Source organism: Corallococcus sp. BB11-1, assembly GCF_026626625.1.
In the GTDB taxonomy this organism is placed as follows: domain Bacteria; phylum Myxococcota; class Myxococcia; order Myxococcales; family Myxococcaceae; genus Corallococcus; species Corallococcus soli.
The window spans coordinates 1-112,705 of record NZ_JAPNJY010000042.1 but is presented as its reverse complement, the minus strand read 5'-3'; the positions used below and the strand labels follow the sequence as shown (position 1 = coordinate 112,705).

Below are 112,705 nucleotides of genomic sequence, written 5' to 3'. Positions count from 1 at the left end.
TGGAGGAGGGTGCGCAGGAAGAGCTGTTCACGCAGCCCAGGCCCGCGCGTTCCACCTCGAAGAAGCTCCCGTCCCGCAAGCAGTCCCCCGCGCTTCCCGTGAGCGGGGGGCCGTCCTCCGCGGCGAAGAAGGGGCGCGGCGCTCCTGCGACCTCCGCTGGGAAGTCACCCACGGCGTCCCGGGCACGCGCGGGTGGATCCGCGACGAAGCCCGCGGCCGAAGCTCCCGTGAAGGGCACCGCGCGCAAGGCCGCCGTGAAGAAGGGGGCCGCGAAGAAGGCCGCTCCGGCTCGCGGCAGCGCGAAGAAGGCCACGGGCAAGGCCGCCGTGAAGAAGGGGGCCGCGAAGAAGGCCACGGGCAAGGCGGCCGGAAAGAAGTCCGCTGCGAAGAAGGCCCCGGGCAAGGCCGCCGTGAAGAAGGCCGCTCCGGCTCGCGGCAGCGCGAAGAAGGCCACGGGCAAGGCCGCCGCGAAGAAGGGGACCGCCCAGAAGCGGGGTGGCTCCACCGCGAAGAAGGCCACGGCGAAGAAGTCCGCCGGCAGGTCCGCGGGAGCCCGCGGAACCACCGCGAAGAAGTCCGCGCGCCGTCGGTCCTGAGCATCACCCCGGTGGACGGAAGGGGCCCCCCTCGGGCTCCTCTCCCTCCCCGGTGTACGGGCCTTGAAACGAGGGGCGCGTCCCCCACCTGGGACGCGCCCTGTTGGACCCACGGGCCGGCGAAGACCTCCCGGCTACCCTTCGGGCAGCAGATCCGCCCTCTGCGCGCGCGGGCCCGGGTCATCGGGCTGCGCGGTCAGCTCGCGCTCGTCCTCGTCCTCCTCGTCCCCCCGGCGGAACTCCTGGATCTGATCCGGAAGGATGTCCCGGGCATCCGCCTCCTCCTCCATGGGAGGGGACAGCGCCAGGTCCTGGTCCGAGATGTTGATTTCGTCCTCCCCGGTCATCGGGTTGCGATGGCGCAGCGAGGTGGACTCGCCCACATCCTCGTCTCCGAGCTTGTTGAACCGCATGGGGTCTCCTCGACAGGGAGGGTTGAGAAAGCTTCCGTGTCCCCACGAAAATGAGCCCCGCGGTCGGAGGCGGCAATCCGAGCCGGCCGCCTGCCTGCCGGGCCCGGCCGACGTCAGCGGGGGGCGGTCGGTGGCCGGCTGTTGAGGCTGCCGGGCTCCACTTCCAGCATCACCATGGCCAGCGCGAGCACCCGGGAGAGCGTCTCTCGCAGCGTGTAGCGCCAGGGGGTCGCGCGGCCCTCGTCCGCCGCCACGCCCCACGCGTCGATGCCCACCGAGTTGGCGATGAACAGCGCCCGCGACAGGTGGAAGCGCTGGGTGACGAGCACCGCCCGGTCCGCGCCGAACACCGTGTGCGCCCGGAGGCAGCTGTCATAGGTGGACAGCCCCGCCTCGTCGCCCAGCACCGCCGCGTCCGGCACCCCGTGCGCCACCAGGTAGCGCCGCATGGCCCGCGTCTCGTCGTGGAAGGGCGCGGAGTTGTCCCCGCTCACCAGCAGCGCCCGCACCTTGCCCTGCCGCCACAGGGCGATGGCGGCGTCCAGCCGCTGCGCCAGCACCGGGGAGGGCACCGCGCCCGGCGCCAGCCCCGCCCCGAACACCAGCGCCAGGGGCGCCTCCGGGGCCACGGCCAGCGGCACGATGCGGCCCTGGTAGCGCAGGCGCACGAACTGCGACAGGCCCAGCACGACGACGAGGCCCAGGCCCAGCAGCCCCAGGCCCCTGCGAACCCACACCCTGGTCGTGCCGCCAGCCTTCATGGACCTCGCAAAACGGTCGGAAGGGTCCATTCTCTTCCGGCGCGCCGCTCGCGGAAAGCGAACCTTGCGTCCGGCCCCCCGGAACTGTTCTGCCCGCCCGGTCTCCCGACGGGCGACGGTCGCTCCTCCCCACCTTGCAGGAGGGGGGCCCGGGCCCGTCCCGGGCACCCCGCCGTTGACCGGCCCCCGCCCCGCCTATATAGGGGGCCCGCCACCCCCATTCCGGCCAGCCCGGGCCGTCCACGAGGGTGCGCGCCGCACGTCGTCCCAGAGGAGTTTCCGGTCCATGGCGTCCCTTCGAGACATCCGCAAGCGCATCCGCTCGGTGAAGAACACGCGGCAGATCACCAAGGCGATGAAGATGGTCTCCGCCGCCAAGCTGCGAAAGGCGCAGGAAGCCATCCTCGCCGCGCGTCCCTACGCGCAGACGCTGGACCAGGTCATCTCCGAGCTGGCCATGCGCTCCGCCGACCAGGAGCTGGCCCACCCGCTGCTGGCCGCCCGCCCCGTGCGCCGCGTGGAGCTGCTGCTGCTCACGTCCGACCGTGGCCTCGCCGGTGGCTTCAACTCCAACGTCATCCGCCGCGCCAACCGCTTCCTGTACGAGAACAGCAATCTCCAGGTGCGCGTCTCGACGGTGGGCCGCAAGGGCAACGACTTCTTCCGCAACCGCGGCCAGTCCATCCGCAAGGACTTCGCCGGCCTGTACGCGGGGCTGAACTATCGCTCCGCCGCCAACGTCGCCGAGGAGCTGACGGCCGCGTTCCTCAATGACGAAGTGGACGCCGTCTACGTCGTCTACAACGAGTTCGTCTCCGCCATCACCCAGAACGTCACCGTGGCGCAGCTGCTGCCGCTGCAGCCCGCCGCGACGACGGCCGCCCCCGCCGCCACGCCGGAGACGGTGGCCGCCGCCCCGGCCCTGGTGGACTTCAAGTACGAGCCCTCCCGCCAGGCCGTGCTGGACCGGCTGGTGCCCCAGGCCGTGAACATCAAGGTCTACCGGGCGCTCCTGGAGAGCATGGCCAGCGAGCAGGGCGCGCGCATGAGCGCCATGGAGAACGCGACCAACAACGCCACGGACATGATCTCCAGCTACACCCTGCTCTACAACCGCACGCGTCAGGCGGTCATCACCAAGGAGCTGATGGAGATCGTCTCCGGCGCCGAGGCCCTCAAGTAGTCCTGGCCCGCTCCGTTGGACCCCCAGGGGCCCGCTCGCGCTTGCATGGCGCGGGTCGGGCCCTTCGTCGTTTCCCCCGCCCGGCGGGCGAGCAGGAAGGACGGCCGGAGAGGAACGTGCGAGGGGGGACTGGCGCCGGAGACACCGCTCCGCTAAGCCGGACTTACACGCGCGGACCCGGGAGGCTTGACCCTGCCGGGGGGCCCCCGGTAAAGGGGGCGCGCCCACCCCTTTTGTTGGGGTCGATTTCCTGATGGGCGGCGGCGTCCCGGCCGCTCGCCATACGAGACAAGGCAGAGGATTCCATGAGCGCTCAAGTTCCGACGACTGGCAAGGTCACGCAGGTTCTCGGCCCCGTGGTCGACGTGGAGTTCCCGCCCGGCGGGCTCCCGGAAATCTACGCAGCCCTGAAGATCACCAACCCCAACGTGAGTGCCGAGCAGGACAACCTGACGGTGGAAGTCGCGCAGCACCTGGGTGAGAACACCGTGCGCTGCATCGCGATGGACTCCACGGAGGGTCTGGGCCGCGGCATGCAGGTGCGCAACACGGGCGCCCCCATCCAGGTGCCGGTGGGCAAGGCCACCCTGGGCCGCATCATGAACGTCACCGGTGATCCGGTGGACGAGATGGGCCCCGTGAAGGCCACCGAGTACTGGCCCATCCACCGCGCGCCCCCGGTGTTCACGGACATGGACGTGCGCGTGCAGATGTTCGAGACCGGCATCAAGGTCATCGACCTGCTCGCCCCCTACACCCGAGGCGGGAAGATCGGCCTGTTCGGCGGCGCCGGCGTGGGCAAGACGGTGCTCCTGCAGGAGCTCATCCGCAACGTGGCCGTGGAGCGCGGTGGCTTCTCCGTGTTCGCCGGCGTCGGTGAGCGCACCCGCGAGGGCAACGACCTGTACCACGAGATGCAGGAGACGAACGTCATCCAGACCTCGAACCTGGAGGCCAGCCAGGCCGTCCTCGTCTACGGTCAGATGAACGAGCCGCCCGGCGCCCGCGCCCGCGTCGCCCTCTCCGCGCTCACCATGGCCGAGTACTTCCGCGACGTGGAGGGCCGTGACGTGCTCCTCTTCGTGGACAACATCTTCCGCTTCACCCAGGCCGGCTCGGAAGTGTCCGCCCTCCTGGGCCGCATCCCCAGCGCCGTGGGTTACCAGCCCACGCTCGCCACGGAGATGGGCGGCCTGCAGGAGCGCATCACCTCCACCAACAAGGGCTCCATCACGTCCGTGCAGGCCATCTACGTGCCCGCCGACGACCTGACGGACCCCGCGCCCGCCACCGCGTTCGCCCACCTGGACGCGACCACGGTGCTCAACCGCTCCATCGCGGAGCTGGCCATCTTCCCGGCCGTGGATCCGCTGGACTCCACCAGCCGCATCCTGTCCGCGGACGTGCTCGGCGCGGAGCACTACGCCGTGGCCCGCCGCGTCCAGGGCATCCTGCAGCGCTACAAGGAGCTCCAGGACATCATCGCCATCCTCGGCATGGACGAACTGTCCGAAGAGGACAAGCTGTCCGTGGCGCGCGCCCGGAAGATCCAGCGCTTCCTGTCGCAGCCGTTCTTCGTCGCCAAGGTCTTCACCGGCAAGGAAGGCCGCTACGTGAAGCTGGCGGACACCATCCGCGGCTTCAAGGAGATCGCGGACGGCAAGCACGACGACATCCCGGAGAGCGCCTTCTACATGGCGGGCGACATCAACGAAGTGATGGAGAACGCCCGCAAGCTGGCGGCGGCTTAAGCGCCGTCCCGGACCCGCCCCATGCGCCTGACCGCCGCGCTTTGCCTGCTGCTCTGCTGTGTCGCGCCCTCCGCCCTGGCGGCGGAGCGCGCCAGCCGGGCGCGGGTGAGCGCGAACGGGCTCTACAGCGTGCGCACGGTGGACACGGGCGTGGGCACCTGCCGGCTGGAGATGCTCAAGGAGAACGGGCCCCTCTGGTCGGCGGACGTGTGCGTGGGGACGGTGGATGACCTGTACTTCGCGTCCAACGACGGGGAGAAGGTCTGGGTGCTCTACCCGCTGGTGGAGAAGGGCAAGGCGCCCGCTGGCAAGAAGAAGCGGGGCAGCGGCCAGTCCTGGGCGCGGGTGATGGTGGCGGCGCAGTTCGACCGCGCCGGGCAGAAGCTCCAGGAGAAGCGGCTGACGGAGCTGATGACGACGAAGCAGCTCCCCGAGGTGCGGCAGATGGCGCACCACCTGAAGTGGCTGGAAGGCACGCTGGGCATCCCGGGCAAGGGCCCCCGCCTGACGGACGCCGGGGTGTTGGAGTTCGAGCCGGTGGGCGTGAAGACCCAGCGGCTGACTTTCTGATGCGGTAGCACGAGGACGTTCATGGCCAAGCTGACTGTCGAGATCGTCACCCCCGAGAAGCGCATCCTGTCCGTGCAGGCCGACGAGGCCATCGTGCCGGGCGGAGAGGGCCTGTTCGGCGTGCGGCCGGGCCACACGCCGTTCCTGTCGCTGGTGGAGCCGGGCACGCTGACCCTCATCGAGGGCGGCCGTCAGGACAAGTACTTCATCGCCGGCGGCTTCGTGGAGGTGAGCAACGACAAGGTGCTGGTGCTGGCGGACGCCGCCGAGCCCATCACCGGCATCGACGTCGCGGGCGCCCGTCGCCGCATGGCGGAGGCGGAGACGCGCCTGAAGGACCTGAACAGCGCGGACGCGCGCTACGCGCTGGAGCAGGCCGCGGTGCGCCGCGAGGCCGCGCGCATCGGGGCCGCCGAGTCCCGCTGACGCCCCCTGCGCGCCCTGCCTGGGGCGCGTGAAGCACCTGGCTTGAACGCGAAGAGGGTGGAGCTGCCCGAAGCCCCGTGACACCGGGGACGGCGCTTCACCCTTTCTGCGTTCCTGGCGCCGGGCGCATGATGCGGGCCCGCCATGAGCCCTCCCGTCGCCCCCATGCTGGAGCTGTTCCACCGCATCGCGGATCCACCGTCCGCCACCGCGCGCCGCTTCGTCACCGACCACGCGCTGGAAGACCGCGTGCGCTTCCGCAACCTCACCTACGCGGAGGTGGAGGCGGACTGGCGCGAGCGCGGAGGCCACACGTCCCCGGCGCTCTGGGACGGCACGCGGCTGCACCAGGGCGCCGAAGCGGTGGTGGCGCGGCTGCTCGCGGTGGTGAATCTGGGACGCGACGACGCGTGAGCGTGCGCGCGCACGACGCTCGCGGAGCAACGACGTGAAGTCGCGCGCGTCAAGGTGAACACCTGAGCCCGTGGGCGGCGCACGCGCACGGCGCCTTGCACACCCACGCGCGGCCACCCGTGCGTCCCTTTCGGTCCATGCGCAGCATCCGGAGTTGGACACGGAGTGGGGCTCGCGCACGTCATCGGGGTCGCCTGCTTGCTGAAACGCGGCGGGATGCGATAGCTACCGCGCCCCCGGTTGCGCCGCGTTGACGGCGGAGGAGGCAGAAAGTGTCGACGCGCGCGGTGCAATTCGGCGGGAGGCTTCCTGTCCATCGCTTCACCGAACCCGCTCCGTGCACGTCAAGGCCCCATGATGAAAACGCTGTCGCTTCGCGCGCCCACGCAGCGTTCATCTCGGTGCTCGTCCTTGCCTGAGGCTCGGGTAATCTCCGCCCCTCCGATGCCGCTGACTCCCGCAGATCGCCAGGACCGGTTTCATGCGGCGTTTCTGGGGCTCGCCATTGGCGACGCGCTCGGCTTTCCGCTCCGGGGCGTTCCCCCGGCCAGCCTGTCGCGCCTGCCCGGGCTCGCGGAGGACTTCGCGCCCCGCCCGCGCGGCAAGTTCGCCAAGGGCCAGTTCAGCGACGACACGCAGCTGCTCCTGGCCGCCGCGGAGAGCGTCATCCGCGAGGGCAAGGTGGACGGCCGCAGCGCCGCGGCCCACCTGGCGTGGCTGTGGCAGGAGGGCATCATCCTCCAGCCGCCGCGCAGCCTCTCCGAAGCGCTCCAGCGGCTCGCCGGGGGCACGCCGTGGATGAGCGCGGGCGCTTCCCTGGGCACGCGCTGCCCGTCCGTCCTGAGCCGCGCGCTGGTGGTGGGCCTGTTCGAGAGCGGCCAGCGCGCGCGCCTGCCGCACGACGCGGGCGTGCTCACGGTCATCACGCACAAGGACCCGGTCTGCGCGGCCGCCGCGGCCGCGTTCGCGCAGGCGGTGGCGCTGGGCATGGAGGAGGAGGCCCTCACGCCCGCGGCCTTCTGTGACGCCCTGGCGCTGGCCGCCGCGGTGCACGACAAGGCGCTGGCGGAGGAGATCCGCCACCTGCCGCGCCTGCTCACCTGGGACACCACGCGCGCGCTCAACCAGCTCCGCAAGGTGGGCGTGCCCCCCAGCGAGCTGAAGGGCGTGGACGGCCTGCCGGCCCACGTGGTGCCGGTGCTGCTCACGTCGCTGTACGCGACGCTCAAGGTGCCGCACGACTTCCGCGAGGCCGTCGTCCTCACGCTGCGCTGCGGGGGCGAGGCGGACGTGGCCGCGGCCCTCACCGGCGCGCTGCTGGGCGCGCACCTGGGCACGCGCGCCCTGCCGGCCCGCCTGCGCAAGCAGGTGCTGTACGCGGAGAACCTGGTGGACACCGCGGACCGGCTGTTCCGCGCCCGCCAGGTGCGCGAGACGCTGGCCACGGCGATCGCCCACCAGAAGACCCGCCGCTAGCGTCCGCCGCCGTCCGGAAGCCCGCCCCTCCTCTCCGGGCGGGGGTACCAGGCAGGCAGACGAACGACGGAGGGGTGTGCGTCGGGACTTCTCCCGCCCACCCTTCCTGACCACCTTGTGGGGCAGAACAGGGGCGGAGGGGACGCCGCTGAGACGTCGGGTGACGTCTTCCCCTGGGCCCACCAAGTCGGAGGCACGGTCGTGGACCTCGAATCGGAACGCCTGGAGCGCACCCAACTGGAGACGCTCTCCACCTCGGAGCTCATCCGGCACGCCTTGTCGGAAACCCGCCTGCTCGTGAAGGCGGAGGTGCTGCACGCGAAGAAGGAGCTCAAGCAGGAGCTCCAGGCCGCCAAGACCGCGGGCATCCTCCTGGGAGCGGGGGCCGTGCTGGCCCTCACCTCGCTGGCGGTGCTCTTCGTCGCCCTGGGGCTCGCCATCCCCGTCGTCGCCGCGCTGGGCGTGGCCATCGTGGGCGTGGTGCTGCTCGCGGTGGCGGGCCTGCTGCTGTTCCTGGGCTCCAAGCGGGTGCCCAAGCAGCCCATGCCCCGCACCCAGGACCGTTTGAAGGCGGACTTCAAGATGACCCGGGAGACGCTGCAATGAGCCAGGCATCCGAATTGGAAGTCCACGCCGACCACGCCATCACCCGCCGCATGGGTGACCGGGAGCAGGTGGAGCAGACCGCGGACCGCATCCGCGACGAGCTGCTCCTGACCCTGGAGGAGCTGGACCGCCGCCGCCACCGCGCCACCGACGTGCGCTACCACCTGAACCAGAACCGCGACCTGCTCGTCACCGTGGGCGCCGCCGCGCTGGTGGTGGTGGGCGCGGGCCTGGGCCTGGTCATCTACCGCGCCCGGCACCATGACGAGCGCGTGCGCCGCCAGCGCCGGCAGGCCCTGTCGCGGGCGTGGGACCACCCGGAGCGCGTGGCCACCAGCGTGGAGGACAAGCCCCTGGGCGCGGAGCTGGGCCGCAAGCTGGTGATGATCTTCGCCACCACGCTCGCCACCGCCGTGGCCCGCAACTCCATGCAGTCCCTGGTGCCCTCGCGCACCGCTGGCAAGCGCCCTGGGGACGACGATAAGAAATAGTGAATGCGTAAAAAGCACGCATAAAGCAGACTGATGCACATGACGGACCTGCTCTATGCGCGCGCGCAGATGGGCCTGTCGCTCGCGTTCCACATCGTGTTCGCGGCGGCGGGCGTGGCGTTGCCGGTGCTGATGGTGCTGAGCGACTGGAAGCACCGGCGGACGGGGGACAACGACTACCGCAAGCTCAGCGAGAAGCTGGCCAAGGGCACCGCCATCCTGTTCGCGGTGGGCGCGGTGAGCGGGACGGTGTTGTCGTTCGAATTGGGGCTGCTGTGGCCGGAGTTCATGGGCCGCTACGGGGAAGTGATTGGCCTGCCCTTCAGCCTGGAGGGCGTGGCCTTCTTCACCGAGGCCATCTTCCTGGGCATCTACCTGTACGGCCGCGAGCGGGTGTCGCCGGGCCTGCACCTGTTCAGCGGTGTGATGGTGGCGGTGAGCGGCGCGGCCAGCGCGTTCTTCGTCACGCTGGTGAACACGTTCATGAACAACCCGTCCGGCTTCACGGCCACGCCCGCGGGGCCCACGGACGTGCAGCCGCTGGTGGCCATGTTCAGCCCCGGCTGGCAGTACCAGACGGCGCACGTGCTGCTGTCCTGCTACCAGGCCAGCGCGTTCGCCATGGCGGGCATCCACGCCTTCATCCTGCTCAAGCACCCGGGGGCGGCCTTCCACAAGAAGGCGCTGTCCGTCGCGCTGCCGCTCGCGTGCCTCACCGCGCTCCTGCAGCCGCTGGTGGGGGACCTGTCCGCCAAGCACGTCGCGAAGGCGCAGCCGGTGAAGCTGGCCGCGATGGAGGGACACTTCGACACGGAGGTGGGCGCGCCGCTGCTGCTGGGGGGCCTGCCGGACGTGGAGACGCGCACCGTCCCGGGCGCCATCGGCGTGCCGAAGGGGCTCTCCATCCTGGCGTTTGGTGATCCAAACGCGGAGGTGAAGGGGCTGAACGACTTCCCCCGCGACACCTGGCCCCCGGTGGCGAAGGTGCACGTGGCCTTCCAGGTGATGGTGGGCACGGGCAGCCTGATGGCGCTGCTCGCGCTGGTGACGCTGTGGAGGCGCTGGCGGGGCCGCGAGTGGCCCCACGGCAAGGGGCTGATGCGGGCGTGGCTCTTCACCGGGCCGCTGGGGCTGGTGGCGCTGGAGGCGGGGTGGCTCGTCACCGAGTGGGGCCGCCAGCCGTGGATCGTCCGGGGCGTGATGCGCACCAGCGAGGCGGTGACGCCGGTGCCGCACCTGGCCGCGCCGTTCTTCACCTTCACGGCGGTGTACCTGTTCCTGGGGGTGACGGTGCTCTTCGTGCTCTGGCGGCAGGTGGCGGCCACGCTGCCCGGCGCGGTGGACGGGAAGGTGACCCATGCCCACTGAAGAGGTGCTGGGGCTCGCGGTGGCGGGCACGTTCGTGCTGTACGCGCTCCTGGGCGGGGCGGACTTCGGCGGCGGGGTGTGGGACCTGCTGGCCCGGGGGCCTCGCAAGGCGGAGCAGCGCGCGCTCATCGCCCGCGCCATCGGGCCGGTGTGGGAGGTGAACCACGTCTGGCTCATCGTCGGGCTGGTGCTGCTCTTCAGCGGCTTTCCCCGCGCGTTCGCGGCGCTGAGCGTGGCCTTGCACGTGCCCCTGACGCTGCTGGTGCTGGGCATCGTGTTCCGGGGCACGGCCTTCACCTTCCGCGCCTACGACACGCGGGGGGACGCGGTGGAGCGCAGGTGGGGCGTCGTGTTCAGCGTGGCGAGCGTGGTGGCGCCGCTGCTGCTGGGCATGTGCGTGGGCGCGGTGGCCAGCGACGCCATCCGCATGCAGGGGCACGCGGTGGTGAGCGGCTTCTTCGCGTCGTGGCTGTCCCCCTTCGCGGTGTCCGTGGGCGTGCTGACGCTGGGGCTCTTCGCGTTCCTGGCGGCGGTGTACCTCACGCACGAAGCGCACACGCCCCCGCTGGCGGAGGACTTCCGCTGGCGCGCGCTGGTGACGGGCGCGCTGCTGTTCCCGCTGGCGCTGGTGGCGCTGCTGCTGTCGCGGGAGGGCGCGCCCCGGGTGTGGGCGGGGCTGTCACAGACGCCCTTCGCGCTGGCGCTGCACGTGGGCACGGCGGTGGCGGCGGTGGCGGCCTTCGCGCTCCTGTGGACGCGGCGCTTCCGGGCCGCGCGGGTGGCGGCGGCCACGCAGGCGGGGCTCATCGTGCTGGGGTGGGCGGTGTCGCAGGCGCCGTACCTGGTGTACCCGGGCCTGACGCTGCGGAGCGCGGCGTCGTCGCCGACGGTGCAGCGGCTGCTGCTGGTCGCGCTCGCGATAGGAGCGGTGGCGGTGGTGCCGTCGCTGGTGCTCCTGTTCCGCGTGTTCCGGCCCCAGGCCCCGGGGGCCGCGACCCCCGTGCCTCCTACTTGAGGACGGGGAAGAGGGGCGGGTGGACGACGCGGGGCTTCTCGTCGCCCCGCGCCACGAGCACCCGGGCGCCTTCGAGCAGGTCCTCGGAGTCCAGCGCCTCCACCACCGTGCGCGCGGCGGACTCCGGGTCCATCACGCGGCAGTGCACGCGCATGTGGCCCTCCTCCGTCTCACCGCCCTCCACCTCGCCGTTGCCCGTCCAGCCGAGCGCGTCCGTGAGCAGCTCCTCCACGGCGTTGCGCTGCTCGAAGTCGTGGCCGTTGCCCTTGCCCTTCACGGCGTACTCCACCAGGAGCACGGCCATGGCGTCCGGTTCGGGCTCGTCGTAGCCGGCGTCCACCAGGGCTTCGGCCTCCTGGGCGATGACCATGTCCGGGTCCTCGTCCGGGGGGACGGGGACGGCCTTCTGCTCGCCGCCGTCGCCCACGGCGCCCCAGTGCACGGTGACGACGCCCTCGTGCTCCCACGCCTCCCAGTAGCGCAGGGTGTCGCCGTCCTTCTTGTAGAGCTTCAGCACGCCAGTGGCCTCATGCGCGCGGACTCTACCGTCAGGCGGGCGGCGCGCGCGTCAGAAGGCGCGGCCCTGTCCGCCATCCACGGGCAGGGTGGCGCCCGTCACCCACTTCGCCCGTTCGGAGCACAGGAAGGCGACCACGTCCGCCACCTCCTCCGGCGTGCCGAAGCGGCCCCAGGGGATCTGCTCGCGCACCATGCGGGCCACGGCCTCCGGGTCCAGCTGCTGGCGTTTGTCCCAGCTCCCCCCGGGGAAGAAGATGGAGCCCGGGGCCACGGCGTTGACGCGGATGCGGTGCGGGGCCAGGTCCACCGCCATCTCCTTGGTCAACGCGATGAGGCCCGCCTTGGCGGCGCTGTAGGGCGCGCTGGTGGCGTACTCGCGGCCGAAGATGGAGCTGATGTGGACGATGCTGCCGCCCCCGCGCGCGCGCATCACGTTGAGGGCGCGCTGGCTGCACCACACCGCGGACATCAGGTTGCGCTGGAGCACGTCCGCCCATTGCTCGGAGCTGGCCGCGTCGAACGCGCCCGCGCCGCCGCTGCCGCCCACGTTGTTCACCAGGATGTCCAGCGAGCCGAACGCGCGCACCGCCGAGTCCACCGCCGCCTGGGCCCCCTCGGGAGTGGCCACGTCCGCGACCACCGTGGCCACCTGCGCCCCCTCGGAGCGCAGCGCCTTCGCGACGGCCTCCAGGGGCTCCAGGTTCCGGGCGCACACGCACACCCGGGCGCCCTCGCGCGACAGCACCGTGGCGATGGCCCGTCCGATGCCCCGGCTGCTGCCGGTGACGAGCGCGGTTTTTTCCGCGATTCCGAGTTCCATGCCTCCCCTTGTACCGCTGGCGGGAGCGGATGGGGCGCGGGTTCTTGGGGGGGCGGTCGAGATCCGGACGGAAGGCGCCTAGAGGCGCTCGAACACGTCCAGGCGCCAGGTGCCGTCCATCTCCCCGCGCAGGTGGCGCAGGCCCTTGGGGGAGAGGCGGCGGAAGGAGTCGTGGACGTCGTTGCCGCTGAGGCGCATGTCGCGCGTCTGGCCGGTCCAGTGGACGAGCAGCAGGTGTCCGCCGGTCTCCAGGTGCCCGAGGATGTGCTGCTGCGCGCGCTCCAGCTCCGGGAGGCTCCAGTGGCAGGCGCGCTCGGACACGACGGTGAGGTCGAAGGTCGGTTCGGGGAAGGCGTCCGGCACGGCCATCACCTGGAAGCGCACGTGGGGCAGGTGGCGGCAGCGGTGGAGGGCGCGGGACTGGTCGCGCAGGGCCACCCCCACGGAGAGCAGGGCGTCACAGCGCTCCTGGAGCTTCACGGTGAGGCCGCCGAGGGCGCTGCCAAGCTCCAGGGCGGAGCGGTAGCGCGGGCGGGGCAGGGCCTCCAGCGTGATGGCGTCGCGGCTGCGCACGGAGCCCAGGGCGTCGAAGCGCCACGGGTCATCCGCCTCGTGGGCCTGGAGCGGAGGGATGGCGGGCGGGACGAGGAAGGGGGCGGACCGCGACGTCTTCATCAGGGGGCTCCGGTGGCTCGCGAGTCCCGAGGATGGGGACGTCACGCTCCCGCCACATCCCGTCCGGGCGGGCCCGGGCATGTGTCGGCCATGCACACCGGCGCAGGGCTTCATCCGCTGGAGGACGGCCCGGGACTCCGGGGCCGGCGGGCGTCGGGAGGTCAGCGAACCGGCCAGGAGTCTGGCTGACAGGACCAGGGCAGGTCCTTGCCACGGCGGTCGCAGTGGTAGCCCTCGGCGCACGGGTTGGGGCCATTCGGGTCACAGGCTTGAAGGCAGTGATAGCGGTCGCAGACCTGACCCTCCGCGCAGGTCGGGTTCGCGTCGGAGCAGCGCACGACGCACTCCATCCAGACCTTGCCGGGGAACCGCGTGGACGGGTCCACCTGGCACTTGTGACCGCCGGGGCAGGGCGTCTTGAGGCAGTTCGTGCCGTAGACCACCGATGCGCAGAGGGACGCCCCGTCGATGAAGGGGATGCACTGCTGGCCCTGGGGGCATCCACCGGCTTCACACGTGGGGAGGCAGGAGGGCCCGGGTTGCACGTCCGCGCAGAAGAAGCCGTCCGGGCAGGTGCCAGGTTCGCCGGGAGCGCAGGAGCGGGCGCAGTAACCCAGGCCGTTGATGCCCGCGCACTGAAGCTCTCCCGCGCAGGAAGAGGTCCTGTCTCTTGGGAGATCCAGGCAGAGCTCTCCTTCCTGGCGTGGGCCGGTGGGAGCGCAGAGTCTGAACCGCGGTCCTCCATGGAACGTGCTCATCGTGCGGCAGCGCTGATCCTCCGGGCATTGAAGGTCGTTCGTGCAGTTGCTGTCCGTGCAGTACTTCCCGTGGCGTGAATCGGAGAAGCAGCCGAGAGGCTGCTCGCAGTCCGCCTGCTTTGAACACCCGCGGTGATAGGTCAGCAGCCGGGCCCGTGATTCGGCGTCAAGGATTGGGACGATGCCCTGCTGCCCTGGCGCGGGCGCGGCCTGGGCTTCTCGCGCATTGCGGAGGATGAAGAGTGTGGGCCCCACGAGCACGAGGCATGTGAGCAGTGCCAGGGGGACGTGCCAGCGGCTCATCATCCGCAACGCTCGAGACACTCCGCGCTCGGAGCGTCTTCACCTGCACAATGGAGTTTCCAGACAGCAGGGTCACACGGGGCCTCGGGAGCCTGCTCCATCGCATCCCGATGCGCGGCCCGGTCCGCGATGCCGCCCTTGCGGTGCACCTCCGGACACCCGGTCACGCAGCCCAGGACGCACAGCCACATCCCCGCCGTATGCGCATGCGCCCAGCTCCATCCGTGCCCAGCCCTGGCGAGGCCCTGTTCCATGACGGCCCAGGCTATCCGCCGCCCGGGTCCGCCATGCATTGCCCCGCCGGGCCATCACAGTGTCCGCTACCCCGCCTGGAAGCGCGCCTCGGCGGGGCGCTGGCCGCCGCTGCGCTTCACGCCGTGGTCGCCGTTGGCGGACAGGTGCTCCAGCAGCTTGAACACCGTCTCCGCCTCGTCCGGCGCGCCGATGTCCTGGGCCAGCTGATCCGCCGAGCGCGCCTCCGCCTTCGCCGCCTTCAGCTTCGAGAGCAGCTTGCCCTGCAACTCCAGCACGCGGCCCGCGGCCTTCTTGCCCGCCTCCACGCCCGGCTGGTGATAGGCATTGATGTTCACGAGGCTGGCGTAGAGCCCCACCGCCCGCTCGTACAACGCAATCAACGCCCCCACCGTGCGCGCGCTCACGTCCTGCACGGTGAGCGTCATCGACTCGCGGCCCTTCTCGAACAGCGCCCGGCGCGTGCCCAGCAAGAAGCCCAGCAGGTAGTCGCCGCTGGTGTTGTCGCCCTCCACCGCCATGGACTTGCCGTCCCGGTCCTTCAGCACCTCCACGAAGGTGACGAAGAAGTTGTTCACGCCCTCGCGCAGCTGCTGCACGTACGCGTGCTGATCCGTGGAGCCCTTGTTGCCATAGACGGCGATGCCCTGGTTCACCACCTGGCCGTCCAGGCTCAGCTCCTTGCCCAGCGACTCCATCACCAGCTGCTGGAGGTACTTGGACATCAGCATCAGCCGGTCCTTGTACGGCAGGATGACCATGTCCTTCTGGCCCCTGCCGCCGCCCGCGTGGAACCACATCAGCGCGAGCAGCGCCGCCGGGTTCTTCGCCACGTCGCGCTCGCGCGTCGCCGCGTCCATGTCCTTCGCGCCCGCGAGGAAGCCGTCCACGTCCAGCCCCTGCAACCGCGCCGGCACCAGCCCCACCGCCGACATGATGGACGTGCGCCCGCCAACCCAGTCCCACATGGGGAAGGTGCGCAGCCAGTGGTGCTGCTTCGCGTACTGGTCCAGCTCGCTGCCGTCCCCCGTCACCGCCACCGCGTGCGCGCCGAAGTCCAGGCCGCGCTGCTGGTATGCGCGCTCCGTCTCCAGCATGCCGTTGCGCGTCTCCTTGGTGCCGCCCGACTTGCTGATGACCACCGTGAGCGTCTCCGCCAGCCGCTCACCCAGGGCCCCCAGCGTGCGGTCCATCCCGTCTGGATCCGTGTTGTCCAGGAAGTGCACCTGCATCGCGTCCCGGTGCGAGCCCAGCGCGTCCGCCACCAGCTGCGGCCCCAGCGCCGAACCGCCAATGCCCACCAGCAGCACCTGCGTGAACCTGGCCGCCTTCGCGGGCTTCACCTTGCCCGCGTGCACGTCCCGCGCGAAGGCCTCCACCGAAGCCTGCATGTCGGTGATGGCGGTCTTCAGCTCCGGCTCCGGCGACAGCGCCGGCGCGCGCAGCCAGTAGTGGCCCACGCGGCGCTTCTCGTCCGGGTTCGCGATGGCGCCCTTCTCCAGCGCGTCCATGGCCTGGAACGCCGCGTCCGTGCGCGCGCGCATCCCGTCCAGGAAGTCCGCGCCGAAGTTCATGCGGGAGATGTCCAGCGAGAGCCCCACCGAGGGGACGACGCACAGGTGCCGCTGGTACCGCTCCCACAACTCGCGCTCCGTCATGATCCGACTCCTTGCTTGGGAGAGGCGCCCGCCTTCGTGCGCGGGGCCTGGAAATCGCCGCGCCCCACCGTAGCAAGGCCCGCATGGCACCGACTCAATGATGTCGCGGCCCGCGTTGCCTGGACGTCGCTTCGCTTCCGCCCCCTGTCGTCCGGGAGGCGCTTGTGTGCTCACGGCGACGGGTGCGCCACTTCCACGGGCGGAGGGGCCTCCGGAGGCGATGCCCCCTGGGGCTTCCACGCAGGGTTGCGGAAGACATACGACAGCCGCTGGCCCAGGGACCCCGGCCGGGCGGCGTCCCGGAGGATGTTGCCGTACTCGTGGAACGCGATGCGCACCGGGTTGTACGTGGTGAGGTTCTTCACCAGCCCGTAGATGGGACGCTCGACCTCTGGCGTGAAGGTGCCGAAGAGCCGGTCCCAGATGATGAGGATGCCCGCGTAGTTCGTGTCCAGGTAGACGGGGTTGGAGGCGTGGTGCGCGCGGTGGTGCGACGGCGTGTTGAACAACCACTCGAACGGACGCGGCATCCGGTGGATGGCCTCCGTGTGGATCCAATACTGGTACAGCAGGCTCACCGCCTGCTGGGTGACGATCATCGCCGGGGAGAAGCCCAGCAGCGCGAGCGGCGCCCAGAACACCCAGCCCGTCATGGGCGTCCACGTCTGCCGCAGCGCCGTGGACAGGTTGTAGTGCTGGCTGGAGTGGTGCACCACGTGCGAGGCCCAGAAGAAGCGGCTCTCATGGTGGACGCGGTGGAAGGCGTAGTAGCAGAGGTCCTCCAGGAAGAAGAGCAGCACCCAGGCCACCAGCCCCGAGCCCATGCGCAGGGGCGTCAGGTGGTAGAGCGCCGCGTAGCCCGCGAACGCCACGCCCTTCCAGCCCACGCCCACCGCCACGCTGCCCAGGCCCATGGCGAGGCTGGCCAGCGTGTCCTTCCAGGTGTGGCCCTTGATGGTGGCGCCCGCCTCCGCGCGCAGCTTCTTCACCCACAGCGCCTCCGCGATGACGGTGATGACGAACACCGGGATGGCCGGGGTGATGAGGTCGGGGATGTGCGCCGTGTCCATGGAAGACCTCCTGCTGTTTCAACCGCTCAGGCACTGGGGGCGAAGGCGACGCGCATGAAGCGCGCCAGGGTGTCGAGCATCCGGCGGTGCGCCGGGTCCGACGGGCGGGCCGCCCCACCCACCGCCGCGCCCTGCACCGCGTCCAGCGCCAGCTCCACCACGTCGTCGAAGTCCGGGTGCGTGGCGGCCACGTCCGGGAACAGCTCGCGCGCCACGCGGTGCAGGTTCCGGCGGTGCGGGCCGTCCACCGCCGCCAGGGCCCGCTGCAGCTCCGGGTCGGTGCGCGCCGCGACGTACAATTCGATGGCGGCCTGCAACTCCGGCCGCTGGTAGACGGCCCACAGCATGTCCACCGCCGCCCCCACCCGGTCCTTGCCCGACGGCCGCGCCCCCACGCCCGCGAGGAAGTCCTGGATGATGCGCGGGAAGAGGTGCTCCACCGCCACCGCGAGCAGCTCCTCCTTCGTGTCGAAGTGCGTGAAGAGCGCCCCCTGGGACACCCCCGCCCGCTTCGCCACCGCCACCGTCGTCAGCCGCGCGTAGCCCTGCTCCACCAGCGTCTCCAGGGTCGCGTCCAGCAGCTTGCGCCGCGTCGTCTCCCGGCGCTCCGCCTGCGTGCGACGCACGCCCGGCGCGGCGGTGGCGGCCTTCTTCGGCGCGGGCCTGGAGGCGGACCTCGGGGACATGTCCTGGACGATAACCCGCAACTTAAAAAGTGACCAGTCACTTTGTGGAAGGGGGCGGCCGGGGGGCGGGTCCCGGGCGCGGGGGCCTCCCGCTGATCCACGCGGGCAGGGGTCGTCCGTGCCTGCTGGCAGGGCAGGGGAGCGGGCGAGCGTCTGCCTTTACACACGCCCCACTGGCAGGGATTGAGGCGGGTCTTCATCAGAGACATCAAGCCTGCCAACCGGGCAGGCGACGCAGCAGGCGCTCAAGTGCTTTGGGCCGGCTTCCTCTCTGGAATGTGGTCAAGGGTCGGCCCCTTGAGACAGGGCGGGGCGTAGCTCGCCTGCTAGTGATCCGTTCGGGATTGAGCGAAAATCAGCAGGAAATACCGCAAGGCCTTGCACCGGTTGTCCGCCCGCCCCGATATGACCATTACCGCTCTTCTCGTCGGCTCCTTCCTCGCTTCGGCTCCCTCCGTCCCCTCCAAGGCCCAGGCCGCCTCGAATGTCGTCGCCGAGGTGGGTGTGCCCTTCGCCTGTGGTCGCATCTACACGGTGAGCCAGGGCCACGAAACGGGCAGTCACCAGCACAACGACACCTACGCGTGGGACTTCCGCATGCCGGAAGGCACCCCCATCGTGGCGGCGCATGACGGGACCGTCCGCATGGCGCGGGGCGACAGCAAGCAGGGCGGCTGTGGCGAGCAGTTCGCGCCGCTGGCCAACTACGTCGTCATCTCCCACGGCGACGGGCTGGAGACGCAGTACCTGCACTTCAGCGCCGTGGTGGTGAAGCCCGGTGAGCGCGTGAAGGAAGGCCAGCTCATCGGCTTCTCCGGCGCGACGGGCTGGGCGTGCGGCGCGCACCTGCACTTCAAGGTCGCCAAGGAGCAGGGCTCCGGGTGGAACAACCCCTCCGTGCCCGCGCGCATCGTGGGCTATGGGGACCCGGTGCGCGACACGCTGGTGTCGGCGCCGCTGTGCAAGGACTCCGCGCAGCCGATGATGGCGTCCAACGGGGGCGTCCACACGCCGGGCCAGGCGGTGGTGTCCATGTCACCGCCCGTCGCGGGTTCGATCCAGGATGCGTCGCGCGGCCTGCCGCCCGGTGCCAAGGCCATTCTCGACGGCCTCTCCCAGCCTCCCGCCCAGGGCGGCGAGGGACTCGACAAAGCGAGCCCGGCCCGCTCTCCCCGCATGGCGAGCGGCTCCGACGAGACTCGCTGACGCGAGCAGCGCTCCGGCGCCCGCGAGCAGTCCGAAGAGGGCCCCCGCGTTGATGAAGTACTCCAACGGCAGCAGGGGGCCTTCCACGTAGCCACGCACCACGCGGTAGCCCACGTGCCCCAGGAGCGCCAGCAGGGGCAGGTTGATGAGCGGCAACACCAGCCACCGGGCCGTGCGCCACCAGCGGGCCACGGCCTCCGCGACGGCGGTGGAGGCCGTGTAGCGCCAGGCCCCCGCGCGGGCCACGCGCAGCTCCGCCAGCATCGCCTCCACGTCCGGCACGCCCAGGCTCTCCGCCTCCAGCCCCTGGGCGCGCGCCACGCTGCGCGCCTCGGCCAGGGCGGTGCGCGCGGCGGACTCGGCGAGGAAGTCGTCCTCGAAGGGCTCCACCACCGCCACCTCCGCGGCCCGCGCGCGCGTGCGGTCCCTCACGGCGTCCACCACCGTGGAGGCCGCCGCCACCGCGAGTCCCGCGGGCAGGCTGCGGCGGGCCACCAGCGCGCCAGCGCCCATGCCGGAAGCGCCCCACAGCGACAGGCGCAGTCCCCACGCGGCGGGGCCCCAGAAGCGACCCGCGGCCTGCCGACGCACCTCCGACGCCAGGTGTCCGTGGGCCAGGCCCAGCCGCGCGTCGAAGTCGCCCTGGAGCGCTTCGGCCGCGCGCGCGAGGCCCGCGTCCAGTGCGGTGCGTGTCTTCGCCAGGAGCGCGTCCGTCTCCGTGAGCGCGCCCTGCACGGTGGAGGCGAGCTCCTCCAGGGCGCCCAGGGCGTTGGTGTGGCGCACGCGCGCGGCGACGGCCTGGGTGGCGAGGCCCCGCAGGTGGAAGAGCAGGGGGCCGAACTCGCCGGACACGTCCTGCCCGTCCTTCGCGGCGCGGGCGGAGATGGCGAAGACGGGGACGTCCTCGGCGGCGAGCCCGTGGTGCTGGGTGGCGACGCGGCGGATCTGGGCCTTCAGCGTGTCGCGCGAGTCGGCGGAGAGCTCGTCGGCGAAGTTGAGGATGAAGACGAGCGCGCGGCGGCGGGCGAACTCGTTGAGGAACTCCACCTGGGAGGCCTCCGCGACGCTGCCCCGGTGCATGACGACGAGGGCGACGTCGGCCTTGTCCAGCGCGGCGCGGGCCACGTCGCGGTGGGTGGTGGCCACGCTGTTGAGGTCCGGCGTGTCGATGAAGACCTGCCCGCTCCACAGCCCCTGGGGGCCGGGCGTGTAGCGCACGACGCGCGCGCCGGTGCGGGACAGCTCCTCCACGGGCGTGCCTTCCGGCGCGAAGAGGGTGGAGGCGGTGCTGGTGGGGCGGTCCACGCCCTCGCGGGACAGGGCCTGCCCCGCGAGCGCGTTGAGCAGGGTGGACTTGCCCGCGCCGGTGGCGCCGACGAGCGCGACGACGAGCGGCGCGTCCCGGCGGGCGACGCCGCGAGCGTAGTCCTCCAGCAGGCGCTCCAGGCGCGGGCCGTGCGGCTGGAGCGCGGGCAGCGACAGGGCGTCGGTGAGCAGCGGGCGGAGGGCTTCAGGGTCGGGAAGGCTTGTGTCGTCCACGGAGGGCGCAGCGTGGCGCGGCGGAGGCGCGCTGGCTACGACGATGAAGGGGGGACGGTGCGCCAGCGTGCATTCTCCCGGGGGCCGCTGGAGCTCCGACCGGACCTGCCTGGGGGCATCACGTGGTTCCAGCGCGAAGCGTGTGCTCCGCGAAGCGCGGGTTGCTCCGCCGAAGGTCGGTAACGGCGCAGGTTGTCTGTGAATCGTTAGGTGTTGAGATGTGAAAAGAGGATGTACCTCGTGGGAGGGATGGACAGGCGACGAAGCTGAATGACAGCCTCGAACCTGCTTCCGGTTGGCAATGAACGCGTCGTGAGTGGAGCGTCAGGTGCGGGTGTTTCGACTCAAGGCCCCCCGGCGGACCCTCATGGTGCGAGGAGCCGGGATGCTCCTGCTGGCGAGCGCCTGCGCACGCCTCCAGAAGCCGCCCCCGCCTGCTCAGCCACCCCTCCTGGCCTTCGAGCACGTCCGCTATGACGGGCACACCGTCTCCGGCCGAGCGCTCATCGGCGCGCAGGGCCCCACCACCGTGGACAGACGCCTCATCGAGAACGTCTCCCTGGGCATCGACCGCGTCACGGACTGCGCGACGGGCGCGGCGTTCCCGACGCTGGTCGCGGACTTCCTTCCCGAGCCCGCGACCCGGGACGACCTGGTGACCCTGACCGAAGGAGAGTGGTTCGGCAGGGACGTCTCCTTCGTCGTCTTCGCGGAGCCGTTCACCCCACCTGAAGGGCCCGCGTGCATCGAACTCACCCTGTCACTCCAACTGGCGGGAGCGCAGCCCGTCACCCTGAGCCTCAAGGCCGAGCGTGCCGCCAATGCGCAGGGGAATGACCTGCCCCGCCTCGATGGAGGAGCGCCTGCCGGGGAAGGCGGCCCATCGCCGCGCCAGGACCCCTGAATCCACCAGGATGCGAGGCGAAGCGCAGCGGGTTCCCCTGGCGATTGCCTGCTAGCTTGCGCCGGGACATGAATGCCTGCGCATCCCGAGTCCTCCGTCTGTCGTTGTGGCTGATGCTCCCATGGCTGGGGAGCGGCTGCGCCTCCGTCTCCGGGAGCACGCGGGGGGCAGAAGGTGAAATCACCGAGAAGGCACGGCGGCTGTGTGAGCACGGCCTGCTGTCCTGGCCTGACCTGTCCCGCTTCCCCGCGGACATGCGTCCCGAGGACTCCATCCGGGCCGAGGACCTGGCGTACCTCCAGGCCCACCCGGAGTCTCTGCCGCCCTCTCCGCGCCCGCCCCCATCCCAGCCCATGCGCTGCGAGGTCAAGGGCCCTCCCAACATCAGTGAGGGGTTCGCCACCGTGCAGGTGAAGCTCTGGCCCGGAGCGGAAGCCGACGGTCCCCCCGTGGAGTTCCCCGTGGACTTCGTGCAACCGTCGGTGGAGTGGCCGCGGGCGGGGTGGCGTCTGGCCTACTGGTTCGCGGAGGAGGGGGCGGTCTCTCCCCAGATGGCCGCCGCGCAGGTGCCCTTCTTCTCCTCCGATTCCATGACCCGGCCGAAGAAGCTGTCGGGTGAGGAAGCCGCCTATACGCGGGAGGCCATCGAGAAGCGCATCCAGGGGCAGATGGCCATCCGCTGTGTCATCACCCGCGAGGGCAACGTCATCAACTGCCACTCCCTGAAGAGCCTGCCCCTCATGACCCCGGTCGCACTCAAGGCACTCCGGGGCAGCCGCTTCGAGCCCGCGACCGTCGACGGCAAGCCCCTCTCCGTGCGGTACATGTTCCTCTTCAATCTGCACCTTCCCCGGTGACGCGCCCGGGTCCCTGAAAACAGGACGCCGGGCGGAGGCACGGTGGCCTCCGCCCGGCGTCTGGCTTCTCAGCAGGAAGCGATTACAGCGAGTTGACGAACTTCAGCAGCGCGTTGCGGTCCGCGGTGCTGAGGTTGATGAAGGCCTGCTTGGAGGCCTCGCCCTCGCCGCCGTGCCAGAGGATGGCCTCGGTCACGTTGCGCGCGCGGCCGTCGTGCAGGAAGTTCTGGCCGCCGCTGACGCCGGACGTGAGGCCGATGCCCCAGAGGGGCGCGGTGCGCCACTCGGAGCCGGACGCCTGACCCTCGGGCAGGTTGTCCGCGAGGCCCGCGCCCATGTCGTGCAGCAGCAGGTCCGTGTACGGGCGGATGGTCTGGCCGCGGAACTCCGTCATCGCGCTGTACTGGCTGGTGGTCAGCGTGGGCGCGTGGCACTTCGCGCAGCCCGCGTTGGTGAACACCGTCTCACCCTGCATCGCCTGCGCGTCGCTGTGGTCGCGGCGCGCCGGCACGCCCAGCAGGGCGACGTAGCGGGTGTGCTTGTCCAGGTCCGCGTCGCTCAGCTCCGTGCTGGTGCCCGTGCAGCCCTGCTGCGAGGAGCCGCAGTCCTGCGTCCTGAACACCGACGACGTCACGCCCATGTCGCTGTTGAACGCCTCGGCCACCTGGTGCTTCACGCGCGCCGTGCCCGCCTTCCAACCGAAGCGGCCCAGCCGCGTGACGCCCGTCTCCGGGTCCCGCACCGTCTGCATGCGGCCGGAGATGCCGTCGCCATTGGCGTCGTTCGGATCCGCCAGCCCCGCCACCTGCGACTCCGGCACCGCCTCCAGCAGGCCCATGCCGATGAGCTGCGGCGTGATGCGCGCGGAGAAGTTCGTCGGCGTCACGTTGACGAAGCTGTAGTTGGGCTTGCGCAGCTGGTACGCGGTGCCGTCCCTCAGCGTGCCGCTGGTGTTCGTCCAGCCGCTGATGCGCACGTCCGCCTCCGGCGTGCCGCTGACCGCGCGCGGCTGCAGGCGGAAGCCCAACAAGGGGTCCGCCGTCACCGTGCTGCCGTTCACCTTGCCCACCTTCACCACGTAGTTGGTGAGCGTGGTGTTGGTCGTGGAGGGCGCCAGGCCCCGGCCGTTCTGCTTGTGGCACTCGACACAGGAGGACGCGACGTAGTTGTTGCCCAGCTTGTTGATGTGCGCCGTGAAGACCGGGTTGTCCGGCTCCGAGTGCGTGCCGTCCTTGAAGTTCGTGTGGTGCAGGCGGCGGCCCTCGACGAACGGCTGCGCGTTCACCGGCGCCAGGTTCGTGGGCATCTGCAGGAAGCGGTTGTCCGGCTCGTTGGAGAACGGCGTGTGCAGCGTGCCGCGGCCGCCCGCCCAGGCCTTGTCCGGCAGCGGGAAGGAGTCGCGGGTCGCGCCCTGGCCCTCGAAGGGCACGACGCCGCCCTGGCCCACGATGTAGAGCATGGTCGTGGAGTAGTAGTTGAAGCGGCCTTCCACCGGCGCCTGGAGGAACACGCCAATCTCAATCTCCATCCGGTCACCGACGCGGATGGCGCGGCCTTCCTTGGCGTTGAAGCCCACCGACGACGTGTACTTGTAGTCGTTCACCTTCACGAAGTCCGAGTTGTGGAAGTACTCCGCCACCGTGTTCAGGCCGCGGAAGAACGCCCGGAAGTCAGGGCTGTCATACGGGTAGATGGTGTAGAGGTTGACGACGACCTGATTGCCGCCCTTGGCCACCTCATCCACGATCTCAATCCAGTGGGTGCGCTTCTCGAAGTACAGCTTCAGGTAGTGGTCGTACGCCTGGTACATGTCCTCGCGCATGTGGCGGTCGCGAACGCGGTCGCCCACGCGGGTGATGATGGCCGTGGAGGTCGTCTCCGTGGTGGCCGGCTCCAGCGCGGTGGCGCTGGTGAACAGCGGCACCACGGGGCCGGCGTCGCCATTGGGAGGAATGCCGGCGTCCACCGTGCCGCCCGCGTCCGGCGTGCCCGTGCCCGCGTCCACCGGCGGGTTGGTGCCGCCCGTGTGCGTGTAGCGCGTCCAGGTCGTGTCACGCGCACAGCCGCACGACACGTCCCAATACGTGAAGTTGTAGTCGATGACGTTTCCGGCGGTGAGGCCCGTCACCGCGTACTGGTTGCGGCCGCCCGTCACCGCCATGCGGATGTTGAGCTGCTGGCCGTTGTTCAGCTTGTAGTGGATGTCTGCCCAATCCGTCGTGTCGACGTAGAAGATGGCGGACGAACCAGAAGGGGTGACGCCAGACGTGGCGGCTTCGGAATCAACCGCCAGACAACTGGCGGCAAGGAACGCGAGCACGATGCCCGTGAGTCTGCTGCGGCTCATGGATGGGGACTCCAGTGGGGTGGAATGGAGCGTGGGACGGCGAGCGCTGCGAAGGGGACTTCGTAGCTTGTCCGAAGAAAGTCGGGATTCATTCCCGCCGCAAGGTGGGAGGCCGGAGAATTCAACTAAGGCCTGATAACTGATAAATAAGCGAAATTGATGTATTCCATGACGCGCCGTGTTGCCCTGGATTGACGCGATGGGTTGAGAGGGATTGCCGCGTTGCGGCGGAGGCGGTGTGCACGGGCGCGGACAGGGTGGGTAGACTCCGGGGCCATGCGCTTCCAGCCACCGTGGGGTGGGGCCTTCCGGCTCGACACCTTCTTCCACCGCACTCCCCAGGCGCTGCCCGAGGAGGCGATGGCGTCCATCCGCTCCGCCATCCTGGGCTCGTCGCTGCTGGGGGAGTCGAACCTGTCGGGGCAGTTCTCCGGCACGTACGGCTTTTCGCTGACGTTCCGCCGGGAGGCCCTGCCGGACGTGACGCGGCGCTTTCCAGCGTTCGCGCCGTACCTGGCGAAGACGCTGCTGGCGGAGTGCAACGCCTTCCTGCTCAACCCGCTGCTGGTGGGGCAGGGGCGTGGGGTGGCGGCGCACATCGACCGGAGCCTGGAGTTCTACGGCCCCAGCATCGGGTGCCCGGTGGCGGTGAGCGTGCTGTATGTCCAGGTTCCGAAGGAACTCCAGGGCGGGGCCCTGCGGCTGTACCACCGGGGAGGGCGGGTGGCGGAGCTGACGCCGCAGGAGCGCGCGCTGGTGATGTTCCGGGGGGACCTGATGCATGAGGTGGAGGCCATCTCCTCCGGGGCGCAGGGGCTGGCGGAGTCGCGCATCAGCCTGGTGGTGGAGCAGTACCGGGCGCCGGAGGCGGAGCTGGCGCGCGTGCCCCGGTTTGAATTGCGCACGCGTTCGGGGGTCCAGTCGTGAGCCACCTGATGCTGGAGTGGAAGCTGCCGGTGCCGCCGGAGGCGGTGTTCCCCGCGTTCGAGCAGCCCTCGCTCATCCGCCGCTGGTTCGGCGCGCCGCCGGGCTGCCACCGCACGCACGCGCCGGACCCCGGCGCCCTGGGCCAGCCCTACCGGGTGGTGCTGCGGGACGCGGCGGGGCGTGTGTTCGCGCAGGTGGGCTGCATCCTGGAGGCCGAACCGCCAAGGTCGTTGGCGCTTGAAATGGATTGGGAGGGCGGGCCGGTGCCGTCAGGCCGCACCCGGGCGGAGCTGACCTTCCAGCCCACCGACGATGGGGGCACGCGGCTCCAGGTGCGTCAGGGGCCCTTCGCGGACGACGTGGCCCGTGACGCGCACCGGGCCTACTGGGAGGCGTGCCTGGGGCGGCTCGCGCGCGTGGTGTCGGGTGAGGCGGTGCCGTGCTTCGAGGAGTTCTGGGAGGAGTCGCGCGGCTTCGCGGGGCCGCTGGGCGCGGCGGCGTACGCGGTGCTGGCGGGGCTGCGCGAGGCGGGCGCGCCCCCGGAGGCGGTGTCCCAGGTGGAGGACGTGCTCTACACGCACCTCACCCGGCTTTCGGAGGACACCGCGGAGGTGCTGGGTGCGGTGCTCCAGTCGCGGGTGGAGGGCGGCGCGAGCTGACGGTGGCTACGGAGGGCAGGGCGCCTGGCTGTCGTTGCCCAGGATGCTGAGCTCGAAGGGCGAACCGGAGTAGACGCGCTCCGCCAACTGCTGCACGCCGCAGGTGGGCAGCAGGGCGTTGTTCTCCACGGAGAAGCCCTGCTCCACCGCCACCAGCCCGTCCAGGCCCAGCATCGTCAGGCTGGGGTTGTCCGTGAGCTCGAGGAACTGGAGGAAGCGCAGCCCGTTGAGCCGGGCCAGCGTCTGGAGGTCGCGGTTGTCGCGGACCGACAGGCGCTCCATCCGCATCAGCGCCTCCAGCGCGGCGTTCTGGGACAGCGAGACGCCCTCGGCGGTGGCGAGGGCGGGGAGGTCGAACGTGCGCAGCCTCGGGTTGCGATGCACGGCGAGCCCCACGGGGAGGCTGGTGACGTGGGGGAACGTGAACGACTCCAGCAGGGCGTTCTCCGCAACGCCCAGCTCGTTCCGGGGCGCCAGCCCGCGCAGTCCTTCGAGTGAGGCGAGCTGGGGGTTGCCCCTCACCGACAGGTTCCCATCCACGGAGACCCGCGACCCGGCCGCGTCACCGAGCGCCGCCGTGGCGAGCACCGCGTTGTCGTTCAGCGCGACGTCCCCGGCGAAGCGCAGCCCGGGCAGGGCGACGTGGGTGAGCGCCGGGTTGGACGCGATGGTGAGGGCGCCCTGGACCACGGACAGCTCCGGCAGGACGAGCGCCGTCAGCGTCCCGCTGGTGACGCGCAGGTCCCCCGTCACCCGGGTGACGCCCTGGAGGGCCGCGAGGTCCGCCGCATCCGCCACCACGTAGGCGCCCTCGTGGACGCGCGCGGCCTGGCACACCGTGAGGACGACGGCGGGCTCCGTGTCGGCGTCGTGCTGGCCGTCGCCGTCGAGGTCGCCGTAGGCGTCCACCCGGGTGCCGGGCCGCCCGCAGCGTCCATCCGCCGGCTCGGGCTGGAGTTGGATGCGCAGCAAGGAGGGGGCCACCTCGCAGAAGGGGTGGGACGCCTGGACCTCCGCGCCGTCGAGCACGCCGTTGCCGTCCAGGTCCTCGCCGGCCTCCAGCACCGTCGCGGTGGAGGGGCAGAGGCTGTGGCTCGTCACGGGGCGGACGCGGGTGCGCACGGGCATGGCGTCCTGACAGGCGTGGACCTCGCGGGTGACTTCGGCGTCGTCCAGCGCGCCATTGCCGTTCACGTCGAGGCCCGCCTGCGTCACCTGTCCGCCGCCCGGACACGGGGTGCCAGGGTCGAGCTTCCGGGTCCGCACCACCACCTGCGCGGGCGTAGGTTCTTCAGAGGTGGGGGCGTTGGCGCAGGCGTACTGGGTGAGCGTGACTTCGTCGGGCCCCAGCTCGCCGTCCTCGTTGAGGTCCAGCCCCGACTGGAGGGCCTGCCCCCCGAAGGGGCACACGGCGCCCGGCGGCTCGGGGAGGACTCGCGAGCGGGCCAGGTGCTCCGGGGAGAGCACGCCGAGGTCCAGCGGCGTGCAGCCTCCCGCGACGAAGGCGAGTGCCACCCAGGTGCTCCATGTCCGCCGCATGCGTCGCATCTCCCGCGGGTCCGGCGTCGTTCGCGACGCCGCGACGATACCGGGCCCGGTCTCCTCCATACGGAGGGTGGGTGTTTTCCGGGTCGTCGGTCACGGCCCCACCCTCCGGCGATTTGACAGGTGCCGCGGTCGGCTCAGGAGGCCATCGCCTGGGGACCGGCGTGGGCGTCTTCCAGGGGGACGTGGGCCTCCGCGTCCTTGGTCTTCGCGATGCGCTCATCCAGCTCCGCGCACAGGTGTTCGAAGACCTCCTTGTTGAGCGTGCCCTTCTGGTAGGCGTCGAAGAGGGCGTCCTTCTCCACGATGAGGACGCGGCGGGCGGCCTCCTGGTGCTCCTCCTCGTGGAAGCGCGTGGACTGCTGCTTGAGCGCGGCGAGCTCCTGCTCCACCGCCGCCGCCTTCGCCTGGTAGTCGCGCTCCATGGGCTCCAGTACGTCCACGGGGATCTCGCGCGAGCGGCGCATGGCCTCCAGCGACGCGATGGCGGCGTGGATGGCGCCCAGCCGGCCCCGGGCCAGCTCGTACTTCTCCTGGTAGATGTCCTTGATGCCGGTGATGCCCAGGCGCTTGAGGATGGGCGCGACGGTGAGGCCCTGGAAGATGATGGAGAGCACCACCACGCCGAACGTCATGTTCACCAGCATCTCGCGGTGGGCGAAGTCCGCCGGAAGGCCGAGCACCAGCACCATGGACACCGCGCCCCGGAGGCCACTCCAGGTGAGCACCGCGCTCCAGCTCCACGGCAGCTTCTCCGACGTGAAGCGCAGCAGGCCGGATACGCCATAGACGACCACCGCGCGGCCCAGGAGCACCACCACGTACGCGAGCAGGATGGGCTGCCACGCCGCCAGCAGCGACGCGAGCTGCACCTCCAGGCCGATGAGCAGGAACACCACCGAGTTGAGCGCGAACGCCAGGTACTCCCAGAAGCTCTCCACCGCGACACGCGTGGTGGGGCTCATGCTCAGCCGCGCCGCCCAGTTGCCGCACAGCATGCCGGCCACCACCGTGGCGATGACGCCCGAGTAGTGGAACTGTTCGGCCACCACGAACGAGCCGTACGCGGCGATCATCGTGAGGGTGATCTCCACCATCGCGTCGTCCACGCGCTGCATCACCTGCGAGACCACGAAGCCCACCGCCGCGCCAATGACGACGCCCATGCCGGCGATCCGGATGAAGTCCCAGGTCGCTCCGCCCACGGAGAACTTCGCCCCGTTGGCCACGCCCACGACGAGCATGAACAGCACCACGGCGGTGCCGTCGTTGAGCAGGCTCTCACCCTCCACCAGGATGGCCAGCCGCTTGGGCGCGCCCAGCGCCTTGAACAGGCCCACCACCGCGATGGGGTCCGTGGACACGATGAGCGACGCGAACACCATCGCGTGGATGAGGCCGAAGCCCTCCAGGAGGTTCATCCCCTTCATCGCCGGCGACAGGATGAGCGCCGTGAGCCCCATGGACGCCACGACGCCGGGGATCGCCAGCGAGGTGATGGTCAGCTTGTTCTTCCAGAACTTGCGGAAGTCGACGTGGAAGGCCGCCTCGAACAGCAGGCCCGGCAAGATGACGGCGAACAGCAGCTCCTTCGTCAGGTGCGGCGGTTCAAAGACATGCACCACGCCCAGGCCCAGGCCCGCCAGCACCAGCGCCACCGTGTACGGAAACTTGAAATAGCGCGCCGCGATCGCCACCGCGGTCGCGATGGAGAACAGCAGCACGAAGGCTGATTCAATGTGCATGAAGCCCCAACCCGTTTGTGCTCAAAAATGGCGGAGACTACCGCGCGCCCCGGGCCGCTGAGGAGCCCCCGGGGGTGAAAAGCGAGGGGCGGCCGGGCGGGCCCAGGGGTCGTCCGCACCCTGGGAGTGAAGCGCGGCGGTGATGGCTCCCGGTGCGGCGTCCGGTGGATGGATCCGCCCGTCCCGTCCGGAGGGCTTCACGGGCTCACGCGGGCGGTGCCGGACGGTGGCCGTGCAGTGTGGGGCGCTGGACGGCCGGGCGTGGGCGGGGGGAGGGCCGGTGGGGGATGCGTTGTGACGTCCCCGTCCGAGGGCTAGAAGCCAGGGGATGATGGACCTCTTCCTGATGTCGCCCCCGGGGCGAGGCTGGGCCCTGCGTGGCCGCGCGAACTTCCGCAGCCGCGAGGCGGCTCCCGCGGACGCGCGTGGCGCGAGGCGGGAGTGGCTGACGCTGGCGCGCCACATCGAAGCGCGCGGAGGCACGGTGGTGGCGCTGCCGTCGCCCTCGGACGTGCTGACGGGCATGCCCTACGCGGCCGAGTGCGGTCAGGTGGTGGCGCGCGAAGGACGGGCGCCGCTGTTCCTGCTGCCCCGGATGATGAGCGCGCACCGCTTCGCGGAGCGCGACCACTGGGCGCCGCTGGCCCGGCGCATGGGCCTGGAGGTGGTGGAGCCGGGTGACGGCGTCTGGGAAGCGCACGGCGACGTGGCGACGTTCGACGGGGTGACGCTGCTGTTCTGGGGCGGGCGCACCACGCTGGAGGGACTGGAGGCCGCGCAGAAGCACTTCCCCGGCGAGGTGCTGCGCGTGCGGGTGCGCGAGCCCGCGTTCCACGGGAACATGGCGGTGCTGCCCCTGCCCGCGGTGGACCGGCTGCTGGTGTGTCCGGAGGTGATGGCGCCGGAGTCGGTGTCGCTGCTGGAGGCGCGCTTCGGCGCGAACCGGCTGGTGCGGGTGACGGAGGCGGACATCCGCCGCTATGCGACGAATGGGCTGCCGCTGGGCAGGGACCTGCTCGCGCCCACGGTGATGCCGGCGCACGTGGTGGACCTGTTGCAGGGGCTGGGCATGCGCGTGGTGCCCATGCCGATGCCGGAGCTGACGGAGAAGGGCGGCGGCTCCTCGCGGTGCCTGGTGTCGCGCGCGTCGGTGGACGCCGGGAGCCTCCAGCTCCCCGCCGAGTACCGGCTGGACGCGGTGGCGAAGGACATCGAAGCCGATGGCGGGTGAGCTCGCGCCGCTGGCCCGGGCGTTCTTCGCGGAGAACCCGGAGCTGTCGTTGCAGGCCCTGGGCTCCGGCGTGCACGTCCCGTCCCTGGACCTGGCCCCCGCGGGCGTGCCGGTGACGCACCTGCTGGCGGAGCACAACACGGAGCTGGCGCGGCAATACCTGACGCTTAACCAGCTGGCCTTCGGTGGCATCGGCGTGCCGCGTTGGGTGCTGTCGGATTTGTACCTGCTGCCCGGCGCCATCGGCCTGCTGCGCTGTCCCGCGCGGCTGTTGAAGGCGCCCGCGCGCGCGCGGCTGCTGCTGGCGGACGAGGAGCTGGCCATTGGCGCGGCCTGCTATGTGGCGCCGTCGCTGACGCCAGGGCTGTTCGTGGGCGTGTCGCTATTCAGCTTCCTGCCGGGCCGGGGCGCGGCGTCCTGGGTGAAGACGCTCACGCTGGGCATGGTGCGGGCGAAGCGGCTGCGCGGCGTCGCCCAGTGGGACAACCCCGCGGTGCGCGTGCACACGCGGCTGGGGCCCATGCGGCTCGTGGGGCGCGTCCCCGGCGGGCACGACTACGACGAGCGCACGTTCGTCTATGAGACGGACCTGCGCGACGAGGCCCGCGTCGCGCGGGCGATGGCGCGCGGCGAGGAGCAGGCCCCCGCCACGCGCATCCCCGTCACCGACCTGGCCGCGCTGGGCTCACTGCTGGACCGCGCGGAGGCCGGGGCGCGGCTGGAGCTGGTGCCTCCCGGCCAGGACGCGGGCCACGTGCTGGTGCGCGAGCTGCACGGTTAGGCCGGGGCCGGCGCGCCTGGGAATTCGTGGTCCTGCTCCAGGGCCTTGCGCAGGGCGGAGGCGCCGTCCTTGAGGATGGGCGCGCCGTGCGCGAAGCAGACGGTCTGGATGGGCAGGTGGTCCAGGATGCGCTGGATGCTGGAGCGGGTGCGCAGGGGCTCGTCCTGGTACTCGCCGGGGACGAACTTCGGCGTGCCCCGGCCTTCACGCGACAGCAGGTCGGAGATGAAGACGACCGCGTGCGGGTTCTTCTGCATCCAGAGCGTGTACATGGCCTCGGTGGGGCCGGGCGTCTGGAAGGTGCTGAGGCCGCCGGGCAGCGTGTTGCCGGCCACGTATTCGAAGTCGGGCTTCTCCTCCAGGCCCTGCGCGCCCTCCGGGGCCCAGACGGGAATGCCAAACGCCTTGCGCATGCGCCACGCGGAGCGCTGGTGGTTGCCCGCGGTGAGCACGATGGCTTCAAGGTTGCCCAGCTTGCGCAGGGCCTTCTCGTCGATGGGCAGCGGGTCGATGAGGGTGACGGTGCCGTCGTCGTCCACCACCGCGTACGCGTCGCTGCGAATGCCCCCGAGCCGGTCATCCTCGACCGTCCAGTGATGCACTCCCGGGACGACCTCGTCCGTCTTCTTCGCCTGGGCCTTGGGCTCGCTCATGCGGACAAGGATAGGCACCCGCGCCGGGGTGACACGGGCGTCCGCCCCGCTGCCCGCCCGCCCCTCCAGCGGGCCCCCTTCGCATCGTCCCGGCCGCACGCACCTTTGTGCTGGGCCCGGGGAGGACGTGATGCGACCGCTCGTGCTGTTCGATGGGGATTGTGGCTTCTGCAAGCGTTGGGTGGCGCGCTGGAGCGGTAACACCGACGGGCGCGTGCGCTTCGTCCGCGCCAGCGGGTGGCTGCTCAGGCTGCTGGGCATCCCCCGGCGGGAGATGGGGCGGGCCATGCAGCTCGTGGAGCCCTCGGGGCGCCGCTCGTCCGGAGCGGAGGCGGTCTTCCGGATGCTCGCCTGGTCGCCCCACCGGAGCACGCGCCTGGCCGCGCGGCTGGGGTTGCTGCCCGGCATCCGGCAGGCGGCGGGCGCGGTGTATTCGCTCATCGCGCGCAACCGGCGTCGCGCGTCGCGCCTGGACACGTGGTTGTTCAGCCGCGTGACGGAGCCCGCGGAGCACCGGTGGGTGCGCTGGGTCTTCCTGCGCCTGTTGGGCGGCACCTTCCTCATCGCCTTCACGTCGCTGGGAAGACAGGTGCTTGGGCTCTATGGGGAGAAGGGCATCCGCCCCCTCCGCGAGGTGACGCATTCGGAGCGCTGGGCCGCGCAGGGCAAGTGGCGGCGGCCGTCGGTCTTCTGGTGGGACGCCTCCGACGCGGCGCTGACGCGGGGCTGCCGCGTGGGGCAGGCGCTGTCGCTGTCGCTGCTGCTCAACGTGGCCCCGGGCCCGAGCGCGAAGGCGCTGTGGGCGCTGTACCTGTCCTATGTGTCCCTGGGGCGCGAGTTCCTGTCGTTCCAGTGGGACGTGCTGCTGCTGGAGATGGGCGCGCTGGGGGCGCTCACCGCGCCCGGGGGCCTGCGTCCCGGGCTGGGCAAGCGGGACGTGTCCGCGCTGGACGTGTTCCTCTTCCGGATGCTCGTGTTCCGGCTCTACTTCGGCTCCGGGGTGAGCAAGTTCCATTCGGGGGACCGGACGTGGCGCGAGCTGAGCGCGTGCGACGTGTACTTCGAGACCGCGCCCCTGCCCACGAAGGGCGGCTGGGCCGCGCACCAGCTCCCGCGCCCGGTGCGCCACGCGGGCACCGCGGCGGTGCTGGCGGCGGAGACGGGGGTGCCCTTCCTCGCCTTCGGGCCCCGGCGCGTGCGGCAGGTCGCCTTCGGCGCCTTCGCGGCGTTGCAGGCGGCCATCGTCGCCACGGGCAACTACGGCTTCTTCAACCTCCAATCGCTGGCGCTGGGCGTGTGGCTGCTGGACGACGCGGCCCTGCGGCGCGTGCTCCCTGAACGGCTCGGGCGGGACGCCGTGCCCGCGTCGCGGCCGTCGCTGCCGGCCACGGCGCTGTCCACCGTCGCGGCCGTGCCGTTCCTGGTGCTGGGCACCACGGAGCTGTTGCGCCGGATGGGGTGGTGGCCGCGCGGGCCGGCGCGGGTGGTGGAGGCGGTGGACTGGCTGGAGGACCGGGCGCATCCGCTGCACTCGGTGAACTCCTATGGCCTGTTCGCGGTGATGACGGTGGACCGGCCGGAGATCTCCGTGGAGGGCTCGGACGACGGCGAGCACTGGGTGGAGTACCCCTTCCGCTACAAGACCTCGGCGGTGGACCGGCCGCCGCGTCAGGTGGCGCCCCACCAGCCCCGGCTGGACTGGCAGATGTGGTTCGCGGCGCTGGGGTCGCCGCCCTCGTGGTTCCTGGCCTTGCTGGAGCGGCTGCTGGAGGGCTCGCCGGAGGTACTGGGCCTCTTCGCCTCCAATCCCTTTCCGGACCACCCACCCCGGCTGGTGCGGGCGGTGCTCCATGACTACCGGATGACGTCCCGGGAAGAGCGACAGCGCACGGGGGCCTGGTGGAAGCGGGAGCGGCGGGGGCTGTACGTGTCACCGCTGACCCTCACGCCCGCCCCGACGCGTAAGGTAGGAGGTCCGCGGCTGTCCTGGCATGTCTAGGAATGGGCGGACGGTGCGCCTGGAGCCCACACGTGGAGAGGGCCTGATGCGGTGGGCAATCCCAATCGTGACGCCGGGGCGGGGTGGGGCTGGCGGGGGATGGGGGCGGGTAGGTACGGTGTGTGAGCAACCATGGCCGCGGCTCCCCCGTCTTCGCTCATCTTTGGCAGGTACGCGGTCCTCCGCCGCCTGGCCGTTGGGGGCATGGGGGAAATCTTCCTCGCGCGACAGGTGGGCGTGAGCGGCTTCGAGCGCCCCGTCATCCTCAAGAGCCTGCTGCCGGACCTGCTGGAGCAGGAGGGCTCGGTGGAGATGTTCCTCGACGAGGCCCGGGTCGCGGCGCACCTGAACCACCCCAACGTCGTCTCGCTGTACGAGGTCGGCGCGTGGCAGGGCACGTTCTACATCGCGATGGAGTACATCGAGGGTGAGAACCTGGGCCGGCTGGCGCGAGCCGCGCAGCGGGTGGGCACGTCGCTGCCCCACCGGGTGTGCGCGCAGTTGATCCGCGACGCGGCGCTGGGCCTGGACCACGCGCACCACGCGCGGGACAGCCAGGGCGCGTCGCTGGAGCTGGTGCACCGGGACATCAGCCCGCAGAACATCATGGTGCGGCTGGACGGCGTGACGAAGGTGGTGGACTTCGGCGTGGCCAAGGCGACCATCCGCGCCAGCCGCACGCGCACCGGCGTGCTCAAGGGCAAGCTGCGCTACATGTCGCCCGAACAGGTGCGCAACGAGCCCGTCGCTGGCAGCAGCGACCAGTTCGCGCTGGGCGTGGTGCTGTGGGAGCTGTGCACGCGCCGGCCGTTCATCGACACGGACAACCCCGCGGAGGCGATGCGCAGGATTGCCCTGGCGGCGGTGCCCCGACCCTCGCAGTTCGTGGGCGGGCTGTCGCCCCTGCTGGAGCACATCATCCTGCGCATGCTCCACCGCGTGCCCTCGCAGCGCTTCGCGCGGTGTGGCGACGTGGCGAAGGCGCTCCAGGCCTACCTGGACGAGGTGCCGGAGGCGGAAGGGGAGGGCGTCTCCTCGGTGGTGACGCGGCTGGTGGGGGAGTCGGTGCTCGCGAGGCTGCGCGACGCGGCCAGCGGCGACCTGGTGCTGCCGCAGGGCCGCGAGCCCTCCAGCGTGTCGTGTCCGCGCTGCGGCCAGTCCACCAGCGCGAGCAACCGGTTCTGCCCCGCGTGCGGCAACGCGCTCACGCCGCCGGCGGGAGCGCCCGCGCCGAACCTGGCGTCGATGCCCGTGCTGCGCGAGCCGCCCATGCACCTGGGGGATGACGCCCCCGAGGCGCCCACCGCCAAGGCCCCCGCGGCCCGGCGGGAGGGCGACGGCGCTGGGCACGAGCCGCCCACCGACCCGACGATGGAGGTGCCCGCGCCGCTGGCGGCCGCGCTGTCCGCGACGCCGCCTGCCCTGGAGGAGGACGACGACTCCCCTCCGGCCCTGGGCGACGACGCGCCGGGCCCCACGGTGAAGATGCGCGCGCTGGATGCGCAGGCCTTGATGCGCAGGCTCACGTTGCTGACGGTGGCGGCGGATGGGCCGGACGCGCTGCGCCTGCGCGAGATGGTGCTGGCGCTGTCGGCGCGCCATCAGGTGGAGGCGGTGGCGCTGGCGGAGGCGCGCTGGTGTCTGCCCTTCGGCCTGCCGCAGCCGCGCGAGGATGACGCGACCCGGGCGCTGCGCTGCGCGGAGGACCTGGGGCTCGCCGGGGGGACGGTGCGGCGGGGGCTGGAGTCCGGCGTGGTGCGCGTGAGCTCCAGCGTGGACGCGGCGGGCGCCCGGCTGTCGGGGATGGGGCTGGAGCGGGCGCTCGCGCTGATGGACGCGGCGGCGGCGGGAGAGCTGCTCGTGGGCGCCTCGGTGCGGGCGCTGCTGGTGGAGGCGGGCGGGGTGCGCTTCGGCGCGGCGCGCGAGCTGCCGGGCGGCACGGCGTGGCGGGTGGAGGTGGGGCCTCCGGCGGTGCGCGGCGAGCCGCTGGTGGGGCGCGACGAGGCGCTGGCGGAAGCGCGCGCGGTGGTGGACTCGGCGCGAAGGGGCGAGGGCGGGGCGCGGCTCTTCGTGGGGCCCACGGGCGTGGGCCGCAGCCGCTTCCTGGAGGCGGTGGCGGAGCTGGCCGCGAGCGCCTCTCCGCTCCGGGTGGTGCATGCGTGGGGAGGCGACCCCCGGTCCTCCGGCGCGCTGGGGTTGTTGCGCACGGTGTTCGTCGCGCTGTCCCAGGCCGCGCCGGACGCGGACGTGCCGGGCCCGCCGCTGTCGGGGCTGGGGCTCTCCGAGCCGGAGGCGCAGGCGCTCTGGCGGCGGCTCGCGCGGGGCGCTCCGGTGGGCGGCCACCTGGCGGCGGGGGACGGGGCGGTGGTGGAGGCGCTGCGGCGCGCGGCGCACCCGTCCGGCCTGCTGCTGCTGGTGGACGACGTGCATCGCGTGGACGGTGCGTCGCTGGAGCTGCTGGCCAGCGTGTTGGCGGCGAAGGACGCGCGCGTGGCGCTGGTGGGCACGGGCGACGTGGCCTCGGTGCCCACGGCGCTGGCGTCGCTGCCGGTGACGGTGCTGGAGGGGCTGTCCTCCGCGGAGCTGAACGCGCTGCTGACCGCGAGCCTGGGGACGTCCCTGTCGCCGTCCCTGGAGCGCGCGGTGGGGGACCGGGTGCGAGGCAACCCCGCGCATGCGCTGGCCCTGGTGCGGCTGCTCGTCGCGGTGGGCGTGTTGCAGCGCACGGAGGAGGGGTTCCAGGCCAATGGGCCGCTGTCCGCCGCGTCCCTGCCGCAGGACCTGGGCCAGGCGCTGGGCGCGCGGTTGGAGCTGCTGCCCTCCGCGTCGCTGCGCTTCCTGCAGCGCGCGGCGGTGGAGGGCTCCCTCTTCTGCGCGGAGCTGGTGCGGGCCTCGCTGCCGGGCACGGAGGGCGCGGAGGTGCTCGAGGATGCCGAGTGGGTGGTGCCCGTGCCCCGGCAGCCCGGCATCTTCCGCTTCACGCGCGAGGAGGCGCGGCAGGTGCTGCGTGAGCGCCTCTCGCCCCCGCAGCTGCGCAACGCGCACGCGGAGCTGGCGGAGACGCTGGAGCGCGACGCGTTCGCCCAGGAGCCCGCCCGCGAGGTGCGGGTGGCGGACCACCTGCTGGGGGCGGACGCGCCCGGTGCGCAGGCCGCGTGCGAGCGGGCGGGGGACTGGTTCGCGGCGCGGGGCGAGTGGCGCGCGGCGGTGGAGTTCTACCGCTGGGCGCTGGGGCGCGCGCCCGGGGCGACGGCGACGGTGGTGCGCTGGCAGTTGGGCGTGCTCGCGAGCGCGGCGCGGTGCCTCACGCAGGTGGAGCCCGCGGCCGTGGACGGGCTGGTGACGCCGTGGTTGGACCGCATCTCGGTGATGCAGACGCCCGTCGCGTGGGCGGAGGCCGCGCGGCGGCTGGCCGTCGCGGAGCTGAAGCTGGGGCGCGTGGCGGACGCAGAGGTGCGCCTGAGCATGCTGCATGGGCCGGCGAGCGCGGACCTGGAGGTCGATGCCCTGGTGCTGGGCGACCTGGCGCGGGTGCACGAGGCCAAGGGCGAGACGACCGCCGCGGTGGCCCTGCTGGCGCGGGCCTTCCAGCGCATGGGGAGCCGGGCCGCGCGCTCCCCGGACTTCTACTGGGAGCACTACCTGCTGCTGGGCAGGTTGCAGCAGCGGCTGGGGCAGTTGGACCGGGCCCGGGTGGCCTTCACGCGCGCGGCGGACCAGGCGCGGTCGGTGGCCAGCGCTGTGGGGCAGGCGCGGGCCCTGTCGCAGCTCGCGGGCCTGCGGGTGCTCGCGGGGGAGCCGGCGCAGGCGCTGGCGGAGCTGGAGCGCGCGCTGGCCCTGGCCGACCAGGGAGGCGACGCCCAGGAGGTGGCGCGCATCCACTTCAACGCGGGGCGGCTCCTGGTGGCGGGAGGCCGGGTGTCCGAAGCGCGCGAGCGGCTGGAGCAGGCCCGGGAGCGTGCCCGGGTGGCGGGCTGGCGGGAGGGGGAGACCCTGGCCGCGCAGGTGCTGGGGACGATGGAAGGCCGGGCCCCGCGCCGCTGAAGTGCGAAAAAGATGTCAGCAGGCATGCAGGCGTGTGGACTTCGACGGGGAGGGGCGTGGTTTTCGCGCCCGTCGCGCGGTGGGCCGGTAGACTCCGGGGCCTCCCCTCTCCTCCGCATGCCTTCGTGAATACGTTGCGCTTCTCCTCCCGTCCCCTGTTGGGTCTCTTCGCGCTGGGCTTGCTCGGTGCATGTGGGCCGTCGCCGACGACCATCACCGTGGATCCACCCACGCTGCGCTACCTGCGCACGCAGGGGCAGAACCTGCCGTTGAGCTACACGGTGCTGGATGCGGACGGGCGCAAGATGATGGATGCGCGGCTGCGCTGGACCAGCTCCGCGCCGGAGGTGGCCTCCGTGCGCGAGGACGGCACGGTGGTGGCGCGCAAGTCCGGCAAGACCATCATCGGCGTGCAGGGAGGACGGGCGAAGGCGGCGCTGCCGCTGGACCTGACCATCCTCGCCTCACTGGAGGTGCGCGCGCCGGGCGCGGACTTCGTGGAGGTGGGGCGCACCATCAAGGTGCGCGTGGTGGCGCGCAACGAGCTGGGCCACGTCATCCCCGACGCCGAGCCCGCCTTCCGCTCCAACAATGAGGCGGTGGCGCGCGTGGAGAACGGGGAGCTCATCGCCGCGACGGCGGGCGTGGCCACCGTCACGGCGACGTTGGGGCACCTGAGCCGGGCCATCGCCGTGCAGGTGGTGCCGCCGGACTTCGTGCGGCTGGGGCTGAACCTCACGTCGCACACGTTCAAGAAGAAGGGCCAGTCGGTGCAGGTCCAGGCGCGCGCGTACAACCGCAGCGGCGCGGTGCTGGAGCGCGTGCCGCTGGAGTGGTTCAGCTCCAATTCGGCCGTGGTGACGGTGTCGTCCGAGGGCCGGGTGACGGCCGTGGGCACGGGCCGCGCGGTGGTGTCGGTGGTGGCCGGCCGTCGCCGCACCGCCGCGGACTTCATCGTCGAGTAGGCCTGTTCCGCTGCGTGGGTGTCCCGCCCTCCTGAAGCGGCGGGAGCAGGCCGCTACTTCTTCTTCGCGGGCGGCGCGGGCTTCGGCGCGGAGGGCTTGGGCGCCGTGTTCTTGCGGCCCTTCTTCGGAGGCTCGTCCTCGGGGCAGGGCGGGCGGGGCCCGTCGACGGGCGGCTGGATGGTGAACTCGACGCGGCGGTTGAGGGCCATGCCCTCCTCCGAGGCGTTGTCGGCCACGGGCTTGCTGCGCCCGAAGCCCTGCGAGCACACGCGCTCCACGGCGACACCGCTCTCGATGAGGAAGCGCTTCACGCTGGCGGCGCGGCGCTTGGACAGCTCCAGGTTGTAGCTGTCGCTGGCGCGCGAGTCGGTGTGGCCCTCGATGAGGATGCGGTCGAGCTTCGGGTTCACCTCCATCACCCGCGCCACCTCCTCCAGCACGGGGAAGGACTCGGAGAGGATGACGTCCTGGTCGGTGGCGAAGTTCACCTGCTCCAGGATGACGATCTTGTTGCCCACGGTGCGCGCGAGCGGACAGCCGTCCCTGCCGCGCTTGCCGGCCGGAACGTCCGGGCACTTGTCGAGTCGGTCCACCACGCCGTCGCTGTCGCCGTCGGAGTCCGGGCAGCCGCCGTTCTCCACCGGGCCCGCCACGGTGGGGCAGCGGTCCTTCTCGCCAATGACGAAGTCACCGTCCGGGTCGACGGGCGGCGGGGGCGGCTCGGGCGGCTCCTTGAAGCGCTCGATGGCCTCCCACTCGCGCGTCTTGGCGGGCACCCAGATGATGGACGTGAAGAAGCTCAGGTTGGGGGACGCCAGCGAACAGCCGCAGCCCAGGCCGCCGCCGAAGGTGAAGGTGATGCCGGTGGAGCTGTACCAGCGCAGGCCGATGAGCAGCTCCGCCGGAATCTGTCGGGGCTGGTCGGGTTCCTTCTCCAGGCCCACCGCGCCGTTCACCATGCCGAGCAGGGTGACGCCGCTGCCGCGCAGCAGGGGCACCTCCGTGCCCACGCCGAAGGGCGCCATGTCGCCCATGTTCACGCCGCTGAAGATGCGGTCCGGCCGCTTCCAGAAGCCGCCGTTGAGGGCCAGGAGGATGCCGGACTCGAAGCGGTAGTCGAGCACGAGCCCCGGCGCCCAGGTGAGCTCCCCGTCACCGGCGAAGGCTTCCTGCACGCCGGTGGGGAAGCTGACGTTGAGGGTGAGCGCGCTGCCCCAGCCGTGGCCTTCCGCGGAGCGGCGCAGGCCGGGGAGGGCCACCTTGCCGGTGAGGCGCAGGTCGCCGAGCGCGAAGCTCTCCACCGGGCCCTCGCTGCCGATGACCTCCAGGTTCTGGCCGCCCTGGAGCATGACGAGCGGCATGTCCACGCCCACTTCGGCCCAGTCGAAGAGGCCGACGGTGGCCATGACGTCCAACTGGAGCCGGTTGCCCACGAGGCTGATGGAGCCCAGGTCTCCGTCCTTGGGGACGAGGGAGAGCGGGTTGAGCGAGTAGCTGAAGTAGGGGCCGGCGGAGACGGACAGGTGGGACAGGGGCCGGGACTGGGTGACCATCACCAGGTCCTGCGGCGCGCCGGACGGACGGAAGAGCTGGAGGTTGAAGCGCGCATCCGGCGCGGCGCTGGCGGCGGTGGACAGCGACAGGGCCAGCAGCAGCGGGACGAGCGGCGTGCGGGAAGGCTTCATCGGACGCGGCGGGCGGAGCGCAGGAAGAGGAAGCCCAGGGCGAGGGTGACGAGGATGGCGGTGCTGCCGGTGGGCGTGTCCTCGGCGGTGGTGCCGCAGCAGAAGGCGCCGCCCTGCGGTTCGGTGCCGGGCTTGCGGCGGCCGCGTTCGCACTGGAGGGTCTCGGCCGAGCAGAACTCGACGCCCAGGCAGTCGCCGCTGTCGGCGCAGGACTCGCTGCAGGTGCTGGAGGCGAGGTCGCAGGTGCCGCCGCAGGGGCAGTGGGCGTCGGCGAAGCACTCGACGCACGCGGCGCCGTCGCACACGAGGCCCTCTCCGCACGTCACGGCGCAGGCGCCGGTGTTGGAGCAGGTGCGTGTGGTGGGGTCGCAGGTGCCGCTGCCGCAGTCGGAGTCGTTGACGCAGCCCACGCAGACGCTGTTCTGCACGGAGCCGTCGGTGAGGCAGAACGGGGTGGCGTCACCGCAGGAATCGCAGCGGTTGCCGCAGCGCTCGTCGGTGGTGCACGCGCTGCATTCGCCGCTCAGGCAGAACTGGCCGTCGCCGCATTCGAGGTCGGTGCGGCACTGCACGCAGACCTCGCCGTCGAGGCAGAAGGGGCGCTCGCCGGGGCACTTCGAGCAGCCGGGGCCGCAGCGGTCGGCGGTGTTGCATTCCGGGACGGCGTCGACGCAGGCGCCGTTGACGGTGTCGCAGCGCTGGCCGTTGGAGCACTGGCTGTCGGTGGTGCATTCGATGCAGGAGGGCGGGGCGCCCGGGGTGGGCGCGGCGCACTGGGTGCCATTGGGGCAGCAGTTGCAGGAGTTGCCGGCGCAGGCGTCGTTGGTGTTGCAGGGCACGCAGGCGTTGTCGGAGCAGGTCTCGCCCCGGTCGCAGTCGCTGTCCTGGTTGCACTCGACGCACGAATTCGAGGTGGGGTCGCAGACCTGCCCGTTGGCGCAGTTCTCGTCGCCGGTGCACTGGACGCAGGTGAAGTTGGGCTCGTCGCAGACCTGGCCGGAGCCGCACTGGGCATCGTTGACGCAGCCCTTGCAGGAGTTGTCGGTCAGGTCGCAGCGGCCAGTGGGGCAGTCCGCGTTGTCGTTGCATCCGCGGCAGAAGTTGTCGGTCGGGTCACAGCGTCCGTTGGGGCACTGGGAGTCCTCCGTGCACTGGACGCAGGTCGTCTGGCCGTTGAGGTTCGCGCAGTAGGGCGTGGACTGGCCGCACGGCGAGCAGCTCGCGCCGCAGAAGAGGGCGGAGTCACAGGGTGCGCAGAGCGCGGCGGAGTTGCAGTAGTAGTACGGACCGCAGGTGCTGTTGTTCTGTGCGTTCGCGTCGTTGCGGTTGCACTGCTGGCACTGGTCCAGGTCCGCCGGGTAGGACGGGCGCCCGTTCTCCGACTGGTAGAACTGGGTGGGCTGGACCAGGGAGAAGCCAGAACTGGAGAGTGTGACGACAGGTGGCTGGTTCGCGGGTCGATCAAAATCCGTGAACGTCCCGTCCAAGACGGCGAACTCCAGGGCCGCGTGCTCCACGATCTGCACGTAGAGCAGTTCGACCGGATAGAGCCCTGACTGGGTGAAGGTCACGGCGTTGGTCGTGCGCCGTGTCGCGGCCCCCAGTTGCGGCGGGCGGATGATGACGTTGTAGCGCGCATTGGTCCGGTCGAAGATGACCAGGCTGATGGCGTCGTCGGCGTAGAAGCCGAAATGCAGGACGCGCCCGACCATGTCCGGCGTGACGTTCAGGTAGCCACGAAACCGCGAGACGAAGGACGTGTCGGGGTTGTTGTAGTGGAAGCCGCAGCCTCCAATAGGGCAGCCCGTGACCACGTTCACATAGTCGCCGTAGCTGAGCGTGCGACCGTCATTCAGGTTGTTCGACAGGTCGAACGCTGAGCGCAGCACGGAGGTCTGCCGCGTCGCGCGGTTCTCCTCCATGTATGTGTTCAGATCGCCCGTGTAGTTCGTCTGGCTCTGCGGAAACTCACTCGCGGCCCGCGTCCACACGTTGGACGCCATGCAGAGCCCCGTGCCGACCTCGCTGTTCGGGGACGGGGCGACCGGTGCTCCGGTCACCACCACATCCGGCAGCTTCTGGGCCACGGCAGGCGCGCTCGCGAGACACACAGCGAGCAGGGACAGCGCGGCGTACGCGCGGATGGGGAGGGGGGAGGTTCGCACGTCGGCGGGCAGCCTTTCAGATTTGGTTGACGTTCTCAACTTCCTTTCCCACGTCACACATCCCCGCGCTCGGATGCGACCTCCAGGGTCCTCCGCTCCTCGGACGACGTTCGTCCGGGGCCAAATCACATTCAGCCCGTACAGCAGGCAAAACTGGAAATCGTCAGGGCAACGAACGGGTCACGCGCGCCGGCACGCGACATCGCCGTCCTGCGAGCGGATGAAGGCCGCGGCCAGCTCCCCGCCCAGGGCCGCGCACAGCACCTCGAAGGTCCGTCGCCGCGCGCCACCAAAGAAGGCCGGCTGCCGGGTGAGCGTCTCCGGGTGACGCACGAAGACGTTGTACCCGAGGATGCACCCGTCCGCGCGCAGCACGGTGATGCCGTCGGTGGCCATCATGCCCCGCAGCAGCTGCGCGCTCGCGCGCACCGCGGACGCGGCGCTGCCGTCCGGCGTCGCGTGGTGCCGGTCCAGCAGCGCCACCACGTCCATGGGCCGGGGCAACAGGATGCCATCCACGAAGAGCGCCGAACCCGCGCGCTCCCGGGGCAGCACCGCCACCAACGTGCCGTGTGAGGACTGCATCACCTCGAACAGGACGCGCCGGAAGAAGCCCCTGGCGTGCTCGCGGCTGGAGGGCAGGACCTGCTCGGTCACCGCGCTCGCCAGCGCGTCCAGCACCACCGAGGGTGGCTCCAGGTCGATGCGCGCGCCGGACAGGTACACGTGCCGGACCAGCCCACCGCCCGCGCGCAGCTCGATGATGTTGTCCGCCAACTGCAACACGCCCACCACGCGCACGCCCCGGTCCGGCGCGTGCCGCAGGCGCTCCAGGGGCGTCTCCGCCAGGGGAAACGGATCCGTCCGGAAGATGCCGTAGGTCAGACCCTCCGGCACGCGCAGCAGGTACAGCGCCCACCAGCGCCCCTGACCCAGCGGCGCGCACTGCTTGAGGGCCCGCTGGATGGTGGCGCGGTTGCGCGGCCCCGAACCGATGGGGATGGGGTCGTGCCCGCCGAGCAGCTCCAGCATCGCGCCCAGGTCGTCGCCCAGGAACGCGGTGGGGAACAGCAGCGCGCCCTCTTCCCGGTAGCGCGACAGCGTCACCAGCAGCTCGCTGAGCGCATCCGCCGTCATCGGACAGGTCATGTCCGCCTCGTCGAGGAACGCCCCGACGGACTCGGTCAGCAGGTGGCGGAACGACAGGATGAGGGGAGAACCCGCCTCCGGGCCCGGACCGGTCATGGCGGCGCCAGCATGACGCATCGGCGGCGGTGTGGCACGCGTTCTTCCCTCGGCCCGGAAGGCCAGGGGGTGTCCGGAAGCGGCCGCCTACCGGGTCGCCGTCCTCGCCGCCTCCAGCGTGGCCGCGGTGCGCAGCCACCCGTCGGCCTGGGCGTCCAGGTGGGGCAGCAGGTCCGCGAAGAAGCGCGTCTCCAGCGCCTGCGCCAGCGTGGCCCCGTGGGCATCCGCCCACTTGCGCGTCACCGTCGCGCGCACCTGCGCCCCCAGCAGGTCCACGAAGCGCTCCAGCAGCGGCGTGGACAACAGCGTCCCCGCCCACACCACCGCGTCGTGTCCCAGGCCGCCGGTGGCCACCGTCACCGCCGCCGCCGCCCCTGATGGCACCGAGTAGACCAGCGTGGTGAGCGTCTGGAGCATCTCCTCGCGCATGCCACCCTGCAGCTCGCGGCCCACCAGCTCGCGGCAGAAGTCATACAGCGTCGCCCGGTCCGCGGCGTGCGCGTGCAGCGCGCCCAGCTCCAGCGGCGCGTCCAGCCGGCCGAGCATCGCGGGCCCGAAGGCCTCCGCCAGCTTCTGCTTCGTGCCTGCGTCCCCGCGCCACGCGGCCACCTCCGGCGCGAAGGCGTCCACCAGGCGCCGCAGCCCGTCCTTCAGCGAGTCGTCCACCGCCTGCGTGGGCAGCGCTTCGTGCGGCCGGGGGCCGGTGAAGGACTCGCGCACCTTGCGGGTCACGAACGTGAGCGCCGTGGCCAGCCCCCGGAAGGGCAGCCGCACCATCCGGTGGAAGGTGCTGCGCGCATCCAGCTCATCGCGGAACGCGTCCACGAGCACGTCCGCGGGCACGGCCTTCAACGCGGCCTGGGCGCCAAGGCCCCGCAGGTCGTGCCGCAGCCGTTGCCGCAGCCGCTCCGGCTCGCGCGCCGCGCGCGTGGCCGCGCTGGCCACCGCCTCCAGCTCCGCCCGCGCATCCGACAGCGAGGCCTCCAGCGCCTGTGCCTTCAGCTCGCGCGAGTGCTCCGCCTGTCCCAGCAGCGCGGCGAGCGCGGGCCGTCCGTCCAGCGGCTCGGTGGCGAGCGGCTTCAGCCCCGCCTCCACGTCCGGCTGGTGCGGCGCCAGGTAGCGCGCGAGCGGCGGGTGGCCCACGTCCTGGGCCAGCTTGTCCAGGTGTCCCCGCGCCACGTCCTCGCGCGTGGCCTCGTTGTAGACGAGCAGGTATGGCCGCCCGTGGCCCACCGCCGCGCGCAGGAAGTCCACCAGCGCCGCGTTCTGATACGTCTGCCGACTCACCACGAACACCAGCACGTCCACGGTGACGAGCAGCGCCTCGGCCCGCTCGCGGTTGTCGCGGTACACGCTGTCGAAGTCCGGCGTGTCCATCACCAGCAGCCCGCGCGGCACCGCGTCCGCCAGCACCAGGTACAGCCTGCCCGCGGGCCCCGGCGCGTCCACCGGCGCCACCGTGCCCTCCTCCACCGGGACGATGTCGTAGCGCTGCGTGAGCACGTCCTTCAGCTCGCCCGTCCACGTCTCCGGGTGCGCGGCGGCCAGACACTGCTTGGTCAGCCCGCCCTCCGGACGCGCGGGGGACAGGGCGGACTTCGCCAGCGCGTTGAAGAGCGTGGACTTGCCGACGTTGTTGGGCCCCGCGATGGCCACGAGCAGCAGCGGCACGTCCCCGGTGCCGGAGCCCAGGCGGGGCAGCAGGTCGCGGCGCAGGCGTTCGGCCAGCCTGCGGGCCAGGTCGGCGTCGGTGCCTTCCGAGAACAGCTCGGAGGCGGGCAGGGCATCCAGGGCGGATGCGAGGGCGGTGCGCAGGGCGCGAGGGTCCTTCATGGACATAGGGCCCTCACAAGACAGCACGCGCGCGCGGCGGTGCCCAGGAATGTGTGCATGCACTGTCCGCCGGGGACGCCCGTCCCACCCGGGGTGCCGCGCTGGTAGGGTGCGCCGCATGCGCTCCCTCCTCGCCTGCCTGCTCCTGTCGGGGTCCATCGCCTGCACGGCCACGCACGCCAACGCGCCCGTGACCGACGCGCACGCACAGGCCCCGCTGCCCTTCATCCCGGACGACTACGCCCGCGCGCTCGCCGACGCGAAGGCGAAGGGCGTGCCCCTGTTCGTCGACGTGTGGGCGCCGTGGTGCCACACCTGTCGCTCCATGCGCGCCTACGTCTTCACGGACAAGGCCCTGGCGAAGCACGCGGACCGCTACGTGTGGCTGGAGCTCAACACCGACCTGACCCAGAACGCGACGTTCCAGGAGAAGTACCCGGTGGAGTTCTGGCCCACCTTCTTCATCATCGACCCGCGCGAGGAGAAGGCCCTCTTGCGCTTCGCCGGCAGCGCCACGGTGCCCCAGATGGAGCGCCTCTTCGAGGATGGCGAACGCGCCTACAAGGGAGGCGCCACCGGCGCGGAGGCCCTGCTCGCCCGGGGCGATGCGCTCTACGGTGAGCGCAAGCCCGCGGAGGCCGCCGAGGCCCTGTCGCTCGCGCTCGCGGAGGCCCCCGCCGACTGGTCCCGCCGGGGCCGCGCGCTGGAGTCGCTGCTGATGGCGTCGTACGGCGCGAAGCAGTACGTGCCGTGCGCCCAGAAGGCCGTGGCGGAGCTGCCGAAGGTGCCGCGCTCGCTCAACCTGGCCAACGGCGTCCTCAACGGCCTCACCTGCGCGCTGGCCATTCCGACGGGCACCCCCGAGGCCGCGGACCTGCGCCACGCGCTGGAGGCCAGGGCGCGCGAGGTGCTCGCGCCGCCCGCCATCGCGATGGAGGCGGATGACCGCTCCGGCCTGTACGAGGTGCTGGTGGAGGCGCGCAAGGCGGACCAGGACACCGCGGGCGCGAAGCAGGTGGCGCAGGAGTGGCTCGCGTTCCTGGAGGCCGAGGCCGCGAAGGCCCCCAACCCCGAGGCGCGCACCGTGTTCGATTCGCACCGCATGCTCGCGGCGATGACGCTGGAGCAGCCCCAGCGGGCCATCCCCGCGCTGGAGCAGAGCGAGCGCGACCTGCCCCAGGACTACAACCCGCCCGCGCGGCTCGCGACGCTGTACCGGCTGACGGGGCGGCTGGAGGACGCGCTCGCCGCGAACGACCGGGCCCTGGCGCGCGTGCAGGGCGCCCGGCGGCTGTCCGTCCTCTCCGGCCGCGCGGACATCCACGTGGCCCGCAGGGACATGGCCTCGGCGGTGAAGACGCTGGAGGAGGCGCTCACCTTCGCCCGGACGCTGCCCGCGGCGCAGGTGTCGGCGCGTCAGGTGGAGGGGCTGGAGAAGAAGCTCGCCGGCCTCAAGGGCCCCGCCGCGGCCCCGGGCGCCGCGCCGTAGCTCCCAGGGCGACTACGGCACCGCGCGCCGCGCCTCCAGGTCGAACAACTGGAAGTCCTCCGCCTTGCCCTCGCGCATGGCGCCGTCGGTGAAGACCATCACCGCCTCCCCTGCCCCCGTCGTGGGCGGCGGGCCGTGCGCGTAGCCCACGCGCGTCCCGTCCGTCACCAGGTGGCGCAACACGCCGTCCCGCACGGGGCCGGGGGACACCAGCTCCCGGACCCGCTTGTCGCGCGTGTGGCCCACCACCTGCGTCAGCCCCAGGGGCAGCCTCCGGGGATCGAACCGCCGCCGGGGCGTCCCTCGTACGCGCTCCGCGTCCTCCGCCTGGAGGCTGGGCCGCTGGTAGAAGATGCCCGTCCCTTCCCCCGACGTCGCGTTGCCCGGATGGTGCAGGCCCGGCAGCACCAGCGGCCCGCCCGTCCACGCCGCCACCGCCCGGTCCATCACCCCGTTGAGCGCGTCCGCCACCGCGTGCGCATCCGCCCGGCGCCCGTGCGCGAGCCCCACCACGTCCAGGTCCTCGTGCGTGACGCCCGCGTGCAGCACCAGCAACGACTCCGCCGCCGCGTGCGCCACGCGGAACCGCCGGGCCCGCAGCAGGTGCTCCACCCACGCGCGCTGCTCCTCGGTCCAGGCGCTGAAGTCCCGCGCCGCCAGCTCCACGCTCGGCAGTCCCGGCCAGCGCGCGAGGAAGGCCCGCTCGGCCGCCGGGTCCGTGTCGTCGCCCCGGTAGAGCCCGTCCGCCTCCACCTGCGCGGCATGGAAGGTCGCATCGGTGAAGTCCGCCAGCTCCCCCACGCGCCCCAGGTCGTGGTTGCCCAGCAGCAGCACCGCCTGGTCGGCCGGGTGCGACGCGAGCCACGCCACCAGGGCCAGGCCGCTCCGGGCCACGCGCTCGCGCTCGGACGCGGGACCCCAGTCGAAGTGGTCGCCCACGGACACCAGGCACACGTCCGGGCGCAGGCCGCCGTCCCCGCCCAGCAACCCGTGCAGCGACAGGATGGACATCACCCGCTCGAAGTCCGCCTGCGGATCCCCCATCACCACGCGCCGCGTGCGGTGGCGCCCGTCCGCGGGGATTGCGTGCGGGCCCTTCGCCACGGCCGCGTCGGCGCGGGCCCACGCCTTCTTCAGGAGCGCTTCATCCATCCCCCCATCCTAGCCATGCCCCGCGCGACGCCCCACCGGAGGGGGCGGGCTTCGCGTCAGGACTGGAAGAAGCGAGAGATGAGCGCGGAGCGGCTCTCCACCTGGGCCTTGTTCAGGAGGTGCGTGACGTGCACCTCCACCGTGCGCTCGGCGCAGCCCAGGTGCAGGGCGATGGCCTTGTTCGTCTCCCCCTGCACCACGTGCTCCAGCACCTGCGCCTCGCGCGCGGTGAGCCCCCAGCGCTGGGCCAGCACCGGCAACTTGGAGGCCGGCTCCGTGGGCGGCCCCGGATCCAGCACCAGGTAGTGGTCCGGCAGCCCCGTCGTGCGCAGCGGGCCGGAGGAGAACAGGGGGCCCGTCCCCGGAGGGCTCCGGATGCAGTCGCGCACCTGCGCCGTCACCCCCTGGACGTCCTGCTCCAGCCGGGCCCGCCCTGCCTTGTTGGTGTGCATCACCCGGCCGCTGAACGTCACCACCCAGGCGGGCCGCCCCAGCACCTCCAGCGCCGCCCCCAGGGCCGAACCCAGGAGCCCCGCCTCCCGCAGCTTGCGGTCCATGGCCATCCGCCGCTGGATGGCCGGGGTCAGCGCGTGCAGCAGCCGCTGCTCCCGCTCGGTGAAGGGCTCGGGACGGAAGGCCCCCACCCAGCCGAGCATCGTCTCGCCCTCGCACACCAGCACCCGCATCTGGGCCATGTGCTCCAATCCCAGACGTCGGTACAGGTTCATGGAGTGCGCGGCGAGCTGGGTCCGGGCCTGCTCCCACTCCTGCTCGCTCAGCCCCAGCCGCTCCCACAGCGTGCCCTCCCCGGCCAGGGGCAGGGCCCGCAGCGTCTCCGTCAGCCCCAGCGGGGAGAAGCGCACCGGCTGGTTGCGCTGGGCCGGCGGTGGCCGCGCCGGGTCGAAGTAGCCGAACCGGCTCCCCGCCGGCGGCAGCGACGCGTCGAACAGCTCCGCCAACACCGGTGGCGGTTCGACGAAGCCCACGCCGTGGAGGAAGGTGGTGTGGTAGCGGTCGGGGCCGACGTCCACCCCATAGGCCGCCGTCCGCTCCGCGCGCAGGGCGTCCCGGAGGGCCGCGAGGACCGCGGGCAGGGCCTCGGAGCCGGGCTCCACGGCCCCCAGCAGGCCCTCCAACTCCTTCAGGAGGTGTTGGTCCTCGGAAATCAAATCAATCACGATTTCCTTAGTATATCCGTTGGAGGCAATTGGAAGACTTGTGAGGTCGGAAGTGGAATCCACAGTCCTTCCTCCTGTCCAGGTGAGACTTGCTTCCGGGCCTACCGAGTCGTTTGGGACTCGCGTGATTTCCTCAATAGAAATGCCTTTCGGTGGGGGGCACGATGCCGCTCCGTGCCCTTCCGGGGGGGTGGGCCGACCTGGAGTCGAAGAAACCGTGTGTGCGCGCGCCGGCGTCCCCCCAGGGATGTCGGCGCGCTGCCCCTTTTTCCGCCGACCCCTCCCTGGCCCCGGTGCCTGTCCGACATCCCACGCATCCGTGTCAGGTTGTCCCAGGGGTGAGCTGGGGCGGCGATGATGACCGCCTGCCCGCGCCCAGAAGGGGGAGGCCCTACGTGATGCGTGACCATGCCTATTACGCCCGGGCCCTGGAGGGGCGGCGGTTGCCGCTGGCCTTCGCGGACGTGGACCTGCTGGAGGAGAACGCGGCCGCGCTGGTGCGGCGCGCGGGAGGGCGGCCGGTGCGGCTGGCCACGAAGTCGGTGCGGTGCGTGGCGCTGCTGCGGCGGGTGCTCGACGGGCATCCCGGCTTCCAGGGCCTCATGTGCTTCAGCGCCGACGAGGCCGTGCGGCTGCGCGAGCGGGGCTTTACGGACCTGCTCATGGGCTACCCCATCGTGGATCCGGAGGCCCTGGCGGAGCTGTGCCGGCCTCCAGCGCCCGTGACGCTGATGGTGGACTGCCAGGAGCACGTCGCGCTCGCGGCCCGGGCGGCGCGGCGCCAGGGCACGCGCGTGCCCCTGTGCCTGGACGTGGACCTGTCGGTGGACCTGCCGGGGCTGCGCTTCGGCGTGCACCGTTCCCCGGTGCGCACGCCCGGGGACGCGCTGGCGGTGGCGCGGAGCATCGCCCAGGAGGGGGACGTGTTCCTCGCGGGCGTCATGGGCTACGAGGCGCAGCTCGCGGGCGTGCCGGACGCGGCGCCGCATGCTGGGGCGAAGAACCTGGCCATCCGCGCGCTCAAGCGGGCCTCCGTGGGGCCGGTGCGCACGCGGAGGCAGTCGGTGGTGGCGGCGCTGAAGGACGCGGGCTTCCCGGTGCGCTTCGTGAACGGCGGCGGCACCGGCAGCCTGGAGACCACGCGCGAGGACGCGAGCGTCACCGAACTCACCGCGGGCAGCGGCCTGTATTCGCCCGCGCTCTTCGACGGCTACCGGGGCTTCCACCACCAGCCCGCGGTGGCCTTCGCCATCCCCGTCACGCGCCGTCCCGGGCCGGGCCTGTTCACGTTGCAGGGCGGCGGCTACGTGGCCTCCGGCGCGGCGGGCGTGGACAAGCTGCCCACGCCGTACCTGCCCGAGGGCGCGAAGCTGCTGCCCCTGGAGGGCGCGGGCGAGGTGCAGACGCCCATCGCGTACTCGGGGCCGGTGCCCCTGCCGCTGGGCGCGCCCGTGTTCTTCCGGCACGCGAAGGCGGGCGAGGTCTGCGAACACTTCCGCACGCTCCTGCTCATCTCCGGGGGCCGCGTGGTGGATGAAGTCCCGACCTACCGGGGCGAGTGGGGTTGACGGCATGGCGTCCGTGAAGACGAAGACGTGGCGCAACTGGTCCGGCGCGGTGGTGGCCCACCCGTCGGAGTTCCTCCAGCCCGCCTCGGTGGACGCGCTGAAGGCCGCGCTCCGCGATGCGCAGGCACGAAGCCGCACCGTGCGGGTGGTGGGCAGCGGCCACTCGTTCCCGCCGCTGTGCGCGACGGATGAGACGATGCTGTCGCTGGCCGCCCTCTCCGGCGTCGAGGCGGTGGAGGCCTCCGCGCGCGAGGCCACCGTGTGGGCCGGCACGAACCTGCGCGAGCTGGGCGCCCTGCTCGCGTCGCACGGGCTGGCGATGGAGAACCTGGGCGACATCAACAAACAGTCGCTCGGGGGCGCGCTGGGCACGGGCACGCACGGCACGGGTGTGGGGCTGGGCATCCTCTCCACGCAGGCGAAGGCCATCACGCTCGTCACCGCGAGCGGCGAGGAGCTGACGGGTTCAGAGGACTCTGCGCCGGAGCTGCTCCAGGCGGCTCGCGTGTCGCTGGGGGCCCTGGGCGTGGTGACGCGGGTGCGCCTGCGGCTGCTGCCCGCGTACCGGCTGCGGCTGACGCGGCGGAACCTGGGGCTGGAGGAGTGCCTCGCCGGCCTGGATGAAGCGCGCTCGCGCCACCGGCACTACGAGTTCTTCTGGTTCCCCCACTCGGACCGGGTGATGACCAAGGCGATGGACCTCACGGACGAGGCCCCGCACGGGGTGGGCGTGGGGCGCTGGCTCAACGAGATGGTGATGGAGAACGCGGTCTTCGGCGCGGTGAGCCGGGCGTGCCGGATGCACCCCGCGTGGTGCGCGCCGGTGAGCCGGCTGTCGGCGAAGCTGGCGTCGGAGGGGGTGCTGGCGGGACAGAGCCATGCGCTGTTCGCCACGCCGCGCCTCGTGCGCTTCCAGGAGATGGAATACGGCGTGCCGGTGGAGCGGGGGCCGGACTGCCTGCGCGAGCTGTCCGAATACATCACGCGTGAGAAGCTGCCCGTGCACTTCCCGGTGGAGTACCGCTTCGTGCGGGGGGACGACGTGTTCCTGAGCCCGGCGCACGGCGGGGACCGCGCCTTCATCGCGGTGCACCAGTATCAGGGCATGCCCCTGGAGCCGTACTTCTCCGGCGCGGAGGCCATCTTCCGCAACCACGGAGGCCGGCCGCACTGGGGCAAGCTGCACACCCAGACGGCGGCGACGCTGAAACACCTGTATCCACGCTGGGACGACTTCCAGCGCGTGCGCGAGCAACTGGACCCGGAGGGACGGTTCCTCAATCCCTATCTGCGACGTCTCTTCGTGGAGGAGCGGCCTGCGTGGACCGGGAGTGAATCCGGAACCGCCCGGCTCGCGTAGCGCTGGCGTGCCGGTCGCGCAGGCGCGAAGCCCGCGACGCACCCGATACATCCGTTTCGCGCCCTGACGCGCGCGGTCATCCTCCAAGCCGCTGATAATGCACCCGTCCTGTCCCGGCATGCGGTTGGCTAGGGAGCAGGCCGTGCAGGACGCGGTGACGACCTTCGAGGGGGATGGATGCGGATGAAGCGCTCGTGGAAACGCATGGTGCTGGTGTCGATGTTGATGCTCGCGGTGGGTTGTCGCACGCCCGGCGCGGGGCTGCGGGCCGCGGGGGCGTCGGACTCTGGCAACTCCTCGGACTCTGGCAACTCCAGCGGCGGGGATTCGAGCAAGTCGGACTCCGGCAACTCCAGCGACGCGAACTCGTCCAAGTCGGATTCGGGCAACTCCAGCGGCGGGGATTCGAGTCGGAGCAACTCCAGCGGCGAGTCGAGCGAGTCGGGCTCGGGCGACTCCAGCGGTGGTGATTCGAGCCGCTCCGAGTCCAGTGGCACCAGTGAGGAGGGGTCGAGCCGCTCGGGTTCCAGTGACTCCAGTGATTCCACCGGCTCGGACTCGGGCAACTCCAGCGAGTCGGAGTCGGGCAGCTCCCGCGAGGGGCACTCCAGCCACTCGGGTTCGAGCGAGAACAGCGACTCGGACACCAGTGATTCGAGCAAGGTGGATCAGGGCGAGGACTCCAGCTCGCGCAGCGGAAGCAGCAACGAGCGGGGCAGCCAACTGCTGAGCACGGCGGCGGTGGCGCTGACGGTGCTGGGGCTGGGGGTCGTCATCTGGCAGGTGTACGAGCACTCCGAGAGGCGCAAGGGGTTCCAGCCCTCCGCGAAGGAGGTGGGCCGCGCGGCCCAGGTGTACCTGCGTGCGCGCACGCACCAACTGCGCGAGGACCTGGCGCTGGGCGCGGGCCCGACGGTGGAGGACCTGGCCCAGGCCGCGCGCATCCGGCGTGAGAACCTGGATGTCTTTGGCCGGCTGCTGCGTTCGCACCGCCAGGAGCTGCTGGGGCTGGCGGAGGCGAAGTCCCTGACCCCTGACCGGGCCCGGGCCTGGCTGGAGCGGGTGGGGGAGCTGGCGCGCACCGAGCCAAGGCTCGAAGAGGATCGCCAGGCGTTCCTCCTGCGACAGGAAGGGGCGACCCAGGCGTTCGAGGCCATGCATTGAGGTGCCGCGAAGCGGGGCTCCTGGCGCGAGGACTCCGGATGGGCCTGCTCGCGCTGCTGGTGTTGCCCGCTAGCGCGCGGGCGACTGCCCAGGAGCAGCCCGCATCGGAGCCGCGTGCATCGTCGCAGCCCGCATCGGAGCCGCGTGCATCGGAGCAGCCTGCATCAGCGCTGCCCGCACCGACTCCGCTCCATCTGCCCGGGTTGGTCGAAACCCTCCTTTCCGTGCCCCACGCCGCACCGTCCCCGAACGCGGAGGCCGGCACGAACTCCGCGCAGGCTCCCTCGCTCGCCTCCCGCGTGGCCGTGCTGGAGGCCACCACCGGCATCATCCTGCGCGACGGGGCGGCGCGGGATGCCTCGCTCGTCTCGGACGTGGAGGCGGGCCTCGCCGCGCTGCCTCCCGCGATGCGCCGTCCCCCCGGTGGCCGCCTGGAGTTCGTGCTCCACCCGGAGTCCGCGCCGCTGGGCCTGGGCGATGGCTCGAAGGCCCTTCCCGACTGGTCCGAGCACCGCGAGCAGTTCCACCTCTACCGCTACGCCCCCACGACGGAGCGCCGCGCCACCCTGCGCCTGTCCCGCCTCTCCGACGCGGAGACCGAACACCTGTGGCGCCGTCGGGCCGTGGTGCACGCCGTGATGCAGCGCTGGGACGACGCGAAGGGCTGGAGCCAGCGTCGGCAGTGGCGCCGGCTGGACGGGTGGATCCTCCCCTTCGAGCGGCCCCTGACGTGGAAGGAGTCCGCGAGCATCACCTACGCGGGGGCCTTCAGCCGCGCGCGGGGCCAGGTGAGCGCCTCGCTGGACCTGATCACCTTCGCCGAGGAACTCTTCATCCCCGCGGAGTCCCTGCGCCCGGACGCGCTGCCCGTGGATGAACAGGTGCGCTGCCAGGAGCTGTCCAAGGCGCGCGCCCTGACGGAGTTCCTCGCGGAGGCGCAGCTTGGCGCCCTGCCGGTGCGCGGTGACTGCCCCGCCTTCGACGCCTGGGCGGAAGCGGACGCGCTCTCCCACCTGGAGGTCCTGCTCGTCGCGGCCACGGGCCGGCAGCCCCAGTCCCTCTTCGGCCACCTGCTCTTGCGGCCGGTGTGGCGCGAGGGCGCCGTGGTGCAGGGCCCCAGCTTCGAGCGCGTGGTGCAACTGGTGGCCCTCACCGGCCTGGAGTCCAAGGGCCTGGGCTATCTGGTGAAGGGGATGACGGGCGGCTACAGCACCGTCTTCCTCACCGGAACCCTGGGCGACATCTCCCATGAGTCGCTGGAGCTGGAGCAGCGCACCATCCGCCGCTTCCGGCTGAACCTCACGCCCGGCGAATCCCAGCGCATGTTGGAGCGCATCTGGGAACTCGAGCGTCGCGGCTACCTGGGCTACTACTTCTTCACCGACAACTGCGCCGCCGCGCTCCTTTTCCTCCTCAACGGCGCCCTGGAGGACGGCCGTCACGTCCGGGCCCCCGGCACGTTGTGGGTGCTGCCCACCGCCACGCTGGACACCCTGGCGAAGACCGACGTGGTGGACGCCAACGGACGCGCGGTGTCGCTCCTGGAGCACCTCCCGGACGCCTTCGAGTCCACCGGGGACCGCGCCCGACGCGCCCTCACGGAGCAGGAGCGGCTCCTCACCCGGCTGGCCACGCTGCTCCCGCCCCAAGCCCTGGCACCCCTGCGCGACGTGCACCGCCACCTCCAGTCCTCCGAACCCGACGTGCGCCGCGCGGGCTACGGACGCATGACGCACGCCGTGACGACGGCGCTGGCGTCCGCCCCTTCCCCCGCGCGCGCGGAGGCGCGGGACGCACTGCACGCCTGGGTGGCGCAAGCGGTGCGGGTGGAGCGCGCGGCGGTGGACCAGGCCGAAGCGGAGGTGCTGGCCATCGACCGCGAGCGCCTCCTTGACCTCGACCTGAAGGGGGAGGGCCGGGCGTCGGATGGCGCGCTCGACCGGCAGCGCCTCTTCGAGCGCGAGGACTCCGTGCAGCGCAAGCTCGCGGTGTTGGACCGCACGGCGGTGCTCCAGCAGGCGCTGGCGTCGGCCACCAAGCGTCCGCCCACCCCCGATGAGCTGAAGGCCCTGGTTCGCGCCGGCCGCACCGAGGCCGCCTTCGCCGCCGCCACCGACGCGCAGGGAACGCTCAACGATGGGCCGCTGGCGGACGCGGATCCGCGCGCGTTCCTCGCGAGCGATCACCAGCGCAAGACGGAAGCGGAGGCCACCTGGGCCCGGGGCGCCCTGCGCGAATCCGGCGCGGCCCGCACGGTGGTGAGCGCGGGCATGGACTTCCCGAACACGGGCGCCGCGAGGCCGGTGGTGAGCCTGCGCACCTCCGCGATGAACGAAGCCCTGGGCGACGCGCGCCTGCACGGCTTCCAGTCCAGCAGTGAGCTGCGTGTGCTGGACGGGGAGCTCTCCGTGGAGCCTCGCTGGGGCGTGCCGCGCATCCTGGGCTCTCGCCTGACGCTGGTGGGCTACCGCACGCTGCTCCCGGAGTTGCCCCAGCAGCGCCGCTCGGTGTCGGACTCGCTGGGCTGGGGCGCCGAGGCGGGGATGGTCTCGGACTCCGAACGCGCCTTGCCCTTCCGGGCCCTGGTGCAAGCGGAGGCGCTGGGCGTGGTGGCGGCGTCGGAGCGCTTCGACACGTTCCTCGCGGTAGGGGTCGGAGCGCGGGCCACGATGGACTGGGGCCAGCTCCAGAGCGTGCCCGCCGTGGGCCCGCGCCTGTCCTTGTCCCACCGCACGGGCCTGCCCGGACCGGGCGGCAGCGCGCTGCGGTTGGAGGCCGCGTACGCGCCCGCGTGGCACGCGGGCGCGGTGTCGGGCTTCACGCACGAAGCGAACGCGACGCTCCAGGTGGAGTGGTACCTGGGGCGCGTCGCCCACTGGAGCGTGCTGCTCACTCCCCGCGCACAGGTCCAGTGGGAGGGACGACTCGCGTCGTGGCCAGGTCACGGGAATGGTCGTGCGAGCCTTCCGGAAGGGTGGGCGCGACGTCGCCTTGCGCTAGGAGTGGAGCTCCGCTGACGCGCGGGGCGACGCTGAAGGGAACCTCGCCGCTGAACATGGGCCGGCTGGCGGCGCCGGTGATGGCGCCCACGAACACCCCGAAGGCGTGCAGGAGGCTCCACGTCGTGAAGCCCAGCCCGGAGAAGATGCGCACGCTGCCCAGGCCGAAGACGTAGAAGAGCGTGTAGAGCGCGCCGGGCACCACGATGGCGGTGGCGAGCGCGGCCCCCAGCGCACGGCGTGGCCTGCCCGCGTGGAAGCCGCCGAACACGCCCGCCAGCAGCCCGTTGAACAGCGGAATGAAGAAGGTGGCCAGGCTGATGAGCACCATCGTCATCACGCTCACCTTGAGCCGGTTGTGGTTCCACAGGATGCGGCTCTCTTCCACCCGGGTGTTGAGCGGGTGCGATTCGTACTTCAGCTCCTCGTTCGGCAGCGGTGGCAGGCGGTGCGAGGGCCTGGAGCGTTCGGGGACGTCCGTATAGGTCTCATCCATGGGGCGGTGGCCTCCGTGCGGGCGGGGGAAGGACGGTGCCCGGACACGGATTTGAGATGGTGCTGGAAGCGGGCAGGTGGAAGGGCTGACGCCCCCTCCGGACCCCGAGGGGAAGGGCGCATGCCGTGCCTGCCCGCCGGGAATTTCCCCCGACGGGGCGTGGGGGCGGGTGCCGCACGCGGGGGCCGTGACGCATCGGAGACTTGGCGTCCGGTGGCTGGCGGCTATGCTGCCGCGCCCTGCCGTACCGCTTCCCAGCCCGGATGGACCCCATGAGCCTTCGCCGCAACCTGCTGACCGTCGCCGTCCTCTCCACCGCGCTGCTGTCGGCGTGCTCGCTGCGCCCGCGCTACAAGGACCTGGTCCAGACGAGCGGCACCGCGCAGCTCACCGAGGAGCAGCTCGTGGTCCTGCGCGTGACGGACGCCTCGACGGGTGAGCCGGTGAAGGGCGCCAAGGTGTCCGGCGGCGAGTACCGCAACCGCCTCAACGTCGTCAGCGACGAGAACGGCGAGGTGTCCCTCAAGGTCAGCAAGGCCCTGCTGACCGAGAACCCGCTGGTGGAGGTCGTGCTGCCCAAGGGCGTGCGGGCCTACAAGCTCCAACTGGTGCCCTCCGGTGAGGCCCCCGCCTCCGAAGGTGCCCCCGTGATGGCCCCCTCCACCGCTCCCAGCGAGGCGACGCCCGCGGAGCCGGCGGCCCCCGTGGCGCCCGGCGCTCCCACGGAGACGGCCATCCAGCCGGCCCCCGACGCGGGCACCTGAGCCACCCTCAGGTGAACCAGCGGACCAGGCGCTTGCCCTGCAGGCGCCGGTACGCCACCAGCAGTCGCTGGAAGTCTCCGTTGATGGTCACGAAGCGCACGCCGTAACGCCCCCGCGTGCGCTCCCCGGCGGAGCGGCGCGTCCACATGACCTCGCCCTGGAAGGGAACCTCCTCGTCCCCCAGCAGCAGCGCGCCCTCCAGCACGTCGCCCGCCTTCATCGGCTGGAGCATGTCCGCGCAGAAGCCGCTCTCCGACACGTCCCGCGTGTACACCGGCAGCATGCCGCGCAGACGGACGGCCAGGCGATGCTCGAAGCGAGGCACGGCTCGGGGGAGGTGCATGTCCTCAGTCTGACAGAATCCGTTTCAGCAATAAAATTGCGTCGAAACGAAAGCAGGCAGGGGGCCGTGCCCGGCGTGCAAATCCCGGGAAACGTTGAGAAATCTCCTGGAAGGAAGGAGCGGCCCATGTCGAAGGCGTTCACGAAGGAAGACGGGGGCGGCGACGAGGGACTCACCCCGGCGCGTCCCCGGTCGACGTCGGCGGAGCAGCGCTACATCACGCCGGAGGGCTACCGCGCGCTCCAGGAGGAGCTGCTGGCCACGCAGGGCCCGGCCTCCGAGGACTGGCCGGAGCTGGAGGCGGGCGTGCGCAGGCGGGAGCGTGAGCGCCGCGCGCATGAGCTCGCCGCCATCCTGGAGGAGGTGCGGGTGGTGGAGCCGGATCCCTCGCAGGTGGGGCGCGTCTTCTTCGGCGCGTGGGTGTTGCTGGAGGACGAGGAAGGCACGCAGATGCGCTACCGCATCGTCGGGCCGGATGAGGCGGACGTGAAGGCGGGGCGGCTGAGCGTGGAGTCGCCGCTGGCGCGCGCGCTGCTGGGCAAGGAGGCCGGTGAGGTCGTCCTGGTGGAGCGTCCCCGCGGCCCGGTGGAGTACGAGCTGCTCGCGGTGGAGTACGCGCTGTCCGAGGAGTCCGCGTCGGCGCCGTGAGGGGGCGCGCTCAGCGCTTCGTGGCGTGCACGGTGACGAGCCCGGTGAAGGGCCTGGGCATGCCGCCCTCGCGCACCTCCACGGAGAACCCCTCCGCCTCCAGCAGCGCGCGGGCGCGGGGCACCAGGAACGTCAGGTAGTACATGACGAAGGGTGGCTTCCAGAGCGCGTTGCGCATGCGCATGGCCGCGTTGAAGCCCTTCGCCACCCAGTAGCCGGGGTTGAGCGCGGACGGCGGGTGCCCGGTGACGAAGACGAACCGTCCCCCCGGCTTCAGCGCGCGCGCGATGCCCTTCACGAGCCGGGGCTCGTCCTCTTCCAGGATGTGCCCGAAGGCGCCGAAGCTGGTGATGAGGTCGAACTCCGCCGTGAACGGCAGCTCCCGCGCGTCGCCCCGCACGAAGTCGAGCGCCGCGTCCCCGGGCGCATCCGCCAGCAGGCGCCGCGCTTCGTCCAGCATGCCCTGGCTCAGGTCGAACCCGACGACGCGGTCGCGACACAGCGGGCGCAGCACGCGCATGGCGGCGCCGGTGCCGCAGCACACGTCCAGCGCGCTGCCCACGCTGGCCTCCGGGCCCACCTGCGCGAGCGCGGCCTTGAGCACCGCATCCGGCGTGCGGAACGGGGTGTGCTCGAACTTGGGCGCGAGCAGGTCGTAGCCCTGCTCGACGGAGGTGAGGGCCTGCCGGGTCAGCTCCCGGAAGGTGGGGCCATCGCGGTGGAACATGGAACGAGGTGTACCCACATCCGCCGCCTCCCGTCACCCGGGGTTTCGCACGACCCGACCGGCTTTGAATGTTTCGGCGGCACCCCCGTCAGTCAGGACAAGCAACACGGACGGAGGATGGAAGACATGGCTTTCAAGACCGCGCTCTCGACCCTGGCCTTCGCTGCACTGCTGCTCGGTTCCTCCACGGCGTTCGCGGAAGACTGGCGCGGCCAGACCCGGGCGGACGCGAAGTGGGGCCACGACAACCGCGGCGGCTGGCAGGTGCCGCAGGGCCAGGCGTTCCGCTACGACGATGACGACGCGCGCACGCGCCGCTTCGTGGGGTGCCGCGGCCCGAACTGCGATGCCCGCCCGATGCCGCGCCCGGTGGACTCGCGCGGCCGCTACGAACTGCAGACGGTGGAGCGCTGGGTGCCGGCGCGCTACGAGCAGGTCTGGGTCCCGGAGCAGTGCGTGTCGCGGGGCCGTCATGGCCGCCATGTGCGCTGCACGCCGGGCTACTACGACCAGCGCTACATCGCGGGCAACTACCAGGCGGTGACGGAGTGGGTCTGGGTGCCGTACGCCGGGCGCCGCTGGGTGACCGTGCAGTACCACCGTTAGTCGAAGCTTCTGGGGCGGCGGCAGGCAGGGGACACGCGGGGCGGTGCCTGGAGAGGGGGTTCTCCAGGTGTCGCCCCGAGGTGTTTTGTAGCCGAAGGCGCCGGGTGCCTTTCGGGTGCGGGCCTGTTAGGCAGGGCCCGCATATGGGGACCGCATTCATCACGGGCGCGGGCGTGCGCGTCGGCAGCGCGGTGGCTCGCGCGCTGGGCCGCGCCGGCTATGACCTGGCGCTCCACGCGAACCGCTCCGTGGGCTCGCTGGAAGCGCTGGCGGACGAACTCCGGGCACTGGGCCGCGCCGTCACGCTGTACTCCGCCGACCTCTCTGACGCGGAGGCCGTGGACGCGCTGGGCGCGAAGGTGCGGCGGGCGCATCCCGCGCTGGACGTGGTCGTCCACAACGCGGCCCTCTACGAGCGCGTGGACTTCGAGTCCATCACCCGGTCGCAGTACCGCCGGATGCTCGGCGTGAACGTGGACGCGCCCTTCTTCCTCACCCAGGCGCTGCTGCCTTCGCTGCGCGCGGGGAAGGACCCCGTGGTGGTGCACCTCACCGACATTGGAGGCGAGCGGGCGGTGAACCACTACGCGCACTATTCGGTGAGCAAGGCGGGGCTGGTGATGCTGACGCGCGCGCTGGCGGTGGAGCTGGCGCCGCTCGTGCGCGTCAACGCCATCTCCCCGGGCGTGGTGGCCTTCCCCGAACACTTCGACGCGGCGGCGCGCGAGGCCGAACTCCAGCGCATCCCCATGGGCCGCGAGGGCAGCGTGGAGGACGTCGCGCGCACGGTCCTCTTCCTGGCGCGCGAGGCGCCGTACCTCACCGGGCAGGTCATCGCCCTGGACGGTGGAAGGAGCGCCCAGCTGTGAGTGACGAGCCCGCGTTGATCCACCCCCTCGTCACCGACGCGGAGGGCCGCCCGCTGGATGTGATGCAGCTGCGCGGGCTCACCGTGGACTGCATCGTGGGCCTCTACAACCGCGAGCGCGTGACGCCGCAGCCGCTGCGCCTGGACGTGGCGCTCTTCCTGGACGCGCGGCAGGCGGCGGTGGGCGGGAAGCTCGCGAACACGGTGCACTACGGACGGCTGGCGGGGGAGCTGCGCTTCCTCCTGGATGCGTGCCGCTTCGAACTGCTGGAGTCCGCGGCGGAGGCCGTGTGCCGCTACCTCCTCGCGCCGCCCACGGACGCCGCGCCGCATGCGCCGGTGCGGGCGGCCACGGTGCGCGTGACGAAGCCGGAGGCGCTGGGCGGCTGGGCCATCCCCTCGCTCCAGGTGCACCGCGCGGCGGAGGAGATGGTCTACCGGACGGAGGAGGAGCCCTTCGGCCGGGTGGACGTCATCCACGAGGGCGCGACCTACGGCATCTACCGCCTGCGGGTGGAGCCAGGGGGGCGCCTCCCTCCACGCGTGAATGAGCACACGGAGGGGTGCGAGCTGGTGCTGGGCGCGGGGCTGCTGCTCCAGGGACAGCCGGTGGCCCGGGGCATGGCCTTCCACCTGCCGCGCGACCGCATGCACCGCTACGACAACCCGACGACCACCGAGCAGACGCTGCTGGGCGTGTACCGGCCGCGCATGGCGCTGGCGGAGGAGGGGAGCGCGGAGGGGCTGGAGGAACCGCCGTCGGAGGGGACGCTGTACTACCTGCCGGAGTAGGGACGGCGCCCGCCCCCGGGGTGGGCGGCCAAGCGACGTCACACGGAGGGTGTGCTAGCTCTAGGGGGCCCCACGGACCTCCCGGACCCTGGGGCGCGCGAGTGGGTCGGGCGGAGTGGAGCCCTGCTCACGAAGGACCCTTCGGATGAACCTGGACAGGCGGATTCAGCTCTTCATGGTGCTCGCGGGGGTGTTCATCACCTCGCTGGTGGTGGGCGACATCATCGGGGTGAAGCTGTTTGAAGTGCACCTGGGCTCGATGCCGGTGGTGCTGTCGGCGGGGATGCTGACGTTCCCGGTGACGTTCCTGCTCACGGACATCCTCAACGAGTTCTACGGCAAGCGGGCCGCGCGCTTCATCACCTGGGTGGGCTTCTTCATGGCCATCTTCACCTTCACGGTCATCGCCGTGGCGGTGCGGGTGGAGTGGGCGCCCATGACGCTGGAGAAGGGCTACGGCGGGACGGTGGCCGGGTCGTTCAACAACGTCTTCGCCGGCTCGCAGCGCATCCTGATGGCGTCGATGGTGGCGTACCTGGTGGGCCAGTTCGCGGACATCGGGATGTTCAACCTGCTCAAGCGCACGACGAACAACCGGATGCTGTGGCTGCGCGCCACGGGCTCCACGGTGGTGTCGCAGCTCATCGACACGACGGTGGTGCAGTACATCGCGTGGACGGGCGTGCTGCCCCACGACGTCATCGTGAAAATCATCTACTCGTCGTACGCGGCGAAGCTGCTGGTGGCGCTGGGCCTGACGCCGCTCATCTACCTGGGCCACGCCTTCGTGGAGCGCAAGCTGGGCATCGCCCCGGTGGTGCTGGGCCCGGACGGTGAGCCGGTGAACCTCCCGCCCTCCGCCTCCGAGTCGTCACCGGCGCGCGCGGCCTGAACGGCGTAGACTGCGCAGGGGGAGGACGCACTGGGCCGCTCATGAGGCAAGGCCGGGCATCGCGCCGACAAGGCGACCCTGGCCACGCACCCTTCAGCCCTGCCGGGCGTTCGGGGCAGGGTGCTTGAGCACCTGCATGGTGCCGCGCGTGACGCCGAACTGCTCGTGCACGGCCGCGCGCTTCACGGCCTCCGTGGGCGACAGCCGCCCCGCGAGCAACTCCTGATACGCCGTCAGCACGCGCGCGGCCTCCTCGCGCGTCTCCCGCACGAACTCCACCCGGAACCGCCGCACGCCCCGCTCCAGGAGGCGCGGCACCAGCGACGCCGCGCTCTGCGCCTGCGCGTTGAACACCGTGTTGCGGCACCCCACGTCCACGATGACCGGATGCTCCAGCCCCAGCCGGTCCTTGAGCGCGATGGCGTGCTTCTCACACGGCCGCCCGCAGGTGCGGTAGTCGCGCCCGTTGGACAGCGTGTGTGAATACACGCAGTGCTCGGTGTGGAACGTGGCGATGTGATGGTGCAGCGCCACCGCGAACCGGTGCGCGGGCGCCTTCTCCAGGAGCGCGAAGAGCTGCTCGGAATCCAGGTCGTGGGACACCGTCAGCGTGCCCAACCCCAGCCCCAGCAGGTGCGCCGCCGTCAGCGAGTTGGTGACGTTGAGTGAGAAGTCCCCGTGCAGCACCGGCCGCGAAGCCCCCGCCGGCTGCTCCAGGAAGTGCATCATCGCGCCCCAGTGGCGCACCAGCACCGCGTCCGGGCGCAGCCGGTCCAGGCGCGTGTCGTAGCCCTCCTCGCCCGGCTTCTGCACGCGCACGGTGGCGATGGTGACACGCAGCCCCGCCGCCCGCGCCCGCTCCACCGCGCGCTGGAGCCCCACCAGCTCCATCCAGTCCAGCTCCACCTCGCCCACGCCCGCCGCGATGGCCGCCTCCAGCTGCGCCTCGTTGCGGCACAGGGGCAGCAATCGCGGCCCCGCGTCCACTGGCCGAGGCGTCACGCGAGCCAGCAATCCCTGCCGAACCCCGTCCTCCACCGCGTCGGCACTCACGGTCCGCGCGGGCCCCCGCTCCACGTCCGCCGTCAGCTCCGCCACCAACTGCCGGCGCAGCGCCTTCAGCTCCGACACCGGCAGGTGCAGCCCCGGCGCCAGGCCCGAACAATCCAGCTCCGCCAGATGGAACGAGGTCCCACCCAGCGCGCCCAGCTTGTCCTTGAGCAGCGCCGCGTCCACGCCCGCGCCCCGCGAAGGCGCGAGCAGCGTCGTCCCCACCGCTTCCCGCACGGCCCACCCCGCGCGCATGCGCACGCGCAGCGGGGCCCCCTCCACGCCGGACACACACAGGGACAGCGGGATGCGGCCCTCGGGTTCTCCCTCCGCGAGCAGCCCCTCCGTGCGCCTTGCGAGCGCCGGGTCGCTGTTCAGCCACACGCGCTGCCCCGGCTCCACGCGGCCCAGGTCCGGCCCGGGGTGGCCGAAGCCCAGCACCCACGCGTCGCCTTCGCGCTCCACGCGGAAGATGGGGCCGCCCGGCTCGTGCTTGTCCTCGGGCGCACCCGCGTCGAACACCACGCCCATGCCGGGGCGCGGATCCACGTCCGCGGGATCCGGCTCGCCCGAAAGCGGCGCGGACACCGCGCCCGTCGCGGACTCCGGCCGCTCCTCACCCAGCCCCAGCGCACCCGTCCAGGGCCGGTCATCCGGCACCACCAGCACGTCCTTGCCCGCCACCGCGCTCACGCGGCCCAGGTACAGCCCCCGGTGCTTGGGGAAGCGCCCCTCCACCAGCGTCTGGTGGTCGGACCCCGCCAGGAACCCGTGGGAGAACCCCCGGCTGTACGACAGCGACATCTCCGCCAGGTCCTTCGCCAGCCGCGCCCCGTCGGGCTTGCCGGCCATCACGCCGTCCAGCCAGCGGCGGTAGCCCTGCACCGTGCTGGAGACGTACTGCGGCCCCTTGAGCCGGCCTTCAATCTTGAGGCTGTGCACGCCGATGTCCGCCAGCTCCGGCACCGCCCTCACGCCGCCAGGTCCTTGGGGCTGAGCAGGTACTTCACCTCGCCCAGGTCGCGCGTCTCCTCGTCCACCACCAGGTCGTAGGGCAGCCGGCAGGACTGCGCGCACTGGCCCCGGTTGGCGCTGCGCCCACCCCACGCCTCGCTGGTGAGGCACTGGCCGCTCCAGGACATGCAGAGCGCGCCGTGGATGAAGACCTCCAGCTCGATGTCCGTCTGCGACGCCAGCCGGCGGATCTCCGCCACCGACAGCTCGCGCGGCACCACCATGCGCGTGAAGCCCAGCCCCGTGGCGAACCGCGCCCCCTCCGCGCTGGACAGCGTCATCTGCGTGGAGGCGTGCAGCTCCAACTGGGGGCACACCGCCCGCGCCAGCAGCGCCACCGCCGGGTCCTGCACGATGAGGGCATCCACGCCCGCCTGTGCCACGCCGCGCAGCAGGTGCTCCACCACCGGCAGCTCGGGCTCGAACACCAACGTGTTCAACGTCACGTAGGCGCGCGCCCCGGCCCGGTGGATGAGGCCCACCGTGTCCGGCAGCCTTTCGAGCGAGAAGTTCTCCGCGCGGGCGCGCGCGTTGAACCCCTCGTCGAGCCCGAAGTAGACCGCGTCCGCGCCACTAGCGAGGGCAGCGCGCAACGACTCCAGGTCACCAGCGGGGGCGAGGATTTCGGGGCGTCGGGAAGACATGGGCCCCCTACCTAGCAAATGGCCTGGAGCCCCCTCAATCCTGTCGGTGTCCAAACAAGACGGACTCCTGGAGTGACCAGGGCTCCGCCTGGAGAGGCCCCGGCCCCCCAGATGTCTGTGATTGTCCTGGAGGAAGCAGGCGGGCAGGGGAGCGGACGTCGTCCCCTTGGGTGGCAGGAGCAGGAGGGCGTCTCCACCCTTCGACGCAGGAGGTCGTGAATGCCCGACGTCGTCGTCTACATGAAGCCCACCTGCCCCTATTCGCGCCAGGCCATGGACCTGCTCCAGGAGAAGGGCTGCCCGTTCCAGAAGGTGAACGTCGCCACGGATGACGCGCGCCACGAGGAGATGAAGGAGCGCAGCGGCCGTCACACCGTGCCGCAGATCTTCATCGCGGGCCGCCACGTCGGCGGGTGCGACGACCTGTATGCGCTGGAGGAGCGGGGGGAGCTGGATGCGCTGCTGAGCAGCGCCCAGGCGTCCACAGCGCCCTGATTCGCGTTCCCACGCCGTCCTTTCGAGCCGTGCTCGCGCCGGGCTTCATCCCGTCGGGCACGGCTCGGGTCGCTGAATCACCTGGCGCTGGTACTTCCGTTCAGTGGTCGTTTCCGGGCAGGAGGCCGAAGTTGTCGGCCCTCGGTGACGAGGAGATGCCCGTGGGCGTTCGCGAAGGTGGAAGCCGCCTGTCCTGCGCGCGGTGCCCACCTCGCGCCACATCCGCAGGCTTCAGGCGCCGCGCACAACCGCGCGGATTCACTCTGCCTGCCTGACCGCCCTCCAGGCGGGCGACAGGCTGCGCCCTGACATCCAGGGAATGCACGACGCGACCGTTGCCGTTGCCGGCCCCGCGAGCGCCCTCCCGCGCCGTGAACCCACGAGGAGTCCTCGCATGCGCCTCCGCCTGCCCCTGACGACCATCGTCTGTTCCGCCGCGGTGCTCGCGGGCCTCACCGGCTGTACCGGCAAGGTCGAACCCGCGCCCATAGGAAGGAACCCGGGAACGAAGACGCCACCCATCGTCACCCGTCCCCAGCCCGCCCCCGATGCCGGCACCGTCGTGGACGGGGGCACCGCGGACAGCGGCACGGCTCCTGACCCGACGGATCCACCGCCGCCCACGGATCCACCGCCGCCCACCGACCCACCTCCCACGGATCCACCGCCCGCGGAGTCGCAGTACTCGCGCGTGCTCTGGGTGTCACCGAACGGCAGCGACACCGCGGCCGGTTCGGAGGGCCAGCCCCTGCGCACGGTGGCGCGCGCGCTGGCGCTGGTGAAGCCCGGCGAGGCGGTGTTCCTCCAGTCGGGCACGTGGCGCGAACACGTCCAGCTCCAGGAGAAGCAGGGCACGGCGGCGAAGCCGCTGACGCTCCGGGCCGCGCCGGGCGCGACGGCTGTCCTCAAGGGGGGCTCCATCGGCAAGACGGCGCTGGTGGACGTGAGCGGCGCGTACTGGAACATCGTGGGGCTCACGGTGGACGTGGGCGGCGAGTCCACCTTCGCGGTGATGTGGCGGGGCGCGGGCGCGCACCACGGCGTGCTGAAGAACAGCATCGTGAAGAACGGCACGGAGGGCGCGGGCGTCTACGTGACGGAGAAGGCCCACGACGTCCTCATCGAGGACAACGACATCTCCCACTTCGACAAGGGAGACGAGGACAGCCACGGCGTCGCGGTGCAGACCTCCGCGAGCAACGTGGTGGTGCGCGGCAACGACATCCACCACAACTCCGGTGACGGCGTGCAGTGCCTGGGCCCGGAGGGCGGCGCCACGCTGCCCGGCACGCCGTTCGACAACCTGCTCGTGGAGGGCAACAAGCTCCACGACAACCGGGAGAACGGCGCGGACATCAAGACGTGCACGCGCGTCACGCTGCGCGGCAACACCATCTACAACCACCGCGGTGTGTCCTCCGCCGCGGGGGAGGGCATCGTCGTGCACCTGTCCCCCTCGGACGTCACGCTGGAGGACAACGTCCTCTACGCCAACGCGCGCGCCATCCAGATTGGCGGCTACCGCGAGGGCGCCCCGCCCACCCGCGTCATCATCCGCCGCAACCTCATCCACGACGGCCTGGGAGACTCGGAGGGCGAGGAGGGCACCGGCATCCGCGTGGACACCTCCGTGAGCGTGAAGGTGCAGCACAACACCGTGTGGAACCTGAGCGGCGCGTGCCTCATCTTCGGCGAGGGCGCGAGCGGCGCCAGCCAGGGCCTGGACGTGCGCAACAACATCTTCGCCGGCTGTGGGCTCGCCGCGCGGGGGGGCTCGGGTCGGAGCGGCGCCGTGATGGACGGCAACCTCTTCTTCCTCAACGGGGGCGCGGCGACGTTCCGCCTGGACAACGCCGCCATGGGGCTGGCGGAGTGGCGCTCGAAGGCCGGCCTGGACAAGCGCTCCCAGGAGCGCGCCCCCGGCTTCGTGGACACGGGCGCGGATGACTACCGCCTCACCCCGGCCTCCGCCGCGCGCGAGGCGGGCCTGTCGCTGGGCCTGCCCTTCTGTGGGGCCGCGCCGGACCAGGGGGCTTTCGAGTCAGGCTGCCCCTGACCCCACGGGGCGGTGTAGACTCCGGGCCCCTCGCTCCGGAGTCTTCCGCCCCCGTGTCGGCCCCGTCGGAACCCGCCTTCGGCATCGTCCTCGTCCCCCCGGTCTCGGTTGCCCGCGACCCCCTGAACGCCGCCGCCGGGCGCGCGGGGCTGCGCGTGGTGGACGACCCGGACGACGCCGCCCTGGCGTTGGTGGACCTCACCGCGCCCGGCTGCGGCCCCGCGGTGGTGGAACTGCTCACGTCCCTCAACGGCCCGCACCTCACGCTCATCGCGCTGGTGTCGCCGGATCCGCGCGGCTTCGCCGCCGTGGACACGCTGCGCCCCACCGACATCCTCACCCACCAGGGGCTGGCGCACGAGCTCACCTGGCGCCTGCAGCGCGCCGCCGAACGCCACCGCGAGCGCGAGGAGCAGGCCCGCAGCCAGACGGACCTGGCGCTGCTGCTGGAGCTCACCGCCGACTACGCGGAGAGCTCCGACGTGGAGGCGCTCCTGCACGGCGTGACGCGGCGCCTGGCGGAGCAGCTGGACATCGCGCGCGCCACGCTGGTGATGCTGGGCGGCGGCGCGGACGAGGGCATCATCGTCGCCGCCAGCGACGACCCGGGCCTCAAGAACCTGCGCATCGACCTGGCGCGCTACCCTGAAATCCGCGAGGTGGTGCGCACCGGCAAGCCCGTGGTGATGCAGGAAGCCGCCACGCACCCGCTGCTGGGGGACCTGGAGCGCCGGGCCGTCGCCGCCCGGGGCATCCATGCCATCGCGGCGCTGCCGCTGCCCATCCGGGGCGAGGTGCGGGGCGTGCTGCTGTTGCGCGCGGCAGGACGGCGCCGGACCTTCAGCACGCGCGAAATCGACTTCCTCACCACCGTGGCGCACGCGACGGCGGTGGCCCTGAGGAGCGCGTCGGTGCTCCAGTCGGTGCAGACCGCGCGGCTGGCGGCGGAGGAGAAGGCCGCGTCGTTCAAGCCCTACCAGCTCTTCTTCGCCCACGTCAGCGAGGGCGTGGCCATCCTCGACGACAAGGCCGGGGTGCTGTCGCTCAACCCCTCCGGCGCGCAGATGCTGGACACGCCCGCGAACGAGGCGCGCGGCAAGCACCTCAATCAAATCACCCAGCCCCTGGACGAAGGCGTCCTCATGGAGCTGGTGACGTCCGCGTCGCGGGGCGAGGCGCGCTCGGGCGTGGACGTGGTGGTGCGCACGCCCGCCGGCCGCTGCCTCACGCTGTCCATGTCCGCGGCGCCGCTGCGCGACGAGGACGCGGCCACCATCCTGTCCTTCCGCGACGTGACGCACGCGCGCAAGCTGGAGGACGAGCTGCGCAACACGAAGGACTTCCTGGAGCGCCTCATCGACTCGTCGGTGGACGCCATCATCGCCGCGGACCTGAAGGGGCGCATCATCCTCTTCAACAAGGGCGCGGAGGCCATGTGCGGCTACTCCGCCGCGGAGGCCCAGGAGAAGCTCACCGTCCTGCAGCTCTACCCGCCCGGCGTCGCGCAGCGGGTGATGGCGCAGATCCGCAGCCCGGAGCTGGGCGGCCGGGGCCGGCTGTCCCTCATCCGCCAGGAGCTGGTGCACCGCTCCGGCGAACGCGTGCCCGTCAACATGACGGCCTCCATCGTCTACGAGGGCGGCCGCGAGTCCTTCAGCGTGGGCATCTTCACCGACCTCCGGGACCGCGTGCAGCTGGAGCGCAAGCTGTCGGACGTGGAGACGCGGCTGGAGGAGAGCGAGAAGAGCGCGGTCATCGTCGCGCTCGCCGGCACCGCGGCCCATGAGCTCAACCAGCCCCTCACCTCCGTGATGGGCTACGCGGAGCTGCTCAAGCGCAAGCTCAAGGAGGACGACTTCGCCTGGAGGCCGGTGGACATCATCTACCGCGAGGCGGAGCGCATGGCGGAGATCGTCCGGAAGATCGGGAAGATCACCCGCTACGAGACGAAGTCGTACGTGGGGGCGCAGCAGATCCTCGACCTGGACAAGGCGACGTCCCATGAAGAGTGAGGTCCGCGCCGTGCGCCCGCCCGGGACCCCGACTCCCGACGCCTTCCAGGCCTTCTTCGACGCGCTGGACGAGCCCGCGGCCATCTGTGACGCCGCCCTGCGCGTCGCGGCCGTGAACCCCGCGCTGCGCCGCTTCTGCGAGTCGCACGGCATGGGCGTGGACGACGTGGAGGAGGCCCTGTCGGGCGCCAGCGCCCCGGAGGACGGCCAGTCCCACGAGGTGGACCTGGTGCTGGCGAGCGGCACGTCGCTGGTACTCACCCTGTCGCGCAAGGCGGACACCGTGGCGGTGCGCGCCCGCGTGGACACGGAGGTCATCAGCGGCCGGCTGGTGGTGGCGGAGCGGGCCCTGCTGGAGCAGGCGCGCACCGAGGGCGTGCTGCTGGACCTGGGCCGCAGCGTGGCGGAGGTGGGCGGCGAGGAGGAGCTGGTGGCCGCGGTGGCGCGCGGGGTGAAGGAGCTGTTTCCCAGCCGCTCCTTCTGCATCCGCATCGTGGATGCGCGCACCGGCGGGCTCACGTCGCTCTACGCCGAAGGCCGGCTCAAGGAGGGCGCGCACGAACCGCTGGTGCTCTTCCAGCGCTCGGTGGAGAAGACGAACCTGGCGCTCTCCGCCCTGCCGCAGGGCCGGGTGTCCATCTCCGAAGAGGTGCCGCTGCTCTTCCACGGCAGCACCCGCGCGGTGAGCGCCCCGCTGGTCGCCAGCGGCCAGCTCTTCGGCGCCATCAACATGGAGTACCCGGACGGCCTGGACGCGGACATCGCGCACGACGAGCGCGTGCTGCTCCAACTGGCCAGCCAGGTCGCCGTGGCGGTGAAGAACGCCAAGCTCATCGACGAGCTGACGTTCGTGCGCAAGTACCTGGAGGAGCTGCTGGAGAAGGCCAACGCGCTCATCCTGGTGGTGAACCGGGACAAGCAGGTGGTGGTCTTCAACCAGGCGCTGAGCGCGCTCACCGGCCTCGCCAAGGAGCAGGTGCTGGGCAGGGATTTGTCCTCCCTGGTGGCGGACAGCGAGCAGCTGCGCCTGGCCCCCGTGCTGGCGGCGGCCATGCGCGGCGAGTCCGTGAACAACTTCGAGACGCGCCTGCTCACCCGCGAGGGCGGCGAGGTGCGCGTGTCCTTCGCCACCTCCTCCATGCTCACCCAGCCGGGGGAGGTGGAGGGCGTCATCGCCATTGGCCAGGACGTCACGGTGGTGAAGGAGCTGGAGAAGCGCATCATCCACGCGGAGAAGCTGGCCTCCATCGGGCAGCTCGCGGCCAGCGTGGTGCATGAAATCAACAACCCCATGACGGCGGTGGCCACCTACGCGGACGCGCTGCTCCAGCGCTCGCGCCTGACGCCGGGCGCGAACCCGGCGGACCAGGAGAAGCTGCGCAAGATTCTGGAGAGCAGCCACCGCATCCTGCGCTTCACCCGCGACCTGGTGAGCTACGCGCGGCCCGCGCAGGACCGGCCGGAGCGGGTGGCCCTCAACGCCGTCGTGGACATGGCGGTGGGCTTCTGCGAGCACGTCGTGTCCCAGGCGCGCGTCACCGTGCACCGCGAGTACGCGGGCGACGTGCCCCCGCTGGCCGCCGTGCGCGCCAACCTGGTGCAGGTGTTCGTCAACCTCATCACCAACGCCTGCCACGCGATGCCGCCGGGCGGCGCCGTGCACCTCGTCACCGCGCAGGAGGGGCAGGAGGCGGTGGTGCGCGTGCGCGACACCGGCACCGGCATCGAGCCGCGCAACCTGTCGCGCATCTTCGAGCCCTTCTTCACCACCAAGCCGGAAGGCCGCGGCACGGGCCTGGGCCTCTCCATCTGCCAGGGCATCGTGGAGAACCACGGCGGCCGGCTCAGCGTGGAGAGCACGGTGGGGCAGGGCACCACCTTCACCGTGCGGCTGCCGCTGGCCGTGGACTGAGGGCGCGGTGGCCAGGGGCCGCGCGGGGGGAGCTTCAGCCCTCGCCGGCCTCGTCATCCAGCTCGCGCCGGAACTCCTCGTTCGTCAGCAGGCCCTTGCGCGCCATGATGCGCATCAGCGCCCAGAAGCGGCGCTCCAGCTCCTCCAGCCGGTCCGGCTCCTCGCGCGCCGCCTGCCCGAAGAGGTAGTCCAGGTCGTCCAGCACGCCCCCCGCGGGCGCCTTGGGCTTCTCTCCCGCCGCGGCCGTGCCCGCGCCGCCACCCCGGCGGCGCTTCGCCTGCTCCTCGCGCTCGCGGATGAGGTCCGCCAGCGACGTGCGCTGCGTCTTCTCCGACGCCGGCAGCTCCTCCCCGACGATGACCTCCTCGTCGTCGTCCACCGGCACCGGCGCGCGCGCGGGCGGCGGAGCGGGCCTTGCAGGCCTTGCAGGCGCCGGGCCCGTCGCCCCTGCCCTGGGGCCGGCCGCCACGGGCACCTTGTGGTAGTAGCGCAGGATGGCGCCGCGCACGGCGGACAGCGCCGTCACCCGGCCGCTGACCTTCAGGCCGCTGGTGAACTCAATCTCTTCAATGGCGGTGAGGTTGAGCGGATCCGCCATGGCCACCACCAGCTGGCGCCGGCCCCCCACGCTCTCCAACGCGAAGGGGAACAGGTCGTGCTGTTCGCAGAAGCGCGCGCGCAGCAGGTGCACCGCCGCCCAGTCCGGGGTGATCGCCGCCAGGTCCACCTGGGGCATCCCCAGCGCTTCACTCAGCGCCTGGGCGAGCGTCGCCTCCGTGATGGCGCCTTGCCCGATGAGCGTCACCCCCAGCCGCTGCCGCGTCTGCCGCTGGGCCGTGAGTCCTGCCTCAAGCTGGGCGGGCGTGATCGCGCCCCGTTCCACCAGCAGCTCCCCGATGCGCTTCCTGGCCATGGTTTCCCGCCCTAGCACGGCCTCCAGGAGCCCCCAAATCGCTGGCACGGTTGGGGCGGAAGCCGCTGGAAAGGGCTCGGCTGCGGCCTGTGCAGCGGCTTGGCAAGCCGCGCGCCAACGCAAAATTCCTGTGAGATTTCAGTAACTAACGCTGGGGGTGCCTGCCTTGACACGTCTGGAAGCGGTTCCTAGACTCGCGCCACCGTGATCCCTTATTCCTGCTGACGGCCTGGGTGGATGTCCACCCGGTTGGAAGCAATCCGGAACGGCTCGCAAGCGCGAGTCTCGCCGCCCATTTGGAGGCCATCAGTGATGAACCTGGGGTTTGTGACCAATCTGTCCATTCTTGCCAACGCAGGCGGCAGCAATGAGACGTTCATGCAGGAGCTGGGTCGCCGCTGGGAGTCCGGTCAGGCGGGCATGTACCCCATCGCGCTGTGCCTCGTGGTGGCGCTCGCCATCATCATCGAGCGCAGCATCGTCCTGTTCGGCAAGGCCTCCATCAACAAGGAAGGCTTCCTGCGCGGGCTGAAGAAGCACATCTACGCGGGCGACCTGGACAAGGCCATCAACTACGTGGCCGGCCAGAAGAACACGCCGCTGACGAACGTCGTCAAGGCCGGCCTGATGAACGTCCCCAAGGGCCAGGAAGAGGTCCAGGCGGCGCTCGACGAGGCCAGCCTGCGTGAGACGCCGAAGCTGGAGGCGCGCACGGGCTACCTGGCGATGCTCGGCAACGCGGCCATGCTCGCCGGCCTGCTCGGGACGGTGAACGGTCTCATCACCTGCTTCGAGGCCGTGGCGAACGTGAACCCGGCCGACAAGGCGACCATTCTCGCGAACGGTATTTCTGAAGCCATGAACTGCACGGGCTTCGGTCTGCTGACCGCCATCCCGGCGCTGGTGGCCTTCTCCGTGCTGATGGGCCGCACCCAGGGCATCATCAACGACATCAATGAGACCAGCGTCTCCGTGCTGAACCTCATCGTGGCCAACCGCGACAAGTTCAAGAACCTGAACATCCCGGCCGCCGCCCACGCGCACGCGGAGGAGTAGTCCTCCTCAAGCAGCGCCAGGTTGGAACCGGATGCACCGGCGCGCTGTCTGGTAGCCCCGAAGTGGTGGACCCAGACAGGCGCGTCCGTTCCCAGAGTCTTCTTGAAACGTCGTTCGTGCGCGAAGAGCGCGGTAGAGCAGGGAGGTAGTCGCCATGGCCGGCGGAATGGATCTGGGCACAGGTGGGAAGGGTGGCAAGAAGCCACTCGACACCGCCATCAACATGGTGCCCTTCATCGACCTGATGGCAGTGACCATCAGCTTCCTCATCATGACGGCGGTCTGGACCCAGATCGGCCGTCTCCAGGTGTCGCAGGCCGGCGGAGCCTCTTCGGACGAGCAGCAGGAGGAGGAGAAGACCAAGACGGTCCAGCTCACCCTCCTGGTGTCTCCCACGGAGATGCGGCTCACCGCCGACCAGAGCGCCTTCGACCCCATTCCCCTCACCCGGGATGACAAGGGCCGGCCGGACCTGACCAAGCTGGTGGCGCGCTTCAAGGAATTGAAGGCGCAGCTGCCGGATCAGGCCGCCATCACCCTCCAGACCGAGGACCTGGTCCGCTACGAGGACCTGGTTCGCATCATCGACGAGTGCATTGGCTCTGGGTTGCCCCAGGTGTCCGTGTCCGCGGCGATGGGCTAACAGGAGCACTTCAAGCCATGGGTATCAAGGTTCCGGGCAAGCGGTACGGCAAGCGGCTGGAGCACTCCAAGGTCTTCGGCCACGGCGGTGGGCACGGCAAGAAGAACGGGAACGCGGATCTGCTCATCACGCCTCTCGTCGACATGTTCGTCATCATCGTGCTCTTCCTCATCGCGAACTTCTCCGCGACGGGCGAGGTGCTGATGATGACCAAGGACATCGTCCTTCCCGAAGCGGTCAACGTGAAGGAAGTGGAGATGCACCCGGTGGTGATGGTGTCCAACGACCAGGTCAGCGTGTCGGGCACCATCGTCGGCCGGGTGGAGGACCTCACCAAGGACGAGTACCTCAACATCCCCGCGCTGGAAGAGAAGCTGCGGGACATGAAGAAGCAGTTCGAGGACCTCCACTCCATGGCGGGTGGCACGGAGACCTTCAAGGGTGACGTGAACATCCAGGCCAACAAGGACGTTCAGTTCAAGGTCATCAAGCGCGTGATGTTCAGCTGCGCCACGGCGGGCTACAACAACATCAACTTCGCCGTCATCCAGGCCGGCGGTGAGAAGACCGCCGCCCTCGCGCACTAGGCTTCGACGCTCCGCTCCTGAATCACGGACGCCCTGACCCCTTCGTGGGTCGGGGCGTTCTCGTTTTGAAGAAAGGCCTCTTTCGTCATGCCCCTTGGCGCCGTGCTCTTCGACCTGGATGGGACGCTGGTGGACTCGCTGGGGGACATCGCCGCGGCGATGAACCACGCCCTGGAGCAGCACGGCCTGCCCCCGCACCCGGAGGCCGCCTACCTGCGCTTCGTGGGGGAGGGCGTGTCGCAGCTCGCGCACCGGGCCACCGGCGGGGCGGACCCCGCGCTCCAGGGCCGGGTGCTGGCCACCTACCACGGCCACTATGACGCGCACCTGTTCGACCGCACGCGCCCCTACCCGGGCGTGGTGGACGTGCTCCAGGCGCTCGCGGCGGACGGCGTGCGGCTGGGCGTGCTCAGCAACAAGTCCGACGACTTCGTGAAGCGGCTGGCCGCGCGGCTCCTGCCCGGGGTGTCCTTCGCGGCCGTGTATGGGGAGCGGCCGGGCATCCCCCGCAAGCCGGACCCCACGGCGGCGCTGGCGCTGGCGGCGGAGCTGGGCGTGGCGCCCGCCGCGTGCGGCTTCGTGGGGGACACCTCCGTGGACATGGACACCGCGAAGGCGGCGGGCATGTACGGCGTGGGCGTCACCTGGGGCTTCCGGCCGGCGGAGCTGGAGGCGCACGGGGCGAAGGCCGTCGTGTCCTCGGCGGCGGACCTGCTGGCCGCGCTGCGCAGCGCCTGAGCCCCTGCCCGGGGCCTCGGGGGCCCCGCAAAGCGAAGGGGCCGCCTCCCATGAAGGAGGACGGCCCCGGGTGCTTCATTCGCCGCTGACGGTGGATCAGGCGGCCACGGCCAGCTTCGGCTCGGTGGCGGCCGCCGGCGCGCGGCCCAGCTGCTTGAGCATCCGGTAGTGCGAACCCACCGCGCCCAGGAAGGTCTCCGACTCCGGGTAGGGCAGGCCGTGCTCCTTCGCGGTGGCCTGCACGATTTCGCTCAGCGCCGGGTAGTGGATGCTGCACACCTTGGGGAACAGGTGGTGCTCGATCTGGTAGTTGAGCCCGCCCACGTACCAGCTCAGCAGCCGGTTCTTGCGGGCGAAGTTCGCCGTGGTGCGCAGCTGGTGCACCATCCACGCGTCCTCCACCGTGCCGTTCGGATCCGGCAGGGGGAAGGCGGTGTCCTCCACGACGTGGGCCAGCTGGAAGACGATGCCCAGGATGAAGCCCGCGGTCATGTGCATGGCGAGCAGGCCCACCGCGAACTGCCACCAGGTGACGTTCAGGACCATCCACGGAATCACCAGCGTCCAGCCGTAGTACACGGCCTTCATGCCAATGAGGCGCGCCCACTCGGCCGGCGCGTGCTTCTTGTCCTTGTAGGGGCCCAGGTCCTTCTGGAAGAAGTACTTGTAGTCCTTGGCGAACACCCAGAAGACGGTCGTCAGCGAGTAGGCCAGGAACGCGTACAGGTGCTGCGCCCGGTGGTAAGGCTTCCACTCGGAATGCGGCGACAGCCGCAGCTGCGGGCTGACCGTCAGGTCCTCGTCCATGTCCTGGATGTTCGTGTACGTGTGGTGCAGGACGTTGTGGGTGATGCGCCACATGTAGCTGTTCGCCCCGATGAGGTCGAACGCCAGGCCCACCACGGAGTTCACCCGCGCGTTGTCGCTGTAGGAGCCGTGCACGCCGTCGTGGCCCACGCAGAAGCCGATGCCCGCGATGCCCACGCCCATCAGCACCGCCAGCCCCAGCATGGCCCACGGACCGAACCACCCCGACAGCAGCAGCCCGTAGACGCCGAAGGTGAAGCCCAGGATGGCCAGGGCCTTCACGTACATGGCGCCGTTGGCCCGCTGGGACAGGTTCCGGGTCTCGAAGTATTCGGAGACCCGACGCTTGAGGTCCTCCGCGAAGGACGCATCGCGCTGGCCGAAGGTCACACGGGTGGGGTTGGTCACGGGGGGGTTCGCCTCAGGGTTCGGAACAACAGGGTGGAATGGGCGGCCCCAGGATAGGACACGTCGGAGTGGAAGTGTTCAGGGGCGGAAACTATTCCTCAACACCCGGGCCCCTTGGGGGTGTCACTCCTGGCTGGCCGGAGCGTCAGCCAGCGGGAAATGGACCGGCCCGAGAAGGCGTTTCACCGCACGACCCGGGTTGTTACCTTCGACGGCGTGAAGCCAGGACGGGAGTGGTTCCCGGCTCGACTTCATGCCTGTTCAGGGTTAAGGCGCCGTCTAGGCCCCGAATGCAGGGGCGGGCGGGCTGGCGATGAAGCCTGCCTGCCAGTGGGACAAGGAAGCAGATTATGGCAAGCGGTACGGTGAAGTGGTTCAATGATGCGAAGGGCTTCGGTTTCATCACGCAGGACAGTGGTGGGCCGGATGTGTTCTGCCACCACTCGGCGATCGTGGCGGATGGCTTCCGCAGCCTGGCCGAGGGCCAGAAGGTGGAGTTCGAAGTGAAGAAGGGCCCCAAGGGTCTGCAGGCGGAGAACGTCCGTCCGGTCTGAGCCTTCCGGCTCGGCTGCTCTTCACTCACCCACGAGGTCCGGCCTTAACGAGGCCGGGCCTCTTTATTCGCCAATTTTTCCCGGGAGGTCCCATGCAGGGAAGGTCCACGAAGCGGCAGAAGGAAATGGCGCGCCAGCAGAAGCAGCGCGAGAAGGACACCAAGAAGGCCGAGCGCAAGACGGAGAAGGATCAGCGTCCCGAGCGCGTTGCCGGTGACGTTGATCCGGACATCGCCGGCATCATCCCCGGGCCGCAGCCGCTGCCTGATGCGTTCAACGACTGATGCGGTGCGCATGAAAAACCGCCCCGGCCTGTGAAGGCGCCGGGGCGGCGGCAGGGAGGGGGCTGGAAGGCCCCTTTTTCATGTCCGGCGAGGGGCTCAGCCAGCGCCGTAGCGCAGGCGCTCGCGGTCCTCCGCGCGGTTGTAGGCCGTGGCCGCGGCGATGATGTGGCACACCCAGCCCAGCAGGCCGCCCGTGCCCAGCCAGAAGCCGGGGGTGATGATGAGCCAGAAGACGCCCCGCAGGATGTCTCCGTTGTAGATCTGCCCCACGCCAGGGATGAAGAACGACAACAGCGCAGCAAGACCGGGACGCGACATGGATTCGTTCCTCCTTGCCCCCTGATACGTCCCGGTGTGTCCCCCATTGCATCCCCCGTGCACCGCCGGCCGTGACGCCCTCCTGCCTGCCCGGCAGTCGGCCTGTGGGGTGGGGTGCAACGCTGCGCCGTCCCCGCTAGCATGACGCATGTTCTTCCGGCCCTGAGGTCGCGGTGTCCAGGCCTGGAACGACGGGGGGAGTGACCATCCAAGCTCGGCATCAGGCCCGTGTGGCGGCGGCGCTCCAGGGTGGAGGCCTGGTGGAGGTCATCGCGCTCGCGGGCGTTTACCTCGCGGCCGCGCGCGCCGGCCTGTCGCTGGCCGCGGAGGGCAGCCACATCAGCGCCGTCTGGCTGCCGTCGGGCGTGGCGCTGGGGGGGCTGCTGCTGTGGGGCGTGTCGCGCTGGCCCGCGGTGCTCCTGGGCGCGTGGACGGTGGCGCTCGCGCTGGACGTGTCCCCCCTGGTGGGCCTGGGCGTCGCCGCCGGGGCCACGCTGGAGGCCGTGCTGGGGGCCCTGCTGCTGCGCCGGGTGGCGTGCTCGCGGGAGCTGCACCGCGTGCGCGACGTCGTGTGGCTGGGCGGCGGGGCCGCGCTGTGCGCGCTGCTGGGCTCCGGGCTGGGCTCGCTGAGCCTGGTGCTGGGGGGCCTGGTGCCCCACGCGCAGTGGGCGGCCTCCGCGTGGCTGTGGTGGATGTCGAACCTGCTGGGCATGGTGCTGGTGACGCCGCCGCTGCTGCTGCTGTTCGGGTCCTGGCGCGCGCGCTGGAACTGGACGTGGGAGACGTGGGTGCTGCCGGCGACGATGGTGGCGGTGTGCGTGGGCGTCTTCGCCTTCCCCCAGCCGGGCTCCGGTCAGGCGCACGCGCTGACGTTCCTGCTCTTCCCGCTGTCGGCCTGGGCGGCCCTGCGCTGCGGGCCCCGGGGCGCGGCGCTGTCGTCGCTGTTCATCGCGCTGGCGGCCATCGCCGGCACGGCGCGGGGGCTGGGGCCGTTCTACACGGTGGACCTGCTTCCGCGCGGGCTGGTGGTGCTCCAGCTCTTCATCGGCATCACGTCGCTGACGGGCCTGCTGCTCGCGGCCGCGCGCGCCGAGCGCCGCGAGGCGGTGGAGATGCTGGAGCTGCTCGCCACCACCGTGCGCGCGGTGCACGAAGGCGTGCTCATCTGCGAGGTGCGCGAGCCGGGCGTGCTGAACACGGTGTTCGTCAACGAGGCCCTGTGCGCGCTGGTGGGCCGGCGGCGCGAGGAGCTGGTGGGCACCGCGCCCGGGGCGCTGCTGGCGTCGCCCGACGTCAGCGAACCGCGCCAGCTGGAGGATGCGCTGCGCGAGGAGCGCTCGCTGCGCGCGGAGGTGGTGCTGCAGCGGCCGGACGGCACGCGCGTCTGGAGCGAGATGCAGCTGTCCCCGGTGCGCGCCAACGGCGAGGCCGTGACGCACTTCGTGGCCACCCACCGCGACGTCACCGCGACGAAGGAGCTCCAGGCGCGGCTGGTGGCCGCCGAGCGCGTGGCCGCCGTGGGCACGCTGGCCGCGGGCGTGGGCCATGAAATCAACAACCCGCTGGCCTACCTGGCGCTGAACCTGGAGGCCGCCCAGCGCAGCCTCGCGGCCGAGGGCGCCGGGGCCCCCGCGGGCGTGCGCGACGCGCTGGGCAGCGTGCGCGGGGCGCAGGAGGGCGCCGAGCGCATCCGCCTCATCGTGAGGGACCTGCGGGTGTTCAGCCGCGAGGAGTCCCCCGAGCACGGGCTGGTGGACCTGAACGCGCTGGTGCCGCCCGCGGTGCGCGTGGTGCTGCACGCGCTCAGGCCCCGCGCGCGGCTGGTGGAGTCGTTCGGGAAGGTGCCCCGGGTGCTGGGCAGCGAGGCGCGGCTGGGGCAGGTGCTGCTCAACCTGCTGGTGAACGCCATGCAGGCCATCCCGGAAGGCGACCCCGGCCGCCACGAGGTGCGCGTGCGCACCCGCACGGACGCGGCCGGCCACGCGTGCGTGGAGGTGGAGGACACCGGCGGGGGCATCCCCCCGGACGTGCTGCCGCGCATCTTCGACCCGTTCTTCACCACCAAGGGCAACGAGGAGGGCACCGGCCTGGGGCTCGCCATCTGCCAGCAGATCATCCGCGCGCACGGCGGTGAGCTGCGCGTGCTCAGCGTGCCGGGACAGGGGGCCACCTTCACGGTGCTGCTGCCGCCCGCGACCGTGCGGAGCGCGGGGCCCTCACCGGTGACGGCGTCCTCCCGTCAGGCCGCGCGCGGCGCGGAGGCGGAGGAGGCCGGGCTCCCGGCGTCCTCCTGTGGGCGGCGGGGACGGGTGCTCATCGTGGACGACGAGCCCCGGCTGGCGCAGTCCATGCGCCTGTTGCTGGAGCCCTTCCACGACGTCGTCATCGTCACGGACGGCGAGGCCGCGCTGGCGCGGGTGGGGCAGGGCGAGTCCTTCGACGTGGTGCTGTGCGACCTGCAGATGCCGGGCATGGACGGCATCGCGGTGTACCGGCGGCTGGTGGCCCAGGCGCCCGCGCTGGTGTCCCGGCTGGTGTTCATCTCCGGCGGCGCGTCCTCCCCGGAGGGGCGCGTGTTCGTGGAGACGGTGGCCAACCGCGTGCTGGAGAAGCCCGTGCGCCCGGACGTGCTGCTGGCCACGGTGGAGGCCACGCTGGCGGGCGGCGGGCCTCCGGAGGTGGTGGCGCGGGGCGCGGTGGGCGGCGCGCGCCGAGGCTAGCGCGTCAGACGCGCAGCCACTTGCGCGCGGTGGGCCCGAAGAAGCGCACCACGCTGCCCACCAGGAAGAAGCGCACCGAGCGGCCGATGACGGACGCCACCAGGAACTGCTCCAGCGGCACGGACACCAGCCCGCTGCCAATGGCGACGATCTTGAACGGCGTGGGCAGGATGGAGCACAGCAGCGCCAGCACCCAGAAGTTGCGCCCCAGCAGCTCGCCCACCGTGCCGGACACGCCGAAGCGGTCCACGCGCACATTCAGGTCGATGTTCAACAGCTGCGTGATGCCCTCCCCCACGAACGCGCCCAGCCCGTAGCCGATGAGGCCGCCCACCAGGCTCGCCAGGGTGCCCAGCAGGCAGTAGCGCACCCACTTCTTCGGCTGGGCGAGCACCATGGGAATCAGGATGGCGAAGGGCGGGATGGGGAAGATGGAGCCGTCCACCACGGCCACCGCCAACATCGTGGCCAGCGCGTGGGGCGTGGAGGCGGCGGCTTCCACGCGCAGGTACAGCCGGCGATACCAGGACACCTTGGGCGCGTCGGCGGGAGCCACGGTCGGGGCCGGAGGGGTCTGGGGGGGCGGAACGGACGGGTCGATTGAAGACATGCGGCGGCGCACCCTAGCGGAACCCGGGGCCCTTGCCAGCGGGGGACCCGCCCAGGATGCCTGCTTGATTGGAATGCGACCCGTGTCCCGCGGGCTTACAACGTGGAAAGGGTGCCCCAACCATGACCGCTCAAGAACGCGTGGAACGCGCCGCCAGTGCGCTGAAGGTCTTTCCGTTGCCGTCGGCGGTCCTGTTTCCCCACACCGTCATCCCCCTGCACATCTTCGAGCCCCGCTACCGGGACCTGGTCCGGGACGCGCTCGCCACCGACCGCGTCCTGGCGCTGGGCCAGTTGGAGACGGGGTGGGAGGGTTCGTACGAGGGCCGGCCCACCCTGCAGCCCATGCTGTGCGCGGGCGTCATCGTGTGGGACGAGCAGGTGGAGGACGGGCGCTACAACATCCTCCTGCAGGGCGTCAGCCGGGTGCGGCTGGTGGAGGAGCTGCCCGCGGACAAGCTGTACCGCCAGGTGCGCGCCCAGCCGCTGCCGGACCTGGCCTACACGGGCCCGGAGGAGGAGCAGCTGCGCCAGGCCGTCTTCGAGCTGGCCGGCCGGGTGCCGCCCTCGTTCGCGGAGAACCTGCTGCCGGTGGCCGCGCGCGCGGGCGGGGGCATGCTGGCGGACGTGGTCGCGTCCGCGGTGGTGCCGGAGCCCACGCGCCGCCAGGAACTGCTGGTGGAGCTGGACGTCCGGCGACGGCTGGAGATGGTGCTGGGGGACCTGAGCGACCTGCTGGGGCAGTTGCAGCCCATGCGCCCCAGCGGTCCCCTGAACTAGCGCGGCGGCCGGAGTGTGCCCCGGGTGTTTGGGGGAACTGAACGCCCGGGCCCGGGGCCTTCACCATCCGCTTGCCCTGGCCACCCCTCCCGCGCATTGCTGGGCCCAGGGGGGCGCGGCGCGCCCCGTCCCAGGGAGAGCGACGCACCATGCGGCTCGTGAAGATTGGCATCGCCAGTGTGAACACCACCGTGGGCGCCTTCCAGGCGAACACCGACCGGGTGCTGGCGCTGGCGCGGAAGATGGCGGCCGAGGACGTCACGCTGGGCGTCTTCCCCGAACAGGTCATCGCCGGCTATCCCGCCGAGGACCTGGTGCAGTGGCAGGGCTTCATCGACCACCAGTGGCCGCAGCTGGAGCGCTTCGCGAAGGAGACGGCGGCGCTGCCCCTGGTCTCCATCGTGGGCGTGGCCATCGCGCAGCAGGGCGTGCGCCTCAACTGCGCGGCGGTGGTGGCGGGCGGCCGGGTGCTGGGGCTCGTGCCCAAGGAGAAGCTGCCCACCTACAACGTCTTCTACGAGGGCCGCACCTTCGGCCACGGCCAGCCGGGCATGGCGGAGTCGCACCAGGGCGTGCCCCTGGGGGACTACCTCTTCCAGTTCGACTTCGGCGTGGTGGCGCCGGAGGTGTGCGAGGACATCTGGAGCGCGGACGGCCCCATGCGGCGGCGCTCGTACTCCGGCGGCGAGCTGGTGGTGAACCTGTCCGCGTCCCCCTTCCGGCTGGGCTTCTGGGACACGCGCCGGGAGCTCATCGCCACGCGGGCGTCCGACCACCAGGTCACCATCGCGTACGCGAACGCGGTGGGCAGCAACGACGGCCTCATCTTCGACGGCGGCGGCTTCATCAACCAGAACGGCCGCCACGTGCTGGAGACGCCCCGCTTCCAGGAGGGCTACAGCCAGGCCGTGGTGGACCTGGACCGCACCCTGCGCCTGCGCACGGAGAACACCACCTGGCGCGTGGACCGCGAGTCCTGGGTGGCGTCCGGCGGGGTGAAGGTGCCCACCCTGGACTGCACGGCGGTGGTGCGGACGCGGCGTGAGACGCTGTCGTATCCGGTGCCCGCGCACCGCAGCTTCTTCCTGCCCGCGCCGGACACCCGCAGGCCCGCGCGCGTGGCGCTGTGCGAGGACATCCTCGACGCGCTGGCGCTGGGCGTGGGCGACTACTTCGAGAAGACGCGCGCCTTCAAGCTGTTCGGCATCGCGCTGTCGGGCGGCCGGGACTCGCTGCTGACGCTGCTCATCGCGCACCGGTACGCGAAGCGCGTGTGGCCGGAGGACCCGGGGTCGCTCATCCAGGCGTTCTACATGCCCAGCCCCTACTCCAGTCAGCAGACGCGCGACGCGGCGGAGACCATCGCGCGTGAGCTGGGCGTGTCCTTCCAGGTGGTGTCCATTGAAGAGGCCTTCGAGCGGGAGAAGGCCGCCGCGCAGCAGATGCTGGGCGACGCGAAGCTCACGCCCATCACCGAGCAGAACATCCAGGCCCGCATCCGCGCGCAGCGCATGTGGAACTGGAGCAACTCCTGCGGCGGGCTGTTCCTCCAGACGGGCAACATGAGCGAGAAGTCGGTGGGCTACACCACCATCGGCGGCGACCTGATGGGCGCGCTCGCGGTCATCGCCAACGTGCCCAAGACGGTGGTGATGTACCTGCTGGACTACCTCCAGGAGACCACCGGCCTCGAGGGCATCCGCAAGGTGCTGGCCAAGCCCGCGGGCCCGGAGCTCGCGCACGACCAGGTGGGCGAGGAGGAGCTGATGCCCTTTCCCATCCTGGACGCGTGCTTCTACCTGCACGCGGGCGAGAAGCTCACGCCGTCGGAGATGCGCACCGCCCTCACCGCGATGTTCCCGGAGGTGGACGCCACCGCGCTGGGCGGCTACGTGGACCGCTTCGTGAAGCTGTTCCACCAGTCCATCTACAAGTGGGTGCAGGCGCCGCTGTCGCTGCACATCGGCAACCTGGACCTGGACCGCGAACGCGCACTGCAATTGCCTGTCGTCACCGGTTCGGCGTGGCTTCGCGACGCCTGATGCTTGTCTGTCATTGACGGGGGGCAGGGCGGCGAACAGGCCCCCTCTCCCCGTGAAGTGGCTCTGAAACCACGTCTCCCTGCTCGCTGGGCGAGCGGGCGGGTCGGCTGTCCTTGATTCCCAGTCAATGGCTTGCCGGATGTGATTCCCACGACAACCTTCATGTCAGTCAGTCGACGATGGAGGCATGGGATGAAAGCGAAGATTCTGGCGGGCGCCGTCGCGGCGCTCATGTACGGGACGGGCGCGGTCGCGGCGGAGGCGGAGAAGGATTGCCCTCCAGGGCAGACCGCCGTCCACAAGGACAAGGGGGACAAGGACTCCACGGCGCAGGCGGCGCCGGAGTCGGTGCAGGAGGAGGACCTCATCATCGAAGAGACGCCCGTGGATGAGTCGCTCCAGGGAACGGGGGGCAGCGGCGCCGCGTCAATGGATGACTCGCAGAGCTCCCAGGACCTGAGCACCAGCGACCCGGGCGTGAGCAGCAGCGGCACCGGCGGCAGCGGGGCCATCTACCTGAACCAGCAGCTGCGCTGCGAGCCGGTGGGTGAGCCCGGGACGGGCGGCAGCGGTGGCATCATGGCCCCGCAGCCGAGCGCGCCCGTGGCGCCTCCTCCTCCCGCGGCGGCGCCTCCGGTGGCTCCGGAGCCTTCCAGCGGCATGGGCACCCAGGACAGCGGGATGTCCAGCTCGGACGCCACGGGTGGCAGCGGCATCGCGGCGCCCTCCGCGGCCACGGACTTCCAGCCGTCGGCGGTGAGCGGTGAGGACATCCAGCCGCTGGAGGTGGAGAAGAAGAGCAAGAGCGACCAGAAGGGCCTGACGCTGCTCATCGGTGGCGGTGTGGAAGGCTACACCGGCGCCCTGGCTCCGCAGATTGCTCCGGGTCCCTCGGCAGGTGTGACGGCGTCGCTCAAGCCGACGTCCGTGCTGGGCATCGAGGTCGGCTACACCGGCGCCCTGAACAACATCAAGGACGCGGGGATCGCGGGCGCTGACAGCGGTCCGGACCTCATCCGCAACGGTGGTCAGGCGGCCCTGACGCTGGCCCTCGCGCCGACGGCGGTGCAGCCGTACCTGCTGGGCGGCATCGGCATCAGCGACTACAACTTCCGTGGCGGCGAGGCGCTGGGCTACAGCGATGACACCGTCGGCAACGTGCCCGCGGGCGTGGGCGTGCGCGGCCACTTCGGGAAGTTCACGGCGGACCTGCGCGGCTCCTACAACTTCCTGTTCGACAAGGAGTTCGCTCCCAACATCGACAGCGGCGGTGGTGATCCGGCGGGCGGTGGTAGCTACAACGCGACGCTGAACGTCGGTGGCACGTTCTGACCTGACGCCTGGATGACGCGAAGCCATGGCAGGAGCTGGCGGCGGGGAGCCCGGAGACGGGACCCTCGCCGCCACTCTTTTGTCGGGCCCGTTCCCCGGGCCCCCGTCGTTTTTGGGCGAGCGGGCGGGCATTCAGGGCGGCGGAAGGCTGCGAGCACCGTTAAAGTGCGCATTTTTCCAGGGTGGATTCCCGCCCAGGGGTCGCGCACATGAGCTTGAAGATCGAAGACGTGAAGGTGGGGACCGGGGACGAGGCCACGGCGGGCAAGAAGGTGACCGTGCACTACGTGGGCACGCTGACGGACGGCAAGAAGTTCGACAGCAGCCGGGACCGGGGGCAGGGCTTCTCGTTCCCCCTGGGCGCGGGCCACGTCATCCAGGGCTGGGACCAGGGCGTCGCGGGCATGAAGGTGGGCGGCGTCCGCAAGCTCACCATCCCGCCGGAGCTGGGGTACGGCGCCCGCGGCGCGGCGGGCGTGATTCCCCCCAACGCCACGCTGGTGTTCGAGGTGGAACTGCTGTCGGTGGGTTAGGACTGATTGCTCAGGACCTGACTTCAAGGACCCCGGAACAAGGAGAGGCCGTTCATGGCGACGCTCGAAATCACGAAGGACAACTTCAAGGAGACGGTGGGCAAGGACGGCATCGTCGTGCTGGATTGGTGGGCGACCTGGTGCGGCCCGTGCCGCGCGTTCGCGCCCGTGTTCGAGAAGACGTCCGAGCTGCACAAGGACATCGCGTTCGGGAAGATCGACACCGACGCGCAGCCGGACCTGTCCGGCGCCTTCCAGATCCGCTCCATCCCCACGCTCATGGTGTTCCGGGATGGCATCCTCCTGTTCGAGCAGCCGGGCGCGCTGCCCCAGGCCGCGCTGGAGGACCTCATCAAGCAGGTCCGCGCGCTGAACATGGATGACGTGAAGCGCGAGGTCGAAGAGCAGCGCAAGGCCAAGGGCGCTCCCGAGGCCTGACGTCCGTCCAGGGGCCCGCCTGTTCGCGGGCTGGCCCCTGACCCCGGGCGCGCTACGGCGCGGCGGCGGTGCAGACCCCGCCGCCGTTCAGGTGCGCCTGGTCCACGATGCTCTGGGTGACGAAGGCCTGGAGCGTGCGCAGGTCGTAGGCGCCGGGCTGGTAGAGGACCGGCTGTCCCTGCTCGTCCCGCAGCTCGCCTCCATCCAGCCCGTGCAGGTCCAGCAGGTCCTGGGACGCCAGCCCCTCCGGGGTGATGGCGCGGTTCGCGTCCGCCGTGGCGGCGATGGCCTCGAAGCGCAGCTGCACGCCGCGGTGGGTGCCCAGCCGGTCGTAGAACATGTGCTCGGCGTGAATGGTGATCTCCGCCTCCGCCACGGAGTTCTCCGGCACGACCAGGCCCTGCGTCCCGTCCACGCCGTTGACGCAATCCACCATCCGCGCGCGCACGGGGAAGCCCATGCGGAAGGTGTAGAGGCCCCGCGTGGGGTCGCGGTGCTGCGCGCGGCCCTCCACGAAGTAGCTGAAGCCGCGCTCGCGCATCATCGCCAGGTCGTCCGCGGATACGGAGGCGCCCGCCACGGTGCGCGCCTCTGGCGGGCTCACCTGGAAGGCCACCCCGTAGCGCCCTGCCTCCAGGCCCGTCAGCCCGGCGAGCGGCACGTCCTCCTTCTGCACGTCCACCAGCACGTGCTCCGGCGAGGCGTGCACGTCACCGGCCGCGGAGGTGAGGGTGAAGTCCCCCACGGACACCAGGTACTTGCTGAACTGCACGGACCAGCGGTCCTGGAAGAGGTGGTCGGCGTAGCCGCGCTGCGTGCCGTCCCCTCCGCTCAGCGTCAGCCGCACGTCGCCCCGGCCCACCGTCTCCCCGCACCCGGAGGCCATGAGCCCCACCACCCCCAGCCACAGCGGAAGACGCATCCACCTGTGTCGAACGTTCATGCATTTGGTTGGTATTTGTAACATGGTTGCAAGTCAAGCATGGGTTGCGATATCCACGGCAGGTGTCCGGGGGACCGCCTGCGTCGGGCGGTCGCCGTCGAGCGAGGTCGTTGCCCGTGTTCATCCCGACGCTGGTGCTCTGGCTGCTGAGCGCGTCGCCCGAAGTCCCCGTGACCCCCCCGGTGCCCGTGGAGGCCGCCCCGCCGGTGACGCCAGCCGACGTGCCGGCGCTGACGCAGCCCGTGCGGGTGCTGCTGCGCCTGACGATTGACGACCGGGGCGAGGTGTCCCAGGTGGACGTGCGCGAGTCGGGCGGGGCGGCGTTCGACCGGGCGGCGATGGCGGCGGCCCTGCGCTGGCGCTTCGAGCCCGCGCGGCGGGGGGAGGCCCCGCTGGAGGTCCAGGTGGACGTGCCGGTGACGTTCGAGCCGCCCGGTTCTCCTCCAGGCCCGTCCCTATCTGGCGCAGACGCGCCCGTGCTGGAGCCAGGGCCTCCGGCTTCCACGGTCCCGGAGCCGCCGGTGTTCTCCACCACGGTGCGGGGGGAGGCGGTCGCGCCTCCTCCGGTGGCGGTGGGGGACTTCCACATCACGGTGGGGCAGCTCGCGGACGTGCCGCGCAACTCGGCCACGGACCTGCTGCTGCTGGCGCCGGGGGTGATGCTCGCCAACCACGGAGGGGAGGGCCACGCGGAGACGGTCTACCTGCGAGGCTTCGACGCGGGCGAGGGCAAGGACGTGGAGATGCGCCTCAACGGCGTGCCCCTCAACGAGGTGTCCCATGCCCACGGCCACGGCTACGCGGACACGTACTTCATCATCCCGGAACTGGTGCAGTCGCTGCGCGTGACGGAGGGGCCCTATGACCCTTCGCAGGGCGACTTCGGCGTGGCGGGCACCGTGGACTACCAACTGGGGCTGGAGCGCCGGGGCATCACCGCGTCCGCCAGCTACGGCAGCTTCGCGTCGCGCCGGCTGTCGCTGGTGTGGGGGCCGCCGGAGTCCTCCTCCGCCACCTTCGTGGGCGTGCTGCTGCGCCAGGGCCATGGCTTCGGCCCCAACCGCGCGTACGCGAACGCGGGCCTCATGGCGCAGACGGAGCTGCGGCTGGGCGCACAGACGCGGCTGCGCCTGTTTGGCGCCAGCTATGGCGCGCGCTACTCCACCGCGGGCGTGGTGCGGGAGACGGACGTCGTGGACGCGCGGCTGCCGTGCGACCCGGACGCGGACTCGCAGTTCTTCTGCCTCTACGACCCGAACCAGGGCAGCGCCAACCAGCGGCACCTCGCGTCCCTGGAGCTGGTGTCGCGGCTGGAGCGCGGTGGGCGCTTCGTGCAGCAGGCCTACGCCGTGGCCCGCCAGATGCGCAGCCGCGAGAACTTCACCGGCTTCCTCCAGGACACGCCCCCCATCGGAGAGGCGCAGCGCGGGGACAACACCGAACAGTCCTACCAGGGCACCACCGTGGGGCTGCGCGGGCGCTACACCCCGGGCCTCACCTGGGCGGGGCAGCCCCAGCCGCTGGAGCTGGGCTACGTGGCCCGCTACGACAACGTGCACACCCGCGCGCGGCGCCTGCGCGACAAGGGCGGCGCGCCCTACGCCACGGTCTTCGACAACCAGGTGCGCACCACGAACCTGGGCGCGTACCTGTCGCTGCGAGGGACCCCGCTGGACGGGCTCACGCTCCGGGGCGGCGTGCGCGTGGACACCTTCCTCTTCGGCGTGGAGGACCTGAACCGTCCGGCGTCGGACCGGGAGGGCGAGCGGCTGCCGGAGGAGTCGGTGGAGGCCTATGGCTTCTTCGCCAGTCCCCGCGCCAGCGCGGAGGTGCGCCTCACGCCGCGCCTCACGTGGCTCACCAGCGCGGGCCTGGCGGCGCGCTCCAGCGATGCCGCGGGCCTGTCCGACGCGGAGTTCGCGCCGTACGCGCGGGTGACCTCCGGCGAGACGGGCCTGGGCTGGCGCTGGGACGGCGACGCCGCTGGGCTGGAGGTCCGCAGCGCGGTGTTCGCCACGCGCGTGTCGCAGGACCTGGTCTTCAGCGAGACGACGGGGCGCAACCAGCCCATTGGCCCGTCGCAGCGGCTGGGCGCCTTCGGCAGCGCGCGCTTCCAGTGGAACCAGCGCCTGGACGTGCAGGCGAGCCTGGCCTGGGCCCGCGCGACGCAGCCCGAGCCCGGGGCCTCGCCGTGGCGGCTGTGGGACGGCGCGGTGCTGCCGTACATCCCGCAGGTGCTGGGCCGGGTGGACGCGGCGTGGCGGGGCACCACCACGGTGGCCCGGCAGCCGGTGGGGTGGAGCCTGGCGCTGGGGCACAGCGCCATCGGGCCCCGGCCCCTGCCGTTGGATCGCTACAGCGACCCCATCTTCCTCTTCGATGTGGCGGCGCGGGCCCGCTGGCGCGCCGTGGAGCTGGGCGTGACGGTGGAGAACCTGCTGGACGCGCGCTGGCGCGAGTCCGAGTTCAACTACGTGTCCAACTTCCGCGGCCCCGACGCGCCCGCGTCCCTGCTGGCCACGCGCCACTTCTCCGCTGGTGCCCCGCGCACCGTGCGCGGCACCCTCACCGTGTACCTGGACCTCCAGGAGGACCGCCCATGAGCGACGTCATGCGTCCCACCCGCCGTGCCTTCACCTGGATGCTGGGCGGGGCGCTCGTGGCGGGCGTCCACGCCTGCGGCCTGTCCGGCACCGGCGGCCGGAGCATCACCTTCCGCATGGGGCTGCGCACGGCGCTCGCGCCCGGCGAGGACACCGTCGGCGCCTTCACCACCGACACGGGCTGGCGCGTGGCGCTCACCACCGCGCGCATGGTGCTGGGTCCCATCTACCTGTTCGAGAAGGCCTCCCCGCTCCAGCCCCAGGCCCTGCTGCGGCGCGTGGGCGGATGGCTGCTGCCCACTGCGCACGCGCACGAAGGGGACTTCTTCACCGGAGGCCAGGTGCTGGGCGAGTGGGACCGGGAGGTGGTGTTCGACCTGCTCGCGCACCCGGGAGCGCCGCGGGTGCTGGGCCGGTCCCCGGGCATCGCCGGGACGGCGCGCTCGCTGTCGCTGCTGCTCCAGCCACCCTCCCGGGCCCTGGGCGCGGAAGGGGACGTGATGGAGGGGCGCTCCCTGTGCCTGGAGGGCGTCGCGACGCAGGCGGAGGCGCGCGTGCCCTTCCGGATCGCCATGGACTTCCCGCCGCCCGTGGAGCTGCAGCGCGTGGACTTCGTCCCCATCCAGGCGGACCTGGACGACGAGGGACTCTTCTGTCTGGAGCCGCAACCGCACCGCTGGTTCACGGGGGCGCGCTTTGATCGGCTGGCGGTGCCGGCGGAGGGAGCGCCGGTGGACGTGGGGCCGGAGACGCAGGTGCACCGCGCGCTGAGCGTCAACGTGCGGCGCTTCGATGCCTTCACCGGCGCGTGGGAGCCCCAGGGCTGAGCGCGGCGCTCAGGCGAGCTGCCAGAACGGCGTCAGCGTCAGCTCCAGCTTCTCGAAGGGCTCGGCGCGCACGCGGTCCTCGTCCACGAAGGTGCTCTTCAGCTCCCAGAGTCCGTGGGCCTGGCGGAACACCTGGAGCACGTGGTGCACCGGGTCGATGAGCCATGCGTGGAGGATGCCCGCGCGCGCGTAGCGGGGCAGCTTGGTGGCCAGGTCCAGCTTCGCGGTGGACGGGGACATCACCTCGCAGATCCAATCCGGCGTGCGGTCGATGGAGGGGCCCTGGGGCAGCGTCGGGGGACGGCCGCCCACCCAGCCCGCGAGGTCCGGCACCAGCACGTCCTGCCCCAGCAGCAGCCGGGGCTCCCCGGTCCACCACCAGCCGTCAGGCGCGCGGCCCAGCAGGGGCGACAGGCCCTTGCGGCGCGCGACGGACGGCGCGGAGACATAGAGGACGCCGTCGAGTGCTTCGCCCACCAGGTAGTGGGGCAGGCTCTGTGCTTCCTCATGGGGCTCGAGCGGCTTGCGTTGGGCGGGGTGGCGCATGCGGTGGGCCTCCGGGTGGAGCCATCACCGTAACGGGGCCCCCCTTCCACGGCATCGGGCCGCCAGGGAGGGCGATCTTGTCCTGGTGGACGTGCGCCCCTCCCTGCTGGACGTGTCTGACTATTCACGCTCCAGCACGAACTGAATCTTCTCCGCCGGCACCGGCCCGAACTGCAGCAGGTAGAACTGGTCGCCCGGTTCGGCCGTGAAGCTCAGCGTGTGGGTGATGGCGCCACAGACGAACCGCGTGGGCGCGAGCACCGACGGCACGTCCGCTCCGCCCGCCGTGTCGTTGGTGACCTTCGTGGCCACCTCCTGGTTCAGGTAGAGCGTGACGTGTTCGGTGTTCTCCGGGTCGGAGATGAAGGACGTGTAGCCTCCGAAGCCTGCCTCGCCGGAGCGCAGGGTGACGTCATAGAGCGCGTGGCCGGTGTGCGTGTCGGGCGGGAAGTCGAAGGGCGTCCGGCCCGCGGTGACGGCCTCCGGCACGTTCACGAGCGTGTGCGCGCACGCGTGCTCCAGCGCCGGGTCGCGCTCGCCGGTGGTGAAGTCCAGCGCGCCGTCGCCCAGGCCCGACGTGCCAGGCTCCCAGGCGTGTCCGGCCGCGTCCTTCAGCGCGGTCAGCTCCACGGTGTAGCGCGTGGCGGCCTCCAGCGGCCGGTTGACGTCCTGGGGGCGGGGCACGGTGACGGTCAGCGTGCGCGCATCCGGGGACCAGCTCCCGGTGAGCACGCGGGCCGGCGCCGTGGCGTCCGTGCGGTCACGCAGCGTCACCTGGGCGAGGGTGGGGTCCATGGGCTCGCTGAAGGTGAGCGAGAGCACCTTGCGGAAGGCGATGACCGGCTTCTCCCCGGACGCGTCCAGGTACATCTCCAGCGGATAGACGTCCGTGGCGCCCTCGGCGGGATCCGAGGTGGTGACGGTGGCGCTGGACGTCGGCAGGGTGCCGGCGTCGGGGTCCGCTCCCGCGTCGGTGCCGATGCCGGCGTCGGTGCCCGCGTCCGCGGAGGTGCCGGCGTCCGGCGTGATGAGGGGGGGCTCGTCGTCATCACAGCCGGGCAGCGCGAGCGCGGCGCAGGTGGCGAACAGGAGGGCAGCGGAGCGGAGGCGCATCGGAGGGTTCCTTCAGGGGGAGTCACGGAGGAAGGGCCCACGCCGGAGCACCCTTCCGAGGGAGATGCTCCGGCGTGGGAGCAGGCCCGGGGGAGGGCCCGCGTCAGCGGTTGAAGCGTGTCCGGTGCACCGGCGCCGAACCGCGCCCGGTGTCCGGACACGGACACGGACAGGCGCTCAGCGCGCTAGCACTGCGACCCGTCGCAGTTGTCGTCGATGCCGTTGCCACACACCTCGGTGGCGCCGGGGTTGATGCTCACGCCGGAGCCCGGCGTGTCATTGCAGTCAAAGCGCTGCGTCGTGTAGCCGGAGGGCGGCGTGCACGCGGTGTAGACGGACGTGGCGTTGTTGCCATACCCGTCGCCGTCCGCGTCCCGGTAGTAGCGGGTGCGCGAGTCGTTGAGGAACTCCGGCACCACCGTGAGGGCGTTGCCGGTCGCCGGCCCCGTCGCGACGATGTACGTCGTGCCCGCCGTCAGGTCATAGACGTTCACGGTCGTGAGCGAGCAGCCGGAGGCCGACACGGCGTGCGTCAGCGCCGAGGCCACCGTGGCGCTGGTGGCGCCGTTGATGACGGTGATGGGCACGCTCTGGGTCCGGTAGAACGCGTAGGAGCCCGTCGTCGCCGGCACGTACGTCACCGAGCCCTCCGCGCCGGACGGCAGCGTGAGCTCGTAGGCCTTGTGCTTGGTGCTGATGGAGGGCGCGCTGGTGGTGCGCGTGGCGCTCGCCGTGATGGCCACCTCGTCCAGGGGGTTGCTGGCGTGGGTGCACGCGTGCGAGGTGATGCCCGTGCCCATCGACGTGCAGCCGGCCTCCAGTTCCTGCGAGTCCTGGGCCTCGAAGGTGGACTCCGGCTCTTCCATCGGGCCGCAGGCCGCCAGGCCGAGCGACAACAGCGCGCTCAGCGCGATGCGCTTCGTCTTCATCATGGGGTGTTTCCTTTCGGGATGCCGGGCGCGGGGCGCCATGCGGCGCGTGCCGCCGGCGTGCACCCGGTGTCCCAGTCATGCCGCAAAGGTAACTCAGTTGCAATAACGGCCTGGCGGATTCCGGGCTGGCTCACTGGAGGTGCTCGATGACGAGCCCCAACTGCGTGAGCGCGGTGGGTCCGAAGGAGACGGTGTATTGGACCTTGTCGGTCAGCTCGTAGCCGACCATGTGCTTCAAGCCGTCGCAGAAGGGGCCGGTGGCCCGGGTGGCGACGGGCGCCAGGACGCGCTCGCCCTCCTTCACGGTGACGGCGACGTCCGGGGTGCTCAGGTAGAGGACGAAGTCGCCGGTGGCCCACGCCTTGAAGTTGAACGTGCCCACGGACGCGCCGTTCTCCGGGCGCAGTTGGACGGTGTAGTGCGTGTGGAAGTCGTCCACGCGCGGCTGCCGGTCGGGGGACGCGGTGACGGTGGAGAAGGGGCCATTGGCGACGTGGAAGCAGGCGTGCTCGCCGTTGTCCCCGAAGTCGAAGCCTTCGCGCGGGACGTAGTCCGGATCCACCACGCACGACAGGCCCTGCTCGCTGGCCAGGTAGCCCCGGTCGCAGTGGCACCAGTCACCCTCCGCCTCCCGGTGGATGTGACCGTTGGGCTCACACGGGTCGGTCTGTCCCTGGGCCCCGCCGTCCGGAGTCGGCGTGCCGCCGTCGGGCTGGGAGTCGCCGCCGCAGGCGGTCAGCGCCGCGATGCAGCCGGTCAGGAGGAGGGCACGGAACGGGATGCGCACGGGAGGGGCTCCAGGCTGGAATCCTGCTGTAGATGCAACTTGGATACAGAAGTTTTCGGATGTTGGGAAGGCCCGGGCCGCGCGAGGGCGGCCCGGGCCTCCGGTCAGGCGCTCAGGAGGGGGTTGCTCCTAGTGGCCGCCGTGGCCGATCTCCTCGATGATGAGCAGGAAGGTGGCGGCCTGGGGGACGACGGCCACGAAGTCCACGCGGTAGTCGATGCCGCCCTCCAGGTCCGCGGTGACGGCGGTGCGCAGGCTGCCGCAGACCTCCTCCGGGACGTTGTAGCGGCACTCCTGGCCGACCTCCTCGTTGGTGGCCGCGTTGACGATGCGCACGGCGCGGTAGCCGGAGGTGAGGAAGGCGTACTCGGTGGACTCCTCGGGCGTGAAGATGACGGAGCCCGCGTAGCCCAGCGTCCACTGCTGGTAGGCGATGGCCGGGAGGGTGACGTTGTACGCGGTGTGCGCCGCGCTCACGTCCACGAAGGACGGACCGCCGAACTGCGCCGCGGTGACGGACTCGAAGGGACCGTATTCGGCGTGGTGGCAGGAGTGCTCGGCGGCCTCCGCCAGCTCCTCCGTGTCCTGGCAGGCGGCGAGCAGCTCCGACTGCTGGGTGACGGGGGCCACCGCCTCCGGAGCGGTCTGCTCCTCGGTGGCGCCGCAACCGGCGAGCAGGAGGACCGCGCTGGCGGCGGCGAGTGCATGGGTGGACAGGTGCTTCATCATGGGGGGCTCCTTGGTGTGGGTACTGCGGGGTGTGAGGGCGGGGCTCAGGAGCGGTCCGGGCGCAGGACGAGCCACGGGACGCGCACCTCGCCCGAGGGCAGGCGCTCGGGCGGGAGCTGGAGGTGGGCGCTGTGCGCGCTGGGGGCGAGGCTGGACGCGCGCTTCCAGGCGTCGCGGAAGGACGCCTCGTCCGGGAAGGTGACGCGCGAGACGCAGCCGGCGGCGTAGCAGTGGGGCGCCTCCGCCTGGACGGGCCGCACGTCCTGGTGGATGCGGGAGCGCCACGAGTCCAGCGCGGCGCGGGCGTCCTGCGTCCACGGCTCCGCGCTGTCACCGGACGCGGTGAGCTCCGCGAGCACCGCGTCGCGGCGGGCCTGGGGGCTCGCATGGTCCGCGCGCAGGGCCTTCACCAGCCGCACGCGGGTGTCCGGCAGCGCACGACGCGCGCGGTCGCGCAGCTCCGGCTGGGGCGGCCCCTGGACCTTCAGCGCCGATTCCAGGACCGCCTCCGGGGATGGTTCCGGTTCCGGAGCGGACACGACGGCCACGGGCTCCCGTGTCGGCGCGGGCCGGACGACGGCCACGGGGCGCGGCGCGGGCTCCACCGGTGTTTGACGCGCGACGGCGGGCGGGACGGGAACCGCGACGGCGGAAATCTCCACGGGGCGGTGGAGCCAGCCGAGCGCCAGACACGCCAGCGCCACCCCCGTGCCTCCGACGCCCCAGACGATGCGGTTCATTGGACCCCTCCGGACGCACCCGTGGCGGTGCGCGCGCCGACCCGCCTTCCAGCGGGGGCCCGCAATAAATGCCATCATGATCCATATGCAATCAAGTTGCATTTAAGGGTCATGGTCATGTGACCTCCATTCCGTCGAAGGTTTGCTGTCCCTGGGGGCCGGGCTTGCGGAAGATGGGGTGGCCGTCCTCCCCGCAGGCCCGAGGTGCCGTCGAATGAGAGGGTCGTCCTTCTTGTCGCGTGTGCTGGTGTTGACCGTGCTGATGCTCCCCGCGCTGTCGCGGGCGGGCTCCTACCTGCGGGTGGTGAGCTGGAACCTCCGCCACGAGGGGTGGGCGGCGGAGCAGACCTACCTGGATGACGCGCGGCAGCTCTGGAGCCAGTTCGGTTCGGGCAGCACGGCGAACAACGGCTGTGACCTGGTGTTCCTCCAGGAGGTGATGAACGCGGCGGCGGCGCAGGCCATCGCGCAGAACCTGACGCAGGTGTCGGGCGTGGCGTGGACGGCGGTGGTGACGCCGCTCATCGGGCGTTCGTCCTACAAGGAGTCGTACGCGGTGCTGTACCGGACGGACACGGTGTCGCTGCTGTCCTCCACGGTGTGGAGCGACGCGGGGGACCTGTTCGAGCGGGAGCCGCAGGTGGTGAAGGTGCGGCACGTCCCCACGGGCGCGGACTACACGTTCCTCAACTGGCACACGGTGTGGGGCGTGGCGGCGGACCGCAAGTTGGAGGCGCAGGCCATCGACGCGGTGTTCGCGTCGGTGCAGGCCGCGAGCGGCACCGACCAGGACGTCATCCTGCTGGGCGACCACAACATGGCTTGCACCCATGCGGCGTGGAGTGAGTTGAAGGCGGTGTCGCCCGCGGTGACGTGCAAGCTGGACACGCCCACCACCATCAATTCGACCGGGGGGTTCGCCAACGCGTATGACCACTTCTGGTGGCAGGACACCTACGTGACGGAGTTCTCCAGCACGGGCCGCGACTACATCGCGAACATGAAGGACTACGTCACCCGGCTGTCGGACCACGCGCCGGTGTGGGTGTCCCTGTATTCCAACAGCGACACGGACTGAGGCTCCATGCGCTGGAAGCAGGTCCTGACCGGGATGCTCCTGGGCGCGGTGCTCCTGGCCGCGTGGTGGGCCGCGTCCCGCAGGCCCGGCGTCTCTCCCGTCCGGGTGCCGTCCGTGTCCGTGGAGGTCGCGGACGCGGGCGTGCGTGACGTCGTGTCTGCCGTGGAGGCGCGGGAGGTGGCGGACGCGGGCCTGTGGCTGCGAGCGACGCTGGAGGGCACGCAGCCGTTCACGGGAGAGGCGCGCGTGGGCGCGGCGTTCATCTCCGATGAGGATCTGCGGTGGTGGGAGCAGGGGCGGGAGAGGGGGGCGCACGCGGGGCCCTCGCGGCTGGAGGACCTGGCCAACGTGCGTGGGTGGGTGACGGCGCCCGTCACCGCCTCCGCGCGGGGTGGGGTGCTGGGTCCGGTGGAGGTGCCGTCAGCGCCGCGCTACCAGTTGGTCGCGTTCGAGCCGGATGGGACGTTCTGGTGGGGCGACCTCGTGCCGGCCTCGCCTCCTGGATCAGGATTGCTGGACGCAGGAGTGCTGCGGGCGACGCGGCCCACGGGCGTGCGCGTGAGGTTGGCCGGTGCGAGGGACGTCGCAGGGGCGTTCTCCGTGCGCATCGAGCGCGACGTGGATCCGGTGGACGCGGAGCGGGCCAGTGCCCTGCTGGAGGTGCTGCGGCTGGTGGCGCCGGAGTTGATGGGGGCGCTCCGGGACGGTCTGCCGATGCCGCTCGGGAAGGAGGGCGACACGGTGCTGGCGCCGCTGCCTCCGGACCGGGCGGTGCGCCTGTGGTTGCGTGCGCCGTCGGGAAGGGAAGGGGGCCCGGTGGACGTGCCGCTGCGCGAAGGCACCGTGGGCACGGTGACGCTGGACGTGGCGCGGCTGTTCCCCGAAGGCGTGGGCCGCACTGTCGCCCTGCGGGGCCGGGTGCTGCTGGGCGACACGTCCCGGTCCGCGGGGCCGGCGGTGTTGCGCACGGAAGACGGGCGGGAGGTGGAGGTGGCGGCGGATGGACGCTTCACGGTGCCGGACGTGCCGACGTGGCGCGCGTCACGCTTCACGCTGTGGCGGGAGGAAGGGGCATCGGGACGGCCGGTGGCGCCATCGCAGGGAGACTTCACCTTCACGCCGACGGCGGAGACGGCCGGGACGGCGGAGGTGGTGTGGCGCCTGCCGGTGTACCGGTGGCTGGTGTTGCGGATGGATGGCTTCACGCGGGCCCAGCTTCAAGCGCGGGCCCGGCCTCCCTATCCGGTGTACCTGCTCCAGCGTCGCGATGCGCGTGGCGCCTGGAGCGACGTGCCCGCGCAGGAGTTCATTCCGGAGGGAGACGGCGTCGCGGTGTCCCTGCTGGAGCCCGGCACGTACCGCGTCATGATCGCGTCCTCGCCGTATGCGCTGCGCCCGAGCACCGTCGCGCATGCGGCCGCGGAGGCCGCGGACGTCGAGGTGAGGCTCGCGGCGGAAGAGGCTCCGGCCCCTTCCTGTGAGGTGCTTGTCACGCAGCAGGGGCGTCCCGTGGCGGGGGCCCTGGTGACGGCCGACGGTGGAGGACGCTCGATGCCACCCGTGCGCGGAGAGACGCTCACGGATGGACGGTGGTCCCTGGGGCCGGTGCGCTCCGAACGGCTCCAGGTACAAGTGCAGGCGGAGGGCCATGCGGACTGGGAGGGCGAGGGCACGGAGGCGTGCCGTCGCTCGGGCGTCCTCGAAGTGAAGCTGTAGGCCTGCGGGCCTTCGTCAGGCGGCCGAGGCCGTTAGAACCTCGTCGGGGACGAGGGTCGGCGCGGTGTTCTCCTCTTCCTCTTCCCCGGCGGCGCGCGCCTGGGCGCCCAGCGTTTCCACCCACAGCTCCAGGATGTCCACCAGGGCGCTGCGCGTCTCCCCCTGGAGCGGGGACAGCAGCCGCGCCATGCGCTCCTGCACCAGCGCGTCCGTCTCCTCCGCGACCGCGCGGCCCGCGTCGGTGAGGCGCACGCGCACGCGCCGGCGGTCATGCCGCACCGAACGTTCGCGGCGCACGAGCCCCCCTTGCTCCAGCCGGTCCACCAGCCGGCTCAGGCGGGGCATGGCGAGTCCACCCAAACGGTGCGCGAGCACCCCCACCGGCAGCAGACACTCCGCGCGCAGCCACCACAGGGCCTGGAGCTCCAGGGGCTCCCAGCGGGGATGCGGCAGGGACGCCAGGGGACTGGCCAGGGCGCCACAACGGGCCGCATCGACCAGGAGGTTCCGCAACCGAGCCACCTGCACGCGCACATCCACCGAGAGCTCCGTCATCCACCCCTCCATCCCGCGAAGGGGCTGGCGTCCGGTCACGCCAGCCCTGTCCTGGGTTTCCGCGGGCATTTGCCCGCATGGGCCTCAACGTGGATACGTGACGGACATATCGGTCGGGTCCGGACACGGTGATTTTCCCTCTGTGAAGGGGCCTAAAAGTTGCCTTCTCTCCTCTGGAGGAGGGGGGACGGTCGAAAAGTACGAGGGGGCAAGACTTGCCCACGGCTACCGACGAAGTTGCCGCGCCAATCGCTGAGCGTCCTCTCGGAGACGCTGTGCCGCGTGGACCTCCTCTTCGGCCACCCACGGTACTTGTTGGCTATGATGGCTGGGCAAGCCCATGCACCACCCACCTGGGACGCAGCCACCGGTAGGCTGGCCTCCAAACACTTCGACACCATGAAAAGAATGCTCCTTTGGATGCTCGCGGGTGTCATCACTCTGACTTCGGTGTTCGTGCTGGTCGTGGTGTGGATGACGCGCCCGCAAACCAAGATCGCCGATGGATTCTCCGAGGTCGCGTTCCAAGACATCCGTGCTGGCGAAACCGAAGCGGAAGTGGCGCAACGGTTGGGGAAGCCTCTTGCGACCTACTCCGAAGAGACACCTGAAGAGTGGTGCTTCGAGAACCAAGCCACTGCCCAACCTGAACGATGGATCGACCGACGGCTCTCGTCGCCGTCGGAGGCGGCATGTCTCTACTTCATGAGCGGCGTAGTGCAGGGGGTTCGCTCGGCTCAAGAGGGCGCCCTGGAGTCACTGTGGGGCAAGACCGCCGATGAGGTAGTGCGGCGGATGGGCAAGCCGAAGTACATCGTCCCGGCAGGTACGAAAGTGACGATGCGCTACTCCGAACCCCTGGAGCCGACGGATTCGTACGAAGTGTTCATGGTGATCTTGGACGACGAGCGCCTCGTTCGAGGCACACAGCACTTCGTGTACTACGACTGAGAGGCCGGCATGGGCGCCGGGAGGGCGAATGGGCAGCCGCAATAGGTGGATGTTCGGCGGAGCCGTGGTGCTCTCGGTCCTCGTTGCCGGGAGCACCTGGCTGCTCACGGGGACCTACGGTGAGTGCTTTGCCGCCGAGGATTGCGGTGGGGCTCCTCGGTTCTGCCATGTATGGGGACCCGGCCCAGTTCCATTGGACAAGCCGTGGTGGGCGAAATTCCAGGCGGTGAGAACCTGCGAGACGCTCTGTGGCAAAGGATATCCGCGGTGCCCTTCTGGAGCTGCATGCCCTCACTCGCCTCATGGTGAGCTTCCGATATGTTCGCCCGGTCGGTCGGAGTGGCGAATCGAGAATCGCCCATTCTGGTGGATGGATTGAGTCCGCTGCCCGCCCCAGTGCCGCAGCCGTTTCTCGTAAGGAAGCAAATGGTTCGACTATTCTGGATGGCGTTTGTGTGGACGATCAGCACGGGATGCCATCGGTCCACGAGAGACGATCGCTTCAACGACCTTCTTCCTGGATGCCAGGAACTGCCCACGGTTTCATCGGCATGTGAATGTCCTCCTTCAGCTTTGAGGGATGAGTTCTGTCCCGAACGCGCTGACGGCGGGACTGGAGGCATCCAACACCAAGAGAAGGAATGATTGTGCTCGCATCACCCGGGAGGCGAATGGGCGGTCGCAACAGGCCGATGCTCGGCGGAGCCGTTGTGCTCTCGGTCCTCGTTGCCGGGAGCACCTGGCTGCTCACGGGGACCTATGGTGAGTGCTATAGCGCCGAGGATTGCCATGCCTCCAATGAGCGTGATCAGGGCGCGCAGTTCTGCCAACTCTGGAAACCAGGCCCGGTTCCATGGAGCAAGCCGTGGTGGGCGAGATTCCAGGTGGCGAGACTCTGCGAGTCAATCTGTGGTGAACAATATCCGCAGTGCCCTACCGGGTCTGAATGCGTTGGCTCGGCGCAGGGGGAGCCTCCGATGTGCATGCCCACGCTTCGGACGCAGTGAATGGGGCGCCTCCAGCCGAAGGCCTGCCGAGAATCACACGCGCTGAGCCACGGGAACGCGTGGTGGGAAGTCCTTCTTGGTTTGAGAAATGGAAGTCAAAATGTCACGGTCTGAACCGCTGTCGCAAGAGCAGCGCGAGTCTGCACTCAAAGACATTCAGGGACCAGACCGCAGTGTCATCGTTCCAGCGGCCAAGGCCCTGTCGGAGGATAGAACGACCACATCGAGACTGCTCGAGTTGCTAAGTGTCGAGAGTCATGTGGATGCGAGGCATGGGATTCTCTATGCGCTCTCGTGGCACGCCGATCTCGGGACGTGGGACCTCATGGTTCGCATCCTCGCGGACCCGCAGGAGGCCCCCAATGTACGGGGGCAGGCCGCGGAGGGTCTGTCCTATATGTTCTATCAAGTGAAGTTGGATTCGAAGGAGGCTGAAGCCGCCATCAAGGCGCTGCTCGCTGCCCTGAAGGACCCTTCGCCCGAGGTTCGCTACTGCGCCATCAACACACTTGGCGCGACCGGGCATCTCCCGCTCATTCCCGTGCTGAAGGAGATGTTGGCGGATCAGACGCCGGTGCCGGGGTGGGTCGGTACAGTGGGCGAGGAGGCATCCCGGGCACTTGATTGGATTGGGAGGGCGCACTCGCAGCGCTTCAAGGATGGGCTCTGACGTCTTTGGCGCGACGTCGGAAAGCCGTGGGGCGCTGGACTGGATTGACGCCGAGGAGATTGGCTTCGAGGGACGCCGTCATGCCCACGCTTCGGACGCGGTGATTTCAGTCACCGTTTCGCGCGTCAGCGAAAGGCCACCGCTTCAAAGGACTTCCCATCCGTCGAGAAGGCCAGATGGTGCGGGAACACCGCCCACAGCCTTCCGCCCGTGACCTTCAGCTTCGCGAACCCCGGCGCGGGCGTGGGTACTTCCAGCGCTTCGTGCCGGGCCCGGTCTACGCGAATAACCTGGGCACCGACAGCGACGAAGACGTGCCCCTGGAAGGCCGCCACCGAGCGCAACCTGCCTTCGGGCAGCCGAAGGGGCGTGGCCGTGTCACTCCCGGCCGGCAGGAAGAGGACCTCTTCGTGGGTGGCCAGGTAGAGGCCGCCGTCAGGACCCGGGTGGACGCTGCGCACCCCTGCCCGCGTGAGGTAACGGGGCTCCAGCGCTTCGCCCTGGAGTGCCCAGAGTCCCCCGTCCCCGAAGACGAAGAGCGTGTCCTCATGGGTGTGGAATCCCCGGAGGTTCTCTTGCTGTGCCTTGAGCCGCTTGAAGAGAGGCCCCCTGTTGGTGGGCACGAATTGCCCCAGGCCGTGCGTGGCGCAGATGACGTAGCTGAGGCCTTCGTGTTTGACGCCGTTCTCCAGGTCGAGCCCAGGGGGGCCGGCGGCCTCCTCGGCGGTCCATGCGCCGGAGGGGTACTGGTGCGCGACCGCGGACGCGCCAAAGACCGCCAGGCCCCAGTAGAAGCCCAGGACCTGAAGGACCGGCGCCACGCGTCCGGAGGGCAGCTCCTTCGGGAGGCGGATCCGGCTCCAGCCCTGGCCGTCGTGGATCAGCAGCCGGTTGAAGTCCACGTCGTAGGAGGGCTCGAAGGGCTCCTTCAGCCCCACCGTGTCGGACCAGGGCTGGTTCCAGGCGATGCCCTCATCGAAGTCCCGCGGGTCGTCGCCCGACACGTGCCCGGAGTCCGCCGTCGGATGGGGCGTGCCCGCGAGCACCACGATGTGGCCTTTCTCCGTGACGTGGACGTCCGCGAACTCCAGGCGCGTGGAGGCGCGGTCCACCGGGGCGGACTTGCTCTCTTGCGAGGTCATCCCACGCCTCCAACGCAGCGCTCGGAGGTCACTCCCCGCTCGCCTTGCGCTTCGCGGACTTCGCCTTCGCGTGGGCCTTGTCGAAGCCCTCGTAGAAGCGCACGGCCTGCTCGCCCACCATCTGGATGTGCTGGTTGTTGAGGTATGCGGTGATGGGCGCCGCGACCAGCGGCATGGCCCGGCCCAGCGTGCTCATGCCGCCCTTGGCGAGCAGCAGCGCCGCCAGCTTCCCCAGCACCTTCGGCCCGGAGCGGTGCAGCGGCCCCAGCCCGTTCGCGTAGCCGAACAGGTCCAGCAGCTCTCCGCGCGCGCGGTCCGTCTTGAGGTTCGCCTTGTAGAGCGTGGCCACGTCGGTGAGCAGGATGATCTGCAGGTAGGCCATGAACACCAGGTCCGCCGGCAGGGAGATGAGCCCGAACACGCCGCTCACCCCGCCCACCATCCCCGCGAGGCTCTTCTTCTCGTCCACCAGCCGCTGCGCCAGCTCCTTGGTGGTCGCGGACGGATAGCGCTTCTCCAGCGCCGCCACGCGCACCTTGGCCCGCCCCACCTCCTGTTGGATGAGGTCCGACAGGCGCATCGCGCCCAGCTTCTTCAGCTCCGCGGGGGTGAGCTTCTTCATGAAGCCCAGCCGCTCCGTCACGCCGTCGTAGAAGGCCATGTCCTCCTCCTTGGGGCCGCGCTCGCGGCCTGTCGTCTAGTAACCCCGCTCGGCCAGGTACAGGTCCACCAGCGCGCCCTCCTCGTACCAGGCGTGCCGCATCTCCGACTGGAACCACCGCGAGTCCGGACGCGCCTGGCGGATCTCCACCTTCACCCGGTTGGGACCCGTGTCGATGACGGACGCGCGCGCCTTGCATGCCGCGCCCGGCTCGTCACCGAAGCCGCCCTCCAGGCACACCTCGTCGCCCACCGACAGGCGCCGCGTGTACTCACTGGCCAGGTAGAGCGCGTCGTCGCACCCGCTGCGTACCGAGGACTTCCCCAGCGCGGCACAGCGGTGCTTCGCGGGCGCTGGGAAGACCGGCACGTTCGAGGACATCGCGTCCTCCTCGTTGGGGTTCTTCTGGTACGCCGCCGACCTGCACCCCACGTCCACCAACGCCAGGGCCAGCAGGCCCGCCCACGTCCACTTCATCGCGCCACCACCTCCGGGACGGGGGGATGCCCACGCCCCCACGCCTGCTAGAGGGGCGCGAGCATGGCAGACGGGACGGAGGCCGGCAAAAGGAGCCGGCCCCGGGCCCGTCCTCAGGCGATACGGCGCGCGGGGCCGGGGATTTCCTCGGTGATGCCGGGGACCACCCGGTTCTTCTCGTCCACGAACACCACCGTGGGCTTCCACTGGGCGAGCTCCGCCTCCTCGACCTCCGCGAAGGTGGCCAGGATGACCAGGTCGCCCGGCTGGTTGAGGTGCGCGGCCGCGCCGTTGATGCAGATGACGCCGCTGCCGGACGGACCCTCCAGCGCGTAGGTCTCCAGGCGGGTGCCGCGCGTGACGTTCCACACGGCGACCTTCTCGAAGGGGAGGATGTCCGCGGCCTGGAGCAGGTCGCGGTCGATGGTCACCGAGCCCTCGTAGTCGAGGTCGGCCTGGGTCACCGTCGCGCGGTGGATCTTGGACTTGAAGAGGATGCGGCGCATGGCGGGGGGCCCTCTGGAGGCGGCGCAACCGTAACGGCTCCCCTGCCCGGCGACAACCTCTCCGCTGTCCCTGGCACCGCCCGCCCCCCTGCAAGCCCCCCGGAGGACGGGGCACGCGCCGCGGATTCCTATTTCTTGAAATTCACCAGCTGGCTCAGGTTCAGGGGCACGGACTGCGCGTCCGACGTCAGGTTGCCCGTCATGCTCACCTGCGCGTTGCCGCCCGAGCGCAGGGCCATGGCCGCCGACGCCGCGCTCGCGAAGTTGATGGTGAGCGGCAGCGTCACCTGCTTCGTCCCGCTGCCTTCCAGCATGCCCAGGTTGCCCGTGGAGAGGTTGCCCACGTTGGCGCCCGCCACCTTGAGGGCGCCCGTGATGCCCGCCACCGGCAGGGGGAAGCTGTTGCGGTTGGTGATGGACAGGGGGAACTCCACCGTGGCCCCACTGAGCGTGATGTTGGTGATGCGCGGGGACTGGAACTGCACCTGGGGAATCTTGGGCACCGGGAACGTGCCCTCCTTCTCCAGCGGGAACTTCAGCACGCCCAGCGGCGTCTGGATGCCCAGCGTGCCCTGGGCCTTGAAGGCCGCCGCGTCCTTGTTGAGGAACGTGGTCACCACCGGCGCGATGTCCGCGAACTTCACGTTGGCCGGGAACACCAGCTCGCTCTTGCCGTTGGACTTGAGGTTCATGCCGTTTCGCGGCTTGCCCGCCACCAGCTGCTTGCCCTCCACGAAGAAGGCGTAGTCCACCGACGCCAGCTTCAGGCCCAGGCTGTTGGGGTTGTCCACCTCGTACACCAGGTCCACCGTGGCATCCGACAACGACGCATTCGCCAGCCGCGCCGTCTTGAACTTCATCGTGGGCTTCTTGAAGGCGCCGTTGAGCAGGCTCTGGAGCGCGGCACAGCCGCTGAGCATGGTGATGGAGAGGGCGAACAAAACCAGGAACGCGCGATTCTTCATGGGCATGGGCGTAGCAGAGGACGCACCCGGTCCGCGCGGGATTCAATCGCGTTCACGCTCCGGCCTTCGGCGCCAGGGATGCACCTTGCGCACACCAGTGGTATGCGGCCAGGGACTCCCCCGTGCCGGAGGTTGGCCCGCCGTGACAGGTGGCATCTTCTCTCACCCCCTCGCCACCTCCCCGGGAGTGCCCGCCGGGCGCCCGCGTGGACCGTGGGCGCCGCTCGCCCTGGCCGTGCTGGCGCTGGCCGCCTGCTCCCGGTCGTCGGAAGGGGCCGCCCCCGCCGGCGCGGGCGCCGTCGCGAACCCGGAGCGGCGCATGGCGCTGAAGCCCTGCCGCCTGGACGGGGTGGCCGCGCAGACGCTGTGCGGCACGCTGGAGGTCTTCGAGGACCGGGCCGCGGCCAAGGGGCGCAAGCTCTCCCTGCGCGCGGTGGTGGTGCCCGCGCTCGCGGCGCAGCCCAAGGCGGATCCGCTGTTCTTCCTGGCGGGCGGCCCCGGGCAGGCGGCCTCGCGCACGCGCATCCTCCCCGCGCTGGAGCGGATCCGTCGTCAACGCGACATCGTCTTCGTGGACCAGCGGGGCACGGGGGATTCGCACCCGCTGGACTGCGACGCGCTCAACCCGTCGCGCGTGTCGCTGGCGGAGCGCTTCGCGGACCGCGACGACGCGGACGTGCTGCCCCGGTGCAGGAAGGGCTGGGACGCGGACGAGCGGCTCTACACCACGTCCATCGCCATGGACGACCTGGACGACGTGCGCGCGGCGCTGGGCTACGGGCAGGTGAACCTGTGGGGCGTGTCCTACGGGACGCGCGCGGCGCTGGTGTACATGCGCCAGCACCCGGAGCGCGTGCGCACCGCCATCCTGGATGGCGTGGCCCCCATGGGGCAGTACCTGCCGCTGTACGCCGCGCGCGACGGCCAGCGCGCCCTGGACCTGCTGCTGGAGGCGTGCGCGAAGGACGCCGTCTGCGCCACGGCGTACCCGGACCTGCGCGCCCGCACGGAGGCGCTGCTCGCGCGGCTGGAGGCCTCCCCCGCGAAGGTGCGCCTGCCCCACCCGCGCACGGGCGTGACGGAGGACTTCGTGCTCACCCGGCACGTCTTCCTCTCGGAGCTGTTCTCGCTGCTCTACAGCCCGGAGGTCGCGTCGCTGGTGCCGCTGATGCTGGACCGCGCGGCGAAGGACGACTGGACCTCCTTCGTCGCCCTGTCGCTGGGCCTCACGGACGAGGTGGCGCGCACCACCAGCCGGGGCATGTTCCTGGCGGTGGTGTGCGCGGAGGACGCCCCCTTCTTCACGGAGGCGGACGCCGAGCGCGAGGCGAAGGGCACCTGGTTCGGCCCGCGCATGGCGCTGGAGGTGAAGAAGGCGTGCGCGCGGTGGCCCGGGTCCACGGTGCCGAAGGCCTTCCGCGAGCCGGTGGTGTCGGACATCCCCACGCTGCTCCTGTCCGGCGAGCTGGATCCGGTGACGCCGCCGGCCTGGGGTGAGGAGGCGAAGCGCACGCTGTCGCGCAGCCTGCACGTGGTGGTGCCGGGGCTGGGGCACAACACGGTGGGCGCGGACTGCGCGCGCTCGCTGATGGCGGAGGTGCTCACGCGCGGCGGCGTGGAGGGCCTGTCGCCCGACTGTGGCAAGGGCCTGAAGCGGCCGCCCTTCTTCACCTCCTTCGCCGGCCCCGTGCCGTAGGTCAGCGCCCATGATTGAAGCCAGGAACCTGCACAAGCAGTTCGGCGCGGTGACGGCGGTGGAGGACGTGACGTTCACCGCGCAGGACGGCGTCATCACCGGCCTCTTGGGCCCCAACGGCGCCGGCAAGACGACGACGCTGCGGATGCTCTACACGCTCATCCGCCCGGACCGCGGCACCGCCACCGTGGACGGCGTGGACGTGGCGAAGCAGCCGGAGGTGGCCCGGCGCGCGCTGGGCGTGCTGCCGGACGCGCGCGGCCTCTACCCGCGCCTGACCGCGCGCGAACACGCCCGGTACTTCGGAGAGCTGCACGGGCTGTCCGGCGCGGCGCTGGACGCGCGCGTGGAGGAGCTGGTGGAGCTGCTGGACATGAAGGACATCGCGGACCGGCGCACGGAGGGCTTCAGCCAGGGCGAGCGCGTGAAGGTGGCGCTGGCGCGCGCGCTGGTGCACGGGCCGCGCAACGTGCTGCTGGACGAGCCCACCAACGGGCTGGACGTGATGGCCACGCGGTCGGTGCGCACGCTCCTGCGCAAGCTGAAGGGGCAGGGCTGCTGCGTGGTGTTCTCCAGCCACGTCATGCAGGAGGTGGCCGCGCTGTGTGACCGCATCGTGGTGGTGGCCCGGGGCCGGGTGGTGGCGGACGGGACGGCGGACGCGCTGCGCGCGAGCACCGGGAAGGACAGCCTGGAGGAAGCGTTCGTGAGCGTGATTGGCAGCGAGCAGGGGTTGAGCGAATGAGGCGGCTCGTGGGAACGGTGCTGCGCAAGGAGGTGCTCGACCACCTGCGTGACCGGCGCACGCTGGGCTCCGCGCTGCTGTGGCCGCTGCTGGGCCCGCTCGTGTTCCTGGTGATGTTCAACGTGATGGCCTCCTGGTACCGGCAGGACCGGCCGCTGGAGATGCCGGTGGTGGGCCGCGAGCACGCGCCCAGCCTGATGGCCTTCCTGGAGCGCTACGGCGCGACGCTGTCGGAGGCCCCGGAGGACTACGAGGCCCTGGTGCAGGCCGGCAAGCTGGACGTGGTGCTGGTGGTGCCGGACGACTACGCGGAGGACTTCGCGCAGGGGCGCACCGCCGCGGTGCGGCTGGTGGTGGACAGCTCGCGCAACAAGGCGCGCCACTCCGTGCAGCGCGCGCAGCGGATGCTGGCGGTGTACTCGCAGCAGACCGGCAGCCAGCGGCTGTTCGCGCGCGGCGTGGCGCCGGAGCTGGCGGTGCCCGTGCGCGTGGACGAGCTGGACCTGTCCACCCCGGAGAAGACCGCGGCCACGGTGCTCACCACCATCCCGCTGTTCCTGGTGATGGCGGCGTTCGCGGGCGGCATGCAGCTGGCCAGCGACACCATGGCGGGGGAGCGCGAGCGCGGCTCGCTGGAGCCCCTGCTGCTCAACCCCGCCCCGCGCGGCGCGGTGGTGGCGGGCAAGTGGCTGGCCACGTGCGCCATGGCGGCCACGGGCGTGATGCTGTGTCTGCTGGGCTACTTCCTGGTGGTCAAGCGCGTGCCCCTGGAGGACCTGGGCGTGCGCGCCCGCTTCGACGCGCAGGCCGCGCTGGGGATGCTGGCGGCGGTGATGCCGCTGGTGCTCGCCGCGTCCGCGGTGCAGATGTGGGTGTCCACGTATGCCCGCTCCTTCAAGGAGGCGCAGACGTACCTGTCGCTCCTGATGGTGCTGCCCACGCTGCCGGGGATGATGCTGGCGCTGTCGCCCATCCAGACGCAGACGTGGATGTTCGCGGTGCCGGTGCTGGGCCAGGAGATGCTCGCCGCGGAGGTGATGCGCGGGGAGACGCTGGGGCCGGTGCCCTTCCTGCTCGCGCTGCTGTCGTGCCTGGTGGTGGCGGCGCTGGCCCTGCGCTTCACCACGCGGCTGTTGTCGCACGAGCGCATCATCTTCGGCCGGAGCTAGCAGGCAGGCGTGTCACGGCGGGTGCCCCTCGCGAGTGTCCGGGGGGCGCCGGTTGTCCTCCTGTTCGCGTGACAGGCGCGGCGAAGTGCCGTCCAATGACGCGCGATGAAGCCTGAGCGAGAAGCCGAAGCCCTGCTGCCCTTCGCCCCGACTTCGGTGGCCTCCTCGCAGGGGGAGCCCCGGTTCGGGACGTACCAGGGGGAGCTGCCCGAAGTGGACCTGCCCCGCCTGTTGGGGAAGTGGGCCCCCGGGCGCACCACGCGCCTGCTCAAGCGCAAGCGCTGGCACTACACCTTCGTGGCCACGCAGGAGGTGGCGGCGCTCTTCGCGGTGGTGGACCTGGGCTACACGGCCAACGCCTTCGCGGTGGCGGTGGACCTCCAGGAGAAGAAGCCCCTGTGCGACGTGAGCTTCCTGGGCGTGCCCGGGCCGCTCGCGGAGGTGAGCGACAAGCCGGGCGCGGGCCTGACGGCGGCGTTCCGCACGCTGGGCGGCAAGATGTCCGTCAAGCGCGGCGAATCCGACGAGCGCTACCAGGTGGAGGTGGACGTCAGCCGCATGCGCACGCAGTCGCTCCAGACGTTCCAGTGGAAGGGCGACCTGCTGGTGGCGGGCGGCCCGCCGGCGCTCACCGTCATCGCGCCGGTGGCGGGGGACGGGCTGGTGAACGTCACCCAGAAGCGCAGCGGCCTGCTGGCCTTCGGGAGCCTGGAGGCGGGCGGCAGGCGCTTCCGGTTGGACGGCGGCGTGGGCGGCATGGACTACACGCAGGGCTACCTGGCGCGGCACACCGCCTGGCGGTGGGCCTTCGCGGCGGGCCGGCTGCCGGACGGCACGCCCGTGGGCATCAACCTGGTGGAGGGCTTCAACGAGGGCGTCACCGAGGCCAACGAGAACGCCATCTGGCTGGGGGACCGGCTCTACCCGGTGGGCCGCGCGCGCTTCGAATACAACACGAAGGAGCTGCTGGACCCCTGGCGCATGACGACGGACGACGGCGCGGTGGACCTGCGCTTCAAGCCCATCTACGTGCACCGCGAGGAGCGCAACCTGCGCCTCATCGTGAGCCACTTCGCCCAGCCCGTGGGCTTCTTCGAGGGCACCGTGCGCGTGGGCGGCCGCGAGCTGGCGCTCACCAACGTCCCGGGCGTCAGCGAGGACCAGGACATGCTCTGGTAGGTGTTGCTCCCATTGGGTTTACTCGGACCCGGTGCTTTGCCAGTGTGAGAGACCTTCACCGGGAGAGCATCACATGTGGATTCGAGGACGGGTCATCGCGCTGGGCTGTGTCGTCGGGGTGGTCGCGAGCGGATGTGGCTCCGACGGGGACTCTGGCCCGCAAGACCCGCGGTGGCAGGTGGGCACGGGGCTGAAGCTGGACGGCGAGGCGGTGAGCGTCCTCTACGGCGACGGCCCGGGCACGGCGGTGGAGGGCAATGATCCCCGGCTGCTGCCCCCGGCCGCGGCCACGCAGCTGGCGCTGGACGTGAGCGCGCCCGCGGAGACGTCCACGCCCCTGGTGCTCGTGCGCAACACCACGGGCGGCGCCGGTGAACCGACCTGGGACAAGCTGCCGCTGCTCACGGTGGATTCGGCGGGCGGGCTGCTGGCGCGGGGCGCGGCGAACGTCGGCGCCATCCCCATGTCAGGCGAGGGCATGCGGATGATGTGGTACCCCGCCAAGGGCGCCTTCCGCGCGGGCTCCGCCACGACGCAGTGGGATGACGCCAGCACCGGTGAGTTCTCCTGGGCGGGTGGCAACGTGACGCAGGCCCGCGGCTACGGCACCTTCGCCTTTGGCGACGCGTGCGAGGCCTCCGGCACGGTCGCGGTCTGCCTGGGCAGTGCCAACAAGGCCCCGGGGACGGCTTCGTTCGTGATGGGCGCCTCGTCGGTGGCGAGCGGGTTCGCCTCCGTGTCGATGGGGTACACCAACACATCCAGCGGTCAGGGCTCGGTGGCGCTGGGCTACCGGGTCGCGGCGAACGCGGACTACTCCACCGCGCTGGGATATCGGGCGTCGTCGGGGGGCTATGAGGGCTCGTTCATCTGGGCCGACGCCTCCCTCCAGAGCCCCACGGCCGTGTCGAACACCGCGGCCAACCAGTTCATGGTGCGGGCGGCGGGCGGCGTGCGGCTGCGCACCCGGAGCGACCTGGGCACCGGGTGCGACCTGCCCGCGGGCTCCGGCGTGTTCAGCTGCACGTCGGACCGCGCCACCAAGGAGGACTTCCGCCGCGTGGATGGCGAGGAGGTCCTGGCGAAGGTGGCCGCGATGCCGGTGGAGAGCTGGCGCTACAAGGCGGAGGCGGACGGCGTGCGGCACATGGGTCCGGTGGCGCAGGACTTCCGCGCGGCCTTCGGGCTGGGCCCGGATGACAAGAGCATCGGGTTGCTCGACATCGACGGGGTGAACATGGTGGCCATCCAGGCGCTGGCGCGGCGCACGCAGGAGCTGAGCGCGAAGAGCGCGGAGGTGGACACGCTCAAGGCGGAGCTGGCGGAGCTGAAGCGCAGCCTGTCCCGCCTGGAAGCGGCCGTGCATGCGCGCGGCGCGAAGCCCTGAGGCGCGCTAGGGTTCATTGAAGGAATGGGCGCGGGGGCTGGCTTCCGCGCTCCAGGTTGTCCTTGAGAGGGGCTTCGCGCCATGTCCTGTCCGCACTGTGGTCAGCCGCTTGCTGAAGGTCCGCCGCCAGGGACGTGTCCCCACTGCGGCCGGGAGGTGCGGCGGGACGGGGACGCGCCCGACTCCCCGGTGCTGGATGACGTGGCGAAGAAGGCGCAGCAGGCCGCGGACACGGCGGGCCGCGCGGTGCAGGGCGTGCTGGACGACCCCCGGCTGCGCGAGCGACTGCCTGGAGGTTCGCTGCCGCTGCTGGGCGCGGGGCTCGTGTCCGCCGCGGTGCTGGTGCCGGTGCTGCCCTTCGTGGGCGGGGGCCTGGACCTGCCGTGGGCGGCGTTGATGCTGGTGGCGGCAGGCATGCTGGGCGCGCGCGAGTGGAGCGCCGCGGGCAG

Annotated in this window: 97 protein-coding genes and 3 pseudogenes (1 of these 100 cut by a window edge); 60 read left to right on the top strand and 40 right to left on the bottom strand. The window is 71.3% G+C overall.

Annotated elements, in window-relative coordinates:
• A protein-coding gene (locus tag OV207_RS36180; RefSeq protein ID WP_267559648.1) for an SMI1/KNR4 family protein crosses the window boundary here: on the top strand, nt 1-596 show its end. Its footprint begins 763 nt before the window's first position; 596 of the gene's 1,359 nt are visible here — the last part of the coding sequence; the start codon falls outside the window, past its left edge; its stop codon occupies nt 594-596.
• A gap of 134 nt (nt 597-730) precedes the next feature.
• Here the strand turns inward: OV207_RS36180 and OV207_RS36175 are convergent, their stop codons facing one another.
• Nucleotides 731-1,009: a hypothetical protein gene (locus OV207_RS36175; protein WP_193349663.1), complete on the bottom strand. Its 279-nt coding sequence runs from the start codon at nt 1,007-1,009 to the stop codon at nt 731-733.
• A gap of 113 nt (nt 1,010-1,122) precedes the next feature.
• Complete coding sequence (locus tag OV207_RS36170) at nt 1,123-1,770, bottom strand: SanA/YdcF family protein (protein ID WP_267559647.1); 648 nt, start codon at nt 1,768-1,770, stop codon at nt 1,123-1,125.
• A gap of 286 nt (nt 1,771-2,056) precedes the next feature.
• Between OV207_RS36170 and atpG the strand changes: the two genes are divergently transcribed.
• The 10 genes from atpG (at nt 2,057) to OV207_RS36120 (ending at nt 11,070) form a co-directional block, all read left to right on the top strand.
• Entirely contained in the window at nt 2,057-2,953 is an 897-nt protein-coding gene (gene atpG / locus OV207_RS36165; protein ID WP_267559646.1) for an ATP synthase F1 subunit gamma, read from the top strand.
• A 305-nt stretch (nt 2,954-3,258) separates the two neighbouring features.
• A complete protein-coding gene (atpD, locus tag OV207_RS36160) occupies nt 3,259-4,704 on the top strand; it encodes a F0F1 ATP synthase subunit beta (RefSeq protein WP_267559645.1) in 1,446 nt (481 codons plus the stop codon).
• A gap of 21 nt (nt 4,705-4,725) precedes the next feature.
• The gene (locus tag OV207_RS36155; protein WP_193349659.1) at nt 4,726-5,274 is read left to right on the top strand and encodes a hypothetical protein; all 549 of its coding nucleotides are present in this window, start codon (nt 4,726-4,728) and stop codon (nt 5,272-5,274) included.
• Nucleotides 5,275-5,295: 21 nt separating this feature from the next.
• Nucleotides 5,296-5,700, top strand: a complete 405-nt coding sequence (locus OV207_RS36150) for a F0F1 ATP synthase subunit epsilon (RefSeq protein ID WP_193349658.1) — start codon at nt 5,296-5,298, stop codon at nt 5,698-5,700.
• A 144-nt stretch (nt 5,701-5,844) separates the two neighbouring features.
• Nucleotides 5,845-6,114 (top strand): hypothetical protein, encoded by a 270-nt coding sequence (locus OV207_RS36145; protein WP_193349657.1) that lies wholly within the window; start codon nt 5,845-5,847, stop codon nt 6,112-6,114.
• Between the two features lie 444 nt (nt 6,115-6,558).
• Entirely contained in the window at nt 6,559-7,590 is a 1,032-nt protein-coding gene (locus OV207_RS36140) for an ADP-ribosylglycohydrolase family protein (RefSeq protein ID WP_193349656.1), read from the top strand.
• Nucleotides 7,591-7,791: 201 nt separating this feature from the next.
• Entirely contained in the window at nt 7,792-8,196 is a 405-nt protein-coding gene (locus OV207_RS36135; protein WP_267559644.1) for a phage holin family protein, read from the top strand.
• The gene (locus OV207_RS36130; protein WP_267559643.1) at nt 8,193-8,687 is read left to right on the top strand and encodes a hypothetical protein; all 495 of its coding nucleotides are present in this window, start codon (nt 8,193-8,195) and stop codon (nt 8,685-8,687) included. Before OV207_RS36135 ends, OV207_RS36130 begins: the two co-directional genes overlap by 4 nt.
• 39 nt (nt 8,688-8,726) lie before the next feature.
• A complete protein-coding gene (locus tag OV207_RS36125) occupies nt 8,727-10,055 on the top strand; it encodes a cytochrome ubiquinol oxidase subunit I (RefSeq protein WP_324291596.1) in 1,329 nt (442 codons plus the stop codon).
• Nucleotides 10,045-11,070 carry a cytochrome d ubiquinol oxidase subunit II gene (locus OV207_RS36120; protein WP_267559641.1) on the top strand — a complete coding sequence of 342 codons (1,026 nt, stop codon included), beginning with the start codon at nt 10,045-10,047 and terminating at the stop codon, nt 11,068-11,070. Before OV207_RS36125 ends, OV207_RS36120 begins: the two co-directional genes overlap by 11 nt.
• Here the strand turns inward: OV207_RS36120 and OV207_RS36115 are convergent.
• The 7 genes from OV207_RS36115 to OV207_RS36085 all read right to left on the bottom strand — a co-directional run bounded on the left by OV207_RS36115 (nt 11,063) and on the right by OV207_RS36085 (nt 17,811).
• A complete protein-coding gene (locus tag OV207_RS36115; protein ID WP_193349651.1) occupies nt 11,063-11,587 on the bottom strand; it encodes a hypothetical protein in 525 nt (174 codons plus the stop codon). The genes OV207_RS36120 and OV207_RS36115 overlap by 8 nt on opposite strands.
• Nucleotides 11,588-11,638: 51 nt before the next feature.
• Nucleotides 11,639-12,409 (bottom strand): SDR family NAD(P)-dependent oxidoreductase, encoded by a 771-nt coding sequence (locus OV207_RS36110; RefSeq protein ID WP_193349650.1) that lies wholly within the window; start codon nt 12,407-12,409, stop codon nt 11,639-11,641.
• Nucleotides 12,410-12,487: 78 nt separating this feature from the next.
• Complete coding sequence (locus OV207_RS36105; protein ID WP_193349649.1) at nt 12,488-13,084, bottom strand: class I SAM-dependent methyltransferase; 597 nt, start codon at nt 13,082-13,084, stop codon at nt 12,488-12,490.
• 161 nt (nt 13,085-13,245) lie between these two features.
• A complete protein-coding gene (locus OV207_RS36100) occupies nt 13,246-13,527 on the bottom strand; it encodes a hypothetical protein (RefSeq protein WP_267559640.1) in 282 nt (93 codons plus the stop codon).
• A gap of 938 nt (nt 13,528-14,465) precedes the next feature.
• Nucleotides 14,466-16,055 carry a glucose-6-phosphate isomerase gene (locus tag OV207_RS36095; protein ID WP_267559639.1) on the bottom strand — a complete coding sequence of 530 codons (1,590 nt, stop codon included), beginning with the start codon at nt 16,053-16,055 and terminating at the stop codon, nt 14,466-14,468.
• 170 nt (nt 16,056-16,225) lie between these two features.
• On the bottom strand, nt 16,226-17,125 hold the full coding sequence (locus OV207_RS36090; RefSeq protein WP_267559638.1) for a sterol desaturase family protein: 900 nt from the start codon (nt 17,123-17,125) through the stop codon (nt 16,226-16,228).
• A gap of 26 nt (nt 17,126-17,151) precedes the next feature.
• Nucleotides 17,152-17,811, bottom strand: a complete 660-nt coding sequence (locus OV207_RS36085; RefSeq protein ID WP_267559637.1) for a TetR/AcrR family transcriptional regulator — start codon at nt 17,809-17,811, stop codon at nt 17,152-17,154.
• A 405-nt stretch (nt 17,812-18,216) separates the two neighbouring features.
• Between OV207_RS36085 and OV207_RS36080 the strand changes: the two are divergent.
• A pseudogene (locus OV207_RS36080) lies at nt 18,217-18,621 on the top strand (M23 family metallopeptidase); the annotation flags it as partial.
• A 225-nt stretch (nt 18,622-18,846) separates the two neighbouring features.
• On the opposite strand, the gene OV207_RS36075 reads toward OV207_RS36080, so the two are convergent.
• Nucleotides 18,847-20,556 (bottom strand): GTPase, encoded by a 1,710-nt coding sequence (locus OV207_RS36075; protein ID WP_193349645.1) that lies wholly within the window; start codon nt 20,554-20,556, stop codon nt 18,847-18,849.
• A gap of 385 nt (nt 20,557-20,941) precedes the next feature.
• Between OV207_RS36075 and OV207_RS36070 the strand changes: the two genes are divergently transcribed.
• Together OV207_RS36070 and OV207_RS36065 are read left to right on the top strand one after the other, a co-directional pair.
• Complete coding sequence (locus OV207_RS36070; protein ID WP_267559636.1) at nt 20,942-21,460, top strand: hypothetical protein; 519 nt, start codon at nt 20,942-20,944, stop codon at nt 21,458-21,460.
• A gap of 113 nt (nt 21,461-21,573) precedes the next feature.
• On the top strand, nt 21,574-22,317 hold the full coding sequence (locus tag OV207_RS36065; RefSeq protein WP_267559635.1) for an energy transducer TonB: 744 nt from the start codon (nt 21,574-21,576) through the stop codon (nt 22,315-22,317).
• Between the two features lie 82 nt (nt 22,318-22,399).
• Here the strand turns inward: OV207_RS36065 and OV207_RS36060 are convergent, their stop codons facing one another.
• Complete coding sequence (locus OV207_RS36060) at nt 22,400-24,664, bottom strand: di-heme oxidoredictase family protein (protein ID WP_267559634.1); 2,265 nt, start codon at nt 24,662-24,664, stop codon at nt 22,400-22,402.
• Nucleotides 24,665-24,940: 276 nt separating this feature from the next.
• On the opposite strand from OV207_RS36060, the gene OV207_RS36055 reads away from it, so the two are divergent.
• The gene (locus OV207_RS36055; protein ID WP_193349641.1) at nt 24,941-25,591 is read left to right on the top strand and encodes a 2OG-Fe(II) oxygenase; all 651 of its coding nucleotides are present in this window, start codon (nt 24,941-24,943) and stop codon (nt 25,589-25,591) included.
• Nucleotides 25,588-26,250: an SRPBCC family protein gene (locus tag OV207_RS36050; RefSeq protein WP_193349640.1), complete on the top strand. Its 663-nt coding sequence runs from the start codon at nt 25,588-25,590 to the stop codon at nt 26,248-26,250. Before OV207_RS36055 ends, OV207_RS36050 begins: the two co-directional genes overlap by 4 nt.
• A gap of 6 nt (nt 26,251-26,256) precedes the next feature.
• Here OV207_RS36050 and OV207_RS36045 read toward each other — a convergent pair whose 3' ends face one another.
• Nucleotides 26,257-27,789, bottom strand: coding sequence for a DUF7151 family protein (locus OV207_RS36045; RefSeq protein ID WP_267559633.1), 1,533 nt, complete (start codon nt 27,787-27,789; stop codon nt 26,257-26,259).
• A gap of 143 nt (nt 27,790-27,932) precedes the next feature.
• Nucleotides 27,933-29,540: a Na+/H+ antiporter gene (locus tag OV207_RS36040; protein ID WP_193349638.1), complete on the bottom strand. Its 1,608-nt coding sequence runs from the start codon at nt 29,538-29,540 to the stop codon at nt 27,933-27,935.
• 328 nt (nt 29,541-29,868) lie between these two features.
• Between OV207_RS36040 and OV207_RS36035 the strand changes: the two genes are divergently transcribed.
• The gene (locus OV207_RS36035) at nt 29,869-30,771 is read left to right on the top strand and encodes a dimethylarginine dimethylaminohydrolase family protein (RefSeq protein ID WP_227027423.1); all 903 of its coding nucleotides are present in this window, start codon (nt 29,869-29,871) and stop codon (nt 30,769-30,771) included.
• Entirely contained in the window at nt 30,761-31,552 is a 792-nt protein-coding gene (locus OV207_RS36030) for a hypothetical protein (protein ID WP_267559632.1), read from the top strand. Before OV207_RS36035 ends, OV207_RS36030 begins: the two co-directional genes overlap by 11 nt.
• Here the strand turns inward: OV207_RS36030 and OV207_RS36025 are convergent.
• Nucleotides 31,549-32,205, bottom strand: a complete 657-nt coding sequence (locus tag OV207_RS36025) for an MBL fold metallo-hydrolase (protein ID WP_267559631.1) — start codon at nt 32,203-32,205, stop codon at nt 31,549-31,551. The genes OV207_RS36030 and OV207_RS36025 overlap by 4 nt on opposite strands.
• Nucleotides 32,206-32,335: 130 nt before the next feature.
• On the opposite strand from OV207_RS36025, the gene OV207_RS36020 reads away from it, so the two are divergent.
• From OV207_RS36020 to OV207_RS36010, 3 genes are all read left to right on the top strand, one after another.
• Complete coding sequence (locus OV207_RS36020) at nt 32,336-34,204, top strand: lipase maturation factor family protein (RefSeq protein ID WP_267559630.1); 1,869 nt, start codon at nt 32,336-32,338, stop codon at nt 34,202-34,204.
• 132 nt (nt 34,205-34,336) lie between these two features.
• Nucleotides 34,337-38,248: a protein kinase domain-containing protein gene (locus OV207_RS36015; protein ID WP_267559629.1), complete on the top strand. Its 3,912-nt coding sequence runs from the start codon at nt 34,337-34,339 to the stop codon at nt 38,246-38,248.
• Nucleotides 38,249-38,373: 125 nt separating this feature from the next.
• Nucleotides 38,374-39,213 carry an Ig-like domain-containing protein gene (locus OV207_RS36010; RefSeq protein ID WP_267559628.1) on the top strand — a complete coding sequence of 280 codons (840 nt, stop codon included), beginning with the start codon at nt 38,374-38,376 and terminating at the stop codon, nt 39,211-39,213.
• Nucleotides 39,214-39,266: 53 nt separating this feature from the next.
• Here the strand turns inward: OV207_RS36010 and traB are convergent, their stop codons facing one another.
• From traB to OV207_RS35990, 4 genes are all read right to left on the bottom strand, one after another.
• Nucleotides 39,267-40,898: an outer membrane exchange protein TraB gene (traB, locus tag OV207_RS36005; protein WP_193349633.1), complete on the bottom strand. Its 1,632-nt coding sequence runs from the start codon at nt 40,896-40,898 to the stop codon at nt 39,267-39,269.
• Entirely contained in the window at nt 40,895-43,063 is a 2,169-nt protein-coding gene (gene traA / locus OV207_RS36000) for an outer membrane exchange protein TraA family protein (protein WP_267559627.1), read from the bottom strand. Before traA ends, traB begins: the two co-directional genes overlap by 4 nt.
• A 180-nt stretch (nt 43,064-43,243) precedes the next feature.
• Nucleotides 43,244-44,308, bottom strand: a complete 1,065-nt coding sequence (locus tag OV207_RS35995; protein ID WP_193349632.1) for a hypothetical protein — start codon at nt 44,306-44,308, stop codon at nt 43,244-43,246.
• A gap of 87 nt (nt 44,309-44,395) precedes the next feature.
• Nucleotides 44,396-46,141: a GTPase gene (locus OV207_RS35990; RefSeq protein WP_267559626.1), complete on the bottom strand. Its 1,746-nt coding sequence runs from the start codon at nt 46,139-46,141 to the stop codon at nt 44,396-44,398.
• A gap of 118 nt (nt 46,142-46,259) precedes the next feature.
• Between OV207_RS35990 and OV207_RS35985 the strand changes: the two genes are divergently transcribed.
• Complete coding sequence (locus OV207_RS35985; RefSeq protein ID WP_267559625.1) at nt 46,260-47,630, top strand: thioredoxin family protein; 1,371 nt, start codon at nt 46,260-46,262, stop codon at nt 47,628-47,630.
• Between the two features lie 12 nt (nt 47,631-47,642).
• On the opposite strand, the gene OV207_RS35980 is transcribed toward OV207_RS35985, so the two are convergent.
• Nucleotides 47,643-48,782: a metallophosphoesterase gene (locus OV207_RS35980; protein ID WP_267559624.1), complete on the bottom strand. Its 1,140-nt coding sequence runs from the start codon at nt 48,780-48,782 to the stop codon at nt 47,643-47,645.
• Nucleotides 48,783-48,838: 56 nt separating this feature from the next.
• Nucleotides 48,839-49,960 (bottom strand): LuxR family transcriptional regulator, encoded by a 1,122-nt coding sequence (locus tag OV207_RS35975; protein ID WP_267559623.1) that lies wholly within the window; start codon nt 49,958-49,960, stop codon nt 48,839-48,841.
• A 398-nt stretch (nt 49,961-50,358) separates the two neighbouring features.
• On the opposite strand from OV207_RS35975, the gene OV207_RS35970 reads away from it, so the two are divergent.
• The 5 genes from OV207_RS35970 to OV207_RS35950 all read left to right on the top strand — a co-directional run bounded on the left by OV207_RS35970 (nt 50,359) and on the right by OV207_RS35950 (nt 58,311).
• Nucleotides 50,359-51,528, top strand: coding sequence for an amino acid deaminase/aldolase (locus tag OV207_RS35970; protein ID WP_267559675.1), 1,170 nt, complete (start codon nt 50,359-50,361; stop codon nt 51,526-51,528).
• A 4-nt stretch (nt 51,529-51,532) separates the two neighbouring features.
• Complete coding sequence (locus tag OV207_RS35965) at nt 51,533-52,888, top strand: D-arabinono-1,4-lactone oxidase (protein WP_267559622.1); 1,356 nt, start codon at nt 51,533-51,535, stop codon at nt 52,886-52,888.
• Nucleotides 52,889-53,071: 183 nt separating this feature from the next.
• Entirely contained in the window at nt 53,072-54,052 is a 981-nt protein-coding gene (locus tag OV207_RS35960; RefSeq protein ID WP_267559621.1) for a hypothetical protein, read from the top strand.
• A gap of 224 nt (nt 54,053-54,276) precedes the next feature.
• On the top strand, nt 54,277-57,069 hold the full coding sequence (locus OV207_RS35955) for a DUF4105 domain-containing protein (protein ID WP_267559620.1): 2,793 nt from the start codon (nt 54,277-54,279) through the stop codon (nt 57,067-57,069).
• 750 nt (nt 57,070-57,819) lie between these two features.
• A complete protein-coding gene (locus OV207_RS35950) occupies nt 57,820-58,311 on the top strand; it encodes a hypothetical protein (RefSeq protein ID WP_267559619.1) in 492 nt (163 codons plus the stop codon).
• Nucleotides 58,312-58,318: 7 nt separating this feature from the next.
• Here the strand turns inward: OV207_RS35950 and OV207_RS35945 are convergent, their stop codons facing one another.
• Nucleotides 58,319-58,654: a PilZ domain-containing protein gene (locus OV207_RS35945; protein ID WP_158620428.1), complete on the bottom strand. Its 336-nt coding sequence runs from the start codon at nt 58,652-58,654 to the stop codon at nt 58,319-58,321.
• A gap of 126 nt (nt 58,655-58,780) precedes the next feature.
• On the opposite strand from OV207_RS35945, the gene OV207_RS35940 reads away from it, so the two are divergent.
• A complete protein-coding gene (locus tag OV207_RS35940) occupies nt 58,781-59,302 on the top strand; it encodes a GreA/GreB family elongation factor (protein ID WP_267559618.1) in 522 nt (173 codons plus the stop codon).
• A 10-nt stretch (nt 59,303-59,312) separates the two neighbouring features.
• Here OV207_RS35940 and OV207_RS35935 read toward each other — a convergent pair whose 3' ends face one another.
• The gene (locus OV207_RS35935; RefSeq protein WP_267559617.1) at nt 59,313-60,029 is read right to left on the bottom strand and encodes a class I SAM-dependent methyltransferase; all 717 of its coding nucleotides are present in this window, start codon (nt 60,027-60,029) and stop codon (nt 59,313-59,315) included.
• A gap of 126 nt (nt 60,030-60,155) precedes the next feature.
• Here OV207_RS35935 and OV207_RS35930 point away from each other — a divergent pair, with 126 nt between their 5' ends.
• From OV207_RS35930 to OV207_RS35915, 4 genes are all read left to right on the top strand, one after another.
• Entirely contained in the window at nt 60,156-60,635 is a 480-nt protein-coding gene (locus tag OV207_RS35930; RefSeq protein ID WP_267559616.1) for a hypothetical protein, read from the top strand.
• A gap of 143 nt (nt 60,636-60,778) precedes the next feature.
• A complete protein-coding gene (locus OV207_RS35925) occupies nt 60,779-61,504 on the top strand; it encodes an SDR family oxidoreductase (RefSeq protein WP_267559615.1) in 726 nt (241 codons plus the stop codon).
• Nucleotides 61,501-62,295 carry a dihydroneopterin aldolase gene (locus tag OV207_RS35920; protein ID WP_420715293.1) on the top strand — a complete coding sequence of 265 codons (795 nt, stop codon included), beginning with the start codon at nt 61,501-61,503 and terminating at the stop codon, nt 62,293-62,295. Before OV207_RS35925 ends, OV207_RS35920 begins: the two co-directional genes overlap by 4 nt.
• A 145-nt stretch (nt 62,296-62,440) precedes the next feature.
• Nucleotides 62,441-63,187, top strand: a complete 747-nt coding sequence (locus OV207_RS35915; RefSeq protein ID WP_267559614.1) for a queuosine precursor transporter — start codon at nt 62,441-62,443, stop codon at nt 63,185-63,187.
• A gap of 93 nt (nt 63,188-63,280) precedes the next feature.
• On the opposite strand, the pseudogene OV207_RS37705 reads toward OV207_RS35915, so the two are convergent.
• Nucleotides 63,281-65,895: pseudogene (locus OV207_RS37705) on the bottom strand (DUF3656 domain-containing U32 family peptidase).
• 219 nt (nt 65,896-66,114) lie between these two features.
• Here OV207_RS37705 and grxC point away from each other — a divergent pair.
• From grxC to OV207_RS35885, 4 genes are all read left to right on the top strand, one after another.
• Complete coding sequence (grxC, locus tag OV207_RS35900; RefSeq protein ID WP_267559613.1) at nt 66,115-66,390, top strand: glutaredoxin 3; 276 nt, start codon at nt 66,115-66,117, stop codon at nt 66,388-66,390.
• 394 nt (nt 66,391-66,784) lie between these two features.
• Entirely contained in the window at nt 66,785-68,446 is a 1,662-nt protein-coding gene (locus tag OV207_RS35895; RefSeq protein ID WP_267559612.1) for a right-handed parallel beta-helix repeat-containing protein, read from the top strand.
• 53 nt (nt 68,447-68,499) lie between these two features.
• A complete protein-coding gene (locus tag OV207_RS35890) occupies nt 68,500-70,458 on the top strand; it encodes a PAS domain S-box protein (protein ID WP_193349616.1) in 1,959 nt (652 codons plus the stop codon).
• Nucleotides 70,448-72,370, top strand: coding sequence for an ATP-binding protein (locus OV207_RS35885; protein WP_267559611.1), 1,923 nt, complete (start codon nt 70,448-70,450; stop codon nt 72,368-72,370). The genes OV207_RS35890 and OV207_RS35885 overlap by 11 nt, the downstream gene beginning before the upstream one ends.
• Before the next feature lie 34 nt (nt 72,371-72,404).
• Here the strand turns inward: OV207_RS35885 and OV207_RS35880 are convergent, their stop codons facing one another.
• Nucleotides 72,405-73,283: a general secretion pathway protein GspE gene (locus tag OV207_RS35880; protein ID WP_267559610.1), complete on the bottom strand. Its 879-nt coding sequence runs from the start codon at nt 73,281-73,283 to the stop codon at nt 72,405-72,407.
• A 312-nt stretch (nt 73,284-73,595) separates the two neighbouring features.
• Between OV207_RS35880 and OV207_RS35875 the strand changes: the two genes are divergently transcribed.
• The 4 genes from OV207_RS35875 (at nt 73,596) to OV207_RS35860 (ending at nt 76,307) form a co-directional block, all read left to right on the top strand.
• The gene (locus OV207_RS35875; protein WP_193349613.1) at nt 73,596-74,339 is read left to right on the top strand and encodes a MotA/TolQ/ExbB proton channel family protein; all 744 of its coding nucleotides are present in this window, start codon (nt 73,596-73,598) and stop codon (nt 74,337-74,339) included.
• 154 nt (nt 74,340-74,493) lie between these two features.
• The gene (locus OV207_RS35870) at nt 74,494-74,982 is read left to right on the top strand and encodes an ExbD/TolR family protein (protein ID WP_120539694.1); all 489 of its coding nucleotides are present in this window, start codon (nt 74,494-74,496) and stop codon (nt 74,980-74,982) included.
• Nucleotides 74,983-74,999: 17 nt separating this feature from the next.
• Nucleotides 75,000-75,569, top strand: coding sequence for an ExbD/TolR family protein (locus tag OV207_RS35865; RefSeq protein ID WP_193349612.1), 570 nt, complete (start codon nt 75,000-75,002; stop codon nt 75,567-75,569).
• Between the two features lie 87 nt (nt 75,570-75,656).
• The gene (locus tag OV207_RS35860; protein WP_193349611.1) at nt 75,657-76,307 is read left to right on the top strand and encodes an HAD family hydrolase; all 651 of its coding nucleotides are present in this window, start codon (nt 75,657-75,659) and stop codon (nt 76,305-76,307) included.
• A gap of 96 nt (nt 76,308-76,403) precedes the next feature.
• Here OV207_RS35860 and OV207_RS35855 read toward each other — a convergent pair whose 3' ends face one another.
• Entirely contained in the window at nt 76,404-77,522 is a 1,119-nt protein-coding gene (locus OV207_RS35855; RefSeq protein WP_267559609.1) for a fatty acid desaturase family protein, read from the bottom strand.
• Between the two features lie 350 nt (nt 77,523-77,872).
• On the opposite strand from OV207_RS35855, the gene OV207_RS35850 reads away from it, so the two are divergent.
• Nucleotides 77,873-78,076 (top strand): cold-shock protein, encoded by a 204-nt coding sequence (locus OV207_RS35850; protein ID WP_193349609.1) that lies wholly within the window; start codon nt 77,873-77,875, stop codon nt 78,074-78,076.
• Between the two features lie 92 nt (nt 78,077-78,168).
• Complete coding sequence (locus OV207_RS35845) at nt 78,169-78,360, top strand: hypothetical protein (RefSeq protein WP_193349608.1); 192 nt, start codon at nt 78,169-78,171, stop codon at nt 78,358-78,360.
• Between the two features lie 96 nt (nt 78,361-78,456).
• On the opposite strand, the gene OV207_RS35840 is transcribed toward OV207_RS35845, so the two are convergent.
• The gene (locus OV207_RS35840) at nt 78,457-78,678 is read right to left on the bottom strand and encodes a hypothetical protein (RefSeq protein WP_193349607.1); all 222 of its coding nucleotides are present in this window, start codon (nt 78,676-78,678) and stop codon (nt 78,457-78,459) included.
• A gap of 200 nt (nt 78,679-78,878) precedes the next feature.
• Here OV207_RS35840 and OV207_RS35835 point away from each other — a divergent pair, with 200 nt between their 5' ends.
• Nucleotides 78,879-81,398 carry an MASE1 domain-containing protein gene (locus OV207_RS35835; RefSeq protein WP_267559608.1) on the top strand — a complete coding sequence of 840 codons (2,520 nt, stop codon included), beginning with the start codon at nt 78,879-78,881 and terminating at the stop codon, nt 81,396-81,398.
• A gap of 4 nt (nt 81,399-81,402) precedes the next feature.
• Here OV207_RS35835 and OV207_RS35830 read toward each other — a convergent pair whose 3' ends face one another.
• Nucleotides 81,403-82,008 carry a YqaA family protein gene (locus OV207_RS35830; RefSeq protein ID WP_267559607.1) on the bottom strand — a complete coding sequence of 202 codons (606 nt, stop codon included), beginning with the start codon at nt 82,006-82,008 and terminating at the stop codon, nt 81,403-81,405.
• Nucleotides 82,009-82,130: 122 nt separating this feature from the next.
• On the opposite strand from OV207_RS35830, the gene OV207_RS35825 reads away from it, so the two are divergent.
• The 5 genes from OV207_RS35825 (at nt 82,131) to trxA (ending at nt 87,132) form a co-directional block, all read left to right on the top strand.
• On the top strand, nt 82,131-82,787 hold the full coding sequence (locus OV207_RS35825; protein WP_193349604.1) for an LON peptidase substrate-binding domain-containing protein: 657 nt from the start codon (nt 82,131-82,133) through the stop codon (nt 82,785-82,787).
• 149 nt (nt 82,788-82,936) lie between these two features.
• Complete coding sequence (gene nadE / locus OV207_RS35820) at nt 82,937-84,829, top strand: NAD(+) synthase (protein WP_267559606.1); 1,893 nt, start codon at nt 82,937-82,939, stop codon at nt 84,827-84,829.
• Between the two features lie 192 nt (nt 84,830-85,021).
• The gene (locus tag OV207_RS35815; protein ID WP_267559605.1) at nt 85,022-86,161 is read left to right on the top strand and encodes a hypothetical protein; all 1,140 of its coding nucleotides are present in this window, start codon (nt 85,022-85,024) and stop codon (nt 86,159-86,161) included.
• Between the two features lie 209 nt (nt 86,162-86,370).
• Nucleotides 86,371-86,694, top strand: coding sequence for an FKBP-type peptidyl-prolyl cis-trans isomerase (locus OV207_RS35810; protein WP_193349602.1), 324 nt, complete (start codon nt 86,371-86,373; stop codon nt 86,692-86,694).
• A gap of 54 nt (nt 86,695-86,748) precedes the next feature.
• Nucleotides 86,749-87,132, top strand: a complete 384-nt coding sequence (gene trxA, locus OV207_RS35805; RefSeq protein ID WP_193349601.1) for a thioredoxin — start codon at nt 86,749-86,751, stop codon at nt 87,130-87,132.
• Between the two features lie 52 nt (nt 87,133-87,184).
• Here the strand turns inward: trxA and OV207_RS35800 are convergent, their stop codons facing one another.
• Complete coding sequence (locus OV207_RS35800) at nt 87,185-88,054, bottom strand: hypothetical protein (protein ID WP_420715292.1); 870 nt, start codon at nt 88,052-88,054, stop codon at nt 87,185-87,187.
• Between the two features lie 137 nt (nt 88,055-88,191).
• Here OV207_RS35800 and OV207_RS35795 point away from each other — a divergent pair, with 137 nt between their 5' ends.
• Nucleotides 88,192-90,678 (top strand): TonB-dependent receptor domain-containing protein, encoded by a 2,487-nt coding sequence (locus tag OV207_RS35795; protein ID WP_267559604.1) that lies wholly within the window; start codon nt 88,192-88,194, stop codon nt 90,676-90,678.
• A complete protein-coding gene (locus tag OV207_RS35790; protein ID WP_267559603.1) occupies nt 90,675-91,505 on the top strand; it encodes a hypothetical protein in 831 nt (276 codons plus the stop codon). The genes OV207_RS35795 and OV207_RS35790 overlap by 4 nt, the downstream gene beginning before the upstream one ends.
• Nucleotides 91,506-91,514: 9 nt before the next feature.
• On the opposite strand, the gene OV207_RS35785 is transcribed toward OV207_RS35790, so the two are convergent.
• The 6 genes from OV207_RS35785 to OV207_RS35760 form a co-directional block, all read right to left on the bottom strand.
• On the bottom strand, nt 91,515-92,051 hold the full coding sequence (locus OV207_RS35785) for a Uma2 family endonuclease (protein ID WP_267559602.1): 537 nt from the start codon (nt 92,049-92,051) through the stop codon (nt 91,515-91,517).
• A gap of 120 nt (nt 92,052-92,171) precedes the next feature.
• On the bottom strand, nt 92,172-93,164 hold the full coding sequence (locus tag OV207_RS35780; protein ID WP_267559601.1) for an Ig-like domain-containing protein: 993 nt from the start codon (nt 93,162-93,164) through the stop codon (nt 92,172-92,174).
• A 185-nt stretch (nt 93,165-93,349) separates the two neighbouring features.
• Nucleotides 93,350-94,096: a putative metal-binding motif-containing protein gene (locus tag OV207_RS35775; RefSeq protein WP_267559600.1), complete on the bottom strand. Its 747-nt coding sequence runs from the start codon at nt 94,094-94,096 to the stop codon at nt 93,350-93,352.
• Between the two features lie 130 nt (nt 94,097-94,226).
• A complete protein-coding gene (locus OV207_RS35770) occupies nt 94,227-94,883 on the bottom strand; it encodes a hypothetical protein (RefSeq protein WP_267559599.1) in 657 nt (218 codons plus the stop codon).
• 129 nt (nt 94,884-95,012) lie between these two features.
• A complete protein-coding gene (locus tag OV207_RS35765) occupies nt 95,013-95,612 on the bottom strand; it encodes a hypothetical protein (protein ID WP_267559598.1) in 600 nt (199 codons plus the stop codon).
• A gap of 44 nt (nt 95,613-95,656) precedes the next feature.
• On the bottom strand, nt 95,657-96,352 hold the full coding sequence (locus OV207_RS35760) for a hypothetical protein (RefSeq protein WP_267559597.1): 696 nt from the start codon (nt 96,350-96,352) through the stop codon (nt 95,657-95,659).
• A gap of 241 nt (nt 96,353-96,593) precedes the next feature.
• On the opposite strand from OV207_RS35760, the gene OV207_RS35755 reads away from it, so the two are divergent.
• Both OV207_RS35755 and OV207_RS35750 read left to right on the top strand, forming a co-directional pair.
• Entirely contained in the window at nt 96,594-97,430 is an 837-nt protein-coding gene (locus tag OV207_RS35755) for an endonuclease/exonuclease/phosphatase family protein (RefSeq protein WP_267559671.1), read from the top strand.
• A 6-nt stretch (nt 97,431-97,436) separates the two neighbouring features.
• The gene (locus OV207_RS35750; RefSeq protein ID WP_267559596.1) at nt 97,437-99,146 is read left to right on the top strand and encodes a carboxypeptidase regulatory-like domain-containing protein; all 1,710 of its coding nucleotides are present in this window, start codon (nt 97,437-97,439) and stop codon (nt 99,144-99,146) included.
• 15 nt (nt 99,147-99,161) lie between these two features.
• Here the strand turns inward: OV207_RS35750 and OV207_RS35745 are convergent, their stop codons facing one another.
• A complete protein-coding gene (locus OV207_RS35745; protein ID WP_267559595.1) occupies nt 99,162-99,701 on the bottom strand; it encodes a MarR family winged helix-turn-helix transcriptional regulator in 540 nt (179 codons plus the stop codon).
• 282 nt (nt 99,702-99,983) lie between these two features.
• Between OV207_RS35745 and OV207_RS35740 the strand changes: the two genes are divergently transcribed.
• Together OV207_RS35740 and OV207_RS35735 are read left to right on the top strand one after the other, a co-directional pair.
• On the top strand, nt 99,984-100,652 hold the full coding sequence (locus OV207_RS35740) for a hypothetical protein (protein WP_267559594.1): 669 nt from the start codon (nt 99,984-99,986) through the stop codon (nt 100,650-100,652).
• 1,095 nt (nt 100,653-101,747) lie between these two features.
• Nucleotides 101,748-102,329, top strand: a complete 582-nt coding sequence (locus tag OV207_RS35735; protein WP_267559593.1) for a HEAT repeat domain-containing protein — start codon at nt 101,748-101,750, stop codon at nt 102,327-102,329.
• Nucleotides 102,330-102,454: 125 nt separating this feature from the next.
• On the opposite strand, the gene OV207_RS35730 is transcribed toward OV207_RS35735, so the two are convergent.
• From OV207_RS35730 to OV207_RS35710, 5 genes are all read right to left on the bottom strand, one after another.
• Nucleotides 102,455-103,471: a hypothetical protein gene (locus OV207_RS35730; protein WP_267559592.1), complete on the bottom strand. Its 1,017-nt coding sequence runs from the start codon at nt 103,469-103,471 to the stop codon at nt 102,455-102,457.
• Nucleotides 103,472-103,499: 28 nt separating this feature from the next.
• The gene (locus OV207_RS35725) at nt 103,500-104,132 is read right to left on the bottom strand and encodes an EcsC family protein (RefSeq protein ID WP_193349588.1); all 633 of its coding nucleotides are present in this window, start codon (nt 104,130-104,132) and stop codon (nt 103,500-103,502) included.
• A gap of 36 nt (nt 104,133-104,168) precedes the next feature.
• The gene (locus tag OV207_RS35720) at nt 104,169-104,609 is read right to left on the bottom strand and encodes a hypothetical protein (protein WP_193349587.1); all 441 of its coding nucleotides are present in this window, start codon (nt 104,607-104,609) and stop codon (nt 104,169-104,171) included.
• Between the two features lie 113 nt (nt 104,610-104,722).
• Entirely contained in the window at nt 104,723-105,115 is a 393-nt protein-coding gene (gene panD, locus OV207_RS35715; protein ID WP_267559591.1) for an aspartate 1-decarboxylase, read from the bottom strand.
• Nucleotides 105,116-105,243: 128 nt separating this feature from the next.
• Nucleotides 105,244-106,086 (bottom strand): LEA type 2 family protein, encoded by an 843-nt coding sequence (locus OV207_RS35710; RefSeq protein WP_193349585.1) that lies wholly within the window; start codon nt 106,084-106,086, stop codon nt 105,244-105,246.
• A 136-nt stretch (nt 106,087-106,222) separates the two neighbouring features.
• On the opposite strand from OV207_RS35710, the gene OV207_RS35705 reads away from it, so the two are divergent.
• The 6 genes and pseudogenes from OV207_RS35705 to OV207_RS35680 all read left to right on the top strand — a co-directional run.
• Nucleotides 106,223-107,776, top strand: coding sequence for an alpha/beta hydrolase (locus tag OV207_RS35705; protein ID WP_420715291.1), 1,554 nt, complete (start codon nt 106,223-106,225; stop codon nt 107,774-107,776).
• 10 nt (nt 107,777-107,786) lie between these two features.
• On the top strand, nt 107,787-108,521 hold the full coding sequence (locus OV207_RS35700; RefSeq protein WP_193349584.1) for an ATP-binding cassette domain-containing protein: 735 nt from the start codon (nt 107,787-107,789) through the stop codon (nt 108,519-108,521).
• Nucleotides 108,518-109,690, top strand: a complete 1,173-nt coding sequence (locus OV207_RS35695) for an ABC transporter permease (RefSeq protein WP_193349583.1) — start codon at nt 108,518-108,520, stop codon at nt 109,688-109,690. Before OV207_RS35700 ends, OV207_RS35695 begins: the two co-directional genes overlap by 4 nt.
• Before the next feature lie 105 nt (nt 109,691-109,795).
• Nucleotides 109,796-110,869, top strand: a complete 1,074-nt coding sequence (locus OV207_RS35690; protein WP_267559590.1) for a DUF2804 domain-containing protein — start codon at nt 109,796-109,798, stop codon at nt 110,867-110,869.
• 73 nt (nt 110,870-110,942) lie between these two features.
• A complete protein-coding gene (locus OV207_RS35685) occupies nt 110,943-112,256 on the top strand; it encodes a tail fiber domain-containing protein (protein WP_267559589.1) in 1,314 nt (437 codons plus the stop codon).
• A gap of 81 nt (nt 112,257-112,337) precedes the next feature.
• Nucleotides 112,338-112,705 (top strand): annotated as a pseudogene (locus OV207_RS35680) (hypothetical protein); the annotation flags it as partial.

Excerpts from the sequence above, each read along its gene's own strand:
- OV207_RS36175 (WP_193349663.1), bottom strand. The coding sequence starts at position 1,009 with ATGCGGTTCAACAAGCTCGGAGACGAGGATGTGGGCGAGTCCACCTCG.
- OV207_RS36170 (WP_267559647.1), bottom strand. The coding sequence starts at position 1,770 with ATGAAGGCTGGCGGCACGACCAGGGTGTGGGTTCGCAGGGGCCTGGGG.
- atpG (WP_267559646.1), top strand. The coding sequence starts at position 2,057 with ATGGCGTCCCTTCGAGACATCCGCAAGCGCATCCGCTCGGTGAAGAAC.
- atpD (WP_267559645.1), top strand. The coding sequence starts at position 3,259 with ATGAGCGCTCAAGTTCCGACGACTGGCAAGGTCACGCAGGTTCTCGGC.
- OV207_RS36155 (WP_193349659.1), top strand. The coding sequence starts at position 4,726 with ATGCGCCTGACCGCCGCGCTTTGCCTGCTGCTCTGCTGTGTCGCGCCC.
- OV207_RS36150 (WP_193349658.1), top strand. The coding sequence starts at position 5,296 with ATGGCCAAGCTGACTGTCGAGATCGTCACCCCCGAGAAGCGCATCCTG.
- OV207_RS36145 (WP_193349657.1), top strand. The coding sequence starts at position 5,845 with ATGAGCCCTCCCGTCGCCCCCATGCTGGAGCTGTTCCACCGCATCGCG.
- OV207_RS36140 (WP_193349656.1), top strand. The coding sequence starts at position 6,559 with ATGCCGCTGACTCCCGCAGATCGCCAGGACCGGTTTCATGCGGCGTTT.
- OV207_RS36130 (WP_267559643.1), top strand. The coding sequence starts at position 8,193 with ATGAGCCAGGCATCCGAATTGGAAGTCCACGCCGACCACGCCATCACC.
- OV207_RS36125 (WP_324291596.1), top strand. The coding sequence starts at position 8,727 with ATGACGGACCTGCTCTATGCGCGCGCGCAGATGGGCCTGTCGCTCGCG.
- OV207_RS36120 (WP_267559641.1), top strand. The coding sequence starts at position 10,045 with ATGCCCACTGAAGAGGTGCTGGGGCTCGCGGTGGCGGGCACGTTCGTG.
- OV207_RS36110 (WP_193349650.1), bottom strand. The coding sequence starts at position 12,409 with ATGGAACTCGGAATCGCGGAAAAAACCGCGCTCGTCACCGGCAGCAGC.
- OV207_RS36105 (WP_193349649.1), bottom strand. The coding sequence starts at position 13,084 with ATGAAGACGTCGCGGTCCGCCCCCTTCCTCGTCCCGCCCGCCATCCCT.
- OV207_RS36095 (WP_267559639.1), bottom strand. The coding sequence starts at position 16,055 with ATGACGGAGCGCGAGTTGTGGGAGCGGTACCAGCGGCACCTGTGCGTC.
- OV207_RS36090 (WP_267559638.1), bottom strand. The coding sequence starts at position 17,125 with ATGGACACGGCGCACATCCCCGACCTCATCACCCCGGCCATCCCGGTG.
- OV207_RS36085 (WP_267559637.1), bottom strand. The coding sequence starts at position 17,811 with ATGTCCCCGAGGTCCGCCTCCAGGCCCGCGCCGAAGAAGGCCGCCACC.
- OV207_RS36070 (WP_267559636.1), top strand. The coding sequence starts at position 20,942 with ATGCTCCTGCTGGCGAGCGCCTGCGCACGCCTCCAGAAGCCGCCCCCG.
- OV207_RS36065 (WP_267559635.1), top strand. The coding sequence starts at position 21,574 with ATGCTCCCATGGCTGGGGAGCGGCTGCGCCTCCGTCTCCGGGAGCACG.
- OV207_RS36060 (WP_267559634.1), bottom strand. The coding sequence starts at position 24,664 with ATGAGCCGCAGCAGACTCACGGGCATCGTGCTCGCGTTCCTTGCCGCC.
- OV207_RS36055 (WP_193349641.1), top strand. The coding sequence starts at position 24,941 with ATGCGCTTCCAGCCACCGTGGGGTGGGGCCTTCCGGCTCGACACCTTC.
- OV207_RS36045 (WP_267559633.1), bottom strand. The coding sequence starts at position 27,789 with ATGCGGCGGACATGGAGCACCTGGGTGGCACTCGCCTTCGTCGCGGGA.
- OV207_RS36040 (WP_193349638.1), bottom strand. The coding sequence starts at position 29,540 with ATGCACATTGAATCAGCCTTCGTGCTGCTGTTCTCCATCGCGACCGCG.
- OV207_RS36035 (WP_227027423.1), top strand. The coding sequence starts at position 29,869 with ATGATGGACCTCTTCCTGATGTCGCCCCCGGGGCGAGGCTGGGCCCTG.
- OV207_RS36030 (WP_267559632.1), top strand. The coding sequence starts at position 30,761 with ATGGCGGGTGAGCTCGCGCCGCTGGCCCGGGCGTTCTTCGCGGAGAAC.
- OV207_RS36025 (WP_267559631.1), bottom strand. The coding sequence starts at position 32,205 with ATGAGCGAGCCCAAGGCCCAGGCGAAGAAGACGGACGAGGTCGTCCCG.
- OV207_RS36020 (WP_267559630.1), top strand. The coding sequence starts at position 32,336 with ATGCGACCGCTCGTGCTGTTCGATGGGGATTGTGGCTTCTGCAAGCGT.
- OV207_RS36015 (WP_267559629.1), top strand. The coding sequence starts at position 34,337 with ATGGCCGCGGCTCCCCCGTCTTCGCTCATCTTTGGCAGGTACGCGGTC.
- traB (WP_193349633.1), bottom strand. The coding sequence starts at position 40,898 with ATGAAGCCTTCCCGCACGCCGCTCGTCCCGCTGCTGCTGGCCCTGTCG.
- OV207_RS35995 (WP_193349632.1), bottom strand. The coding sequence starts at position 44,308 with ATGACCGGTCCGGGCCCGGAGGCGGGTTCTCCCCTCATCCTGTCGTTC.
- OV207_RS35990 (WP_267559626.1), bottom strand. The coding sequence starts at position 46,141 with ATGAAGGACCCTCGCGCCCTGCGCACCGCCCTCGCATCCGCCCTGGAT.
- OV207_RS35985 (WP_267559625.1), top strand. The coding sequence starts at position 46,260 with ATGCGCTCCCTCCTCGCCTGCCTGCTCCTGTCGGGGTCCATCGCCTGC.
- OV207_RS35980 (WP_267559624.1), bottom strand. The coding sequence starts at position 48,782 with ATGGATGAAGCGCTCCTGAAGAAGGCGTGGGCCCGCGCCGACGCGGCC.
- OV207_RS35970 (WP_267559675.1), top strand. The coding sequence starts at position 50,359 with ATGCGTGACCATGCCTATTACGCCCGGGCCCTGGAGGGGCGGCGGTTG.
- OV207_RS35965 (WP_267559622.1), top strand. The coding sequence starts at position 51,533 with ATGGCGTCCGTGAAGACGAAGACGTGGCGCAACTGGTCCGGCGCGGTG.
- OV207_RS35960 (WP_267559621.1), top strand. The coding sequence starts at position 53,072 with ATGAAGCGCTCGTGGAAACGCATGGTGCTGGTGTCGATGTTGATGCTC.
- OV207_RS35950 (WP_267559619.1), top strand. The coding sequence starts at position 57,820 with ATGAGCCTTCGCCGCAACCTGCTGACCGTCGCCGTCCTCTCCACCGCG.
- OV207_RS35945 (WP_158620428.1), bottom strand. The coding sequence starts at position 58,654 with ATGCACCTCCCCCGAGCCGTGCCTCGCTTCGAGCATCGCCTGGCCGTC.
- OV207_RS35940 (WP_267559618.1), top strand. The coding sequence starts at position 58,781 with ATGTCGAAGGCGTTCACGAAGGAAGACGGGGGCGGCGACGAGGGACTC.
- OV207_RS35935 (WP_267559617.1), bottom strand. The coding sequence starts at position 60,029 with ATGTTCCACCGCGATGGCCCCACCTTCCGGGAGCTGACCCGGCAGGCC.
- OV207_RS35930 (WP_267559616.1), top strand. The coding sequence starts at position 60,156 with ATGGCTTTCAAGACCGCGCTCTCGACCCTGGCCTTCGCTGCACTGCTG.
- OV207_RS35925 (WP_267559615.1), top strand. The coding sequence starts at position 60,779 with ATGGGGACCGCATTCATCACGGGCGCGGGCGTGCGCGTCGGCAGCGCG.
- OV207_RS35915 (WP_267559614.1), top strand. The coding sequence starts at position 62,441 with ATGAACCTGGACAGGCGGATTCAGCTCTTCATGGTGCTCGCGGGGGTG.
- grxC (WP_267559613.1), top strand. The coding sequence starts at position 66,115 with ATGCCCGACGTCGTCGTCTACATGAAGCCCACCTGCCCCTATTCGCGC.
- OV207_RS35895 (WP_267559612.1), top strand. The coding sequence starts at position 66,785 with ATGCGCCTCCGCCTGCCCCTGACGACCATCGTCTGTTCCGCCGCGGTG.
- OV207_RS35885 (WP_267559611.1), top strand. The coding sequence starts at position 70,448 with ATGAAGAGTGAGGTCCGCGCCGTGCGCCCGCCCGGGACCCCGACTCCC.
- OV207_RS35880 (WP_267559610.1), bottom strand. The coding sequence starts at position 73,283 with ATGGCCAGGAAGCGCATCGGGGAGCTGCTGGTGGAACGGGGCGCGATC.
- OV207_RS35875 (WP_193349613.1), top strand. The coding sequence starts at position 73,596 with ATGAACCTGGGGTTTGTGACCAATCTGTCCATTCTTGCCAACGCAGGC.
- OV207_RS35870 (WP_120539694.1), top strand. The coding sequence starts at position 74,494 with ATGGCCGGCGGAATGGATCTGGGCACAGGTGGGAAGGGTGGCAAGAAG.
- OV207_RS35865 (WP_193349612.1), top strand. The coding sequence starts at position 75,000 with ATGGGTATCAAGGTTCCGGGCAAGCGGTACGGCAAGCGGCTGGAGCAC.
- OV207_RS35860 (WP_193349611.1), top strand. The coding sequence starts at position 75,657 with ATGCCCCTTGGCGCCGTGCTCTTCGACCTGGATGGGACGCTGGTGGAC.
- OV207_RS35850 (WP_193349609.1), top strand. The coding sequence starts at position 77,873 with ATGGCAAGCGGTACGGTGAAGTGGTTCAATGATGCGAAGGGCTTCGGT.
- OV207_RS35845 (WP_193349608.1), top strand. The coding sequence starts at position 78,169 with ATGCAGGGAAGGTCCACGAAGCGGCAGAAGGAAATGGCGCGCCAGCAG.
- OV207_RS35840 (WP_193349607.1), bottom strand. The coding sequence starts at position 78,678 with ATGTCGCGTCCCGGTCTTGCTGCGCTGTTGTCGTTCTTCATCCCTGGC.
- OV207_RS35830 (WP_267559607.1), bottom strand. The coding sequence starts at position 82,008 with ATGTCTTCAATCGACCCGTCCGTTCCGCCCCCCCAGACCCCTCCGGCC.
- OV207_RS35825 (WP_193349604.1), top strand. The coding sequence starts at position 82,131 with ATGACCGCTCAAGAACGCGTGGAACGCGCCGCCAGTGCGCTGAAGGTC.
- nadE (WP_267559606.1), top strand. The coding sequence starts at position 82,937 with ATGCGGCTCGTGAAGATTGGCATCGCCAGTGTGAACACCACCGTGGGC.
- OV207_RS35815 (WP_267559605.1), top strand. The coding sequence starts at position 85,022 with ATGAAAGCGAAGATTCTGGCGGGCGCCGTCGCGGCGCTCATGTACGGG.
- OV207_RS35810 (WP_193349602.1), top strand. The coding sequence starts at position 86,371 with ATGAGCTTGAAGATCGAAGACGTGAAGGTGGGGACCGGGGACGAGGCC.
- trxA (WP_193349601.1), top strand. The coding sequence starts at position 86,749 with ATGGCGACGCTCGAAATCACGAAGGACAACTTCAAGGAGACGGTGGGC.
- OV207_RS35800 (WP_420715292.1), bottom strand. The coding sequence starts at position 88,054 with ATGCGTCTTCCGCTGTGGCTGGGGGTGGTGGGGCTCATGGCCTCCGGG.
- OV207_RS35790 (WP_267559603.1), top strand. The coding sequence starts at position 90,675 with ATGAGCGACGTCATGCGTCCCACCCGCCGTGCCTTCACCTGGATGCTG.
- OV207_RS35785 (WP_267559602.1), bottom strand. The coding sequence starts at position 92,051 with ATGCGCCACCCCGCCCAACGCAAGCCGCTCGAGCCCCATGAGGAAGCA.
- OV207_RS35780 (WP_267559601.1), bottom strand. The coding sequence starts at position 93,164 with ATGCGCCTCCGCTCCGCTGCCCTCCTGTTCGCCACCTGCGCCGCGCTC.
- OV207_RS35775 (WP_267559600.1), bottom strand. The coding sequence starts at position 94,096 with ATGATGAAGACGAAGCGCATCGCGCTGAGCGCGCTGTTGTCGCTCGGC.
- OV207_RS35765 (WP_267559598.1), bottom strand. The coding sequence starts at position 95,612 with ATGATGAAGCACCTGTCCACCCATGCACTCGCCGCCGCCAGCGCGGTC.
- OV207_RS35760 (WP_267559597.1), bottom strand. The coding sequence starts at position 96,352 with ATGAACCGCATCGTCTGGGGCGTCGGAGGCACGGGGGTGGCGCTGGCG.
- OV207_RS35750 (WP_267559596.1), top strand. The coding sequence starts at position 97,437 with ATGCGCTGGAAGCAGGTCCTGACCGGGATGCTCCTGGGCGCGGTGCTC.
- OV207_RS35745 (WP_267559595.1), bottom strand. The coding sequence starts at position 99,701 with ATGACGGAGCTCTCGGTGGATGTGCGCGTGCAGGTGGCTCGGTTGCGG.
- OV207_RS35735 (WP_267559593.1), top strand. The coding sequence starts at position 101,748 with ATGGAAGTCAAAATGTCACGGTCTGAACCGCTGTCGCAAGAGCAGCGC.
- OV207_RS35730 (WP_267559592.1), bottom strand. The coding sequence starts at position 103,471 with ATGACCTCGCAAGAGAGCAAGTCCGCCCCGGTGGACCGCGCCTCCACG.
- OV207_RS35725 (WP_193349588.1), bottom strand. The coding sequence starts at position 104,132 with ATGGCCTTCTACGACGGCGTGACGGAGCGGCTGGGCTTCATGAAGAAG.
- OV207_RS35720 (WP_193349587.1), bottom strand. The coding sequence starts at position 104,609 with ATGAAGTGGACGTGGGCGGGCCTGCTGGCCCTGGCGTTGGTGGACGTG.
- panD (WP_267559591.1), bottom strand. The coding sequence starts at position 105,115 with ATGCGCCGCATCCTCTTCAAGTCCAAGATCCACCGCGCGACGGTGACC.
- OV207_RS35710 (WP_193349585.1), bottom strand. The coding sequence starts at position 106,086 with ATGCCCATGAAGAATCGCGCGTTCCTGGTTTTGTTCGCCCTCTCCATC.
- OV207_RS35700 (WP_193349584.1), top strand. The coding sequence starts at position 107,787 with ATGATTGAAGCCAGGAACCTGCACAAGCAGTTCGGCGCGGTGACGGCG.
- OV207_RS35695 (WP_193349583.1), top strand. The coding sequence starts at position 108,518 with ATGAGGCGGCTCGTGGGAACGGTGCTGCGCAAGGAGGTGCTCGACCAC.
- OV207_RS35690 (WP_267559590.1), top strand. The coding sequence starts at position 109,796 with ATGAAGCCTGAGCGAGAAGCCGAAGCCCTGCTGCCCTTCGCCCCGACT.
- OV207_RS35685 (WP_267559589.1), top strand. The coding sequence starts at position 110,943 with ATGTGGATTCGAGGACGGGTCATCGCGCTGGGCTGTGTCGTCGGGGTG.